94 protein-coding genes and 1 tRNA gene are annotated in these 115,343 nt (G+C 34.9%); 59 read left to right on the plus strand and 36 right to left on the minus strand.

Annotation, left to right across the window (positions count from 1 at the left end):
* Positions 1–233 precede the first annotated feature (233 nt).
* The 3 genes from AC6CHH_RS10420 (at position 234) to AC6CHH_RS10430 (ending at position 4,514) form a co-directional block, all read left to right on the plus strand.
* Positions 234–1,706, plus strand: coding sequence for a S10 family peptidase (locus tag AC6CHH_RS10420; RefSeq protein ID WP_498282529.1), 1,473 nt, complete (start codon positions 234–236; stop codon positions 1,704–1,706).
* 184 nt (positions 1,707–1,890) lie between these two features.
* A complete protein-coding gene (gene putP / locus AC6CHH_RS10425; RefSeq protein ID WP_498282531.1) occupies positions 1,891–3,387 on the plus strand; it encodes a sodium/proline symporter PutP in 1,497 nt (498 codons plus the stop codon).
* Positions 3,388–3,503: 116 nt separating this feature from the next.
* Complete coding sequence (locus tag AC6CHH_RS10430; RefSeq protein WP_498282533.1) at positions 3,504–4,514, plus strand: LacI family DNA-binding transcriptional regulator; 1,011 nt, start codon at positions 3,504–3,506, stop codon at positions 4,512–4,514.
* Between the two features lie 304 nt (positions 4,515–4,818).
* Here AC6CHH_RS10430 and AC6CHH_RS10435 read toward each other — a convergent pair whose 3' ends face one another.
* The 3 genes from AC6CHH_RS10435 to AC6CHH_RS10445 form a co-directional block, all read right to left on the minus strand.
* Positions 4,819–6,684: a CocE/NonD family hydrolase gene (locus AC6CHH_RS10435; protein WP_498282535.1), complete on the minus strand. Its 1,866-nt coding sequence runs from the start codon at positions 6,682–6,684 to the stop codon at positions 4,819–4,821.
* 527 nt (positions 6,685–7,211) lie between these two features.
* Positions 7,212–8,084 (minus strand): succinate--CoA ligase subunit alpha, encoded by an 873-nt coding sequence (sucD, locus tag AC6CHH_RS10440; protein WP_498282537.1) that lies wholly within the window; start codon positions 8,082–8,084, stop codon positions 7,212–7,214.
* A gap of 73 nt (positions 8,085–8,157) precedes the next feature.
* Positions 8,158–8,697 (minus strand): RNA methyltransferase, encoded by a 540-nt coding sequence (locus AC6CHH_RS10445; protein ID WP_498282539.1) that lies wholly within the window; start codon positions 8,695–8,697, stop codon positions 8,158–8,160.
* 114 nt (positions 8,698–8,811) lie between these two features.
* Here AC6CHH_RS10445 and rpsT point away from each other — a divergent pair, with 114 nt between their 5' ends.
* Positions 8,812–9,066 carry a 30S ribosomal protein S20 gene (gene rpsT / locus AC6CHH_RS10450; RefSeq protein WP_498282540.1) on the plus strand — a complete coding sequence of 85 codons (255 nt, stop codon included), beginning with the start codon at positions 8,812–8,814 and terminating at the stop codon, positions 9,064–9,066.
* Between the two features lie 139 nt (positions 9,067–9,205).
* Here rpsT and AC6CHH_RS10455 read toward each other — a convergent pair whose 3' ends face one another.
* On the minus strand, positions 9,206–10,063 hold the full coding sequence (locus AC6CHH_RS10455) for a 3-keto-disaccharide hydrolase (RefSeq protein ID WP_498282542.1): 858 nt from the start codon (positions 10,061–10,063) through the stop codon (positions 9,206–9,208).
* A gap of 12 nt (positions 10,064–10,075) precedes the next feature.
* A complete protein-coding gene (locus AC6CHH_RS10460) occupies positions 10,076–10,888 on the minus strand; it encodes a helix-turn-helix transcriptional regulator (protein ID WP_498282544.1) in 813 nt (270 codons plus the stop codon).
* Positions 10,889–11,238: 350 nt separating this feature from the next.
* Here AC6CHH_RS10460 and scpC point away from each other — a divergent pair, with 350 nt between their 5' ends.
* Positions 11,239–12,726 carry a succinyl-CoA:acetate CoA-transferase ScpC gene (scpC, locus tag AC6CHH_RS10465; protein ID WP_498282546.1) on the plus strand — a complete coding sequence of 496 codons (1,488 nt, stop codon included), beginning with the start codon at positions 11,239–11,241 and terminating at the stop codon, positions 12,724–12,726.
* A gap of 74 nt (positions 12,727–12,800) precedes the next feature.
* Here scpC and AC6CHH_RS10470 read toward each other — a convergent pair whose 3' ends face one another.
* Genes AC6CHH_RS10470 through AC6CHH_RS10485 form a run of 4 tightly spaced genes read right to left on the minus strand, consistent with a single transcriptional unit; the run spans position 12,801 to position 16,026 of the window.
* Positions 12,801–13,754, minus strand: a complete 954-nt coding sequence (locus tag AC6CHH_RS10470; RefSeq protein ID WP_498282548.1) for a glycerophosphodiester phosphodiesterase family protein — start codon at positions 13,752–13,754, stop codon at positions 12,801–12,803.
* Entirely contained in the window at positions 13,744–14,271 is a 528-nt protein-coding gene (locus tag AC6CHH_RS10475) for a shikimate kinase (RefSeq protein ID WP_498282550.1), read from the minus strand. Before AC6CHH_RS10475 ends, AC6CHH_RS10470 begins: the two co-directional genes overlap by 11 nt.
* The gene (locus AC6CHH_RS10480; RefSeq protein WP_498282552.1) at positions 14,271–15,476 is read right to left on the minus strand and encodes a BT_3928 family protein; all 1,206 of its coding nucleotides are present in this window, start codon (positions 15,474–15,476) and stop codon (positions 14,271–14,273) included. Before AC6CHH_RS10480 ends, AC6CHH_RS10475 begins: the two co-directional genes overlap by 1 nt.
* Positions 15,477–15,486: 10 nt before the next feature.
* Positions 15,487–16,026, minus strand: coding sequence for a DUF1599 domain-containing protein (locus AC6CHH_RS10485; RefSeq protein ID WP_498282554.1), 540 nt, complete (start codon positions 16,024–16,026; stop codon positions 15,487–15,489).
* A 476-nt stretch (positions 16,027–16,502) separates the two neighbouring features.
* Between AC6CHH_RS10485 and AC6CHH_RS10490 the strand changes: the two genes are divergently transcribed.
* Genes AC6CHH_RS10490 through cysM form a run of 4 tightly spaced genes read left to right on the plus strand, consistent with a single transcriptional unit; the run spans position 16,503 to position 19,381 of the window.
* A complete protein-coding gene (locus tag AC6CHH_RS10490) occupies positions 16,503–17,312 on the plus strand; it encodes a HipA family kinase (protein WP_498282556.1) in 810 nt (269 codons plus the stop codon).
* Positions 17,290–17,670, plus strand: coding sequence for a DUF3037 domain-containing protein (locus AC6CHH_RS10495; RefSeq protein ID WP_498282558.1), 381 nt, complete (start codon positions 17,290–17,292; stop codon positions 17,668–17,670). The genes AC6CHH_RS10490 and AC6CHH_RS10495 overlap by 23 nt, the downstream gene beginning before the upstream one ends.
* 29 nt (positions 17,671–17,699) lie before the next feature.
* On the plus strand, positions 17,700–18,509 hold the full coding sequence (locus tag AC6CHH_RS10500) for a serine O-acetyltransferase (protein WP_498282560.1): 810 nt from the start codon (positions 17,700–17,702) through the stop codon (positions 18,507–18,509).
* The gene (cysM, locus tag AC6CHH_RS10505) at positions 18,509–19,381 is read left to right on the plus strand and encodes a cysteine synthase CysM (protein ID WP_498282562.1); all 873 of its coding nucleotides are present in this window, start codon (positions 18,509–18,511) and stop codon (positions 19,379–19,381) included. The genes AC6CHH_RS10500 and cysM overlap by 1 nt, the downstream gene beginning before the upstream one ends.
* Positions 19,382–19,444: 63 nt before the next feature.
* On the opposite strand, the gene AC6CHH_RS10510 is transcribed toward cysM, so the two are convergent.
* The 3 genes from AC6CHH_RS10510 to AC6CHH_RS10520 form a co-directional block, all read right to left on the minus strand.
* On the minus strand, positions 19,445–20,134 hold the full coding sequence (locus AC6CHH_RS10510; protein WP_498282564.1) for a hypothetical protein: 690 nt from the start codon (positions 20,132–20,134) through the stop codon (positions 19,445–19,447).
* 114 nt (positions 20,135–20,248) lie between these two features.
* Positions 20,249–21,595: a trigger factor gene (locus AC6CHH_RS10515; RefSeq protein ID WP_498282566.1), complete on the minus strand. Its 1,347-nt coding sequence runs from the start codon at positions 21,593–21,595 to the stop codon at positions 20,249–20,251.
* A gap of 69 nt (positions 21,596–21,664) precedes the next feature.
* Positions 21,665–21,746, minus strand: a tRNA-Leu gene (locus tag AC6CHH_RS10520).
* Positions 21,747–22,138: 392 nt separating this feature from the next.
* On the opposite strand from AC6CHH_RS10520, the gene AC6CHH_RS10525 reads away from it, so the two are divergent.
* The 4 genes from AC6CHH_RS10525 (at position 22,139) to AC6CHH_RS10540 (ending at position 26,931) form a co-directional block, all read left to right on the plus strand.
* Positions 22,139–22,762, plus strand: coding sequence for a hypothetical protein (locus AC6CHH_RS10525; protein WP_498282568.1), 624 nt, complete (start codon positions 22,139–22,141; stop codon positions 22,760–22,762).
* Positions 22,759–23,061, plus strand: a complete 303-nt coding sequence (locus AC6CHH_RS10530) for a winged helix-turn-helix domain-containing protein (protein WP_498282570.1) — start codon at positions 22,759–22,761, stop codon at positions 23,059–23,061. The genes AC6CHH_RS10525 and AC6CHH_RS10530 overlap by 4 nt, the downstream gene beginning before the upstream one ends.
* Positions 23,062–23,219: 158 nt before the next feature.
* Positions 23,220–24,695, plus strand: a complete 1,476-nt coding sequence (creD, locus tag AC6CHH_RS10535) for a cell envelope integrity protein CreD (protein ID WP_498282572.1) — start codon at positions 23,220–23,222, stop codon at positions 24,693–24,695.
* Positions 24,696–24,828: 133 nt separating this feature from the next.
* Positions 24,829–26,931 (plus strand): S9 family peptidase, encoded by a 2,103-nt coding sequence (locus AC6CHH_RS10540; protein WP_498282574.1) that lies wholly within the window; start codon positions 24,829–24,831, stop codon positions 26,929–26,931.
* Positions 26,932–27,014: 83 nt separating this feature from the next.
* Here AC6CHH_RS10540 and AC6CHH_RS10545 read toward each other — a convergent pair whose 3' ends face one another.
* From AC6CHH_RS10545 to AC6CHH_RS10555, 3 genes are read right to left on the minus strand one after another with little or no spacing between them, the layout of a single operon-like run.
* The gene (locus tag AC6CHH_RS10545; protein WP_498282576.1) at positions 27,015–27,962 is read right to left on the minus strand and encodes an MlaD family protein; all 948 of its coding nucleotides are present in this window, start codon (positions 27,960–27,962) and stop codon (positions 27,015–27,017) included.
* A 56-nt stretch (positions 27,963–28,018) separates the two neighbouring features.
* Positions 28,019–28,924 (minus strand): N-acetylmuramoyl-L-alanine amidase family protein, encoded by a 906-nt coding sequence (locus tag AC6CHH_RS10550; protein WP_498282578.1) that lies wholly within the window; start codon positions 28,922–28,924, stop codon positions 28,019–28,021.
* 26 nt (positions 28,925–28,950) lie between these two features.
* A complete protein-coding gene (locus AC6CHH_RS10555; RefSeq protein WP_498282580.1) occupies positions 28,951–29,841 on the minus strand; it encodes an N-acetylmuramoyl-L-alanine amidase family protein in 891 nt (296 codons plus the stop codon).
* 208 nt (positions 29,842–30,049) lie between these two features.
* Here AC6CHH_RS10555 and AC6CHH_RS10560 point away from each other — a divergent pair, with 208 nt between their 5' ends.
* From AC6CHH_RS10560 to AC6CHH_RS10570, 3 genes are all read left to right on the plus strand, one after another.
* A complete protein-coding gene (locus AC6CHH_RS10560) occupies positions 30,050–32,656 on the plus strand; it encodes a putative LPS assembly protein LptD (RefSeq protein ID WP_498282582.1) in 2,607 nt (868 codons plus the stop codon).
* 20 nt (positions 32,657–32,676) lie between these two features.
* On the plus strand, positions 32,677–33,927 hold the full coding sequence (locus AC6CHH_RS10565) for a competence/damage-inducible protein A (RefSeq protein WP_498282584.1): 1,251 nt from the start codon (positions 32,677–32,679) through the stop codon (positions 33,925–33,927).
* Positions 33,928–34,035: 108 nt separating this feature from the next.
* Complete coding sequence (locus AC6CHH_RS10570; RefSeq protein ID WP_498282586.1) at positions 34,036–35,403, plus strand: dihydrolipoamide acetyltransferase family protein; 1,368 nt, start codon at positions 34,036–34,038, stop codon at positions 35,401–35,403.
* 127 nt (positions 35,404–35,530) lie between these two features.
* Here AC6CHH_RS10570 and AC6CHH_RS10575 read toward each other — a convergent pair whose 3' ends face one another.
* Positions 35,531–36,853, minus strand: a complete 1,323-nt coding sequence (locus AC6CHH_RS10575) for an MATE family efflux transporter (RefSeq protein WP_498282588.1) — start codon at positions 36,851–36,853, stop codon at positions 35,531–35,533.
* Between the two features lie 186 nt (positions 36,854–37,039).
* Here AC6CHH_RS10575 and AC6CHH_RS10580 point away from each other — a divergent pair, with 186 nt between their 5' ends.
* The 3 genes from AC6CHH_RS10580 to AC6CHH_RS10590 all read left to right on the plus strand — a co-directional run bounded on the left by AC6CHH_RS10580 (position 37,040) and on the right by AC6CHH_RS10590 (position 40,270).
* Positions 37,040–37,573 carry a Sec-independent protein translocase subunit TatA/TatB gene (locus AC6CHH_RS10580; RefSeq protein WP_498282590.1) on the plus strand — a complete coding sequence of 178 codons (534 nt, stop codon included), beginning with the start codon at positions 37,040–37,042 and terminating at the stop codon, positions 37,571–37,573.
* Positions 37,574–37,646: 73 nt separating this feature from the next.
* The gene (locus AC6CHH_RS10585; RefSeq protein ID WP_498282592.1) at positions 37,647–39,872 is read left to right on the plus strand and encodes a Tex family protein; all 2,226 of its coding nucleotides are present in this window, start codon (positions 37,647–37,649) and stop codon (positions 39,870–39,872) included.
* Between the two features lie 110 nt (positions 39,873–39,982).
* A complete protein-coding gene (locus AC6CHH_RS10590) occupies positions 39,983–40,270 on the plus strand; it encodes a hypothetical protein (RefSeq protein ID WP_498282594.1) in 288 nt (95 codons plus the stop codon).
* Here AC6CHH_RS10590 and AC6CHH_RS10595 read toward each other — a convergent pair.
* A complete protein-coding gene (locus AC6CHH_RS10595) occupies positions 40,267–44,625 on the minus strand; it encodes a translocation/assembly module TamB domain-containing protein (RefSeq protein ID WP_498282596.1) in 4,359 nt (1,452 codons plus the stop codon). The two genes, AC6CHH_RS10590 and AC6CHH_RS10595, sit on opposite strands and share 4 nt — an antisense overlap.
* An 87-nt stretch (positions 44,626–44,712) precedes the next feature.
* Between AC6CHH_RS10595 and tsaD the strand changes: the two genes are divergently transcribed.
* The gene (gene tsaD / locus AC6CHH_RS10600) at positions 44,713–45,726 is read left to right on the plus strand and encodes a tRNA (adenosine(37)-N6)-threonylcarbamoyltransferase complex transferase subunit TsaD (RefSeq protein WP_498282598.1); all 1,014 of its coding nucleotides are present in this window, start codon (positions 44,713–44,715) and stop codon (positions 45,724–45,726) included.
* Between the two features lie 16 nt (positions 45,727–45,742).
* Here tsaD and AC6CHH_RS10605 read toward each other — a convergent pair whose 3' ends face one another.
* Together AC6CHH_RS10605 and AC6CHH_RS10610 are read right to left on the minus strand one after the other, a co-directional pair.
* A complete protein-coding gene (locus tag AC6CHH_RS10605; RefSeq protein ID WP_498282600.1) occupies positions 45,743–47,020 on the minus strand; it encodes a carboxypeptidase-like regulatory domain-containing protein in 1,278 nt (425 codons plus the stop codon).
* Positions 47,013–47,588, minus strand: a complete 576-nt coding sequence (locus AC6CHH_RS10610) for an RNA polymerase sigma factor (protein ID WP_498282602.1) — start codon at positions 47,586–47,588, stop codon at positions 47,013–47,015. Before AC6CHH_RS10610 ends, AC6CHH_RS10605 begins: the two co-directional genes overlap by 8 nt.
* 78 nt (positions 47,589–47,666) lie before the next feature.
* Here AC6CHH_RS10610 and AC6CHH_RS10615 point away from each other — a divergent pair, with 78 nt between their 5' ends.
* On the plus strand, positions 47,667–49,535 hold the full coding sequence (locus AC6CHH_RS10615) for a YfbK domain-containing protein (RefSeq protein WP_498282604.1): 1,869 nt from the start codon (positions 47,667–47,669) through the stop codon (positions 49,533–49,535).
* A 42-nt stretch (positions 49,536–49,577) separates the two neighbouring features.
* On the opposite strand, the gene AC6CHH_RS10620 is transcribed toward AC6CHH_RS10615, so the two are convergent.
* Complete coding sequence (locus AC6CHH_RS10620) at positions 49,578–50,966, minus strand: LutB/LldF family L-lactate oxidation iron-sulfur protein (RefSeq protein WP_498282606.1); 1,389 nt, start codon at positions 50,964–50,966, stop codon at positions 49,578–49,580.
* Between the two features lie 90 nt (positions 50,967–51,056).
* The gene (gene aspS / locus AC6CHH_RS10625) at positions 51,057–52,811 is read right to left on the minus strand and encodes an aspartate--tRNA ligase (protein ID WP_498282608.1); all 1,755 of its coding nucleotides are present in this window, start codon (positions 52,809–52,811) and stop codon (positions 51,057–51,059) included.
* A gap of 520 nt (positions 52,812–53,331) precedes the next feature.
* Here aspS and mraZ point away from each other — a divergent pair.
* The 20 genes from mraZ to tsaB all read left to right on the plus strand — a co-directional run bounded on the left by mraZ (position 53,332) and on the right by tsaB (position 73,518).
* On the plus strand, positions 53,332–53,805 hold the full coding sequence (mraZ, locus tag AC6CHH_RS10630) for a division/cell wall cluster transcriptional repressor MraZ (RefSeq protein ID WP_498282610.1): 474 nt from the start codon (positions 53,332–53,334) through the stop codon (positions 53,803–53,805).
* Entirely contained in the window at positions 53,798–54,706 is a 909-nt protein-coding gene (gene rsmH / locus AC6CHH_RS10635) for a 16S rRNA (cytosine(1402)-N(4))-methyltransferase RsmH (RefSeq protein WP_498282612.1), read from the plus strand. Before mraZ ends, rsmH begins: the two co-directional genes overlap by 8 nt.
* A gap of 15 nt (positions 54,707–54,721) precedes the next feature.
* Positions 54,722–55,132, plus strand: coding sequence for an FtsL-like putative cell division protein (locus AC6CHH_RS10640; protein ID WP_498282614.1), 411 nt, complete (start codon positions 54,722–54,724; stop codon positions 55,130–55,132).
* Positions 55,133–55,148: 16 nt separating this feature from the next.
* Positions 55,149–57,278 carry a penicillin-binding protein gene (locus AC6CHH_RS10645; protein ID WP_498282616.1) on the plus strand — a complete coding sequence of 710 codons (2,130 nt, stop codon included), beginning with the start codon at positions 55,149–55,151 and terminating at the stop codon, positions 57,276–57,278.
* Between the two features lies 1 nt (position 57,279).
* The gene (locus AC6CHH_RS10650) at positions 57,280–58,737 is read left to right on the plus strand and encodes a UDP-N-acetylmuramoyl-L-alanyl-D-glutamate--2,6-diaminopimelate ligase (RefSeq protein ID WP_498282618.1); all 1,458 of its coding nucleotides are present in this window, start codon (positions 57,280–57,282) and stop codon (positions 58,735–58,737) included.
* Positions 58,738–58,742: 5 nt separating this feature from the next.
* Positions 58,743–59,987, plus strand: coding sequence for a phospho-N-acetylmuramoyl-pentapeptide-transferase (gene mraY / locus AC6CHH_RS10655; RefSeq protein ID WP_498282620.1), 1,245 nt, complete (start codon positions 58,743–58,745; stop codon positions 59,985–59,987).
* Between the two features lie 15 nt (positions 59,988–60,002).
* Positions 60,003–61,376, plus strand: a complete 1,374-nt coding sequence (gene murD, locus AC6CHH_RS10660) for a UDP-N-acetylmuramoyl-L-alanine--D-glutamate ligase (protein WP_498282622.1) — start codon at positions 60,003–60,005, stop codon at positions 61,374–61,376.
* A gap of 8 nt (positions 61,377–61,384) precedes the next feature.
* Positions 61,385–62,578, plus strand: a complete 1,194-nt coding sequence (locus AC6CHH_RS10665) for an FtsW/RodA/SpoVE family cell cycle protein (RefSeq protein WP_498282624.1) — start codon at positions 61,385–61,387, stop codon at positions 62,576–62,578.
* A gap of 13 nt (positions 62,579–62,591) precedes the next feature.
* Entirely contained in the window at positions 62,592–63,698 is a 1,107-nt protein-coding gene (gene murG / locus AC6CHH_RS10670; RefSeq protein ID WP_498282626.1) for an undecaprenyldiphospho-muramoylpentapeptide beta-N-acetylglucosaminyltransferase, read from the plus strand.
* Positions 63,695–65,053: a UDP-N-acetylmuramate--L-alanine ligase gene (gene murC / locus AC6CHH_RS10675; RefSeq protein ID WP_498282628.1), complete on the plus strand. Its 1,359-nt coding sequence runs from the start codon at positions 63,695–63,697 to the stop codon at positions 65,051–65,053. The genes murG and murC overlap by 4 nt, the downstream gene beginning before the upstream one ends.
* The gene (locus AC6CHH_RS10680) at positions 65,043–65,870 is read left to right on the plus strand and encodes a POTRA-like domain-containing protein (RefSeq protein WP_498282630.1); all 828 of its coding nucleotides are present in this window, start codon (positions 65,043–65,045) and stop codon (positions 65,868–65,870) included. The genes murC and AC6CHH_RS10680 overlap by 11 nt, the downstream gene beginning before the upstream one ends.
* 35 nt (positions 65,871–65,905) lie before the next feature.
* On the plus strand, positions 65,906–67,288 hold the full coding sequence (gene ftsA, locus AC6CHH_RS10685; protein ID WP_498282632.1) for a cell division protein FtsA: 1,383 nt from the start codon (positions 65,906–65,908) through the stop codon (positions 67,286–67,288).
* A gap of 141 nt (positions 67,289–67,429) precedes the next feature.
* Positions 67,430–69,151: a cell division protein FtsZ gene (gene ftsZ, locus AC6CHH_RS10690; protein ID WP_498282634.1), complete on the plus strand. Its 1,722-nt coding sequence runs from the start codon at positions 67,430–67,432 to the stop codon at positions 69,149–69,151.
* Positions 69,152–69,278: 127 nt separating this feature from the next.
* A complete protein-coding gene (locus tag AC6CHH_RS10695; protein ID WP_498282636.1) occupies positions 69,279–69,464 on the plus strand; it encodes a BF3379 family histone-like protein in 186 nt (61 codons plus the stop codon).
* Between the two features lie 79 nt (positions 69,465–69,543).
* A complete protein-coding gene (locus AC6CHH_RS10700; RefSeq protein ID WP_498282638.1) occupies positions 69,544–70,683 on the plus strand; it encodes a sugar phosphate isomerase/epimerase family protein in 1,140 nt (379 codons plus the stop codon).
* Positions 70,684–71,371: 688 nt separating this feature from the next.
* Positions 71,372–71,779, plus strand: coding sequence for a large-conductance mechanosensitive channel protein MscL (gene mscL, locus AC6CHH_RS10705; RefSeq protein WP_498282640.1), 408 nt, complete (start codon positions 71,372–71,374; stop codon positions 71,777–71,779).
* 174 nt (positions 71,780–71,953) lie between these two features.
* Positions 71,954–72,112: a 50S ribosomal protein L34 gene (rpmH, locus tag AC6CHH_RS10710; RefSeq protein ID WP_498282642.1), complete on the plus strand. Its 159-nt coding sequence runs from the start codon at positions 71,954–71,956 to the stop codon at positions 72,110–72,112.
* Positions 72,113–72,174: 62 nt separating this feature from the next.
* Positions 72,175–72,585 carry a ribonuclease P protein component gene (rnpA, locus tag AC6CHH_RS10715; protein WP_498282644.1) on the plus strand — a complete coding sequence of 137 codons (411 nt, stop codon included), beginning with the start codon at positions 72,175–72,177 and terminating at the stop codon, positions 72,583–72,585.
* Positions 72,548–72,802 carry a membrane protein insertion efficiency factor YidD gene (yidD, locus tag AC6CHH_RS10720; protein ID WP_498282646.1) on the plus strand — a complete coding sequence of 85 codons (255 nt, stop codon included), beginning with the start codon at positions 72,548–72,550 and terminating at the stop codon, positions 72,800–72,802. Before rnpA ends, yidD begins: the two co-directional genes overlap by 38 nt.
* A gap of 5 nt (positions 72,803–72,807) precedes the next feature.
* Positions 72,808–73,518, plus strand: coding sequence for a tRNA (adenosine(37)-N6)-threonylcarbamoyltransferase complex dimerization subunit type 1 TsaB (tsaB, locus tag AC6CHH_RS10725; protein ID WP_498282648.1), 711 nt, complete (start codon positions 72,808–72,810; stop codon positions 73,516–73,518).
* On the opposite strand, the gene AC6CHH_RS10730 is transcribed toward tsaB, so the two are convergent.
* Both AC6CHH_RS10730 and AC6CHH_RS10735 read right to left on the minus strand, forming a co-directional pair.
* The gene (locus tag AC6CHH_RS10730; protein ID WP_498282650.1) at positions 73,513–74,418 is read right to left on the minus strand and encodes a CorA family divalent cation transporter; all 906 of its coding nucleotides are present in this window, start codon (positions 74,416–74,418) and stop codon (positions 73,513–73,515) included. The two genes, tsaB and AC6CHH_RS10730, sit on opposite strands and share 6 nt — an antisense overlap.
* A 127-nt stretch (positions 74,419–74,545) precedes the next feature.
* Entirely contained in the window at positions 74,546–75,151 is a 606-nt protein-coding gene (locus AC6CHH_RS10735) for an OmpH/Skp family outer membrane protein (protein ID WP_498282652.1), read from the minus strand.
* A gap of 210 nt (positions 75,152–75,361) precedes the next feature.
* Between AC6CHH_RS10735 and gyrB the strand changes: the two genes are divergently transcribed.
* The 3 genes from gyrB (at position 75,362) to AC6CHH_RS10750 (ending at position 81,840) form a co-directional block, all read left to right on the plus strand.
* Positions 75,362–77,320: a DNA topoisomerase (ATP-hydrolyzing) subunit B gene (gene gyrB / locus AC6CHH_RS10740; protein WP_498282654.1), complete on the plus strand. Its 1,959-nt coding sequence runs from the start codon at positions 75,362–75,364 to the stop codon at positions 77,318–77,320.
* 222 nt (positions 77,321–77,542) lie between these two features.
* Positions 77,543–79,438 (plus strand): RecQ family ATP-dependent DNA helicase, encoded by a 1,896-nt coding sequence (locus AC6CHH_RS10745; protein ID WP_498282656.1) that lies wholly within the window; start codon positions 77,543–77,545, stop codon positions 79,436–79,438.
* Positions 79,439–79,578: 140 nt separating this feature from the next.
* Positions 79,579–81,840: a sodium-translocating pyrophosphatase gene (locus AC6CHH_RS10750; protein WP_498282658.1), complete on the plus strand. Its 2,262-nt coding sequence runs from the start codon at positions 79,579–79,581 to the stop codon at positions 81,838–81,840.
* Positions 81,841–81,987: 147 nt separating this feature from the next.
* Here the strand turns inward: AC6CHH_RS10750 and AC6CHH_RS10755 are convergent, their stop codons facing one another.
* Positions 81,988–82,893 (minus strand): LysR family transcriptional regulator, encoded by a 906-nt coding sequence (locus tag AC6CHH_RS10755; protein ID WP_498282660.1) that lies wholly within the window; start codon positions 82,891–82,893, stop codon positions 81,988–81,990.
* 78 nt (positions 82,894–82,971) lie between these two features.
* Between AC6CHH_RS10755 and hutH the strand changes: the two genes are divergently transcribed.
* From hutH to AC6CHH_RS10780, 5 genes are all read left to right on the plus strand, one after another.
* Positions 82,972–84,540, plus strand: a complete 1,569-nt coding sequence (hutH, locus tag AC6CHH_RS10760) for a histidine ammonia-lyase (RefSeq protein ID WP_498282662.1) — start codon at positions 82,972–82,974, stop codon at positions 84,538–84,540.
* A gap of 2 nt (positions 84,541–84,542) precedes the next feature.
* Entirely contained in the window at positions 84,543–85,796 is a 1,254-nt protein-coding gene (gene hutI, locus AC6CHH_RS10765) for an imidazolonepropionase (RefSeq protein WP_498282664.1), read from the plus strand.
* Positions 85,797–85,800: 4 nt separating this feature from the next.
* Positions 85,801–87,813 (plus strand): urocanate hydratase, encoded by a 2,013-nt coding sequence (gene hutU, locus AC6CHH_RS10770; RefSeq protein ID WP_498282666.1) that lies wholly within the window; start codon positions 85,801–85,803, stop codon positions 87,811–87,813.
* A gap of 6 nt (positions 87,814–87,819) precedes the next feature.
* Positions 87,820–88,794 (plus strand): formimidoylglutamase, encoded by a 975-nt coding sequence (gene hutG, locus AC6CHH_RS10775; protein ID WP_498282668.1) that lies wholly within the window; start codon positions 87,820–87,822, stop codon positions 88,792–88,794.
* A 214-nt stretch (positions 88,795–89,008) separates the two neighbouring features.
* Complete coding sequence (locus AC6CHH_RS10780; RefSeq protein ID WP_498282670.1) at positions 89,009–89,884, plus strand: pirin family protein; 876 nt, start codon at positions 89,009–89,011, stop codon at positions 89,882–89,884.
* A 1-nt stretch (position 89,885) separates the two neighbouring features.
* On the opposite strand, the gene AC6CHH_RS10785 is transcribed toward AC6CHH_RS10780, so the two are convergent.
* From AC6CHH_RS10785 to AC6CHH_RS10810, 6 genes are all read right to left on the minus strand, one after another.
* Complete coding sequence (locus AC6CHH_RS10785) at positions 89,886–90,710, minus strand: sulfurtransferase (RefSeq protein WP_498282672.1); 825 nt, start codon at positions 90,708–90,710, stop codon at positions 89,886–89,888.
* 147 nt (positions 90,711–90,857) lie between these two features.
* Entirely contained in the window at positions 90,858–92,792 is a 1,935-nt protein-coding gene (rpsA, locus tag AC6CHH_RS10790; protein ID WP_498282674.1) for a 30S ribosomal protein S1, read from the minus strand.
* 612 nt (positions 92,793–93,404) lie between these two features.
* Positions 93,405–94,370 carry a YihY/virulence factor BrkB family protein gene (locus AC6CHH_RS10795; protein ID WP_498282746.1) on the minus strand — a complete coding sequence of 322 codons (966 nt, stop codon included), beginning with the start codon at positions 94,368–94,370 and terminating at the stop codon, positions 93,405–93,407.
* Positions 94,370–94,780, minus strand: coding sequence for an acyl-CoA thioesterase (locus AC6CHH_RS10800; protein ID WP_498282676.1), 411 nt, complete (start codon positions 94,778–94,780; stop codon positions 94,370–94,372). The genes AC6CHH_RS10795 and AC6CHH_RS10800 overlap by 1 nt, the downstream gene beginning before the upstream one ends.
* A gap of 3 nt (positions 94,781–94,783) precedes the next feature.
* Positions 94,784–95,824, minus strand: a complete 1,041-nt coding sequence (gene mltG, locus AC6CHH_RS10805; RefSeq protein ID WP_498282678.1) for an endolytic transglycosylase MltG — start codon at positions 95,822–95,824, stop codon at positions 94,784–94,786.
* Between the two features lies 1 nt (position 95,825).
* Positions 95,826–96,620, minus strand: a complete 795-nt coding sequence (locus AC6CHH_RS10810) for a PASTA domain-containing protein (RefSeq protein ID WP_498282680.1) — start codon at positions 96,618–96,620, stop codon at positions 95,826–95,828.
* Between the two features lie 141 nt (positions 96,621–96,761).
* Here AC6CHH_RS10810 and AC6CHH_RS10815 point away from each other — a divergent pair, with 141 nt between their 5' ends.
* The 3 genes from AC6CHH_RS10815 to AC6CHH_RS10825 all read left to right on the plus strand — a co-directional run bounded on the left by AC6CHH_RS10815 (position 96,762) and on the right by AC6CHH_RS10825 (position 99,502).
* Positions 96,762–97,772, plus strand: a complete 1,011-nt coding sequence (locus AC6CHH_RS10815) for a D-alanine--D-alanine ligase (protein ID WP_498282682.1) — start codon at positions 96,762–96,764, stop codon at positions 97,770–97,772.
* Between the two features lie 335 nt (positions 97,773–98,107).
* Positions 98,108–98,968, plus strand: a complete 861-nt coding sequence (locus AC6CHH_RS10820) for an N-acetylglucosamine kinase (protein WP_498282684.1) — start codon at positions 98,108–98,110, stop codon at positions 98,966–98,968.
* 21 nt (positions 98,969–98,989) lie between these two features.
* The gene (locus AC6CHH_RS10825; protein WP_498282686.1) at positions 98,990–99,502 is read left to right on the plus strand and encodes a glutathione peroxidase; all 513 of its coding nucleotides are present in this window, start codon (positions 98,990–98,992) and stop codon (positions 99,500–99,502) included.
* Between the two features lie 72 nt (positions 99,503–99,574).
* Here the strand turns inward: AC6CHH_RS10825 and AC6CHH_RS10830 are convergent, their stop codons facing one another.
* A complete protein-coding gene (locus tag AC6CHH_RS10830) occupies positions 99,575–100,153 on the minus strand; it encodes a thymidine kinase (RefSeq protein WP_498282748.1) in 579 nt (192 codons plus the stop codon).
* A 211-nt stretch (positions 100,154–100,364) separates the two neighbouring features.
* Here AC6CHH_RS10830 and AC6CHH_RS10835 point away from each other — a divergent pair, with 211 nt between their 5' ends.
* Entirely contained in the window at positions 100,365–101,411 is a 1,047-nt protein-coding gene (locus tag AC6CHH_RS10835; RefSeq protein ID WP_498282688.1) for a DUF8457 domain-containing protein, read from the plus strand.
* 108 nt (positions 101,412–101,519) lie between these two features.
* Here AC6CHH_RS10835 and AC6CHH_RS10840 read toward each other — a convergent pair whose 3' ends face one another.
* Positions 101,520–102,011, minus strand: a complete 492-nt coding sequence (locus AC6CHH_RS10840; RefSeq protein WP_498282690.1) for a hypothetical protein — start codon at positions 102,009–102,011, stop codon at positions 101,520–101,522.
* 107 nt (positions 102,012–102,118) lie between these two features.
* On the opposite strand from AC6CHH_RS10840, the gene AC6CHH_RS10845 reads away from it, so the two are divergent.
* Entirely contained in the window at positions 102,119–102,433 is a 315-nt protein-coding gene (locus AC6CHH_RS10845) for a YbaB/EbfC family nucleoid-associated protein (RefSeq protein WP_498282692.1), read from the plus strand.
* An 11-nt stretch (positions 102,434–102,444) separates the two neighbouring features.
* A complete protein-coding gene (locus tag AC6CHH_RS10850; protein ID WP_498282694.1) occupies positions 102,445–103,128 on the plus strand; it encodes a metal-dependent hydrolase in 684 nt (227 codons plus the stop codon).
* Between the two features lie 75 nt (positions 103,129–103,203).
* Here AC6CHH_RS10850 and AC6CHH_RS10855 read toward each other — a convergent pair whose 3' ends face one another.
* Positions 103,204–104,067: an N-acetylglucosamine kinase gene (locus tag AC6CHH_RS10855; RefSeq protein ID WP_498282696.1), complete on the minus strand. Its 864-nt coding sequence runs from the start codon at positions 104,065–104,067 to the stop codon at positions 103,204–103,206.
* Between the two features lie 244 nt (positions 104,068–104,311).
* Positions 104,312–106,027, minus strand: a complete 1,716-nt coding sequence (locus tag AC6CHH_RS10860) for an MFS transporter (protein WP_498282698.1) — start codon at positions 106,025–106,027, stop codon at positions 104,312–104,314.
* Between the two features lie 325 nt (positions 106,028–106,352).
* On the opposite strand from AC6CHH_RS10860, the gene rho reads away from it, so the two are divergent.
* The gene (rho, locus tag AC6CHH_RS10865; RefSeq protein WP_498282700.1) at positions 106,353–107,846 is read left to right on the plus strand and encodes a transcription termination factor Rho; all 1,494 of its coding nucleotides are present in this window, start codon (positions 106,353–106,355) and stop codon (positions 107,844–107,846) included.
* A gap of 59 nt (positions 107,847–107,905) precedes the next feature.
* Positions 107,906–108,592: a CDP-alcohol phosphatidyltransferase family protein gene (locus AC6CHH_RS10870; protein ID WP_498282702.1), complete on the plus strand. Its 687-nt coding sequence runs from the start codon at positions 107,906–107,908 to the stop codon at positions 108,590–108,592.
* Positions 108,593–108,621: 29 nt separating this feature from the next.
* On the opposite strand, the gene folK is transcribed toward AC6CHH_RS10870, so the two are convergent.
* On the minus strand, positions 108,622–109,110 hold the full coding sequence (folK, locus tag AC6CHH_RS10875) for a 2-amino-4-hydroxy-6-hydroxymethyldihydropteridine diphosphokinase (RefSeq protein ID WP_498282704.1): 489 nt from the start codon (positions 109,108–109,110) through the stop codon (positions 108,622–108,624).
* Positions 109,111–109,185: 75 nt separating this feature from the next.
* Between folK and sppA the strand changes: the two genes are divergently transcribed.
* Both sppA and AC6CHH_RS10885 read left to right on the plus strand, forming a co-directional pair.
* Positions 109,186–110,955, plus strand: a complete 1,770-nt coding sequence (sppA, locus tag AC6CHH_RS10880; protein WP_498282706.1) for a signal peptide peptidase SppA — start codon at positions 109,186–109,188, stop codon at positions 110,953–110,955.
* 84 nt (positions 110,956–111,039) lie between these two features.
* The gene (locus tag AC6CHH_RS10885; protein WP_498282708.1) at positions 111,040–112,233 is read left to right on the plus strand and encodes a phosphoglycerate kinase; all 1,194 of its coding nucleotides are present in this window, start codon (positions 111,040–111,042) and stop codon (positions 112,231–112,233) included.
* 89 nt (positions 112,234–112,322) lie between these two features.
* Here AC6CHH_RS10885 and AC6CHH_RS10890 read toward each other — a convergent pair whose 3' ends face one another.
* Complete coding sequence (locus AC6CHH_RS10890; RefSeq protein ID WP_498282710.1) at positions 112,323–115,163, minus strand: hypothetical protein; 2,841 nt, start codon at positions 115,161–115,163, stop codon at positions 112,323–112,325.
* Positions 115,164–115,343 lie beyond the last annotated feature (180 nt).

The following is a 115,343-nucleotide window of genomic DNA, read 5'->3' on the forward strand; positions in this document are numbered from 1 at the left end:
TCCCAGCTCATCCTGTGTGCCCGGCCATTCTTCCCTTACAGACTGAAAAACCCCAACACATCTTACCAAAATCCTCTAAGATCTTCAAGTAAACGGGCAGTATGCTTTGATGAGAAATTTGTTTTGATTAGGACGTAAATTCACTTAATAATAAGTTTTAATGTGTCGAAAACATCAGTTAGGCCAATAATTTATTATCTTACGCAATCAAACTCTATTAACGTTATGATTTTATGAAAAGACTTTTTTTATTATTAACTGTTGTATTTTTTAGCGCCTCAATATTTGCTCAGAGGCTACCTCTTGCTGATACCGCAATTATTACTAAACATCAAATTTCTGCTAATGGTCAAAAATTTGGATATACGGCAAAAGCTGGCACACAACCAGTTTGGGATAACCAAGGTAAGGTTTTGGCTACAGTCCATTATACTTTTTATACTCGAGATCATGTTCAAGACAGAAATAAAAGACCATTGGTGATTTCTTTTAATGGAGGGCCAGGTTCTGGTTCAGTTTGGATGCACCTTGCTTATACGGGACCAAGACTGTTAAATATAGATGATGAAGGATATCCCTTACAACCATATGGTGTTAAGGAAAACCCTTATACAATTTTAGATGTGGCAGACATCGTATATATTGATCCAATAAATACGGGATATTCGCGTATTTTAGATACAACTGTAGATAAGTCTTTATTTTTTGGTGTAAATGCAGATATTAAATATTTAGCTGAATGGATAAATACGTTTGTAACGAGAGAAAATCGTTGGTCATCTCCTAAATATTTGATTGGAGAAAGTTATGGAACAACTCGGGTGTCTGGACTTGCCCTTGAGTTACAGAATGCGCAGTGGATGTATTTAAATGGAGTTATTTTAGTTTCACCCACTGAACTTGGATTGAAACGAGAAGGTGCAATCGAGAAGGCTAATCGTTGGCCATATTTTGCTGCAACAGCCTGGTTTCATAAGAAACTTCCATCCGAATTGCAAAGTCGTGATTTAGAAGAAATATTACCGGAGGTGGAAGAGTTTACACTTAATGAATTGTTACCGGCAATCGCTAAGGGCCATAGCATAAATTCTGAAGATAAAAATGCTATAATTAAAAAAATGGCTTATTATTCTGGCCTATCGGAGACAATTATAAGGGAAAATAATCTTGATATTCCAACGAATTTATTTTGGAAAGAATTATTGAGAGATAAAGGCTTTACTATTGGCAGGTTGGACTCCCGTTACCTCGGAGTAGATTTTCGTGACGGGGGTGAGCGCCCAGATTATAATTCAGAACTAAACTCTTGGTTGCATTCTTTTACACCTGCAATTAATCATTATTATAATAATGAGTTGAACTATAAGTCTGATGTAAAATATAATATGTTTGGTAATGTTCACCCATGGGATAACACAAATGATAATACGGGATTAGATTTAAGGAAAGCAATGGCCTCTAACCCTTTTTTGCATATACTGACTCAATCAGGATATTATGATGGAGCTTGTGATTATTTCAATGCTAAATATAATATGTGGCACATGGATCCTTCAGGAAAACTTGCATCGCGGATGAGTTTCATCGGGTACAGAAGCGGACATATGATGTATTTGCGGAAGGAAGATCTTATTAAGGCAAATCAGGATATACGGGAATTTATAAAGAAGTCGTTGCCAGCACCCGATCAACCTGCTAAATATTGATATTAACCCAATTTTATTTCTCATTTTAAAATATCTTTTGATGTGAAATATCATCCTGTTTAGTCATTAATAGATATGAAATTGAACATTTGAAAAGTTGAGGACAAATAATAATAGTTAATAATATTTTAAAACTTGGATACTTATCTAGTTTTGTAGCACTTTTACGAATAAAAATATTTAGATGAATACGTACGAATTAATTTCCATAGGATTATACATGCTGTTAATGATCTTAATAGGCCTTTATTCCTATAGAAAATCCACAAGCAGCTCGGAAGAATTTTTAATTGGTGGAAGAAAAATGGGAGCGGCAGTAACAGCACTTTCTGCTGGGGCAGCTGATATGAGTGGTTGGTTATTGATGGGGCTTCCAGGGGCAATGTATCTTTCGGGCTTATCAAGTGCTTGGATTGCTATCGGATTGACAATCGGGGCATTTTTTAATTATATTTTAGTTGCCCCAAGACTTAGGGTTTATACTGAAGTAGCGAAGAATTCGATTACATTACCGGTCTATTTTGAAAATAGATTTCACGATAAAACTCAATTGCTTAAAATTGTGTCATCCATCCTGATTTTGGTCTTTTTTACCTTATATACTTCTGCTGGGATGGTTTCCGGAGGACGATTGTTTGAATCTGCTTTCGGAATTGATTATCACTCAGGGTTATTCTTGACAACATTTGTTGTTGTATTATATACCTTTCTGGGTGGTTTTCTCGCTGTCAGCTTGACTGATTTTGTACAAGGAACTATTATGATCATCGCTTTGGTTCTTCTTCCAATAGTATTGGTTTATCAGTTAGGAGGATTAAATAACACATTGGAAATCATCGAAATCAAAAACACAAATTACCTTAATTTGCTGACAGGCTCATCGGCCATATCTATTGTTTCACTATTAGCGTGGGGGCTGGGCTATTTTGGTCAACCCCATATTTTAGTTCGTTTCATGGCAATTGAAAATGCAAAAGACATCCCTAAAGCGAGAAATATTGGAATTGGTTGGATGATATTCACAGTAGGGGGAGCGATGCTAGTGGGTTTATTTGGCATTGCTTATTTGCAAAAGTATGATGTTGAAACGATGATCAAATTTGATAACTCAAAAGAATTAGCAGAAACTATTTTCATTCACCTATCCAGAGGATTATTTCATCCTTTAATTGGAGGTTTTCTATTGTCCGCTATTCTAGCTGCCGTGATGAGTACAATTTCTTCTCAATTATTAGTTACTTCAAGTTCAATAACAGAGGATATTTTTAAAGCCTATTTTAAAAATTATGCAACGCCTAAGAATATGTTAATAATGAGTAGACTTTCGGTTTTGAGCGTTGCCATTATCGCTTTACTCCTTTCACTGAATCCGAAGGATAGTATTTTAAATTTAGTAGGGAATGCTTGGGCAGGTTTTGGGGCGGCGTTTGGGCCTTTAATTTTATTATCATTACTTTGGAAACGGACAACAGCAAAAGCAAGTCTTTGCGGGATGCTTGTTGGCGGTTTGGTCGTTTTACTTTGGGTTTATGTACCACACGATTATAAGGAAGTTTATGAAATAATACCTGGGTTTGGGTTAAGCTTCTTAACCATTGTAGTGATTTCCCTTTTTTCAAAACCCGTATCAACCGAGGTTCAAAAGGAATTTGAGCACGTTTCAAGTATTCTAAAATCATAATCTGTGCTTAAATTTCAGGAATATATACTTCAATTATTCACCTTGTATGTCAACTTCAATTGATTTTTAATCTCATAGAATTGATATATATTTGATAGAAATATTTTAAACTAATTATGTCCCAATTAACTATTGTTGATCTTGCTGCCAAACTTGGCCTGTCCAAGTCAACAGTATCACGCGCATTTAGAAACAGTAGTGATATAAAACCAGAAACAAAGGCAAAGATTCTTGCTATGGCCGAAACGTTAGGATTCTCTCCAAACACACATGCAAGTAATCTTAGAGGAAGTAAGAGCCATACCATTGCTATTATAATTCCTGAATTTGGAAATAAATTTTTTAGTCAAGCCATTAAAGGTATTGAATCAATTGCTCGTTCCAAAGGTTATCATACATTGATCTATGTGACAGACCATCAGGTTCAGAATGAAGCATCAATAATTCGTTCATTATCTAATGGGAGGGTAGATGGAGTCATAATGTCAGCCTCTGGCGCTGGGAATGAGCATAACCATATGAAGTTATTAAAGGATAATAATATTCCAATAGTTTTCTTTGATAGAAATTATGATGACATAAATACACAGTATGTAACGGGAAATGATGAAGAATCAAGCTTTAATGCCACTGAACATTTAATACTGAACGGTTGTAAGAAAATTGCCTATTTAGTCATAAATCAAAAAGTATCTATTGGTAAGGTACGTATGGAAGGCTATCTTAGAGCATTAGATGAATATAAGATCCCATTTAATAAGAATTTAATCTTAGACACAGTGAACGAAGTGTCACAAAATATCCAAGATATAAAAGAATTATTAATTCAATACAAACCCGATGGAATTTTAGCATCCGTGGAGCATTTAGCCATATCAACACTAAGGGTTGCAAAAGAACACGGAATTTTAATACCTGAGGATTTAAAATTAATTTGTTTTTCCTGTTTAGATATTACGGATTTATTACAACCCTCCCTAAGTGTAGTAAAACAACCAGCTATTGAGATGGGTAAATTGGCCGCGACATATTTGTTTGATGAGTTGATAAATCCCCAGATTCTTCAACAACAGGAGATAACAATTTTAGAATCAAGTTTGATTTTCCAAAATTCTAGTAAAAAATAAAAATATTTTATTTAAGTATTTTAGGTATTTTATTTTTTACTAGAATCTCGACAATTTGATAATAATATTTTAAAATCTAAAGAAGTTAACCATTTTTTAGTGCAAAGTGATATCTTAAAATTCGTTTTGTTTCCGAAATGAAAACGGAAAAAGATTACATAATTTATTCAAATCGATACTTTTGTTTCATCCATAGAATAGCCACAAAAGTAGATGAAATGCACGCCGATAGGTAGATAAAAGAACTTTTCGGAGGTTACATCATTGAGATATTATGTTTAGTTTCCATCCCAATTTTAACAAATTAATCAAGTGTAGTAAAGGTTATTTTACTAGGATTTGATTGGTCAAAATATATTCTGTGTGTGTTTGTTTTGAAATCTTCAGCTTTTGCTTGAAAAATATCCATGAATTGATTCGGGTTACGATCTGTTAATGGAAACCAGCTGTGTTGAACTTGTACCATTACTCTGTGTCCTTTTTTAAAGGTATGTGCAACATCAGGAAGTGTCAAATTGACTCTGGTCACCTGGTTTGGTATAAATGCTTCTGGATTACTGAAACTGTTTCTGAATTTACCTCTTAAAATTTCTCCCCGTACCAACATTTGATAATTTGGCATCACGACTTCTTCAGATATGGCAGAGCTTGCAGTACTGCTATCTGGATATACATCGATGACTTTAACTATAAAATCAGCGTCTGTTCCCGTCATTGAGACGCTTAAATTAGCAATAATAGGGCCCGTGAAGGTGAGATCCCTTTCTAATGGCTCGGTTTCGAAAACCATCACATCAGGCCGGTTCGCAACAAAACGTTGATCGGCAATCATATATTCTCGGGTTCTATTTACGAAGATTCCTTCTTGTGATGGAACAGGTTTATTTGGATCACTTACATATTCCACAAACTTAGAAGCACCATTTTCAGGATGTTTGGTTAATTTTCCGTTTGCATTTAAATATAAACTTTGTTCCTGGATGCCTTTTGGAGGCCATTGATCAAAGGTTTTCCATTGATTCGATCCAGTTATAAATATGTTCGCCTCGCCAGGATTAAAATTTCCTATACCTTTTAAATAATATTCGAAGAAGGGGAGTTCAAAATTTTTCTGGTACTGTAAGCTTGTTTTTTCTTGAAATTTAATGTCCCCAAAAGAATCGCCTTGCGAACGTACCCAGCCACCATGAAACCACGGGCCCATAACTAATATTGAATTGTTCTTTTTGTTACGATTTTCTATTTGTTTGTAAGTTTCAAATGTGCCATAAGTGTCCTCTGCGTCAAATAGTCCCCCAACTATCATAACTGCAGGTTTAACATCGTTTAAATGATTTGTAATTGTCCTGTTTACCCAAAACGAATCCCGGGAGCTATGTTTAGCCAAATTGTCCCAAAATTTAACGGTATGTCCTAAATATTTGTTTTTTAGTCCTGAAAGAGTTGGATTATCCATAAAAAACTTATATAAATCTTTGGAATGTAATTCAAAGCTTTTTGGAGCTTGTTCATTGGTAATAGGTTTGGGCCTAGGAGCGTCAAATGTATACATAAAACGAAATGCATCTGCCAGAAATAATGCACCTCCATGACGAAAATCATCTCCAATAAACCAATCTGTTACTGGTGCTTGAGGAGAGACAGCTTTTATTGCAGGATGAGTTTCTATTAAGCTCGCTGTTGAGTAAAAACCAGGATAAGAAATTCCATAAACACCAACTTTTCCATTATTACCTTTAAGGTTTTTTACCAACCAATCAACGGTATCATATGTGTCGCTGCTTTCGTCTATCTGATGTTTATTCGTTTTGGTTTTCGTAGGACGAATATCATCAAAAGTGCCCTCACTCATCCATTTTCCACGTACATCTTGATATACAAAGATATACCCAGCCTTCATCATTTCGGGGAAATTTCCAAGAGATGCTTTATAAGAATTCTGGCCATACGGAGCTACTGTGTAAGGAGTTCTATTAAGCAGAATTGGATATTCTTTAGATGTATCCTTTGGGGTGTAAATTGAAGTAAAAAGCCTTACACCATCACGCATTGTAATATATTCTTCCGACTTATTGTAATGTTCTTTTACATATTCAACATTAGCATCTTGTCCTTTAGTTTGAAATCCAACTAAGAGAAATAGAAAGCAAAATAATATTAATTTTTTCATAATGGTTAGTTTTGACCTTAGCAACTGAAGGTAAGAAAAATTTATAAATTAAAAATCCACTTTATAGATTATATGATTCTGATAAGGCTTGTTTAACGAATTATAAGCTAAGGGACTATCTCACGTTTTAGGTTTGATTAACTATCCTTGTAATTTTAAAAGTTCAGAATGGAAGTTTTATAGGCCCTTGATTAGTAGGTCTAAATAAGCTCATTAAGGACACTATGATGTGTATATAATAATCTTACCTGAAATGTAGTAAAGTTTCTCAAACGCTCTAAAATTGACCTTAAAACAAACGTCTGGATATGCGTCGTGAATTGACAGGAGATGCGAGCTCGAAAAGTATCGATGATTAAACTCGGATTTTGGAATGATTTTTTATAAGAAGGTCTAAATTTAAATAGGTATTATCCATTTTGAAATTCGTTGGATAATACCTATTATTCATATGTTAAATATTGACCATTTTTAATTCTAGTTTCCTTCCTTTTTTATCATCTAGAGAGGTACTAAAACAGCAAAAGTTATTTTGCTAATTCTTCAGCCATTGCTTTTCCAATTTCTGCAGGAGATTCAACAACACGAATCCCACATTCACGCATAATCTGCATTTTAGCGGCTGCTGTATCATCAGCTCCGCCAACAATAGCGCCAGCGTGACCCATACGACGTCCTGGAGGGGCAGTTTGTCCTGCGATGAATCCAACAACAGGTTTGGTTCCATGCTCCTTAATCCATTTTGCAGCCTCGGCTTCCATACCTCCGCCAATTTCACCAATCATAATGATACCTGTAGTTTCTGGATCATTCATTAATAATTCAACAGCTTCTTTTGTCGTTGTACCAATGATTGGGTCACCGCCAATTCCTATTGCAGTTGAAATTCCTAATCCAGCTTTTACAGTTTGATCTACAGCCTCATATGTTAATGTACCAGATTTAGATACAACACCTACGGTGCCTTTTTTGAAGATAAATCCTGGCATAATTCCAATCTTTGCTTCGTCAGCAGTAATTATACCTGGGCAGTTTGGACCGATTAAACGCGATTTTTTATCACTCAAGAAAGATTTCACTTGAATCATATCTTTAGTCGGAATACCTTCAGTAATACAAACAATTAAAGCGATTCCAGCAGCAGCGGCTTCCATAATAGCGTCAGCGGCGAAGGCTGGTGGAACAAAAATAATAGAAACATTCGCACCAGTTTTATCAACAGCATCTTGAACTGTGTTGAATACCGGGCGATCTAAGTGTGCTTGGCCACCTTTACCTGGGGTAACACCACCTACTACATTTGTGCCATACTCAATCATTTGAGATGCATGATAAGTGCCCTCGTTTCCGGTAAAACCTTGAACGATTACTTTGGAATCTTTATTTACTAATACACTCATTTTGTCTTATTTTTTGCAACGCAAATCTACTATTTTGATATGACTTCTAAAAATCAGAATGCTAGGTATTTTGTTATTTTTTGATAAACTTGGTTTTATTTGTAAAATCCCATAGAATAATTCCAATGGTGACGGAAACATTAAAGGAATGTTTTGTGCCAAATTGTGGAATTTCAAGGGTGCCATCGGACGCTTTTATAACTTCTTCTTGAACGCCATGGACTTCATTTCCGAAAACCAATGCATATTTTTCTTTTAATATCGGTTCAAATTTTTCCAATGAAATGCTATTGTTAGTCTGCTCTATTGCAAACACTTTATAACCTTCAGATTTTAATTTTTCTATTGCATCTTTACTGTTTTTATGATGTTCCCATTCGACCGACTGGGTCGCTCCAAGTGCAGTTTTCTCTATTTCTCGGTGTGGAGGAGTGCCTGTGATACCACAAAGAATAATTTTTTCCACAGAAAATGCGTCAGCAGTTCGAAAAGCTGATCCAACATTGTGAAGACTGCGAACGTTGTCTAAAACGATAACCAAGGGAGATTTTTCCTGAGATTTGAAAGTGTCGATGTCAACTCTGTTGAGTTGTTCCATAGATAATTTATGCATAGACAAAGATAAGAAAATCAAAAAATTAAAAATGATTTTGAATATTAGATTTTCTATGCTATTTTTGCAGTCCGCAATTAAGTATAAAAGATTAATATTATATAGCTAAGAGAAATGGCAAATCATAAATCAGCGATCAAAAGAATTAGAGCTAACGCTGCGAAGCGTCTAAGAAACCGTTACCAAGCAAAAACGACTCGTAACGCAATTAAAAAATTACGTAATACAACTTCAGTAGATGAAGCAAAAGAATTATTACCGCGTGTAGTATCTATGCTTGACCGTTTAGCAAAGAAGAATGTGATTCACAAGAAAAAGGCTTCGAACAACAAATCAAAGTTGACTAAATTCGTTAACAAGTTAGCGTAACACTAACTTTTTCCTTCAGAATATTATAGGGGATGTTTAACATCCCCTTTTTCTTTTGCTTATAACTTCTTAGACCAATTAACTGAAATATCTAAGCTTATTGGTCTAATAGTTATGCTAAGATTGGACTGGTATTTTCTTATTGTGTTAACAAGATTGTATTTACAATTTCATTTAATTTAACGTTATCCGCTTTAAATGGAGCAAGATCATACAACTCTACTTTCTTAAAGTCAATTGGATGACTTTCACTTTGAAGATAAATGAAGCCTTCCTTGAGCAACTTACCATCCGTTTTTATCTTAGGATCAACAGGGGCGACATTCGCACCTCCTATCTGTGGTTTATTATATTCTAATACAACTTGACCTTCTATTATATGTTTTATTACAGAATCTCCTAAGACAAGAAAGTCTGCGGTGACCCATTGTTCTCCATGATAAGTTTTTGAAGTCGAACTTAGGCAGTGAGGAGTAAATAGTTTCTCCTTAATCACCACATTTGTACCAGGAGTACACAAATTAGAGGTGGTACGTTCATCCTTTCCATTTCCACCTAATAATTGGCCTTCAATAGAGATTGGGAAATCTTGCTCTTTTAAGATTGTATGTGGATCCTGCCCGTGTAACATAGCACCACTATTACGGGTGGCCCATCCTTCACCTCCTTTTGCTTGTTCGCCTACAAAGCGGTAAGTCACTCTTAATAGATAATAACTGTAAGGGGTGTTAAAGGCGAGGTGACCATATTGCTGGTTGAAATCATCATATCCGTCATATCTCACTTTTAACAGCCCATCTTCTACGCGAAATGTGTTCGCATAATTTTCTCCAACATCATGCAATCTAATTTTGGGCGTCCATTCATTAATGTCCTTCCCATTGAATAGTTGGATTGCTTTAGGAGTTTTCTCATTGCTCTTCATTGCCTGTGAATTCACTGAACAAGAAAACAAAGTACACAGTGCAATAGCTGCGCTCAGGGTTTTTAAGATCATTTAGTATTGGGTTTATAAAAGTAAATTTCTGTTTTTTACATATTCGCTTGGACGAACACCGATCACTTTATTAAAAGTATTGCTGAAAGTCGGAAGACTATTATAACCAACTCTAAGGGCAACTTCATTTACACTTAACTTTTCATCTAATAACAGTTTCAGTGATGTTAACATTCTGAGTATCGTGAAATACTGTATATAAGACATGCTTAGTTCTTTTTGAAACAATCGCGCTAAGGTTCTTTCGGATATGTCAAAATGTTCCGCTAGGTTTTTGAAACTAACATTTTCAGCAATATTGAGTTCCAAATAGGTTATTATTTGTTTAAGCTTATCATTTTTTGGATAAGGAAGAGCTAAAGGAAGCTCTGTTTGAGATAGTTCTGGTAAAATTAATTTAAACGCTTTAGCGATTGAATATTTTGGTTCTTCATCTGGAAAGATGTTACCATTCCATCTGTTCGTAAACATAATCAATTCAATCAATAGATCATTTACTGGATATATATTGACTTTATCAAAGAATTCAGTGTCTGTTTCAAAATTAGGGAAGTAAAGATTCCGCATTACAACATCTGGACTGCTTGGATGTATGCTGTGCTTAACATTTGCAGGTATCCATATGTAATGGCGGGCGGGTAGAAAATAAGATTTTTCTGACGTTCTTAGAAATACAACTCCGCCTTCAGTATATAAAAATTGACCTTTAGCATGTGAATGTTCTGTGATGAAATTCTCTCCCATCATGGCATGATGACAATAGATACTCTTATCGAAAGTATCTACTTCGGTCATATAATATTTATCAACATATTCCTTTTGCATTAAGAATTGGGAGTTAATGAGCTATAAATTTCTATTTTTTATTTGATAAAAGCAAAAGGGATGATTTTATTGGACCTAATTTCCTTGTGATAGACATAATTTTTACTATGTAATATCCCAAAATTGAGATTTTTCGCTGATAATTTCATTCCGAATAAGAATTGATTTTTTACCATATATAACCGCTACATTAGATCAACCAATAGATTTTATTCGTTTATTATGCGCGTGAGTGATTAGTTACTTTTGTGCACTTATTCAATAAGTAAGTGTCTAAATTTAATAATTTTAAAAATAAAATATTGCTTAATATTGTCTCGCCCTTTGAAGCAAGTGTTAATATTAAAACAATGATTGAAAGAATACGTTTAGAAAGACTTAAAGAGAAAGTAACAACCGTTCAAGAAGCGGTAAAATTGATAGAAGATGGAATGGTAGTTGGAGCCAGTGGTTTCACTAAAGCTGGAGATAGCAAAGTAATATTACCGGCACTGGCTGAGCGAGCTAAAATCGAAGATATCAAAATCACTTTAATGACTGGAGCTTCCTTAGGGCATGGCACAGATGGAAAGCTTGCCGAGGCAGGTGCCCTAAAAAAGAGGATGCCTTTTCAAGTAGATCCAATTTTACGCAGCAAGATAAATTCGGGAGAAGTGTTATTTATTGATCAACATTTAAGCGAAAGTGCTGAATTGCTACATAATAAAAATTTACCAGATGTTGATATCGCTATTATTGAATGTGCCTTTATTGATCGTGATGGTAGTATAGTTCCAACGACTTCTGTAGGTAATTCTGTTACTTTTGCCGCTTTGGCAAAAAAAGTGATTCTCGAAATTAATACATCTATTAATGAAAATGTTTACGGCATACACGACATTTATCAAGCTGAAAATTATCCCCATAGGAATGTTATTCCAATTGTTGCACCATGGAACAAAATTGGTAGAAAAACGATACCATTGGATCCAGATAAAGTAGTTGCTATCGTATTCACGAATCAAGTAGATAGTGCTGCAGACATTGCACCGCCTGATCAAAAAACAACGAATATTGCAAAACATATTCTGAGCTTCTTCGAAGAAGAAGTTCGACTAGGGCATCTAACGGACAGACTATTGCCTATCCAGGCAGGAATTGGCAAGGTTGCTAATGCCGTGTTAACAGGGTTCATTGATAGTAGTTTTTATGATTTAACTATGTTCTCAGAGGTTTTACAAGATAGTACCTTTGATTTGATGGACGCTGGTAAGTTAAGTTTTGCATCTGCTTCCTCCATTACAGTATCAAGTGAATGTTATCAACGCGTTTTTGGTAACCTTCAAAAGTATAGAGATAGATTCGTTTTGAGACCCCAAAATATTTCAAATACCCCAGGTCTAATCAGGAGATTAGGCATTATAGCAATCAATACTGCTATTGAATTTGATATTTATGGAAATGTAAATTCAACCCATTTAGTAGGTACCAAAATCATGAACGGGATAGGGGGGTCAGGTGATTTTGCTAGAAATGCCTATCTAAGTATTTTTGTTACCCAATCTGCGTCTAAGGAAAATCGAGTTTCTCATATCTTACCGATGGTGTCTCATACAGATCATACTGAACATGATGTAGATATATTGGTAACCGACATTGGCTTAGCCGATTTACGTGGATTAGCACCACGTGAGAGAGCACAAAAAATTATAGACAATTGCGTACATCCGGATTATAAAGAAGAATTACAGTCGTATTTCAATCGTGCTTGTGAGCGAGGAGGCCATACACCTCACTTATTAGAAGAGGCTTTTAGTTGGCATATCAGGTTCAATCAGACTGGATCAATGAAAAAATAAAAAGATCACTATTTAAAAATGAAAGAGGCTATAAAGTCTCCTTTGCTCTAATTTCCAGATTTGGCTTCAGTCAATTAAAGAACATAAGGCGATCGGATGTTGCGTTTTTTAATGTAGAAGTCTAATGCTTTGAAAGCTTTAAAAGGATTGTCTGTAGAAAGAATATCTGCACCCCGGATAATTAATTCAGCATACATTTGGTGCCCTGTTTTATTTGCGGAGCGATCTAAGTTACCAATCGTTCCAAGAATAGATTTGATGCCGTGTTGTCTCAATAAGGTATACAAATCCGAGCTAGGTTCACGGGTACCTACAAATGCTATTAAACGATTATCTGGAATTCCTAAGTTATTAAGTCTGATCAAATCATCAGTCTTCTTAATGGTAGCAGAGATCATTAAATCTGGAGCTAATTTATTTACTACTTCAGCTTGCTTTGCACTATAGGTTATGATAATGGAATTGGATTCTGATTTTGTTAACCTTATTAGTTCAATAACTTTTTCATATGGAACTGATCTTTTTACATCTAGTGTATAGATGACTTTACCTATTCCCCAACGAAGAGCTTCTTCAAGCTTAGGAATTCTATATTGAGTTGTTACACCATTAATGTCTTTTAAAGTTAGACTCTGTAATTCTTTGTAGGTCTTGTTTGCTATTCTCCCTGTTCCTGTGGTAGTTCTATCTAAAGTTTCATCATGCATTAATACAAGTACTGAATCCTTAGTCATGCTGATGTCACATTCAATGATGGCAGGCATTGCGCTGGCAACCTGTGCAAAAGTAGCAATTGCATTTTCAGGAAATCCTTCGCTTGGGCCGCCTCGATGAGCACTTACTAGAGGATAAGAATTTTCATCATATGTTAGAAATTCATAAAGATCGTCAACTGATTTTAAGTCAAAGATCTGTGAAACCGCAGGTAACCTTTCTGTGTTTAATGGAGAGTCACCGCGAAAGCAAGATGATGTGATAATCCCAAAGGACAAAAATAAAATAAAAATAAATTGAGGCTTATTTTTCATTTGGTTGACTGTTTTCTTGGACAAGTTTGACCAAATCTTCAAGAGTGGTAGTTAATTGATCAACTTGAAAATGTGCTCGGTTGTAGTATGGTTCTCTTTCCTCTAGTTTGCATTCAATAAAAGAAAGTAATTCTGGTCCAGACATTCCAGCTAATGCAGGTCGTTTGGATATATCTGATTGATTAAGCCGATGCCAAAGTGATTTAGGGTTATGTTTTAGATAAAGAACCAAACCATTCTTTAATAACCAATCCATGTTGTCGAAAAAACAGGGTGTACCTCCTCCAGTTGAAATAATTCCAGACACTCCTTCTAAAGCTAACAATTGTTCCTTTTCAATCTTTCTAAATACCTCCTCACCATGAAGAGCGAAGTAATCAGGGATACTCATTCCGATCTTATTGACAATTTTTTGATCCAAATCTATGAACGGGACCCTTAAAGCGTTTGCTAATTTCTTTCCCCAAGTGGTTTTTCCACTCCCCATAAATCCAATTAAAAATATTGATCTTTGCATTATTTTAGTGTATCTAAATATTCTGTAATCAATTCATCCTTACTTGGGAAATTATATTGAGACCATTTTTTTACGACCCGACCGTTTATCAAAAGCATAACGCCAGGATTTGCTCTAACCATACTTTTGAGAGGTATAGCGTCAACATAGAATGTCTCTAAAACTAGATCTAAATTATCATTTATTAAGTTAACTTCTTCGACTGTGGAAGCTGTTGCTAAAATAGCTCGGATGTTATAATCTTCGGATATTTCTCGAATTGTTGAATTAATTCGATCTAAGGAAGCTAAATCAAAAGAAGACATTTTGGACAAGCTGGTGCTCACCACTATAAAATTGAAGTATGGATTTTTAATTATTTCTTCAGTGCGATCAGTTCCCTCAATGTCATTTATAATTAAATCTGGAATTTTTATTTCGTATCCTTTTTTTACTAATTTGCTAACTGGGTCGCCAATAACTTCCCAATTTTCATCTTCCCAAATTTTCTGACCTAAATATTCTTTGTCTGTAACAGTTTTGCTCTCGTTGGTTTTTTTATTTTTTAAGTTATAAATGTGCTCATAAACATCTGGTTGCTCTCCCGGTGGAATTTTCATCAATTCGGGAAGGTTGTTGCCTTCTTTATAAGGTAAAAAATCAATAAATGGAAGAAAGTAATACGTGAAAATCCCGATGCTAAATGCTGAAATTATGATAAAAAGAGTAAGTAGGTTCCTTGTAAATAAACTTTTGATTATAGGTCGGATTTGGTTTTTATTTAAAAAAATAAATACAATTAAAACTAGCAAAATCAAATCCTTAATGAAAGATTGCCACGGGGTTAATGGAATTGCATCTCCAAAACATCCACATGAAGTAACTACCTCAAAAAAAGCTGAATAAAAAGTTAAGAATGTGAAAAAAACTATTAAAACAAGTAAACCCCAAGCTACACTCTTTCCTTTTATCCCTATTAATAATAGACCGCCTAATATGATCTCTAAAGCACAAATTAGTATGGCAATCCATGTACTGTAATCACTTAAGGAATTTAGTCCAAATACATGAAAGTACTCTTGTAATTTATAACCAAAACCCATAGGATCATTAGCTTTAATGAGGCCTGAGAAAATAAATAACAGACCAACAATAAGTCTAGAACACCACAATAATGAATTAGTAATACTTCTGTTTTTTGGGGTTTTATTTTGAAAATCAGTCATAATTCATGTTTTATTTAGCCAGGCCCAGTTTAATCAGGGCAAATACAGAATAGTTTAGCATATCTTGATAATTGGCATTTAAGCCTTCAGACACAATGGTTTGACCGTTATTATCCTCTATTTGTTTCACTCGATGTAGTTTCATCAGGATTAAATCTGTTAGGGAAGAAATGCGCATATCACGCCATGCTTCGCCATAGTCATGGTTTTTAGCTAACATCAAATCGCGTGTTTCATTTACCTTTTCTTCATATTTGGATTGTACAAAATCAAGGTCCAGATTTTCAGATTCTGTCTCATGGAGTTCTAATTGCATCATCGCTATTAAACAGTAATTTACGATGCCAATAAATTCATCAACAATACCTTCATCTATTTTGGAAATTTTCTTGATTTCCAAAGAACGAATACGAGCTGCTTTTATATAAATTTGATCAGTTATTGAACTTAGCCGCATTATACGCCAAGCCGTTCCATAGTCTTTTGTTTTTTTTATAAATAAATTCTGGCAAATACTAATAATGCGATTATATTCTGTAATGGTATCCATAAATAAATAAATAAATAATGATGCTTTTAATGCATGACACTGACAAATATAATTAGAATATACTTAACCTTTAAGTCACATTAATGTACATTTTTATTTCAATATCAAGTTTTTTTACCAATTGAATTAACTTTACAAATTGATAGTCGTTTTTTGAACTGTTGATTTCACTTCTGAAGAAATAATACTAGAATATACCAATGAACTGATATTTATTTTTATGAGTATTTATTCAGAATTTTTAATTCCTTGTTTTTTTGAGTTAATTGATAAATTGCAACGGAATTAGAGAATGAAGAAGGAATCACTACCTTTAAGTGTCTATTGCAAATGAGGCTATTTTGATATCATAAAAAAATACTGATAAATGTGCTTTAGGGCTATGAGATACACTAAACTATCCAAAGATTCTTATGATATTAGCATCAATAAAGCATTTCAACAATTGGGATGACTGAAGTTTAACGAAATTCAGAATGGATAAAATTGAAAAGGAAATGATCTGCGAAATAAGGGAAGTTAACATTACACGTTATATTCAGCCTTTTCGGGAAGGAGGCTCACTTCCGGGATTGGTAGATGCCGATGATGGGTTTAGTTATGTGATTAAATTTAGAGGGGCAGGGCAAGGTAAAAAAGCATTAGTAGCGGAATTCATTGGAGGTGAGTTGGGTAGGATACTTGGGTTAAGAATTCCAGAAATGGTTTTTGCTAATTTGGATGTTGGGTTTGGTCGTACTGAACCCGATGAAGAAATTCAAGATTTATTAAAATTTTCGGTTGGTAAAAATCTTGGAGTCAGTTTTTTGAATGGCGCAATTACCTTCGATGCTAATGTAGATACAATATCTGCCAAGGAAGCATCAAAAATTGTATGGCTTGATGGTCTTTTAATGAATGTGGATAGAACCGCTAAAAATACTAACATGTTAATTTGGCATAAGGAATTATGGTTAATTGACCATGGTGCAGCATTATATTTTCATCATAACTGGGATAATTGGGAGCAAACAATGCTTAAACCATTTATTCAAATTAAGGATCACGTATTATTGAAGCAAGCAACTGAAGTTGATAAAATCGATAATCAATTTAAAGGTTTATTTACAACTGCACGAATCGCAGCAATATTGGAAGCAATCCCAGATGAATGGTTAATTGATGACATTCGGGGGTTACAAGCCCAACAGGTTAGGTTAGTCTACGCCGAGTTTTTAACAAATCGCATAAATCAATCAGATGTTTTCGTTAAACAAATACAAAATGCACGAGAGAACATTATATGAGTATGCTGTTATAAGGTTAGTTCCTCAGGTTGAAAGAGAGGAATTCATCAATATAGGAGTATTGTTTTTTTGTCGTAAACAACGATACGCAGAAGTTTTATTTCATCTTGATAAAGAAAGGTGTAAGATGCTTTTTAAAGATATTGATTTTGATTTAGTGCATGCACATTTAAATTCGATCCGAAATATATGTCAAGGAAATCGGGAAGGAGGGACGCTCGCTTTACTTGACCAAACAGAAAGATTTAGATGGCTCACTGCAAAAAGAAGCACAATAATACAATGTTCTGCGGTTCACCCTGGACTTTGTATAGATGCAGAGGCAACACATAAAGAATTATTTGAAAAATTAGTATGACAAAACAATATAATATTTAGAGCTGAAAAATGAAAGATTTTTACGAACATATATATATAAAACAACAGGCAGTCCAAGATATGCCAAGTAATAAACGAATTGCACAATGGGCGGTGGAATTGCTCCATTTGTTGTTTCCAGAACGTAATTCGAATACTTTTAATTCTGTTTCTGATATCGAAGCTGCATTTAAGGAATCTGAGCGGGATCTTTATGAGCTACTTTTGAAAACAAAGGCTTGTGAAACGTGTAATATCAAACAAATTTCCAAGCAGTTCATGCTTCACCTTCCTGGAATTTATAAAACTATGTTGACAGATGCACAAGCAATTATGGATGGTGATCCAGCTGCAAAAAGCTTGAATGAAGTTATTAGAACTTATCCAGGGTTTTTAGCAATTTGTATTTATCGTTTAGCTCATGAACTGCTGTTGCAAAAGATCCCTTTAATTCCTCGGATTTTGACTGAATATGCACATTCGAAAACAGGGATAGATATTCACCCTGGTGCAGTTATAGATGAGTATCTGCATATAGATCATGGAACAGGCATTGTTATTGGAGAAACTTGTATTATTGGCAAGCATGTGAAACTGTATCAAGGTGTTACTTTAGGGGCATTAAGTGTTGAAAAGAATTTGGCAAATACCCAACGACATCCCATAATTGAAGACCATGTAATTATTTATGCAGGAGCCACAATTCTTGGAGGTGAAACTGTTATTGGAAATCACTCGATAATAGGTGGAAATGTTTGGCTAACGAATAGTGTTGATCCATATACCACAGTGTATCACCTTCCAAACTCAAAATTTATAGACTCTAAACCGATCGTATAATGGGAAATATTATTGATATAATTGGGAATACCCCAATGGTTGAAATCACAGGATTTCATAAGAACCCAAAAGTTAAAATATTAGCAAAGTTAGAAGGAAACAATCCTGGTGGTTCAGTAAAAGACAGGGCGGCTTTGAATATGATTCGTTCTGCAATGGATCGAGGAGAAATAAACCAGTCAAGTAAATTAATTGAGGCAACCTCAGGCAATACCGGAATTGCACTAGCTATGATAGCAGGGATTTTTGGTCTTGATATAGAACTTGTTATGCCTAGCTCTTCTACAAGAGAGCGGACCCTGACCATGCAGGCTTTTGGAGCAAAAGTAACTTTGCTTGAAAATATGGAAATTTGTAGAGATTATGCAGAAGAGGTGGCACTCAAAGGAGATAAGTTCATACTTAATCAATTTTCAAATCCTGATAATTATAAAGCGCATATAAAAACAACTGGACCAGAAATTTGGGGTGATACAAATGGAAAAATCACTCACTTTGTTAGTTCTATGGGGACTACCGGTACAATAATGGGTTGTTCAATATATTTAAAAGAACAAAACCCTAATGTTCAAATTATAGGATGTCAACCAACTGAGGGTTCTTCAATTCCTGGGATTCGAAGATGGCCAGAGGCTTATTTACCTAAAATTTTTGATGCTTCTCGTGTGGATAAAACCATTGATGTTGATCAGCATGATGCGGTTGAGAAGGCTAGAGAATTAGCGCGAAAATCAGGAGTGTTTGCTGGGATGAGTTCCGGTGGAGCATTTCATGCTGCCCTTGAGATTGCAGATGAAATTTCGGAAGGTGTCATTGTATTTATTGTGTGTGATCGTGGTGATAGATATTTGAGTTCTGATTTATTTGGTTAAACTCTCGATTTTGAAATTCAGATAGATTAGAATTTGAGATCTTTCTAATCTATCTTTTTTCTTTTATTTTTTCTCTAAACTCCATATTTCATAAATAGGATCTCCTTTAGAACTCAATCCACTGTGATGCCAATTTCCATCTTTGATTTCCCCAGTGAATTCCAGTTTAGCATCAATTCGACTGTTATCCCTGGAGAAGAAAAGAATATGCTCCGTATATTTTTTGTTCTTAAAGTTATAGTGTCCTCCACCAGTTCCGTAAAAACCTTTTACAGCTGGATTGATTGCGATCCATTGGAAAAAGCCATCTACTAGTATTTTAATAGTTTTACGGTCACCGTGCGTAATACTAGTCATTTTATCTTCATTTTTTCTGGCTGTGATTCTCCACAAACCATCCAGATCCTGTTTCTGTAAATTTTGCTTTATGTAGATCCGTTTATCTTTTATGATTTTATTTTTCGCTAAATCAATGACCATGGATTTAGCTTTTCCAACCTCTTCGGGACTAGTATCACTATATTCTAATTGAATTGAGAGACTATCATTGGAGAGTGTAAAAGGGCCTCCCCAGGTTGAATTATAATTTTCTGAACTGTACTCTATATGTGAACTATATCCATCCACAAAAAGCCATAGACGGTTAATATTCCCGTCTTTTGCCAGATAAGCACCATTTAAATTTGTGGTGTTTTGTGCGAAGCCACTTAGTGCAATGAGGAATACAAATAAGGTCGTGGAAACTGCTTTCATTAGTTTTTTTTTAGGTTAATAAATAGTATAACGAATTAAGTGACAAACTGTTTGTATTAATACAAAAAAAGGTTAACATTCCTGTTAACCTTTTTTAATATATTATGTATTTCCTTATTTGGAATCTTTGGCGTCCAATTGTTCGAATTTGTCATAATCAATTTCCTGAGTTTTGATTTTAACAGATCCTTTTAATTGTTCGAAGACCTTTAATGCTTTTACCTCCTCAAATAAACGATTTGCTTGTTCTCTATCAGATAACATCTGCATAGCAAACTGGCTTAACTGTTCTTCAGTTGGTTCTTCGTTGATATTATACATTTTGATTTGAGCATAAATTCTTTCTTTAGCCAGATCAACAACTTCATCATATTTAACCTCAAGTTTGTTTGACGTTATGATACGATTTTCAATGATTGTCCATTTCAAGTTGTTTACGAAATCTTCAAAACCTTCTTCAATTTCTACTTCAGAAAGTTTTGGATTGGTAGCCTTTAACCATTTTTTTAAGAATGCTTCAGGGAATTTTTCTTCAACTTTTTCCATTCCAAAAAGATACATATCGTTACGTAATCTTTGAGCAGAATTTTGTTTGAATAGGTTCTCAACTTCCTCTTTAACTTTTTCGGTAAATTGTTCTTCAGTTGTTACCTCACCCTCGGGGAATAATTTATTAAAGAACTCTTGATTTAAATCGGACTCTTCTAATCTGTTTATATTTTTTATTGAAAGTTCGAAAGACGTAACATCCAGATTTTCTGCTTCTTCTTCCTTAATTTCTAAAATACGTGCTAAATCAGCAACCTTGAAAGCTTTTTTAACATCAATTTTTACAGAATCATCTATTTTTAAGCCAACCAAAGATTTTTTGATCTTTGCATCCTCAACAATATCTGTGCGAATAGAACTAGTTTTCTCTATACCTTCTTCTTTCTCTTGTTTGAGTGTAGCGTATAAAACATCTCCTTCTTTTGAGATTTCAGGATTTGTCATTTTACCATAGCTTTTACGTAAATTTTTAATACGTTCAGTTAAAGTAGCTTCATCTGCTTTAATGTCATATTCTGTAAATTCTGTATCGGCTGAAAAAGGTATGTCAAAATTGGGTGCTATCCCAATTTCATAATTGAAATTGAATGTGTCTTTATAATCCCAGTTATATTGGGCATCTCTATCCTCATCGATAGGTAGAGGCTGGCCAAGTACTTCTAACTTTTGTTCGCCGATATATTCAGCAATTTTATCATTGATCATTTTGTTGATCTCATCAAACAATATGGATTTACCATACATTCTTTTGATATGGCCAGTAGGTACCATCCCTGGACGGAAGCCTGGTAATTTGGCTTTTTTTGCTTGGTCTTTAATTGCTTTATCAACCTGTGGGTTATAATCCCCAGGAGCTATTTCCACTTGGATTTTAGCGTTGATGTCATCAATGTTCTGGTGTGAAATATTCATACTCTTTTTTTAGCTTTTCGCAATTTAAAAAAAAATCCTCCCGATTTATATTTTCGGGAGGAGATCAAGTGCGGAAGAAGGGACTCGAACCCCCACGCCTCGCGGCGCCAGATCCTAAGTCTGGTGCGGCTACCAATTACGCCACTTCCGCAGTTAGGATATTATTGAGCCACAAAGATAGAAACGAAACCTATACATGTCAAGACTTTTTTCACCTTTTTTTGTTAGGTTTCCATAACTTATTGTTTGTTAACCTAGTAATTTTAATTCTTCATATAAAAAAGAAGCATCCTTGTGTATTTGAAACCTTTAATTGAACATTTTTTGACATTTTAGATCTTAAAACACGGAGGAGTTGGTTCGGTTCAGAGCATGTGAAGTCTTAAAATATTGTAAAATATTTTAAGTTAAATACTTTTAAACATAAATTATAATCTATTTCATTGCTTGCTATAGGAGATTTTAGTTGATTCAAGCCGAAACATGAAAAGAAAGTTGGAATTTCAATTTATTATTTATTACTTTGAATAACAAAGTACTTTTATGAATAAGGAAGAATTAATAAAAGATATTGAGCACATTCGGTCGATGATGATTCGATCTTCGAAATTCATGTCTATAAGTGGTATATCAGGCGTTCTGGTGGGGTGTTATGCATTAATAGGCGCAGGAGTGGCATATTACTTATTATTTAAGTTTACAGAGTTAGCTTCAAACCCAAATAACTATTATGAATCCAATGAATTAATACTTTGGAAATTAATCCTTGTTGCCTGTTTTGTTTTAATCGCATCAATTTGTACAGGCATTATGATGGCAAAATCCAAAGCCAAACGGGTAGGACAGAGCATTTGGAATCCGACGAGTAAAGCTTTACTAATTGCTGTTGGCATCCCCTTAATCACTGGCGGAATAATATGTTTAATTCTTATTTTTAAAGGATTTTTTAGCTTAGTAGCATCAACTCTCCTTATTTTTTATGGACTTTCTTTGACTTCTGGAAGTGAATATACTTTTAAAGAGGTTCGTGTATTGGGATTTTTAGAAATTATTTTGGGTTTAATAGCATTAATTTTGCCGGGTTATGGAATTTGGTTTTGGGCAATTGGATTCGGTATTTTACACATAGTTTATGGAATAATAGTACATAACAAATACGAAAAGTGAGTTTGGATTTTAAATTATACGATAAAATATTAGAAAGTAGAATTCGTTTGCAGATCATGAGTGTGTTGTTGGCAAATGAATCCTATGATTTTAATTCCTTAAAAGAATTATTGGGGATAACGGACGGAAATTTGGCATCGAATCTTAAGAGCTTAGAAAAGGCAGGGTATATTTTAGTCACTAAAACCTTTATAGATAGAAAGCCAAATACGAGGTATAGTAAAACAAATTTAGGGCAAAAAGCATTTGAAAATCATTTAATTGCGTTAGAAAATTTAATAAAGCAGCAGTATAAGTAGTTTTTTTTTTGCTGTATACTTTGAATTTCAAAGTACTTTTATTGCTGATAAATGTATCGTGTGAGATCAAATTAATGTTTGGTAATAGTAAGTAAAAAAGGAATGGAAAATCAGACCAAGGACAAATCATCAAATTAAATAATTATAAACAACAAAAAATGGAAAATAATATGGTACATCAAACTAATGAGAATGGTTCTCAAAAGTCAATTTTCGAAAAGATAACAAATTCAATGATTTTAAAGATATTCGTCATTTTTATTCTCATGCTAATCCTAATGATTCCTATGAATTTAGTTGATAATTTAATTCAGGAACGCAAATACAGAGAGCAGAACGTAAGTGCCGAAATCGCATCCAAATGGGGGTTAGAACAAGTCATTTCCTCGCCAATAATAGCTGTTCCATATGAAATCGCAAAAAAAAGTGTTGAAAAGCAATCTGATGGTGCCTTATTAGAGGTTCAAAATGTAAATACAGAATGGGCATTTCTATTGACAAATAAAGTTCACTTGGAAGCCTCCGTCGTACCTGAGGTATTGAAAAGAGGAATATATCAGGTTGTTGTATACAATTCTAAAATCGAAGTTAAAGGTGATTTTATCGGTTTTGATCTCGAAAAACTCAAAATACCACTTGAAAAATTGAGATGGAACGACGCAAAGATGGTTTTTGGAATTCAAGATTTTAAAGGTCTTACTAAAAACCCTACCATGAAATGGGCCGGTAATACCCATGAAATGGAGAAGAATAATCAGGAATTGAATTTGTTCGGAAAGAATTTATATGTAGACCTTCCATTGGAAAATAATGAGTCATTAAATGAGTCATTTGAAATCTCCTTGAATCTTAAAGGATCAAAGTCATTAAATATTTTGCCATTAGCGAAACAGACGCATATTAAAGTGAATGGTGAGTGGGCTAATCCTAGTTTTAACGGTAGTTATTTGCCGGATCAGAGGCAAGTTGATGAGACTTTTAAAGCGACCTGGAATATTCCCTCATTTGATCGTAAAAAACCACAGCAATGGGAGGGTGATGCTGAACCTGTGTATACCTTCTCAGGAATTGAATTAAATAATTATGACCAACTAAGCCAACACGAGCAGATTAATCTAGCCCCAAAAACCACCAATTCTGGTTTAGTATCTAATGATATGGACATGGTTCAGATAAATTTTTTACCAACTGTAAATAACTATCAAAAAACCACCAGGGTAACAAAGTATGGGGTTTTAGTTATTGCGCTAACTTTTGTTTCGCTCGTGTTTTTAGAGGTAATTAAAAAACAAAGGATTCATATTATACAATACATACTTATTGGATTCGCTATGGTCCTATTTTACGCTTTACTATTGGCTATTTCGGAACATTTTGGATTTAATTTGGCATATTTAATTGCAGGATTATCAACCGTGGTACTGATTACGGCATTTATTCGAGCCATCACTAATAATAAAAAATCTGCATTGTTGTTTGGTGGAATTCTAGCTGTGTTTTATACGTTCATTTTTATACTATTACAATTACGGGACTTTTCATTAATTGTTGGTACGCTCGGTCTGTTTATTATTCTCGCGGTTTTGATGAGACTTTCTTCTAAAATTGATTGGTTCCAATTTGAGAAAAAATAGGGCTTGGTTCAGGAATTGAGTCTGACTTGTTTTTTATTTGCTAAGGATCAGAAGGTGATTTCGAAAAGGATTTAATTAGTGATTTCGAATTGCCTGAGATCTTTAGTAAATTGGCAAACAAAACGATAAATTTATGCTTAGGACTTCATGGATTGGGGCATTTTTACTAATCAATAATATGGTTATTGCACAACAAAGAGAAGAGATTCCACAAAAGGTTGAGAGACCAAAAGTAGAAAATAGAACTAGAAATATAGCTGTCATTGAACCGTTGAACCCCAAAACTTTATGGGAATTAGGTAGAGTCAGTGCCGAAGCATTAACTCCCGATGGGAGTAAATTAATATATGGTGTAACTAATTATCAGTTCCAGGAGAATAAATCAGAAAAGGATCTCTTTATCATTCCTGTTAAGCAAGGGAAGGCGATACGCTTAACCAAAGAGGTTGGTGCAGAATCTGTCTTAAAAATTTCGGGAAATGAATTGTTGTACATGTTTGAAGGTCAGATTTGGGAAAAGAATCTTACCTCAGGTGAATCAAAAAAGATAACAAATTATGAAGGAGGATTGGAAAATGTTAAAATTTCACCCGATGGAAAACATATTTTATTCAGTAAACAAGTTTTATTGCAGACAAATCACAGTATAGATAAATACAAAGATTTACCTAAGTCAAATGTTTATATATACGATAATTTAGATTATAGACATTGGGATTCTTGGAACGACGGTAGATTTAATCATCCTTTTGTGGCTGTTTATGAAAATGGAAAAATTTTACGGGAAAGAGATTTATTAAAAGATCAGCCATTCTATTCTCCGCAGATGCCATTTGGTGGTACGGAGGATTATATTTGGTCCAATGATAGTAAATCCGTTTTCTTTGTCACAAAACAGAAATATGGAAATGATTATGTTAGTAGCACCAATACCGATATTTACAAGTATGATTTAAGTTCGGCTACAACTACAAATATAACTGAAGGGTTGAATGGCTACGATACAAACCCTCAAAATAGTCCAGACGGAACAATCCTATCTTGGTTAAGTATGAAAACGGATGGGTTTGAAGCAGATAAAAATGATATCTACATATTTGATTCCTTTTCAAATATCAAGCTAAATCTTACGGGCCATTGGGATGGGACTGTAAATTCTTTTTGCTGGAGCAAGGACAATAAGAAAATTTATTTTTTAGCTCCAACTGAAGGAACAATTCAACTTTTTGAACTCAACATACCATCAAATTTAAAAAATAAATCGCTCCCAAAGATTAGGAAAATATCAAGTGGAGAATTTGATATAACAGGAATCGTTGGTGAAACCAGCGAAGGATTGGTCGTAACTTCAACTAAAATAACTAGGCCTACAGAGGTTTATTTATATAGGTTTAAATCTAAAGATTTAAAAGCAATTACGAACGTAAATGATAACGCTTATTCACGGATTTCAAAAACAAAAGTTGAAGCAAGGATCACAAAGGCAAGTGATGGATTGGATTTGTTCTCTTGGGTAATTTATCCTCCAGACTTTGACCCAAGCAAGAAATACCCAACTTTGCTTTTTTGCCAGGGTGGTCCTCAGGCAGCAACCACACAGTCCTTTTCGTACCGCTGGAACTTTCAATTGTTAGCTTCTCAGGGATACATTGTAATTGCGCCAAATCGTAGAGGTATGCCTGGATGGGGAGTAAAATGGAATGAACAGATCTCAAAAGATTGGGGCGGTCAATCAATTCAAGACTATCTTTCTGCCATTGACGATCTTTCTAAAGAATCTTACGTGGACAAAGATAGATTAGGCGCTGTTGGAGCAAGTTATGGTGGATATTCAGTATTTCAATTGGCTGGAATTCATCAAGGAAGATTTAAATCATTTATTTCTCATTGCGGACTATTTGATATGAGATCATGGTATGGCACCACTGAAGAATTGTTTTTTGCGAATCACGATTTGGGCGGCCCCTATTGGGAGAAATCAAACTCAAAAACATATCAAGACTTTAATCCGATCAATCATGTAGAACGTTGGGATACACCCATCTTAATTTTCCAGGGAGGGAAAGATTTCCGTGTCCCGCTTGGGCAAGGCCAACAGGCTTTCCAGGCAGCTCAGCTAAGAGGTATAAAAAGTCGATTTGTCTATCTTCCAGATGAAAACCATTGGGTATTATCTGGACAAAATGCACAGGTTTGGCAAAGAGAATTCTTTGGATGGTTAAAGGAAACTTTATAATCAGAATAATGGATTAATATCAAACGCAGAAGCGGAGCTACTTAAAAAATTAGCTCCGCTTCTGTTATTATAACTTTGACGATCTACTTGGTGTCTTTTTTACCGAAGATAGATATTTTTAGATATTTGCCTGGATGGTTTTTTAAATCCTCAACCAATTCGTCCAAATTTTTTGAGGCGTTATTTAAGTTATTATATAAGTTCTCATCATTCACTAACAAACCCAAGGATCCGTCTCCATTATTAATTTTGTTAGTTATCTCTGCAAAATCTTTCATAGCTTGGTTAGCATTATCAACCGTAGCTTTAATTTGTGTTTTAGATAAATCTTCCGATAAGTGATCTAAATTAGCCATGATACGATTTATATTTTCATTATTATTTTTGAAATTATTGGTTATAGATTCTAGATTAGCCATAATCTTCGATAACCTATTTCGTTCAGAACCCATTAGGCCATCTACGTCGCTTGTTATTCGTTCCAAGTTTTTGAGTGATACAGAAATACTTTGGATACTACTCTTAAAGTCACGTTGAAAATTAGCATCTAATACTGAATTTACACCTGACAATACAGAGTCAAGTTTTACAACCAAATTCTCGATTTTCTTTTGAAGAGGTTCTACTTTCTCCATTAAATTTGCCTGAACATCTGAGAGTAGGGGATCTCCGTCCCGGGCCATAGTTGTGCTATTTCCAAGTTCAAATACAATTGCTTTGCTTCCCAAAAGATCGGCGCTTACAATTTGAGCAACTGTATTTGAGGGTATTTCATAGTTGTCGTTAATTTTGAATTCGGTTTTTATCTTTCCATTAGGAAGAAGAGTAAGCTTTGATACTCGTCCAATTTGGAAGCCACTTACTAAGACCGGTTTGGAAATAGTGAGCCCATCAACATTATCATATTCGGTATAAAAAGTGTTTTCACTGCTAAATACGTTATTCCCCTTAAGAAAACTGTATCCAATAAATAAAATTGCAATGGCAACACTTGTTAATGCACCTACTTTAGTTTCATTTGTTATTTTCAAAATTAAGCTATTTAAAATGCCTGACTTTCTTTGATCTTACCAAGTTAAGAAAAAGTTTATTTTTCCACGCTTTTTCTGTAAGTATTTATAGCATTGAATAAATTTGTAACTATTGATTGCTGACCAGCAGCTGACATCATAAAACGCTCTTCAGTGGGGTTAGAAATAAAACCTATTTCAGTAAGCACTGCAGGCATGCCGGCAGTAGCCAAAACAGCTAGAGACTGCTCTTTTACACCTCTGTCTACTCGTGATGAACCAGCAAATTGATCTTGCATATAAGATGCTAATCGGATGCTTTGTTCCCGGAATTTTCTTTTCATTAAGGAGAAAATGATATATGAAGCAGGATCTTTGGGGTCAAATCCACCGTAATTTTCTTCATAATTGTCTTCCAAGAGAATGGAAGCATTTTCCCGAATAGCAACATCTTGATCTCCTGTCCGACTAAACCCTAAAACAAGAGTTTCAGTTCCTCGTGCAGAAGTATTTAAAACGCTCCGAGTATAATATTTCCCTTTACTATTTTTCACCCTTCTTTTGGTTGTTCCTGCAGAATTACAATGTATTGATATAAATAAATCAGCATGATGCTTATTCGCTAATGCCGGCCTTTCATATAATTTTGGATAAACATCTGTAGTTCGTGTATAAATTACCTTTATTCCTGGGATTTCCTGTTGTAATCGTTTTCCAAGTTTTAAGGTAACTTGTAGAGCAATATCCTTCTCCTTAGATTGCTTTCCGACAGCTCCTGAGTCATGTCCTCCATGGCCAGGGTCCAATACGATGATCTTAATTTTTTTCGGATTCGAATCTTGATCCTCCTGAGGCAAACTAATTGGTTTAAAACTGGTCAATGCAAGCACTATAAGGCCTAATACTATTCGGATTGTCTGTTTAAAACAATGCTTTTTTGTTCTAATAAAAGTTTTCAATTTCACTAATCTTTTTTTATCCATCTCTATTGAATACAGTAAGTTGTTTATTATAGTCCAGTACTTGTTTTATAATGTTTAATAGCATCAACTAGATTTTGGACAATCTCTTTTTGTCCATTATCTGAGAGCATATACTTTTCTTCTTCAGGATTCGAGATAAATCCGATTTCAGTAAGAACAGCTGGCATTGCTGCAGAAGCTAAAACAGCAAGAGAGAGCTCCTGTACACCACGATTTGGCCGGTTATTTTTACTGTATTGATTCTGTATATATGTCGCAAATCTGATACTCTTCTCCCTGAATGTTCGTTTCATTAGAGAAAAAATAATATACGTTGAGGGGTCATTTGGATCAAATCCACCGTAATTTTCCTGGTAATTCTCTTCTAAAAGGATATCAGCATTCTCTCTAACGGCAACATCTGATTCACCTCTTTGCAGTCGGCTATATCCGCAAACAAAGGTTTCGGTTCCACTTACCCCAGGATTCCTGCTTACCCTTGTCACATATTTACCGTTCTTCGCTCTTACTTTTCGATCAACATCTGCAGAATTACAATGAATAGAAATAAATAAATCAGCCTGATTTTTGTTTGCTAAATTTGTTCGTTCATGAAACGGAACGTCTACATCTGTTGAACGCGTTAATAACACCTTAATTCCTGGAAATTCATTTTCAAGTGTAAGTTTCAATTTTTTAGAAACTTGTAAAACAATATCCTTTTCTGCAGCTATACGTCCTATGGCACCAGGTATCTTTCCACCATGGCCTGGATCGATTACAATTGTGGTTAAGGACTTGCTGTTCGGTTGATTATCTTGAATGTTCTCTTTTTGAATTATTTTGTCAGATGACCGTACTAACGTATAAATCAACATGAGCGGCAAGAAGATGCTAAATATGGCTAGCGTAATTTTATTCCTTTTCTTCGAAATCATTATCAGTTGTCTTTAATTTGATCCTCTTAAACATTCCGTTAAAGCAAATTGTTAAATATTTTTAACTTTGTCAAAAACCTGCATTTGTTATGGTTTTTTGACTATTTTTGCCAATAAGAGTTTAAAATTAGCACAAAAATAACATTCATATTTCATTTTGAAGGCTTTAAGTTGTTTTTTCCTTTCTGTTCTGCTTTTTTTTGTAGAAATGTCTATTGTAAAGGGACAGGTTGAGGCTAGTACTCAAAAACCACCTGTTACAATAGATAGCATTCCTCAAGATAGCATCACCTTAGATTCTTCAAAAAATAATTTTAAAGAAGTAAACGGCCAAGACACCATTCATATGAAGGATGGGAGCTTGGAAACTGTGGTAACTATTACTGCAAATGATTCCTCATGGAACCAAGTAAGTAAGAATATACTTCACCTTTATAAAGGAGCAAAAGTCAAATATGAGGGATTTGAGTTAGCTGCAGACTACATTCGTTTAGATCGGAATACCAATGTGCTGTTTGCCTCTGGAGTAATTGACCACAATGGCAAATACATTGGTAGGCCTGTGGTAATTATGCCAGGTGAGACACCAATTGCTGTCGATTCTCTATTGTACAATTATAAATCGCAGGTTCCGAAAACATTTGGTGTAATGACCGAGGTTGACGGCGGTTATATCCAGGCTAAAGAAGTTCGGAAAAATATATATGATGAAATGTCATTGTATAAGGGTCTCTACAGTACCTGTAATTTGCCTTATCCTCATACGCATTTTGGAATACAAATCAGTAAAGGGGTAATAACTAAAAATCAAATTATTGCAGGACCATCCTATCTGATGGTGAAGAATATTCCATTAAAATTTCTTGCCATTCCATTTGGATTTTTCCCAAAACAAGACAAAAAGAGTTCAGGATTTTTATTTCCATCCTTTGGAGAGGATGCAGCTCGAGGATTTGCAATGCGTGATTTGGGGTGGTATTTAACTTTTAATGATTACTGGGATTCAGAGATACGGGGGAGTTTGTTTTCTAAAGGCTCTTGGGAGGCAAATATGAGAACTCAGTATCTAGTGAATTACAAATACAACGGTAACTTTAGTTTATACTATGGTTCTACAATACAAGGGGTGGAAGGAACTGAAAATTATGGAAGAAATAAAGATTTTCGGTTTACGTGGAATCATAGCCAGAGGCAAGAAGCTAATCCTGGAACTTCTTTTTCAGCTTCAGTAAATTTTGGTTCTCGTAACAACTTCAGAAATTCGGCTACAGGAGGGAATTTCAATCCAAGGGATGCAACAAATAACAGCATGCGTTCATCAGTGGCCTATGGAAAAGTCTTTGCTGACGGTAAAGTAAACTTTACCACCAATATGTCCCATGAACAAAATTTGAGTACTGGTCGATTATCGTTGGATCTTCCGACGATAAGTTTGAACGTTGCAACCTTTAATCCCTTTGATTCAAAGGATAGAATTGGTGAACAGAAATGGTTTCAACGTATTACAGTAGGTTATAGCTTACAAGGACAAAATAGGTTAGTTACATCTGATTCATTATTGTTTAGAAAAGAAACCTTAAACGAGTTTACCAACGGAATGCAACATACTATCCCGGTGAGTTTAAGTCTTAATATTTTGAAGTATTTTCAATTCAATACGTCATTGAACTATACGGAACGGTGGTATTTACAGTCTGTAAGGAACAGATTGTCAAATGAGATTTATGGTTATAAGAGTGTGCGTGATACTCTTCAGGGCTTTAAACGAGCATATGACTATTCTGTCTCTAGTGGTTTATCTACAAAAATTTATGGAATGTATCCAAAAATTGGAAAGTTTGAAGCAATTCGTCACGTAATTACTCCTTCAATCAATTTGAACTATCGTCCAGATTTTTCAGATCCAAGTTTTGGATTTTATCGCGATTTCACCGATGAAAATGGAGTGTATAAAAAATATTCAATTTTCGAAAACGGTATTTATGGAAGTCCTTCAGCAGGAAAATCATTCGGAATTGGATTTTCAGTAGATAATAATATTGAGGCCAAAGTCCGTGACGATAAGGATACGACAGGCTCAGGAATTAAAAAAATACCAATTATTCAGGGATTAACCTTTAGTGGAAATTATAACATGGCAGCTGATTCCCTGAAACTATCTCAGATTAGCTTTTCAGGTCGGACTTCTTTATTTAAACAAAAAGTAAACATTAATTTTAACGGTGTTTTTGATCCGTATTCTTACGATCGTTATACAGGTGAAAGAATAGATAGGTTCTCCATAAAAGATGGATCATTAGCCAGATTGACAAATTTTGGGTTGTCTTTTGATTACAGCTTCAATCCAAAAGCGAACGAAAATAGAAATAGCAATATTGATTCGCTGCGAAATGATATGCCTAATTTAACGCAAGAACAAGCTCAAGCGTTAGCCAGAATCAGTACTGATCCTAATGCCTTTGTAGATTTTACAATTCCGTGGAATTTAGCGGGCTCCTTCAGCATGAATTACGCCTCGGTCTTCAATAGAGAAGAACAAAAGATGGATTCTAGATTAACTAGCACAGTTGCTCTTCATGGTGATTTTAATGTTACCCCAAAATGGAAGGTACAATTTAATACAGGATATGATTTTATACAGAAAGAGGCTTCGATGACTCAAATCAGTATTTATAGGGATTTACATTGCTGGGACATGTCTGTTGGTTGGGTTCCCTTTGGCAGGTATAAGAGTTACAATATTACCATTAGAGCTAAAGCGTCAATACTTCAGGATCTGAAGCTATCCAAGAGACAGAGTCATTATACATATTAAACCTAGTTAAATTATAAATCATGAAGGCTGAAATTATTACCATAGGTGATGAAATCTTGCTTGGACAAATTGTCGATACCAATTCTGCCTGGATTGCACAGAACTTGTTTTCAATGCATATTCAAGTTCGTCAAATAACATCAATCAGTGATAATGAAAATCATATACTGTTCGCATTAAAACAGGCTTCTCAATACGCTGATATTATCATTTGCACAGGTGGTCTCGGTCCAACAAATGACGATATAACTAAAAAGACCGCTGCAAAATTTTTTCATACCACTTTAATTCGGAATGAAGTCGTATTGGAACATGTTAAAGGAATTTTTCAACGACTTAATCGAACTATGCCCGATATGAACAATACCCAAGCAGATGTGTTATCTATTGCCCAGGTCTTGTTTAATGACTGGGGTACCGCTCCTGGCATGTGGGTGGAACACCTAGGGAAAATATATATATTCCTACCCGGTGTCCCATTTGAAATGAAAAATCTAATGAGCGAACGGGTAATGCCAAAATTAAACCTTTTATGTTCTGTAGAAAAGGTTGTCAATAGACACATTCTCACTGTTGGTCTGGGAGAATCTCATTTAGCAGAACAGCTAACAGATTTTGAGAATGATTTACCTAAAAATGCTCATTTAGCGTATTTACCAAAAATTGGATTAGTTAAACTTCGATTAACAATTCAGGGAAATGATGTAAATGAACTCGACCTTCTGGGTGATCAATTGCAAAGAAGGTTAATGAAAAGTATTGGCCCTGCGGCGATATCGACAGATGATCTTAGTTTTGAGCAAGTAATAATTGCTAAATTCAAAGAAAACAATTGTACCCTGTGCACTGCGGAGAGTTGCACAGGTGGAAATATAGCCAAGCAGATTACAGAAGTTAACGGCGCCAGTCAAATTTTTTTAGGCTCCATAGTTGCCTATTCGAATCAAGTAAAAATTGATTTACTAGATGTAGATAGGTCTATTTTAGAAACTAAAGGTGCGGTAAGCGAAGAAACAGTTATACAAATGGCCAAGCAGGCACAACAAAAAATGGGATCAACATATGCGATCGCAACCAGTGGTATTGCGGGACCAACAGGAGGAACGCCCGAAAAAACAGTAGGAACAATATGGATAGCTGTCGCTGGGAAAAAGCATATAAAAACAAAGCTATTTAAGTTTCAAAATGATCGTGTATTAAATATTGAACGATCCACTACCCAGGCGTTAATTTTATTGTGGAATTTATTTCAACAAGAATTGCGAAATTGACAGAATTTAATTTCTAAATTCCTATATAATAAATTATTTAATTTCGCTTACTTGTCAAGTAAGTTTTAATTTTTAACTTAGTAGTCAAAACAATCCAAATATAAATAGATGGCGATATATAAACTTTTGCTTCCTAGGATGGGAGAGAGCGTATCTGAAGCTACGTTAACAAAATGGATGAAACAAGTTGGTGAACAAATAGATGAGGATGATGCTATCGCCGAGATTGCTACCGATAAAGTTGATTCTGAAGTACCTTCACCTGTTTCAGGAGTATTAAAAGAGAGATTGTTTCAAGAGAATCAAGTGATCCAGGTCGGAGAAGTGATTGCATTGATTGAAATTGAGGAGGATAAATTAGAACAGAAATCTCAAGTTGAAAATGCAATAGAGCAACCTTCAGTTCAAGAAATTGAAATAAATAAGGATGATTCTGATTCAATTGCTTCAGTAATTGAACAGGATATTCCAGGATTAGAAAACATTATTCAACAGGATGATAATAACCAAAACTCATCGCTGTCCGATTCAATTGGGATTCGGTTTTATTCTCCGCTTGTACGAAACATTGCTCAGAAAGAAGGAATTACTCAACAGGAAATGGACCGTATTCCAGGGACTGGCGAACAAGGAAGAGTGACCAAGCAGGACATCATTAACTACCTTCAGAGCCGTAATGTTGACCGAGAGGAATCTCAGGCAAGTAAAGGTTCGGAAATAAAAGCACCGGAAATCACAAACCCTGTGGTTACTGTAAAAAATGCTGATGTTGATGAGATTATCGAAATGGATAGAATGCGTCGCCTAATCGCGGACCATATGGTAAACAGTGTAAAAACATCTCCCCATGTGTTTTCTGTCGTTGAGGCTGATGTAACGAATCTAGTAAATTGGAGGAACAAAGTAAAAGATACATATAAGAAAACTGAAGGTGAAAATATAACCTTTACCCCTTTAATAATTGAAGCTATAGCTAAAGCAATTAAGGATTTTCCAATGGTGAATGTTTCTGTGGATGGATATAATATCCTTAAAAGGAAAAACATTAATATCGGAATGGCAACTGCTTTACCTACAGGAAATCTGATTGTTCCTGTTATAAAAAATGTAGATCAATTAAGTTTGACAGGTATTACTCGATCAGTTAATGATTTAGCGAATCGATCCAGGTTAAATCAGTTAAAACCAGATGATACATCAGGTGGCACTTTTACCTTTACGAATATAGGTGCATTTGGGAATATCTTTGGTATGCCAATCATTAATCAGCCTCAGGCAGCAATATTGGCCGTTGGTACAATTAAGAAGAAACCTGCGGTTTTAGAGACAGAATTTGGTGATGTAATTGCCGTGAGACATATGATGTATATTTCAATGTCATATGATCATAGAGTAATTGATGGGGCACTTGGTGGTCAGTTCATTCGAAGAGTAGCCGACAATTTAGAAAATTGGGAAATTGATCGAGTTCTCTAATAGATTAATTGCTAAAATGGAATAATGTTTAGGCTTGTTCTGTTAATTAAATATCCATAAAATGCGGTTAAGAAAAACTTACCTCTTAATCGCTTTTTATGGATATTACTTTTGGATTTTTATATTTTTAGCTGCTAACCAGTATCTTACTAATCATATATTTATATCTAAAATATAAAAGTAAAGATGAAGTTAATAGACCTAGAGTCAAACCATACCAAATACCATTTATACCCATCTGTAATTCTATTCCCAAATAATAGGATATAGGTAATCCGATAATCCAGTAGGCGAAGAATGTAATAAAGGTTGGAATATTCACGTCTCCTATACCCCTAAGGGTGCCTAACCCTACAACTTGTGTTCCATCAAAGAGTTGAAACATTCCTGCAATAATCAGTAAAGGCGAAGCCATTAGAATTACAGCAGTATCCTTTGTGATAATATAAGGTAAGTATTTGTTAAATATTGCAAAGATTATAGCACATACGAGCATAAAAATGATGACCAAATGGTAAGAAACCATCGCATACTTTTGCAATCTGAAATAATTGCTATTTCCGAAACTGTTCCCCACTTTTATCGTGGCTGCTGATGCGATTCCGCTTGCCATCATGTAGGTCATTGCAGCCAACGTAATGGCCGTTTGGTGGGCGGCTTGTTCTATTGCACCTATTTTACCAGCGATTAAGGCAGCACCCGCAAAGGCGCCAATTTCAAATACATATTGCAAAGCAACTGGAATACCAATTTTAAGAATTTTTCGTATTCTAGAAAAATCTATGTAGTCAACGGAGAAATGGCTAATATACCGCTTGAAATTTTTTGAATTTAACACATACCAACCCATTACCATCATCATTAAAATTCGATCGATTAAGGTAGCAATTCCTACTCCTTTAATACTCATTGGAGCTATTCCAAACATACCTTTAACCAAAATGACCGCAATTATAACATTAAGAACGTTTCCCCAAATGGTAATATTCATAGCTTGTTTAGTGAATCCTAATCCTTCAGCAAATTGCTTGAAAGTATTGAATACCATTAATGGTAATATGGATAAGCTCAATAAAAATAAATAGGGTTTTGCTGTTTCTACGACCAACGGATCTTGATCTGCATGCTTCATCGCATACATTGACCCATAATAAACTAAAAGAAAAAGTAAAACGGCAGTTACAATGTTTAACCAAAAACTGTTGGATAATAATTTAGCACATTCTTGGAAATTAGATCGCCCATTTTCTTGCGCTATATGAGGAGTTAACCCATAAGAAATGCCAAGGCCAATTACTAAAACTACCATGAAAACAGAATGGACAAGGGAAACAGCTGCTAGAGAAATCGTGCCAGCAAAATGGCCAACAATAATGGTATCAGCTGTTTGCACCAAAGTGTGGCCCAGTTGCGAAATAATAACTGGCCCAGCTAATGCCAATGTACTCATGTAATAAATCCTGTTGGATTTGTATTTTTGCAACATATAAAACAATTTGGTTGACAAAGGTACAAAGTATTCTGAGCAAACCAGCTTATGTTGATCTTAACTTTTTGTTTCGAAATATTTACAGGAAATTATTGCTGAAAAAAAATAATAGACTTACCTTAGCTCAATATTAATTTATACAGGGAGATGAATTTAGCGTTTTTGAATATTGGCACCCAGGAAATGATGCTTATCATATTGGCAGCGTTGTTACTTTTTGGGGGCAAAAAATTACCAGAATTAGCGAGAGGGTTAGGACGAGGTATTCGGGATTTTAAAGATGCTTCTGAAGGAATTAAAAAAGAAATATCTAATCAGATCAACAATTTTGAGAAAGAAATAGAAGAAGTTAAGACTGACATTGAAAAGGAACCAGAGGTTAGGACGGGAGCAGCTCAAACAAATTCCGAGCAAGAATTGGCAGTGGAAAATAATGAAGACACTTCGAAAACTGAAAATAAGGGCCCTCAGTTCTCTTCTCCATCCGGTACATACGAGCACAAGCCCTATACAACACCTACCTCTGATGATTATTATAGCTATGGATATAATGATCATTTTGCGAATAGTGAAGCAAATGACAGTACGACCGAATCTGACGCTTCTTTAGCCCAAAAAGAACCTGAGGAAAGCTTACCAAAAGAAAATCCAACAGTGGATGATTCTTCGCAAAAAGTCTAAAAAATTAAAGTAAATATAATCCTAAGCTGTTGGTATTCATTCAACAGCTTTACTTTTTCTTATTATTTTATTTATGATTACATCACACGAGATTATCGTATCGCAAGAAATGTCTATTGGCGAAAAGCAGGTTCGTACAACAAGTTCACTACTGGATGAAGGTGCAACCGTACCGTTTATTTCACGATATAGAAAGGAACTGACCGGGGGTCTTGATGAGGTGCAGATTACAAATATTCGCGATCGTATGCAACAATTACGAGATCTCGCCAAGCGAAAAGATGCGGTTTTAAAATCAATAAACGATCAGCAAAAGTTAACGCCTGAATTAGAGAAAGAAATTCATAAAGCACTTTCTATGTCTATTTTAGAAGATATTTATCTCCCTTATAAACCAAAACGGAAAACGAGAGCCTCGATGGCCCGCGAAAAGGGATTACAAGGCTTAGCTGATATATTGCTGTCTCAAAGGGATGGAATTGTAGAAAACTTTGCCTTAGAATACCTTGAGGATGCTAAAGGAGTTTCAACACATATGGATGCTTTAGCTGGAGCGAGGGATATCATAGCAGAACAGATTTCTGAAGATGCGCTAATACGTACTGAGGCTCGCAGGATTATGTACGAAAAGGGACAATTTGTTTCACGAGTGATTCCGGGTAAAGAGGAGAGTGCTTTGAAATATAAGGACTACTTTGACTGGTCTGAACCGATAAAAAATGCACCGTCACATCGAGTGTTAGCGATGCGAAGAGGTGAGAAAGAGGAATTGTTATATCTCAATATAGAGGTTCCGGAGGAATTGATAATTCCAAGAATAGAAAACCAATATGTGACCAAAAAAAATGAATCTTCCCATCAGGTGAAATTGGCAATTTTAGACAGCTTTAAACGGTTGTTAAAACCTTCCATGGAGACAGAAATACGTGTTTTAACCCGCCAAAAGGCAGATGAAGAATCTATCAAGGTTTTTACAGCTAATGTTCGACAGTTACTATTGGCAGCGCCCCTTGGACAAAAAAGATTGATCGCTATAGATCCTGGATTCCGTACAGGATGCAAAACAGTTGTCTTAGATACGCAAGGAAATTTAATTGAAAATACAACCATATTTCCGCACACTGGTGGAAACAATATAAAGTTGGCTGATAAAATTATAAGGGATTTGGTGTCCAAACATGATATTGAAGCTATTGCGATCGGTAATGGCACAGCTGGAAGAGAAACCGAGGAATTTATCCGTTCACTTGGACTTGAGAACGTAATGATTATGATGGTAAATGAGAGTGGAGCTTCAATTTACTCTGCCTCAGAAACCGCACGTGAGGAATTTCCAGATTATGACATTACGGTAAGGGGGGCAGTGTCAATTGGCCGTCGACTAATGGATCCATTAGCTGAACTCGTTAAAATCGACCCGAAATCAATAGGTGTTGGTCAATATCAACACGATGTGGATCAAAATAAATTACAATCTGCTTTAGATGACACAGTCATATCTTGTGTTAATGCTGTAGGTGTCGAATTAAACACGGCCTCTAAACAGATCCTTTCTTATGTTTCTGGATTGGGTCCAGCCTTGGCTCAACAAATTATCACCTACAGAAAAACGAATGGTCCTTTTACTTCACGAATTGAATTGAAAAAAGTCCCTCGTTTAGGAGAAAAGGCTTTTGAACAATCCGCGGGATTTTTGAGAATTCGGGATGCTAAGCAACCTTTGGATTCATCTGCTGTACATCCAGAACGGTATGTTGTAGTGCAGGAGATGGCTAAAGACTTAGGTGTTGGTATTTCTGAGCTGATGACTGATGATCGGCTTAGAAAGAGTGTAGATTTGAAAAAATACATTTCGGATGATGTTGGACTCCCAACCTTGAATGATATATTATCTGAATTGGCGAAGCCAGGTTTAGATCCGCGCGCGAAATTTGAAACTTTTACATTCACTAATGGTGTTAACCAAATAGCTGATTTAAAAATAGGAATGAAGCTACCGGGAATTGTTACCAACATTACAAATTTTGGAGCTTTTGTTGATATTGGTGTACATCAAGATGGTTTGGTTCATTTAAGCCAATTAGCGAATCATTTTGTAAGCGATCCAAATGATGTTGTCAAAGTCCAACAACAAGTTATTGTGCAAGTTACTGATGTAGACGAGAAACGCAAAAGAATTGCCTTGAGTATGAAAATGGAAGGGTTAAAATCTCGTAAACCCTATGAGAAGCAAATGAAAAAAACTCAAGAAGTGGATATGGCGAGTAAATTATCCGCGTTAGCCAATAAATTTAAGTAAGGTAATAGGGACCAGAAGCAGACTGAATTAAAATAAAGAATTCAAATTTTTTGTCCCTTCTGGTATTTTTTGATTTATTACCTTGATAATTTTAGAATATCGATTTAACAATGAATCTAGTAGATTTTAAAAATAGTTTAGCTGATAATTCAATAGATCTTAGTTGGTCTGTTCAAATTCAGTCGCTATGGTATGCGGGGAAAAATGAATGGCACCAAGCACATAATTTAATTGATCATTTGGATGATGCGGTTTCAAGTCATATACACGCTTATTTACATCGAATCGAAGGAGATCTTTGGAACGCTAGATACTGGTATAATAAGGCAAAGAAACCGGAATTTCAAGGTTCATTCGAGCAAGAGTGGATAGAGCTTGTTGAATTGTATTTAAACTAAAACACTGGGATAAGATTCTTAACGCTATCTCTGGAAATCTCCGGTGAAATTGAGATGCTATCCCGTTTTGTTTTCCAAGTCCACATTTTTTTCCAAAATTCAGCAAGTGTATTGAATTCCTGTCGATACACTAATCCAACCGCGTTGATGTAATCATCCGTAGGAGTAAATAATATATTTCTGGTATTCAGTCTGTTATATGCTCTAAACATTAGATTTCCATCGCGACGGATCTTATAAGTTAATTCGGCGTCTGTGGCCACTTGATTTGAGAAGAAAGTTAAATCGGTTGTTTGAATATTTCTTCTATCTACAACCCCACCTGTAAGTATTAGCCGATCATCGAAGAATCTGAAAGAAGCAGAGGCGTCGTTTAGCGATCGAATATTAAAGTCCAAAAAGTTTATGTTTAATGATTGTGCTAATATATTGTTTAATTGATTGAAAGCAATTTCTGTCCCCGCAGACAGCAGAGTGTTGTTTACTTCTTTTCCAATTTCATTTGAGGAACTCGCTGTGAAACTCCTTCGTACAATTAAACTTAAAGCCTGTTGATTAACATTGTTAGCATCACTTAGGTAGGCTTGTAATTCATCCTTAACATAAGGAGTTTGAGGAAAGTTGAGATCAAAGGTAACATCTGGGCGACTCAAAGTCCCCTTTATTATCATATCGGCTTGGGCCAATACGCGTTCGTCTTGACGCGCTCTACCAGCCGCATCATATAAATCACCAATTGATGTTCTTTGTTGATATATGGCAGTTATATTAACCATTGCCCCTGATGGAGATCCGGTCCAAAGTATGGTTCCACCTTGTTTAATATCGAAGTATTTATTGATAAAATCTTGGGCTGTAAAATGAAATTTTCCAGAGTTAATTGAATAGTCTCCAAACATTTCAAAATCTCCCAAACTGGTGATTTTTAAGCTGATTTCTCCCAATCCGGTTCCTTTCAATGACCCCAATTCTGTTTGTAAATTCACCTCGGCGTCTGGAGTAAGCTCTAAATCCATATTCATGGTCATTCCTTTGAGAAAGTATTTAGAAGCATTGGCATTATTCACGCTTGAATCTTTGCTGATAAAGTAAATAAAATCACTGTCAGAGATTGTCATAGCCGAATTAAAAGGAATTGTAATAGAGGTGTTTTCTTCTGATTTGGCTTCTATATCTATCTCAATCGCTGACGTATTCCCTTTAAAATTATAAGTTCCAGTTGCATAAACCTTACCATAATACACATTATTATCTTTATAGCTCGTATTTAAAATCATGACATTACTGGAGGCAACAGCTATGTCAATGTATGGATTCCTTAGTTTATTTAAATTCACATGTCCTTGAGCAATTGCAAGGTGATTTTGATTGTCTGTAAAATTCAGTTTATTAAGAATCACGCTATTGTTGTCAATCAAAACCGATTGATTATTAATGTTATAAGTTGTATTCAAATAATTTACTATAAACCTTGCATTATGAATAGTAGACACCCCATTTATCTTCGGTTTATTCAAGTTACCGTTAATTCTAATATTCGCACTGATTTTACCTGTAAGCTCTGAGGCTAGATTTTTGATGAAGGGCTGAAAAAGGATCAGGTCAACTTCTTTTAAATTTCCGCTAAGGTTTAATCCCTGATTAATCCGGTAGGTTCCCTTTAAAGAAAGACCTCTTCTTATATCATCTAGTAATTGAATATCTAAATTAGCAATTTTTGATTCTGGATCGAAATTGGCTAAAAAAGCAAACTGACCTATTGGAATTTGATTGTAAACTAGAGGTGTGGTATGTATGTTCGCTGTTAAGTACGGTTTATTTAATAAAGAATGAATTTCAATATGACCATTTAATTCTCCTAAAACTTTAATACCAAGCGGATTGGTTATTGAGGCTAATGAATTTAAATTAAACCGACTGAATCCAATCTTCAGTTTATCATTTTCATTAGAAATAATACCATTGAATTCCACTTTTTGATTCTCTTGTGAGATTTGAAGGTTATTAAGGTAAATCTTACCTTTTGATATTCTCATCTCCGAATCAGTATTAATAGTCCAGGGTAAATGATTGATTATAACTTCAGAATTATTCAATTGAATATAAGCTGGTTTATTATGTGCAAAATGAATATTTCCATTTAATCTTATATAATTGTCGTCAGTTTCTCTTGCTCCGTTGATATTGAATACTAAACTGTCTTTTGCTAATACATTATTTATTTCTACATTATTCACATAAATACTGTCATTAATAAATAATTTATCTGCATTTACATCTAATGAAAAGGCTTGTTCATCTGCATTCTCCTTAATTGTAAGATTTTCAAGCTTAAACCCTTTGTATTCAACAAAAGGACTATAAGCATCAAACCTTGCTGTGTAATCTTCAGAGGAAAAATGGGCCTCTAGATTTGCCCCATCCTCTAAGGTTAAGGATGGATCTAGAAAAGCTGAGAGCGGTTCAAAGGATTTAATAGTCAAGCTTAAATCAAAAGTCTGATGATTATAGGCTTCAACATCTAATCCTATTGCCGGTGCATATCGCATTGCTAATGCCTTGAAATAGGGTACTAAAGTGTTCAAATCAATTTGCCCTGTCATTTCAACATCAACAACATTTGATTTTAAGACAAGTAAGCGATCCTTTTCATTTCCTTCGGCAGAAAAATAAATATCATCAATTGTGAATTTACCTTTTGAGGTTTGCATGGAAATTTGATCAGCTAATAAATCGCCGTTTAAATTATTTAAACTGTTGCCCTTTAGATGAGTTATAATATTTGAATCAAAAATAATGATGCTATCCTTTTTTACCAGACCCATTGTTTTAAGGTTTGCATGTCCAATACTCGCATCTACTTCATAGATTGTTTCAGCTCCTTTTAAATCTATCTTAGAATTAAATATCATGGAGACTTCAGGATCGTTTATCTCCCCATTCACATTAATTAATTTATCAAATAGAACAGCGTCTATGGAAATGCTATCATAAGAGTTTGCACCAATTTGAGTTTCACTAAGTGTCCCACTGGTAGATAGCTGTAAATCCTGAAAATTCAGTCCAGCCCCTTCAAATTTTAGATCAAATGCAAGGGATCTGAATGTATTGCTATTTATAAAATCTCCAATTTGAAATTCAGCGGAATTAATATTACCTGCATATTTTATCCCATCTTGGATATCAATTGTACTTTGTATCTCTAAGTTGCCAATAGCGGTTTCAAAGTTTCCATCAATATCAAAATTATGGTAGAATCCATCGAAAACTCCTTGGAAGGAAATGTCTTTAAATTTTTGAAGCGATAAAGGAAGTGTAAATTTCTTATTATTAGAGAGTTGAGAAATAATCTTTTCAGTTTCGTTAATCGTGGTATTTAAATTTACCTTCTGAAAATTAAAAAATGTTTTATTAATGTTTGGAAGTCCACTGATCGAAAAATCTCCTACTATGCTGGTTTCTTTTTCCGTTTCAATAAAGACATTAGACGCTTTTAGATTATTAATTGTTCCATTTATCCTCCCTCTATGTATTTTGGCTGTAAAATTAATTTTCTTGAGCTGTGGTGCAAAATATTCTATATCTTTTGAGTCCACATAGGTGTTATTTATTGAGCTCTCGATGTGCACTTTAGCGATAAAATTATTAAAGTTAGAAAAATTATCGTAGCTAAATTTTAGATAATTTCCTAGACTAGAATTATTCGTGAGTAAGCTGATATCTTGAAATTCCATAAACTTATTGGTCACCTCAGCCATGGCATCTAGCTTGCGTAGTCGAAATCCTGATTTCTCTTTAAAACTAAGTTGTTTGATCTTTGCTTTTATAGAAAGGTCAGAATAAATTATGTCGTTAAAAGTACCTGACACTTCGGTTAATTCAACGTCTGAGAAATCCACACCTCCGGGACGAGGGATTTGTTGATAATTTCGAATTTTTATCGTATTATTTAAAAGCTTAATATTTGTAAGACTTAGTTCAACTTTATTTTTTTCGTTTTTTGCATTTTCGGTCGCGGGTGAAAAATAATCTAACAAAAATTGAATGTTTGAGCTGTCTTTGTAAAATTTAAAATCTAGATAAGCTTGATCTAATATCAATCTCTCTATGACAATTTTATTCCTAAAGAAATCAGTCATATTTAAGTCCGCCTTCATTTTTTTTGCAGATATTAACTGATTACCCTTTTGATCTGAGAGTTTAAAATCAATTAATGTAAGCTCTGAAAAAGGCCTGAAATATATTTTATCTACTTCGATTTTAGCGTGTAATTCTTCAGAGAGATAATGTGCAACTCGTTTGGTGACAAAGGTTTGGATAGAAGAAAATTGTAATGAAAACAGGATGATACCCAACAGTATAAGAATGCCGAGTATACTAATAAACGTTATTTTAAGTATTTTTTTGATACTTTTGTTTTTTATATTTTATACAATTTTAAAATGGCCATTATTCTAGGAATAGAATCATCATGTGATGAAACTTCAGCATCTATATGTATAGACGGCGAAATTAAGGCAAATATTATTGCTAGTCAAGCGATTCACTCGAAATATGGTGGTGTTGTTCCTGAATTAGCATCACGGGCACATCAACAAAATATTATTCCAACTGTTGACCGAGCCATTGTGGACGCTAAAATACATAAAAATGCAATAGATGCAGTAGCTTTTACTCGGGGACCTGGCTTACTTGGTGCATTGCTGGTTGGAACTTCATTTGCAAAATCTTTTGCACTGGCACTGAACGTTCCATTAATTGAAGTAAACCATATGCAAGCTCATATTTTAGCCCATTTTATTGAAGATCCAAAACCTAAATTTCCGTTTTTATGTTTGACAGTTTCGGGTGGACACACTCAAATTGTCATGGTCAAGGATTATTTTGAAATGGAAATATTGGGTGAAACGTTGGATGACGCTGCAGGTGAGGCTTTTGATAAAACAGCTAAAATTTTAAATTTACCTTATCCAGGGGGACCATTGATCGATAAACATGCAAAAAATGGCAATCCCGAAGCTTTTAAACTCCCCGAACCGCAAATTGAAGGGCTTAATTTTAGCTTTTCAGGATTAAAGACTGCAATTCTGTATTTGGTCCAAAGAGAATATAGACAGAATTCTAAATTTTTAAGTGAAAGAAGGGATGATTTATGCGCCTCAGTACAGTATAGAATTGTATCAATCCTGTTAAATAAACTAAAAAAGGCTGCAAAGCTAACGGGAATCAAAGAAATAGCAATTGCTGGTGGAGTATCTGCTAATTCAGAATTACGTGAATCTTTATTGGAGATGGGAGTCAAATATAAATGGAATGTATATATCCCTAAATTTGAATATTGTACTGATAACGCTGCAATGATTGCCATAGCAGGTTATCATAAATTCCTAAAGAAGGATTTCGTCGATCAAGATATAATTCCGTTGGCAAGAATGCCTATTAATCAACTAGGATAAGACTTAGACAATCAAATTACTTAAACGTAATTTTTACTTCAATCTTTTTTCCATCGTTTCCTTTTTTCCAATCTGGACCATTTTGTATAATTTGTATCGCTTTTTGATCGAGTGTTGCGTTAGCTGATTTTTTTACGGTAATATCCATTGGTCTACCAAAAGTCGAAACCTCAAATACTAATATTACGTTTCCATTTCCTAGTAGACTTTGTTCTGAGTGATCATTTATATACTTTTTATAAGCAACCCATCCTATTAGAGGCTCAGATTTATAAAATTTAGAATTAGTACCATAGCCAACCACAACAACTTCATCATGGCTTTTATAATCTGACTGAAGTTGAATTATTTTATTATTACTAGCGACAAAATTCTTAGGCTTATAGCCTATGGATAATGCCTGCAGTGTTTGTGTATCCTCAGTTACGGGCATAATATATTGTCCCAGGGAGTCGGTAACAACCACTTCATTATTTTTAATATTTTTAACAGATGCGTTAACGATTGGTCTACCTGAAGCTAAATCCAATATCCTTCCAGTTGCTACACTTTTCTTGTTTTGGGCTATCTCCGGAGCAGTGTTGCCTCTGATTAATAAGTTAGATTTTTTATTACTGGCGATCAAGATAACAGAAGAATTTTCCAATTCATTTTCTTCAAAATTTCCTGAAGATGCCTTCCCTAGGTTATTCAGATTAAAAATGGAATCAGCTTTGGGAATTTCTTTGTAAAAGACGTTCGGATTTAATGAAATTTCTGGGTTTCCAATTTTATTCCCTTTTAAATTTTGTTTTGAATCATTTTTCCGTCCTTCTTTAAGCCCTTGATTATTATTTGGGTTTTGTTTTTCATGTTCCACCATTGCTATCAAATTTTCTTCGGGGCTTTCAGCATTAATACTGTCAATTTCGATAGTATTTAAGGTGGTGTCTGTTTGTACGTCCCGTTCTTGATTGGCAAAAGAATCAAGCATTTTAGGTTTAACCTTATTTTCAAGATTCAAAAACCATATTGAACCCATTGTGAGTATTAAAAGCAAGGAGGCCGCAATTGCTAAATAGGCTTTTTTGTTGGGCAGATTTAACTTGTTCCGATGAGTTCTGTTGTAAATCGAGGAATCTATATCGGCAACTTCAAACGTACTATTTGAGTTCTTTTCTTCCTCTAATCCCAGAATAATATCCATTAATAATTCATCTTCATGTGTCGCTTTTTCAATAGCATACATTTCAGTAGAACTAAGTTCATGATTTACGTATTTACGTAAATATGCTATGTCAAATTTGTTATTCATGGCCTCCCTTTTCCATACAATTTTTTAAATTTCGCTTGCCATTCTGGATATAACTTTTTACCTCATTGGTGCTAAAACCAGTTAATTCTGAGATTTCTTTATAGCATTTCTTTTCTATAAAGAAGAATTGTATACTTTTTTTTTGATTTTCAATTAGATTATCTAAACACATTTCTAACTTAGATAATTGCATTTCTTTTCGTTCATCTTCTTCTTGTTGATGCAAGTTGAAAGAAAATTCCACAAAATTATCTGTAACAATTTCTGTCTTGTTTTTGTCTGATCTGAGTTCCATTAAACAATGATTCTTACTAACAACATATAGCCACCGAGGGAAGTTCTGGATATGTTGTTTTTTGACATTTTTTATGAGTTTCTCAAATATTTCCATCACAGAATCTTTACTTCGTTCAGACTCTTTAAAATAGCGTAGACAGACGTAGTAGACCATTTCACTATGCCTTTGGTATAAGTGTCCAAGGAAGCTGAGGTCATCTTCCTTTAGGTATTCCTCAAGTAGTTGCTCATCTGTTAAATTCTTGTGATTAGACAAATTTTTAATATTCATTTGATTCGGAAAAATAATTTATTTTTCTGGTTTATGGAAATTTGATTTTTTTGGCATCCCTGGATAAAAATAGAAACCATGTATAGATTAATATTAGTTCTAGTTTTATCAGCATCTCTAGGAGGTAGCTCACTAGCAAAAGAAAAGGAAATTTATGGTCAAATAAGAGATGCTTTTTCTCAAAAGCTACTCGCAGGGGTCAGCGTTGAAATCATAACAAAGAACACCCGAAGCTACACTGATAAAAACGGATTATATAAAATCCTTGCAACAGAAGGAGATGAAATAATTTTTTCCATCATTGGTTACACCAGTCAGAAAAAAAAAGTGGGAAATTTAAATGAGATAAATGTTCAGCTCAGTCCAATTCACTCCTTGAGAGAGGAACAATTTGTTGTCGGATATGGAAAGGAAATTGCTCAAAAGAAAGATAAAAACTTTATGAAAACGATTTACTTTTCATCTCCAGCCAGCACGATTCAATATTCAGAGAGCTATAGTAAAATTATTGAAAATAGATTCGTCTCACCGTTGAAAGTTCCCTTGTCTACTTTTGCTATTGATGTTGATGCCGCATCCTATAGTAATATTAGAAGGATGATTCATTCGGGCAATCTTCCTCCTAAGGATGCAGTTAGAATAGAGGAAATGATTAATTATTTTCAATATGATTTACTTCCTCCTAGAAACGGAGATCCAGTAAATATATATACGGAGTTATCTTATTCACCTTGGAATAGAAAAAATAAATTGTTGCGAATTGCATTAAAGGCAAAAGATGCTGAAATAGAAAATCTTCCTGAAACTAATTTTGTGTTTTTAGTTGACGTTTCTGGTTCAATGAATAACTCAAACAAATTGCCCCTAGTCAAATCTTCACTAAAACTTTTGGTGGATCAAATTAGAGCCAAAGATCGAGTTGCAATAGTTACTTATGCAGGAAATACCGCTGTGAGACTTAAAAGTACGAGCGGAAGTCAGAAAATGAGAATCAAGGAGGTTGTTGATGAACTTAGTGCTGGTGGTGCCACAGCTGGTGCTGATGGTCTTAAAATGGCTTATCAAATTGCTCGTGAAAACTTTATAAAGAATGGAAATAATAGAATAATTATGGCAACAGATGGTGATTTTAATGTTGGGCCATCATCTGACCAGGAAATGGAAGATCTAATAAAAAAAGAGAGTGAGAGCGCAGTACATCTGACTGTTTTAGGGTTTGGTATGGGAAATATTAAGGATAGTAAAATGGAAATATTAGCAAATATGGGACACGGGAATTATGCCTACATCGACAATATTGGCGAGGCTAGGAAGGCGATGATTACTGAGTTTGGAGCTACATTATTTACCGTTGCTAAGGATGTGAAAATTCAGGTCGAGTTTAATCCTTATTATGTGCAAGCATATCGATTGATAGGGTATGAAAATCGACTTTTGGAAGATGAAGATTTTAATAATGATTCAAAATTGGGAGGTGATATGGGCGTGGGGCATTCAGTAACAGCTATTTATGAAATTGTTCCTGTCGGGCAAGATAACAGTGTCTATGGTAATGTTGATTCTTTAAAGTATCAGCAAATGAAAAATAAAAAATTAGGTGAACCAAATGGAGAAATAGCCACGATTAAAATGCGGTACAAAGAACCTCAAAATGATGTCAGTAAACTTCACAAGGTAGTCGTTCAAAATAGGGCCAAAGATATTGATTCAATTAGCAAAGACTTTAGTTTCGTTACAGCAGTTGCAGAATTTGGAATGATTCTTCGAAATTCTGAGTACAAACAAAAAGCCAATTACGAAAGTATAATTACCCGGGCAAAAGCTGCGAAAGGAAAAGACGATGAAGGTTATCGAGCTGAATTTATTCGAATGGTGGAGGATAGCAAGGCTTTAACACAGACATTAGGTTTTGCCCCGAAAGATCAATTCAATCAAATTAAATTTTAAAACAAACAGGATTGTTTTCAAACCTAAGACAATCCTATTTGCTTATTTATCGTTTTTCTGTTTTTCTTTCCATTGTTGATTGAAAGACTTATCTGCTATTTTGGGCAGTTCTCGCTGGTTTCCCCAAGACTTCTTGAAAAAATTTTTAATAAAAAAGTTTTTAGTCTTTCCAGAGAAAAAATCAATAATCTTTCTATTTTTGATGGCCCATGCAAAAATTCCCCATCCTTTTTTTTCTAAGGTGGATGATAATTCTTGTTGTACTGAGTCTTTCCTATTGAGCAATAACATTTTTTGGATATCTATGCCAACTGGACATACCTCTGTGCATTTACCACAAAGGGATGATGCGAAACTTAAATGTTTGAATTCTTTCATTCCATTTAAGTGAGGTGAAATTAATGAACCAATCGGACCTTGATAGGTGGTTTCGTAAGTATGTCCACCGATGTTTTGATAAATTGGGCATACGTTCAGACATGCTCCACATCGAATACAATATAATCCTTGACGCTGATCTTTCTGGGCCAGTAAATTACTTCTACCATTGTCCAAAAGAATTACATACATTTCTTGTGGACCATCAAATTCAATGTCCTTTCTTGGACCGGAGAAAAGACTATTGTATACTGTTAGGTTTTGACCTGTTCCATGACTCGCTAATAATGGCCAGAATAAATCAAGATCATTAATGCTAGGAATAACTTTTTCAATTCCTACCACAGCAATATGCACTTTGGGAAAAGTCGTTGTTAATCGAGCATTCCCTTCATTTTCAGTTATGGCAATACTACCCGTATCTGCGACTAAAAAATTAGCACCTGAGATCCCAATATCAGCAGTCGTATATTTCTGCCTTAGGATTTCCCTGGCTTTCATAGTCAATTCCTCTGCCGTGGCCTCAAGGGGGGTATTAAATTTTTCATGGAATAATTTTGCAATTTCTTCCATGCTTAAATGCATGGCAGGTGTTACAAAATGATAAGGTTTTTGATTGAGTTGTTGGATGATGAATTCTCCTAAATCGCTCTCAATTGTTTCAACCTGTTTTGACGCTAAGAAATGATTAAGTTCTATTTCTTCGCTCGCCATTGATTTTGATTTTACAATAGATTTTGCTTTTTTCTGCTCAATAATTTTCCAAATTTCATCCCGGGCCTCCTGCGCATCGTTTGCCCATATCACTCGGCCTCCATTTGAGGTGAAATTAGCCTCAAAATCTAAAAGGGATTTGTCTAGGTTTTCTATTACCTTCCACTTAACAAGATTGGCCTTAATTTTCGAGTTTTCCAGATTATGAAATTTGCCCTTTCCTTTCTCAAAAGCATCATTATACTTATCAATATTTTTAGTGACGATCTCTCGATGATGCATATCAAATGATTTACTTGCACTATCTTCAATGAATTTCTCAGCAATTTTTTGTGCCATAGTGGGGATGCGGTATTTCCTTCAAAAATAAAAGTTGACCTTATTTCGGTCAACTTTTAAATATAGTATTAAATAAGAACTAATTCAATATTACTTTTTGACATCTGATAATGAGATGTATAGTTCTTCTAACTGTGTTTTTTCGATAGAAGAAGGGGCATCGATCATAACGTCACGGCCAGAATTATTTTTGGGAAATGCGATGAAATCACGAATGGTTTCTTGGCCTCCTAAGATCGCCGTCAATCTGTCTAGTCCAAAAGCTAATCCGCCGTGCGGAGGAGCACCATATTGAAAAGCATTCATTAAAAAACCAAATTGATCTTCAGCTTGTTCTGATGAAAATCCTAAATGTTTAAACATTAAAGCCTGCATGCTTTTGTCGTGGATTCGAATTGATCCACCTCCAATTTCATTGCCATTTAGAACCAAATCGTACGCATTGGCGCGCACCTTTGCTGGGTCCTCGTCCAATAATGGTAAGTCTTCAATTTTAGGAGATGTAAATGGGTGATGCATAGCATGGAAACGATTTGTTTCTTCATCCCATTCCAAAAGAGGAAAATCTATTACCCACAAAGGAGCAAACTCATTGGATTTACGCAATCCTAATCGATTTCCAAGTTCCATCCGAAGAGCGCTTAACTGTGTCCTGGTCTTTTGAGCTGGGCCTGAAAGAATCAATATTAAATCCCCAGGTTTAGCATCAGTAATCTCGGCCCAGTTTTTTAAATCGTTTTGATCATAGAATTTATCTACTGATGATTTGAGGGAGCCATCTTGATCGTATTTTACATAAACCATTCCGGATGCACCAACCTGTGGTCGCTTAACCCAATCAATTAATTCATCGATTTGCTTTCTTGTGTATGATGCTGCACCAGGAACTGCGATTCCAACGACCAATTCAGCTGAATTAAATACGCCAAAATCTTTCTGCTGAGCAACAGCATTTAATTCACCGAATTTCATTCCAAAACGGATGTCAGGTTTGTCGTTTCCATAGGTTTTCATTGCCTGTTCATAGGTCATTCTAGGAAATTCACTAAGATCAATTCCATGGATAGACTTCAATAAATGACGAGTCATTCCCTCAAAAACGTTTAGAATATCTTCTTGTTCAACAAAAGACATTTCACAGTCAATTTGAGTGAATTCAGGCTGTCTATCAGCACGAAGATCTTCATCACGGAAACATTTTACAATTTGAAAATATTTATCTATACCACCAACCATTAATAATTGCTTAAAAGTTTGTGGAGATTGTGGTAGAGCATAAAACTGTCCAGGGTTCATTCTTGAAGGAACAATAAAATCACGTGCACCTTCAGGAGTTGATTTGATTAAATAAGGAGTTTCAACTTCAATAAAATCTATGGCAGATAAATAGTTTCTGACTTCCTGAGTTACTTTATGACGAAATACTAAATTATTCTTCACCGGGTTTCGACGGATATCTAGGTAACGGTATTTCATCCTAATATCTTCGCCTCCATCAGTTTGATCTTCTATTGTGAAAGGAGGAAGGCTTGATTCGTTAAGGATTTCTAATGCACTTACCTTGATTTCAATATCTCCGGTAGGAATTTTTGAGTTTTTATTTGAACGTTCAATGACAACCCCAATAACCTTGATTACAAATTCTCTTCCTAAACCACGTGCAAGACTTCGTAAAGAATCATTATCATCTGAATTGAAGGTTAATTGTGTGATTCCATATCGATCTCTAACATCAATGAAGGTCATTCCGCCTAAATCTCTTGATTTTTGAATCCAACCACTTAACGTTATTGTTTTCCCTAAATCTTCTATTCTTAATTCGCCACAAGTATGTGTTCTGTGCATGTTTTTCTCAATTTTTATCGACCCACAAAATTATTGCATTTAAACGAGAATAAAGAATTGAATAAAAAATGATTTAATGCCTTCTTCTTTGAAAATTTTAGGCTGGGTTTCTTATGAAGCGGTAATTATTTTTTTATCGACGTCTGCTTTTTTAGATTTTGAAAATTTAAATGAAGGACAATTGAACATTGTATGGGTACGAAATACATACTCTAATTTTGGTTTTGCTTTTTCACGAAATTATGTATGCCCCACCTTGCCCCACTTTTGCGATTACTGCAGATACTTTAGCTTGATTTAGAAGCGTTTCAAGGGTTTTGGTCGCGGTATTTATTATCGATTTTCTTGGACTGATACATTCTTAATTTATTGACGATCAATATCATTTCTATTAAAATGGCACTTCTAGGGCACTTTTGGAGAAACAGTGAATATGTGGAAAACTTTTTTGTGGGGAATTGTGGGAGATTGTGGGAGAAAGTGTATACTTTTACATTAAAATAGTATTGAAGAATACCAGATGATACAATTAATCGGAGAATATGAATGCAAGTTAGACGCCAAAGGAAGGATGGTGGTCCCTGCTGCGCTTAAAAGGCAATTGCCTGCTGCGGAACAGGAAGGGCTTGTAGTGAACCGAGGTTTCGAAAAGAATTTGGTGATTTATACTAAGGAAGAATGGAATAAGAAAATGATTCAACTTGGAAAATTGAATCAATACAATGTAAAGAATAGAAACTTTATCCGTCAATTTATGCGTGGTGCAACCGAATTGAGTTTAGACTCTGCAGGTAGGGTGTTGTTGCCAAAGGGATTACTGGAATATGGCGGTATTCAAGGAGATGTATTTTTGCAATGTCAATTTGACAAAATAGAGTTATGGGCGAAAGCTGAATACGAGGCGATGATGGATGCTGGGAAAGAAGAGGATTTTGCCTCCTTAGCAGAAGAGGTGATGGGTGGATTTGATTTTGGAGGACTTGGAGATGAATAAAATAGAATACCATATACCTGTTATGTTGGGCGCGTGTATCGAAGCGCTAGCAATAAAACCAAATGGTGTATATGTTGATGTGACATTTGGAGGAGGTGGTCATTCTAAAGAGATAATGAAACATCTTGGTTCGCAGGGTCGTCTGATTGCATTTGATCAAGACCCAGACGCCATAAATAATGCAATTGATGATAAACGTTTTACATTAATTCATCAAAATTTCAGGTTTTTAAAAAATTATTTAAGACTTGAGGGAATAAAAGAGGTGGATGGTATTTTGGCTGACCTAGGAGTGTCATCTCATCAATTTGATGCAGCCGACAGGGGCTTTTCAATTCGTTTTGATGCGGACTTGGATATGCGTATGGATCAGGTTTCAGATTTAGATGCCAGAAAAATTATAAGCTCCTATTCTGAAGAAGAATTACATCGAATATTTGGCATGTATGGTGAAATTCAAAATGCTAAAACCTTAGCAAAGGCAATCGTCACGGCTCGTTTGAATAAGGAGATCCAATCAGTTTCAGATCTTAAGCAAGCCATACAAAAAATGGTTCCAAAAGGAAAGGAAAATAAGTATCATGCTCAAGTGTTTCAAGCTTTAAGAATTGAAGTGAACAAGGAGTTGGAGGCGTTGCAAGAATTTTTATTACAAAGTGAGTCGGTACTTAAGCCATTGGGTAGATTGGTGGTGATGTCTTACCATTCTCTGGAGGATCGTCTGGTGAAGAATTTTCTTAGTAAGGGGAAATTCAGAGGAGAGGTTGAGAAGGATTTTTTTGGAAATGAAATTAAACCTTTTCATGTGATCAGTAGAAAAGCTATCACAGCATCTCAGGAAGAGGTTTCGCGAAACAGTAGAGCTCGAAGTGCGAAGTTGCGTATTGCAGAGAAAATATAATTTGACAAGGATTATATGGCTAAAAGAAACACGATAAAACAGAAGGAACTTAGCGAAGAAGTTCAAGAAGAAATGTCAGAAGCGCTTGAGGAAAAGGTTGAAGAGACGGAGAATTTTATTAATAAATTCTTTTCTCAAAAAGAGATGTCAACCTATTTAGTTGCTAAAAACCTTCCGTTCATTGCGTTCCTAGGATTCTTAGGTTTGCTTTATATATCTAATCGTCATTTAGCAGAAAATACAGTTAGAAGAATCGATAAGTTAGGGAGGGAAGTGAAAGAGTTGAGTTGGGACTATAAATCATTGAATGCTGAGAAAATGAAACTCACTACTCAGACTGAAATTGCCAAGCGGGCAGATACATTAGGCTTAAGAGAAAGAACAGTTCCACCAATTAAATTGGAAGTCGTTAAGGATTTAAAGTAAAAAAAACACCTAGAATATGAATATTAGGAAATCCATATTAATAAGGGTCTACCTGGCGTTCGGGCTGATGGTGTTTGGTGCACTGTTAGTTTTTGGTAAATTATTGCATTTACAATATGTAGATGGAGACCGTTGGCGTGATATCGCCGATAGCTTAACGATTCGAGAACGAGTGATTGAAGCAGCTAGGGGCAATATATACTCTAATGACGGAAGTCTATTAGCTACCTCTATTCCAGAATACGATATTCGGTTTGATGCAATGGCTATTGCTAGTGAAAATAATGATGTTTTTAATTCTCGTGTTGATTCCTTAGCGATCCGCCTTTCTAAGTTTTTTAATGATAAATCAGCAAGACAATATTTAACCCAACTTAAATCTGCTAGAGCAAATAAGCAACGATATGTCTTGCTTAAACGAGATGTTAGCCATCAACAACTCAAGGAGATAAAGCAATTCCCTTTAATGAAAGTATTTAAAGAAGGTAAAGAGCGATATCCAAGCAGTTTAGTTGCCGTTAGAGAAAATAAAAGAATTTTACCGTTTACAAATCTTGCTGCTCGTACAATAGGATATAAAAATCTAAAAGGAGATACTGTTCGAGTTGGTTTGGAAGGAGCATACGGTGATTATATAGAAGGGGAGAGTGGTGTGCAACTAATGCAACGAATTGCGGGAGGAGTATGGATTCCTGTTAATCGTGAAATGGAAGTAGCTCCAAAGGATGGATCTGATATCATAGCGACTATTGATGTCAATATGCAGGACATGGCTCAACGTGCATTGGAAAAGCAATTGATTGAAAGTAATGCAGACAATGGTTGCGTAGTATTGATGGAGGTAAAAACTGGTGAAATCCGGGCAATTGCAAATTTCACTAGGGATTCTGAAGGTATTTATAGGGAAAAATTTAATTATGCAATTGCGCAGGGAGCAGATCCGGGTTCAACATTTAAAGTAGCATCCTATTTAAGCGCTTTGGATGATGGGTTGATTGATACCAATACAATTGTTGATGTCGGAAATGGAACGTATAAAGTTCCTGGTCATACAATCCGGGATTCACATGCCCCCAAAAAATCTAAAATGACAGCTAAAGAAGCCTTTGAGGAATCTTCAAATGTCGGAGTTGCCAAATTAATCCACCAAAGTTATGGTAAGAACCCTGAAAAATTTACAGGAAAGCTGCATGAATGGGGATTAGGAAAGCCGCTTGGTTTACAGATTCCGGGAGAAGGAAAACCATGGGTGAAAATGCCTGATAGCCGTAGTTGGACTAAAACATTATCATTAGTTCAGATGGCTTATGGCTATGAGTTGGTGTTAACGCCAATTCAAACATTGGCCCTTTATAATGCTGTTGCAAATGATGGCAAAATGCTCGCTCCTCTTTTTGTAAAAGAAATTCAGCATTTGGGAAATACAGTAAAAAAATTCGAAGCACGTGTTATTAATGAACAGATAGCGTCGAAAGATGCCATTCGAAAAATGCAGATTATGATGGAGGGTGTAATGATTGAGGGTACCGGAAAACGTTTAAGAAGTCCACTCTATAGCTCGGCTGGTAAAACTGGTACTGCCCAAATGGCGGATGGGGCAAGAGGCTATGGCGCTCGTAGATATCAGTCTTCGTTTGCTGGTTATTTTCCTGCAGAAGATCCAAAATATTCAATGATTGTTGTAATTCGAAATCCTAGAAATGGCTATTATGGCGGTTCCGTGGCGGGACCGGTATTTAGAGAGTTAGCAGATATGGTTTATGCGAATGATCTTTCATTACAAAAAACTTTTGATAAAAGAACAGTGAATTTTTCAGGAAACAGAGTTCCATATAGTTTAAGAGGGTCTAAAGAAGCTTCTGCAAAAGTTTATCAAATGCTTGGTTTCAAAACCGTGAATTGGAATTCAATTGTCCAACCAGATAAAGATTCTGCAAAGAATAGTATTGTGCCCTTTACTGTTTCAGAATTCAAAGAAGGAACAGTGCCGAATGTAAAGGGCATGGGGTTGGTTGATGCTATATATGCTATGGAGAATGCTGGCTTCAAGACAACCGTAACAGGGAAAGGTAAAGTTATTAATCAATCATTAGTTGCTGGTCAACGATTAAAGCCGGGAACCAAAGTATTAATAGAACTTAATTAATATGTTGTTAAAAGAATTGCTACATGCTATCCCGGTAAAGGAATACCGAGGACTTTTGGAAACAGAAGTTACGTCTTTATGCCTTGATTCAAGAACGGTGGAGAAGGGTGGGCTTTTTGTAGCAGTTCGGGGATTTCAGACAGATGGGCATTTGTTTATAACAAAAGCAGTTCAAGGTGGAGCTTCAGTTGTCATTGTTGAAGAGTTCCCAACAGAATTAAACCCCAAAGTTGTTTATGTTTTAGTAGATGATTCAGCCTATGCATTGGGGATCATTGCCTCAAATTTTTACGAAAAACCCTCAAGTAAACTGAAATTAGTTGGAGTGACAGGAACCAACGGGAAAACAACTGTTGCGACTCTACTTTTTAATTTATTTACGAAACTAGGGTATAAGGTTGGATTACTCTCAACCGTTCAAAATCAAATTGGAGATAAAATTATTCCAGCAACGCATACTACTCCAGATCCTATTTCATTGAATTTACTTTTGAAATCAATGGTAGAGCAAGGATGTGATTATTGTTTTATGGAGGTAAGTTCGCATGCGATTTCTCAACAGAGAATAGCGGGATTAGTTTTCGCGGGAGCAATTTTTACAAATTTAACGCATGATCATTTAGACTTTCATGGAACGTTCTCTAATTACATAAAAGCAAAAAAGAAATTTTTCGATGATTTAAATAGGTACGCATTTGCATTGACTAATATTGATGATAAAAACGGTCATATCATGCTTCAAAATACCTTTGCTCACCGTAAGTCCTATGCCTTACATCAAATGGCTGATTTCAAGACTAAGATTTTAGAAAGTCATTTTGATGGAATGTTATTGCAGATTGAAAATAAAGAAGTTTGGGTGAAATTAGTAGGTGAATTCAACGCTTATAATTTACTAGCAGTTTATGGTGCTGCCATTTTACTTGAACAAGAAACATTGAAAGTATTGATGGCTTTAAGTGAAATTTCAGGGGCACAAGGACGATTTGAAACGTTGAAGGCGGATAACGGTGTGATTGCAATTGTAGATTATGCGCATACTCCAGATGCTGTTCAAAATGTTTTGGAGACCATTAAAAGACTAAAAAAGCAAGAGCAAAATGTATTAACAGTGCTTGGGTGTGGAGGTGATAGAGATAGGACAAAACGTCCTGAAATGGCCCAAGTTGCATGTGCGCTAAGTGATAAAGTTATTCTGACATCTGATAATCCAAGGTCCGAGGATCCATCTATGATTATTAACGAAATGGAAACCGGCATTCCGGCTGATAAAAGAAAGAATGTATTCTCAATTACTGATCGAAAAGAAGCAATCCGTGCGGCTTTCCATCTGGCAAATCCAGGTGATGTGATTTTAGTTGCTGGTAAAGGACATGAAAATTATCAGGAAATAAATGGAGTGCGAAACCATTTCGATGATAAAGAAGAATTAATAAAGATTTTTAACGAACACAAATAGAAAGAATGTTATACTATTTATTCAATTGGCTATACGAAAATATGCATATCCCGGGAGCAGGATTGTTTCAATACATCTCCTTCCGAACTGCTATGTCAGTCATCGTGTCGTTAATTATTACTACAGTATTTGGTAGTCGTTTGATTCGCCTGCTACACCACAAACAAGTTGGAGAAACTATTCGTGATTTAGGTTTAGAAGGTGAAAAGAAGAAGCAGGGTACCCCAACAATGGGAGGGTTGATCATTATCGCCGGTATATTGGTTCCAACTTTATTGTTTGCCAAGTTGGATAATATTTATATAATCTTGATGATTATCACAACGCTTTGGATGGGAGCAATTGGTTTTCTTGATGACTATATTAAAGTGTTTCGTAAAAATAAGGAAGGTTTAGCTGGGCGCTTTAAGGTAATTGGCCAGGTGGGTTTGGGGATTTTAATTGCCATTACGATGTATTTTCATCCGGATATAGTAGCCCGTCAGCAAGTAGCTAATCCGACTTCATCAAAACCAGTTGAAGTTATCATTAATCCTTCAACCGGGGAGAAAACATATGCTGAAAATGTGAAATCAACTAAAACAAATATTCCATTTTATAAGAATAACGAATTTGATTACGCAAAAGTGTTAGATGCGTTTGGAATAACCAATCCATGGGCCACATTTCTAGTTTTTTTAGTAGTTGTCGTATTCATTATTGCTGCTGTGTCTAATGGGGCAAACATTACAGATGGGATAGATGGTTTAGCATCCGGGACCTCTGCAATTATGGGAATTACACTTGCGATTTTAGCTTATGTATCTGGAAATATTGTTTTTTCAGATTATCTGAACATTATGTTTATTCCAAATTCAGGTGAATTGGTAATTTTTGCAGGAGCGTTTGTTGGAGCATGTACAGGATTTTTATGGTATAACGCCTATCCTGCACAAGTGTTTATGGGTGATACCGGGAGTTTAGCGATAGGCGGTATCATTGCTGCGTTTGCAATTTTGATTCGAAAAGAACTATTGATCCCTGTGCTTTGCGGCATTTTCTTAATTGAAAATATGTCTGTGATCTTGCAGGTGTCCTATTTCAAGTTTACTAAGAGAAAATACGGTGAAGGTAGGAGGATATTTTTGATGTCTCCATTGCATCATCACTATCAAAAGAAAGGCTATCATGAATCTAAAATAGTTACTCGGTTTGTAATTATTTCTGTTTTCTTGGCCATATTAACGATTGTAACATTGAAGGTTAGATAATTTTATTTGATAAAAATGCCAAATATTGCTCATACATATTACCCACAATCAGGACGCTTAGTAATTCTAGGTGCTGGAGAAAGTGGTGTGGGTGCCGCAATTCTTGGAAAGGATAAATCCTTTGAAGTTTTTGTATCTGACATGGGTATGGTTTCAGATCCATATAAAGCTACCTTGACACACGAAGGTATTCTATTTGAAGAAGGTAAGCATACTGAAGAATTGATTCTACAAGCTGATCTTATCATTAAAAGCCCTGGGATTCCTGAAAGTGCACCGTTGATCAAAAAAATTCGAGAACAAGGTTTACCAATTATATCAGAAATTGAATTTGCTGCTCAATATACAGATGCGAAACTAATCTGTATCACTGGTTCAAATGGAAAAACTACTACCAGCTCTCTTGCTTATTATATGTTGAAAAAAGCCGGGTTGAACATTGGGTTAGCAGGAAATATAGGCAATAGCTTCGCTTTACAAGTAGCGCGTGATAACCATGATGCATACATATTGGAAATTTCAAGTTTTATGTTGGATGATATGTATCATTTCCGGGCAGATATCGCTGTTTTGTTAAATATTACTCCAGATCATTTGGATCGGTATGATTATGAGTTGCAGAAATATGTTGCCTCCAAGTTTCGGATTGTTCAAAATCAAAAGAAAACAGATTATTTTATCTATTGCTTAGATGATCCACAAACAATAGCTGCCTTGGATGAATTTCCAACAGCAGCAACTAAATTGCCATTTACATTAGAGTCTGAAGTAGAAATAGGAGCCTATTTAGAATCAAATAACCAGTTGAATATTTTAGTACCTAATAGAGAAAGTTTTACCATGAATATTGAAGATTTATCATTACAGGGCAAGCACAATGTTTACAACAATAGTGCGGCGGGTCTGATTTCTAAAATACAGGATTTAAGAAATCAAACGATGAAAGAGAGCATGAGCTCTTTTGTGAATATTGAACATAGACTAGAACATGTTGCATGTATTGGTGGTGTAAACTATATCAACGATTCCAAAGCAACAAATGTTAATTCTGTTTGGTATGCTCTTGAAAGTTTTTCTACTGAAATCGTTTTGATAATGGGGGGTGTTGATAAAGGGAATGACTATGAAATGCTTCGTGATTTGGTCCGTTCCAATGTAAAAGCAATTATATGCATCGGTAAAGATACAAGTCGTATACATGAGGCATTTGAAGATGATACAGAAATAATTGTTAACAGCGCATCTATGAGTGATGCGGTACAAATCGCATCTCATTTAGCAAAAAAAGGAGATACAGTTTTACTCTCGCCAGCTTGTGCAAGCTTTGATTGGTTTAAAAATTATGAAGACCGTGGTGAGAAATTCAAAGAAGCAGTAATGTCTTTATAACGTTAATAATGGAATACATATTTTCTAAACTAAAAGGTGATAAATGGATTTGGATAATTGTTATCCTCCTATCCATATGGTCTTTATTAGCCGTTTATAGTTCTATAGGCACCTTAGCTTATAAAGAAGGAAAAGGAACGGAAATGTATCTTTTTAAGCATCTTTTTATTGTAGTGGCTGGTTTAGCAACGATGTATTTATCTCATAAATTGGATTACCGGTATTATGCAGGGATTTCGAAATTGCTGATGGTAATTACTATTCCCTTACTACTGTATACACTAATGTTTGGGAGCAAAGTGAATGAAGCAAGTCGATGGTTAACAATCCCTATAATTAATCAAACATTTCAGACCTCCGATTTAGCAAAATTAGCGCTGATTACATTTTTGGCAAGAATGTTATCCCGTAAACAAGAGGAAATAAAAGATGTTAAAAAGTCATTTATTCCTATCATGGGGGCAGTATGTGCTGTTTTTGTGCTGATAGCATTAGCCAACCTATCAACGGCATTGATGCTCTTCGGAGTAAGTATACTATTGTTAATGATAGGGCGAATTGATTTTAAACAAATAGCAGTTGTTTGCTTAGGAGGGGGCATATTATTAATGCTAGTTATCTTCTTAGGGCCAAGAAGGGCAACTTATATCAGTAGGGTTCAAGGTTTTTTTAATACAGAACAAGTTGACGGGGGTAAAACCTCCTTTCAAGATGATAAAAATTTTCAAGCGAATAATGCGAAAATAGCCATTGCTACGGGAGAATTATTTGGTAAGGGCGTAGGTAATAGTGTTCAACGAAATGTTCTGCCACATCCCTATTCAGATTTCATTTTTGCAATTATTATCGAGGAATACGGTACAATTGGAGGGGCGGTGTTACTTTTTCTTTATATAGCCTTAATGTATCGATGTATTCGTATTGTCACCTTAAGCCCAAGAGCATTTGGAGCCTTGTTGGCTGCAGGCTTAGGTTTCAGTTTAACAATTCAGGCATTGGCGAATATGGCGGTTGCAGTGGGTTTAGGGCCAGTGACAGGAGTTCCACTGCCTTTAGTAAGTATGGGAGGAACATCAATCTTATTCACGAGTGTTGCACTTGGAATTATTTTGAGCGTAAGTAGGAACATCGAAGAATTAAAAGAGAATGAAGAGGTAGTTTCCGGAAGGAGATCTCCAAAAGTAGTTGTAGGAACTGTATAAATTAAAATATAAGATGGCGCATAAGGTAATAATAAGTGGTGGTGGAACAGGAGGACATATCTTCCCTGCGATTGCAATTGCCAATGCGTTAAAATCGATCGCTCCTGATATAGAAATATTATTTGTAGGAGCCATGGGTAAAATGGAAATGGAACGCGTACCGGCAGCAGGTTACCAGATAGTAGGACTTGATATTGTTGGTATTAATCGACAATCAATTCTAAAAAATATTGCATTACCATTTAAAGTAATTAAAAGCCTCTTTGAAGCAAGAAAGGTTCTTAAAGATTTTAACGCAGAATTAGCTGTTGGTGTGGGCGGTTTTGCCTCTTGGCCACTTTTAAAAATGGCAAATATGCTGGGATTACCTACAGTGATTCAGGAACAAAATTCTTATGCTGGGGTAACGAACAAAAGACTTGGAGCTAAAGCAAGAAAAATCTGTGTTGCTTATGAAGGTATGGAAAGGTTCTTTCCGTCAGAAAATATCTTATTAACGGGTAACCCTATTCGCAGATCCTCAGTTTCGATTCAAGGAAAACGAGAACAGGCTCTTCATTCTTTTGGGTTACAGCTTGACAAAAAGACGATTCTAATTACAGGAGGTAGCTTGGGAGCTTTAACATTAAATAATTGTATTAAAGAAGGTCTACAACGAATTATTGAATCTGGTGTTCAAGTGATATGGCAATGCGGTAATTATTATTATCAAGGATTGGTTCAGGAAATTGGCTCAAATTTATCAAGTCAAATAAAATTGTTGCCATTTTTAGAACGGATGGATTATGCTTATGCTGCTGCAGATATAATAGTATCTAGAGCTGGTGCTGGAACTATTTCAGAACTAGCTATTATTGGAAAACCTGTGATATTAGTGCCTTCACCTAATGTTGCCGATGATCATCAAACCAAAAATGCGAATGCATTAGTTAAAAAAAATGCTGCATTAATTGTTGAGGATAAAAACGCTGGTAGAGATTTAGTGAATCAAATGTTGTCATTAGTTCAAAATGAAATTCAACAAGTTGGCTTGAGTGACAATATCAAAAAGTTGGCCTTGGCGGATGCAGATTTAGTAATTGCTAAGGAAATATTGGACTTATTAAAGGTAAATAAATGAATATCGACGGAATAAAAAGAGTTTATCTATTGGGAATTGGGGGTATCGGTATGAGCGGTTTAGCTCGTTATTTTAGTCATTTGGGTTGCCAAGTTGCAGGTTATGATCGTACTTCTACAGATTTAACCAAAATATTGGAAATTGAAGGGATGATAATAAGTTATCAAGATTCCGAAGACTTAATTCCTGAAGTGTATAAAGTAGCAGATCAAGAAACTTTGATAATATACACACCGGCGATACCTAAAGATTTAGGATTGAAATCGTTTTTTCAAGATAATGGACATACCCTCTATAAAAGATCGCAAGTCCTTGGATTAATTTCTGAAAGCAGATTTACAATTGCTGTCGCAGGAACACATGGAAAAACAACCACGTCTACTATGATTGCTCATATTTTGAAACATAGCGGGTATGATTGTTCTGCTTTCTTAGGGGGGATTAGTACAAATTATGGTAATAATGTACTTTTTGGTAATAATAATGTGGTGGTGGTTGAGGCTGATGAATATGATCGTTCATTTTTAACTTTGCATCCAAATATAGCCGTAGTTACATCAACTGATGCAGATCATTTAGACATTTATGGCGATGCTACAGAACTTGTTCATTCTTTCGAACTGTTTTTAGAACGAGTAGTTCAAGATGGAACTAAGATAGTGAAGAAGGATCTGCCTTTATCTGGGAATATATCTTATGCAATGAATCAATTAGCAGATGCATATAGTTTAAATGTTCGCATCGAAAATGATGCATTTTATTTTGATTATTATTCAAAACAGACCACAATTTTAGATATTCATCTTGGTATTCCAGGGTTACATAATGTTGAGAATGCAGTTGCTGCAATAACGGTTGCAATCTTGTTAAAAATAAGTCCCGAAAAGATATTAAAAGCACTTTCAGACTTTCAAGGAGTAAAGCGAAGATTTGAATATATAATTAAAACTGAGGAGACTATATATATAGATGATTATGCACATCATCCAGAAGAATTACGTGCATTTTTGACATCCATGAAAAAGTTGTACCCGAATAAAAAATTAACAGTCGTTTTTCAACCGCATTTATTTAGTAGAACTCGCGATTTTATGGATGGATTTGCCGAAGTTTTGGCTTTTGCAGATGAGCTTTTATTGTTAGAGATTTATCCTGCACGAGAATTGCCTATTCCTGGAATTGATTCGACTTTGTTGATGGATAAGGTCCAATTGAGGAACAAAAGATTGGTCAGCCCTGAGCAAGTGTTGAAAATTGTAAAGGATGAGAGACCAGAATTAATTGTAACCGTTGGAGCAGGTGACATTGATAAATTAGTTAAACCTCTTAAAGAAGTGATTGCACATGCTGGATAAAATAAGAAACATACAATGGCGTCAAGTAGGCTATTTTTTCTTAGGCATTGCGGCCCTAGTGGGGGTTGTCATGTTAATGAGTTTGGTTACCAAAAAGGACCAAGTCCAAGTATGTAATGGTCTAAAAGTAAGTGTTGAAGGACAAGAAACTTTTATTGATCAAAAGGATATTTCAACTATGATCCAAGATAAGTTTGGTTCGGTCAAAGGTAAAACGTTAACCGAAATACCTCTTCATAGTATTGAATCCGAGTTGAAAAAATCACCCTATGTTTCTCATGCCGATGTTCATGTAGACATGGATGGTACAATGCAAATTGCTGTTCAACAACGAGAGGTTGTGATTCGAATTATCAATCGTAATAATCAAGAATATTACGTAGATTCAAAAGGCAACAAAATTCCAGTGACGCTAAAATATACACCACACGTGATGGTGGCCAATGGTAACATAAAAGAAGGTTATAAAGTGCCTTTAGAACCGGTTGAAAGTCAATTGGTGAAAGACCTAGTGAAAATTGTAGAGGAAACAAAAAATAATGATTTATGGAGTAATCAAATCGTCCAACTTTATGTAAACGATGAACACGATATTGAAATAATCCCTCGTGTGGGAAATCAACAATTGATTCTCGGAAATGCAGATTCATTAAGTTATAAATTGGATCGATTAACAAAATTCTACACACATATTCTTCCAAAGGTTGGCACGGAGGCATATAGTAAAGTAAACGTTAAGTTTGGAGGGCAAATTATTTGTGAACGTAAAGGAGATTGGTTCATAGATAGTTTACAAATGAAAATTAATAAAAGATAAAAAGGAATAATAATATACAGCATCAAACACAGCATATGAAACCTAGAATTGTAGAAAATGAAAAAGAAAATCCAATTATCGTTGGATTGGACATCGGAACAACAAAAATTTGTGTTACCGTAGGCCGTCGGAGTGGTTCTAACAAGGTGGAGTTATTAGGAGTTGGTAAAGCAGAATCTGCTGGGGTAAATCGTGGGGTGGTTGCAAACATTCAGAAAACGGTGACCAGCATTCGTGAAGCTGTTGCTGTTGCTGAAGGGCAATCTAATGTAGACATAAAAGTTGTTAATGTAGGTATTGCAGGTCAGCACATCAAAAGCATCCAACATCGTGGAATTCTAACTAAAAACGACGATGATGAAATTGGAAGGTTGGACATTGAACGTCTAATCTCTGACATGTACAAATTGGTACTCCCTCCAGGAGAAGAAATTATCCATGTATTACCGCAGGAGTTTACCATTGATAATGAACCTGGAATTAAAGAGCCGATAGGTATGGCCGGAAGGCGCGTTGAAGCAAACTTTCATATTATTTCTGGACGAGTAACTGATATTAAAAATATAAAAAGATGTGTAGATAATTCTGATTTGGAAGTTTCTGAATTAATTCTTGAGCCTTTGGCTTCATCTGAGGCTGTGTTGGATGAGGAAGAAAAAACGGCCGGTGTTGTATTAGTTGATATAGGTGGAGGTACAACAGATGTTGCAATATTCCATGAAGGTATTATTCGTCATACTGCCGTGATTCCATTAGGTGGTAACATTGTAACCGAAGATATCCGTCAAGGATGTGCAGTGTTGAGAAATCAAGCTGAGCAATTAAAGGTACGGTATGGATCTGCATTAGCGGATGAAAATAAAGATAATGAAGTTATTTGTGTGCCTGGCATTCGCGGAAGAGAAGCTAAGGAGATTTCTGTTAAGAACCTTGCTTACATCATCCAGGCTAGAATGGAAGAGATTATTGAGCACGTGTATTATGAAATTAAAGCTTCTGGTTATGAAGATAAACTAATTGCTGGAATCGTTATTACGGGTGGGGGAGCTCAATTGAAACATCTTATCCAATTAGTAGAATATATCACCGGTATTGATTGTCGAATTGGATATCCTAATGAGTTCTTAGCAAAAACTGATATGTTGAATAAACAGGCTTTTGATGAGTTAAAGAGTCCATTGTATGCTACTGGGATTGGTTTATTAATAAAGGGAATTCAATCTATAGAAGAAGAAGAGAAACGCAATCAAGAAAAATTTGTAAAAAAATCAGGGGTTGTAAAAGAAAATAGACCAGAAAACGTTAAAGACATAGCGGACGGACAAAGCAAAAAAGAAGGTTGGTTGACACGTTTTTTAGGAGACTGGATCAAAGATGGGGCGGATATCGATGATGACACGTTTATCGGGAAAAAATAATTATCAACAATGTTGTGTTTTTTCCACATTTTCAACAAATGTGGAAAACAGTTGTTAATAAATTGGTAATATTACATTAGAATTGTTGAGTCAAGTTATGGTTACGTAATAGATTGATGCAGAATTAAATAGGATAAAAATATGTCGATTCAATTTGAAATGTTAAAGGAAAATTCATCAATTATCAAAGTAATTGGTGTTGGTGGTGGCGGTGGAAATGCCGTTAACCACATGTATAAACAGGGAATTAGTGGTGTTGATTTCATAGTATGTAACACGGATGCACAAGCTTTGGAGTTGAGTCCAATTCCTAATAAAGTCCAATTAGGAGTTAGTTTGACAGAGGGTATGGGAGCAGGTGCTGATCCAGATGTAGGTGAAAATTCTGCTATTGAGAGTATCGAGGATATCAAAAGGATGTTAGGTACCAATACAAAGATGCTTTTTATCACAGCTGGTATGGGTGGTGGTACTGGAACGGGTGCTAGTCCTGTGTTGGCTAAGGCTGCAAAAGAATTAGGTATTCTTACGGTAGCTATAGTTACTACTCCTTTCACATTTGAGGGTAAAAGACGTCGCATGCAGGCTGAAGATGGCCTTGGTGAATTGCGTAAATATGTCGATTCTTATTTAGTAATTTCCAACGATCGCCTTCGCGAGATTTTTGGAAATTTAACCATGACTGCTGCTTTTGCAAAAGCAGATGATATTTTAACTACAGCTGCCAAAGGTATTGCTGAAATCATTACTATCCCTGGTTATGTCAACGTCGATTTTAAAGATGTTCGTACTGTTATGAATGACAGCGGTGTCGCTATAATGGGTAATGCTGTTTCCAAAGGAGAGCAACGTGCATTAGATGCTGTAACTGGTGCATTAGCTTCCCCTCTGTTAAAAGATAATGAAATTGAAGGTGCTCGATACATATTATTAAATATAACCTCCGGTACACGCGAGGTAACTATGGACGAAGTCGCTATAATTACTGATTACATTCAAGAAAAAGCAGGTTTATCTGCTGATCTTATTTGGGGTAACTGTATCGATGAAAATTATGAAGACGAGCTTTCTGTTACCATAATTGCTACTGGATTTCAAACAGCTGAACAACGTGTTAAGGAAAAAGAGAAAGAAAAAATTGCTATTCCTTTAACTCCTGATGTTCACACCTCAGCATTTGTGAAACCGGTAGCTACAAACCAATTCGCCGACAAAGCATCTGATGGGAGTAGTTTTATAAAACCTGCAACATCTGCAGAGAGTGTTTCAACACAGACTTCTCAAACGGATTTGTTTTCTAATAAAACAACTGTTACTCCTCATGTTTCAAAGGTTGAAAATAGTGAATCTCAAATGATTCGTCATACACTTGAAATAGAAAATACTTCTGAGATTGAGCTTGAAAAAGAAGATTCAAATCCACACGGATTTGAACTTAAAACTTCTCCATCTATGTTTGAATTCAAGCTTCCTACTGTATTTGATGTATATTCTTCTACAGAGGAAGATTCTGTTAGTCAAGTGAATGAAGAAGATGTATATTCCAGTGCTGAAACTAATGAGATTGCCCCATTGGCGGAGGTTGAACTTGAAGAAGCTAAAAAGGAAGAAACAAATTTTGAAGATCAATTGCTTAAAACAAAAGAACGCATTTTGCGTTTGAAAGAGTTAAGTATGAAGTTGAAGTCTTCTAATGGTTTGCAAGAGCTTGAGAGTGAACCAGCTTTTAAAAGAAAGCAAAAGACATTAGATGATGTGCCTCATTCTTCTCAATCTCAGGTATCCCGATTTACTTTGTCTTTTGACGAGGGAGAAACAGAGATTAGACCAAATAATTCTTTTTTGCATGATAATGTAGATTAGACTCATCCTATTTAATATAAAAAAGGTGACTTGAGAAAGTCACCTTTTTTGTTTTTTATTTTGATTTTTGAAAAAAGATGCTAATTTTAAGCAAGTTAGATCTAATTATAAAAAAAATCTTAAGATTATGGCAAGTATTAATAAATTTAAAGAATTGAAATCTTTAATTGATGGTTTAGAAAATGATGCAGATAAATTCTATTCCAAAGGGAATAGTGCAGCTGGCACTCGTGTACGTAAAGGATTGCAAGAAATTAAAACTTTATCTCAATCTTTACGTCTAGGAATTCAAGAATTAAAGAACAAAGCATAAGTTCTTTAAAACATTGTTACATTCTAAGCCCTTCATTGGGCTTTTTTTATGTTTTAAATACTAAATACAATTTTATATAATGAAATATATTCAAAACCCTATATGGTTAATGAGTTCAGCTTACGAAAAGCTAAATCAAGATGAGTTATTAGAAGCTGCGGTAGAAAGTAACGCACAAGGAATCGATCTCTGTGTGTTTCGAAAAGATGGAGCCCGATTAGACCATACAGCAACCCATTTGGATTATGAAGGCTTTACATTAGATGATGCTAAGAGAGTTTTGGAAAAATTTAATGAAAAATCACTTAGACTGTCTTTGGGTGCTTTTGAAAATATGATTGGTGGAGAAGAATCCGAAAGAATTAAGAATCAGAATCATCTTCTTAAATTAATTCGAATTTCATATTTATTGGGCGGTGACAGAAATGACATTAAAGTTGGAACTTTTGTTGGGTATAATCATGAACTCGGAAATCAGATTGATGGTTTTCAGAAAAACTTAGATGAGTATTATAGAGTGTTTCAACCGATCGTTAAATATGCAGAAGATTTAGGGGTTACTTTAGTTTATGAAAACTGCCCTATGGAGGGCTGGAGGTCTTCAAGGTATACAAACACCTTTAATAACCTTTCGGGTGTACTAGCGGCTCGCAAATTGATGTATGCGCTAATTCCAAGTCATGCACATGGTGAAATCTATGATCCTTCACATGACATCTGGCAAAATATTAATCCAGTTGATGTAATTCTTGATATGGACATTAATAGACTTAAGCGAATTCATGTAAAAACTACACGTGTGAATGATGGGAAAGCCAGAACACAGTGGGGAGGGATGTATCCTATGCAGTCTGTTGATCCTGAGCTAGCGAGATTGGCTGGTGTAGTACTTCCAAGAAATGACTGGGACAGACATCATTATACCGCAATGTTGCCTGGTTTTGGAGGAACGGATAATATGGATTGGAATGCATTTGTTGAGGCTTTACATAATAGGGGATTTACAGGCCCATTTGAAATAGAAAATGAGGCGAAAAATTCAAAAGAAACACATAATCAAGCTGCAATTTCGCAGGGAGCAAATGCATGTATTCATTTTTTAGCCCCACTGCTATGGGAGTTGTCAGAGAGGGGATATTCGTATAAAAATGAAGAACCCTTACTCGTGGAAAGCAGAAAGGATATACCTATTGTTACAATGGATCAGCTCATGAAATAGAAACTGTAATGACTAAACAAGGAAAATTAAAGAGGTAATTTTTCGTAATGATCTTCCAAAACTTAAGCGCTTTTTTATAAGTAATTCTCAAATCTAGGTTACTTCTATATCATTCGGAATGTTAGATGAGTAGTAAAAATTTTACAAACGTATTGAATAGTCTTCAATTGAAGTGTTAGATATTAAAATATATCAAATGATAAAATGCTGATATGTAGATGTTAATGTTTTTTTTGTTGAATCATTTTAAAGAGGAATAATATTTTATAAATGAACACCCAGAAAAAATATATCTAGATGTATTTGGGAGAGTTCTGTCCAATTGAAATTAGATAGTCTTTGGTTATATCAGCAGTGTCGATTTCTAAATTTATATTTTTAATAGCTTATAATTTTATTTCATATTTGCAGTGAAAGAGATGTCTTGTTTTCTTTTGAGTGTTTATTTTAAACTTCAATAACTTTTATCATTGATACAAGGTATTGCGATATGTCCTCCACGAAAATAAATAATGAATTTAATGATAAATTTTCTTTAGGAACATCCCGAATGTATTCTGTCTTTATGGAAAAGTTATTTCAGAAATAATTTCTATTTATCGATTTAAACTGTTTTTTTTGTGTAGGTAACATGTGTTATTTAAGAACTTAAATAAGAATTTATTTACATTATTAGACTTTAAAATTTATGGGATTTCTAAAAGAATTTAAAGAGTTCGCCATGCGTGGCAGTGTTGTCGATCTCGCTGTCGGTGTAGTGATCGGTGGTGCATTTGGAAAAATTGTGACCTCCTTGGTAGATGATGTTATCATGCCGCCAATTGGATATTTAACAGGTGGTGTAGATTTTTCTAAACTTAAATACGTACTTAAAGAAGCAAATGAAGCTGCCGGTGTGACTGAAGTGGCAATTACGTATGGTAATTTTATTAATGTAATCATTCAGTTCTTAATTATTGCTTTTTGTATATTCTTGGTGATAAAAGGACTAAATTCTCTTAAACGTGAAGAAGAAGTTGCTCCTGATCCTATTGTTGGACCAACTAAGGAAGAAGCTTTACTATCAGAAATTAGAGATATTCTAAAAAATAAATAAACATAGTTCATTCTGTTTAAAGCAAGTTCTGGAAGTCATTTGACTGAAATAACTTGCTTTTTTTAATTATTTGGAATTTGAGTGTTGTAGAATTAAGAAATAAACTTTATTTTTGCATTCCTGTTTTGAAGGATAGTTAGATAAAAAAGTATTTAAAATAAGCATATAAGCGTCATGAAGAGAACATTTCAACCTTCGCAAAGAAAAAGAAGAAATAAACACGGATTCAAAGAGCGTATGAGTTCGGCTAATGGTAGAAGAGTATTGGCTTCACGTAGAGCTAAAGGTAGAAAACGCCTTACTGTTTCTGACGAATACCGCCACAAATCTTAATTGGATTCTCGCCGGTGATTAGTTAACCGTGCTTAAATAGCCAACTAATTACAGTTATCGAGATGGGAAAATATACATTCACAAAAGAAGAACGATTATGTAGCAAAAGGTTAATTGATAATCTTTTCCATGATGGTTCTTCTTTTGTTGTGTACCCTTTTCGAGTGGTATTTTTAAAAATCACGAGGGAAAATCAAATATATCCCGTGCAGAATATATTATCGGTTTCAAAGAAAAGGTTTAAAAAGGCTGTAGACAGAAACCGTATAAAAAGACAAATGCGTGAATGTTACCGGTTGGAAAAACATCGACTCTATCACTATTTACAAGGATCCTCTCAGCATTTATTATTAGCTATCCAATTTGTAGCTAAGCAACAAGTACCTTTCAAAGAATTACATCATAAGCTACAACAACTTTTAACGAGATTGGAAAATGAACTTGCTAAATCTGATTTGGGAAAAGGGGATTAAACTTCCTTTAAAATGGATGTTTTTAGCTGTAATTAAAGTTTATCAACTTTTCTTATCACCATTATTAGGTGCAAGCTGTAGGTATTCACCTACTTGCTCACAATATGGCAAACTAGCCATTCAAAAATATGGTCCTTTCAAAGGAGGTTGGTTAACCATTAAAAGAATATTGAGTTGTAATCCATGGGGTGGCCATGGCCATGATCCCGTACCTTAGTTGATATGTCAAATTCGTATATACTTTTTATAGAAACTGCAACCGATGTTTGTTCGGTATCTCTTTCTAATCATGGAAAGGTGCTGTTTTCGCATATAGGCGACGAACCGAACGTGCATGCCGCAAGTTTAACAGTTTTTATTCATGATTTATTAAAAGGGGCTAATGTAGCGTTTAACGAACTAGCTGCCGTCGCAGTAAGCAAAGGTCCTGGTTCTTATACAGGTCTGCGAATCGGGGTCTCTGTTGCAAAAGGGATATGTTATGCTCTAGATATTCCTTTGATTGGGAACAATACCTTGGATGCATTAGTATCCGGATATGTGTCCAAAAATGGTTCTTATGAGATGCCTACATTGTTGTGTCCTATGATAGATGCAAGGAGAAAAGAAGTTTACACGGCTATATATAGATCAGATGGGACGCTTCTAGAGCCAACCCAAGCATTAATTGTAGATGAGCACAGTTTTGATACTTTTATTTCAGAAGGCTATTCCTTGGAATTATTTGGGACAGGAGCTGATAAGTTTCAAGAGATGTTTTCAAACAATGACAATGTCATTATCCGTCCATCTTTTAAAGCTTTAGCTGAGTATCAGAACAAAATAGCGTATGACCGATTTATTCAACAAGATTTTGAAGACTTGGCTTATTTTGAACCCTATTATCTAAAAGATTTCCTAGTAACAAAATCTAAAAAGAATCTTCTTTTATAACCATTTTTTTCTTTTGAACCAGATATAGATACTTAAGGATAAAATGATCATAGCCAGCATTATAATAGGATATCCGTAACGGAATTCCAATTCAGGCATATATTTAAAATTCATTCCGTAAATACCGACAATAAATGTTAGAGGCATGAAAAAGACAGATATAATTGTCAATGTTCGCATGATCTCGTTGGTATGATTAGACTCTATATTAAAATAAATCGTTAGAAGTTGAGTTGTATTTTCACTAATATTTCTATATAAAGTATTTGTGCGAGAATAGATGTCCTTTAAGTCTTGAGTATATGTGTTTTTGTACTCCGAAAGATGAAAATAGTCAACAATATCCTTATACAGGGTTAGAATAATTCTAATCAGATCTATTTGTCTCTTTAAGTAATATAATTTTCTTAGAAATGGTTTCCTGCGACTATGCAAAAAAACAATCTCTTCATAATCGTCTAATTTTTCTGATAGATCTTCTATTACTAGATTCTCAAATGTTTTTAATGATGTAGATACCAGAGAGTTGACTAGGCTTTTGCTTGATTTTAATTTCTTATTTCCTTTGTCCAACTCCATTAAATCATTCAAAGATTCTATGTTGTTGCGATGAACAGTGATTATAAAGTTAGTATCATAGAAAATAGAGATTCTATCGGTTATGTCTGTCAGAGTATCTAAGTTTTCCGGGAATTTACTCGAAATTAATCGAATGATTAGAAAATGATAATGATCGAATTCCTCAATTTTTGGAAGATGTCCAACTTCAAGACAATCCTTTATAGAGGAATCCTTAAGATTATACTCTTGTTGTAGGCTCTTGAAATCCTCTTCACTAGGGTTTGTTATATCATACCAATGATAACCGTTTTCCTGCTTATTTAAAATTTGCCTAATCATATCCACTACTTTAGATGGAAATTAAATAGTTTTCTTGGGATCTCAAAGAGAAATTTAAATATCGACTAAAAAACAAAAAGCTTTCTGAATATTTTCAGAAAGCTTTTGAATGCAGAGAAGAGTCGTCTTATTTTTTAGCGGTAGCCGCTTTGTCTTTGTATTCTTTATTTAAGGCCTCAATTACTTGGTTGGTAATTTCCATTTTAGGATCTGCATAAAGTACCGCAGGGTTTGTTCTGGAATATGTTAATACTAATTTATAGCCTTTTTCTTCTGAATGTTTCTTTAAATAGTCTGTTATCGTGGTATATACCTTCGTGAATTCAGTTTGTTCTTCTTGAGCGATAGAGGTTGAAGCATTTTGATCCATACGACCTAAATCATTTTGGTGTCTCACTAAACGTTCTTCTGTTGCTTGGCGGTCTGTGGCGCTCATTGTTGCCGCTTTTTGTTGGTATTCTGCTAGTTCGCGTTGATAGGCCTGACCTTTTGCTTGCAAGTCACTTTGCGCCTTTTTGACTTTTGCTTCAAGTTTGGTCCTAACATCCTTAAAATATTGATATTTTTCCGACAATGAGTCAGAATTTACATAAACAATATTCTCTTCCATAGTGGCAACCTTTGTGGCTGCTTGAGGGGCAGAGGTGGCTGCTTCTTTGTTCGCTTGTTGGTTACATGATGCGATCGCGGCAGTAGCCAAAACTCCAAATGTTAATTTTACTAATTTATTCATTGTTAATTTGTATTTCAATTTTCTAATAACAAACCTAATATAAAAATTTGAAATTTTTCTAAAATACCCTGAAAACATCACATATGACAGCTTAAATTTACTTTTGAATTGGTTAAATATATGTCGGATTTTTCCTGGCTCAAAGTTTGATATTTAGCGTAAAATTACGTATTTTTGAAAGTTAATCAACAGTAATATTAAAGGTTATTCATGAGCGAAGAAAATAAAAAAACATCTACGTATTCAGCAGACAATATCCAAGTTTTAGAAGGTTTAGAGGCTGTACGTAAGCGACCTTCTATGTATATTGGTGATACAGGTGTAAAAGGCCTTCACCACTTGGTTTATGAGGTGGTCGATAACTCTATCGATGAGGCTGTTGCAGGTTATTGTGACGAAATCATAGTGACGATCCATGAGAATAATTCAGTTTCAGTAATAGATAACGGGCGTGGTATTCCAACAGGTATAAATAAAAAAGAAAACAAGTCTGCCCTTGAATTGGTTATGACTGTTTTACACGCTGGAGGTAAATTTGATAAAGATACCTACAAAGTTTCTGGTGGTTTACATGGTGTTGGTGTATCCTGTGTAAATGCTCTTTCTATTCACCTACGGGCAGAAGTATATCGTGAAGGTAAGATATTTGTTCAGGAATATTCAAAAGGAAAACCGTTAGCTGATGTAAGGGAAATTGGGGTAAGTGATAAAAATGGAACCATTGTAACATTCCAACCTGATGCTGAAATATTTACTACTACTACGGTATTCAATTACGATACTTTAGCAAATCGTTTGCGCGAACTTTCTTTCTTGAATAAAGGAATAACTTTGACGTTACGCGATGAACGTGAGGTTTTAGAGAATGGTGAATTCAAACAAAATGTTTACCACTCTCAAGGTGGATTACAAGAATTTGTGAAATTTTTAGATGGGAACCGCCAATCATTAATTCCGGAACCAATTTATGTTGAGGGAATTAAACAAGGTATTCCAGTTGAACTAGCCTTACAGTATAATGATACCTATTCTGAGAATGTTCATTCATATGTGAATAATATTAATACGATTGAGGGAGGTTCACATGTAGCTGGTTTTCGCCGTGGATTGACTCGTACCTTGAAAAAATATGCCGATGATTCTGGCCTGTTGAAGAATTTAAAAGTAGACATTACAGGAGACGATTTCCGTGAAGGATTAACAGCCGTTATTTCCGTAAAAGTTGCGGAACCTCAATTCGAGGGTCAGACTAAAACTAAGTTAGGAAACTCTGAGGTGATGGGAGCTGTGGATATAGCTGTAGGAGAAATTCTTAGTTCATATTTGGAAGAGAATCCAAGGGAAGCTAAACAAATCGTTCAAAAAGTTGTCATAGCGGCTCAGGCCCGTGCAGCAGCGCGTAAAGCTAGAGAATTGGTACAAAGAAAAACCGTAATGGGTGGTTCTGGATTACCTGGTAAATTAGCTGACTGTTCCAATAGTGATCCAGCGAAATGTGAAATTTACTTCGTCGAGGGAGATTCTGCAGGTGGTACTGCTAAACAAGGTAGAGACCGTAAATATCAGGCAATTATGCCTTTGCGGGGTAAAATCTTGAATGTGGAAAAGGCCATGGAGCATAAGATTTATGAAAACGAAGAAATAAAAAATATGTTCACAGCATTAGGCGTGAGTATAGGTACACCAGAAGACAGCAAAGCTTTAAATATAGATAAACTTCGTTACCATAAGATTATCATTATGACGGATGCTGACGTGGATGGTTCGCATATTGCAACTTTGCTACTTACATTCTACTTCCGTTATATGAAAGAGCTTATTGAGAGAGGATACATTTATATAGCAACACCTCCTTTATATTTGGTGAAAAAAGGTCGTGAGTTTGAGTATGCATGGACAGAAGACCAAAGATTATCTGCTATCCAACGATTAAAAGGTAGTGGAAAAGAAGATTCAGTTGGTGTTCAACGTTATAAAGGTTTGGGAGAGATGAATGCTGAACAACTTTGGGATACTACTATGGACCCAGATAGACGTACTCTTAGACAAGTAACGATTGACAATGCGGCTGAATGTGATCGTATTTTCTCAATGTTAATGGGGGACGAAGTAGCTCCACGTAGAGAATTTATAGAGCAAAATGCAAAATATGCAAAAATAGATACCTAGTATCTAATAATATTTAACGCATAAGGCTGTCTCAAATAATTTAGGTTTGGACAGCCTTTTTTAGTTAAAAAATGTGGTATTACATGCATTACTTTTAATGAGCTATTTGCTAAAAATGTAGCTTTCAAAGTTGTGAAAAGCTTTGGTTTATATTAAAATCGGTAATAGTCAAAAAGTTTATAGCAACTTATTAAGAGATTATATTTGAAATAATATAGATTTATGGACAAGACTTTATCCATCTTAAAGCAATATTGGGGATACGATAATTTCAGGCAATTGCAGAAAGAAATTATCCAAGAAATTCTTGAGGGCCGAGATACCTTAGGACTTATGCCAACGGGTGGTGGTAAATCTATTTGCTTTCAGGTCCCTGGATTAATCTTGGAAGGTATATGTATTGTTATAAGCCCTTTAATTGCCTTGATGAAGGATCAGGTCGAAGGTTTGAAAAAAAGAGGTATTTCAGCTATGGCCATTTATTCAGGCATATCTGCTAGAGAATTGGATATAGCTTTAGATAACTGCATTTTTGGTAACATCAAATTCCTTTATCTAGCCCCAGAAAGGTTGTATTCCGATTTAGTTTTGGAACGAATAAAATATATGAAAGTGAATCTTTTTGCCATAGATGAGGCACACTGTATTTCACAATGGGGATATGATTTTAGACCATCCTACCTTGAGTTGTCTAAATTAAGGGAAATCCATCCAAAGGTTCCATTTATAGCTCTTACCGCTACAGCTACTCAGAAGGTTGTAGAAGATATCCAAGACAAGCTCGACTTTAGAAATAAAAATGTATTCTCCAAAAGTTTCAAACGGGAAAATTTGGCTTATATGGTTTTCCAGGAAGAAAATAAAATGGATAGATTGCTCAAGATAATAAACAAAATCGGGGGCACAGGAATTGTCTATGTTCGAAATCGTAGAGAAACTCAGGAGGTAGCTAGGTATTTATTAAATCATGGAGTTCCTGCAGATTACTATCATGCAGGTATTAATATGATAAATAGGGCGAAAAAACAAGACGCTTGGACAAATAATCAAATTCGTGTGATTGTTGCTACCAATGCTTTTGGAATGGGCATCGATAAATCCAATGTAAGGTTTGTAATTCATTTGGACATACCGGACTCACTGGAAGCGTATTATCAAGAAGCGGGTAGAGCTGGTAGGGATGGAAAAAAAGCGTATGCTGTTTTATTATATCAGCAAATCAATCGAGACTCTTTATGGGAAAATATTGAAAATAGTTTTCCTGACTTTCAGTTTATTCAACAGGCATATCATTTCCTGTGTAACCATTTTCAAATAGTATACGGTTCGGGAAATGGTTTGTTTTTCGATTTCGACCTCTTGGCTTTTGCCAAAAAATATAAATTAGATGTTGTTAAAACAATGAGTGCATTGAAATCTTTGGAACGAAATAAGTGGCTTTATGTAAGCGAGGCCACGTACATTCCAGCTCGGCTTAAGTTTGAAGTAGATTTTCAAGAACTGTATAGGTTTCAGGTGCAAAGTGCTCATTTTGACCCACTTATTAAGATTATATTACGGGCTTACGGTGGGGTGTTTGATTTCTTTGTACCAATTAATGAATTTGAGTTAGCGAAAAAAATGGGTAAACCTTTTGATGAGATAGTTAAAATGTTGATGCTGATGCAACAACAAGAATTGATTACCTACCTACCTCGTACTGAGTCACCTCAGCTCCAATTTCTTCAAAACAGGGTTGATTATAAAAACTTATATATTGATACACAGTTTATTGCTGAAAGGAAAAAAAATAAACAAGAGCAAGTAAAAGCTGTTTATCAATTTTTAGACAATAAAATGTGTAGAAGTTTATCTTTACAACAGTATTTTGGAGAATCTTCCGTTCAACCTTGCATGGTTTGTGATCTGTGTGTGACTCGGGAATTTATGACGAATCAAAAACAGAAAATAAAAGACCAAATTCATAAACTATTAATAGTTAATCCAAGAACACTTCCTGAAATCATGGATTCAATCGAGTTCGGAAAAATGGACGCGAAAGAAACTGTATTAAAAGAATTGCTAGACTCCCAATATGTAAAATTGGTAGAAAATCAATACCATTGGAACGCGATTTAATATGAAGTAATCGATTTCAAAGCAGTTAGAAGTTAAGCGTAGATGAAATTAATCATTTTTAGAAAATGAAAGCATAATATTAGCGCTTTTTTTTTTGATAAAAAAAATGATATCTTTAGAATAAACCAAATAAACTTTCTATGGAACAACTAATTATCTATTTGCCCGCAGCCTTAGCTGTTCTGGGACTTCTATTTATGCTTTCAAAAGCAAATTGGGTAAATAAGCAAGATGCTGGCGAGAGTCGAATGCAATTTATTTCAAAAAGTATTCATGAAGGAGCCTTAGCCTTTTTAAAAGCAGAATACAAAATTCTCTTAATTTTTGTATTTATTGCATCAATAGCACTATTTATAGTTTCGACTTTAGTTGAGACAACTCATTGGATCATTGTGATAGCGTTTATTTGCGGAGCTTTTTTTTCAGCTTTGGCTGGAAATATTGGAATGCGGATTGCCACAAAAGCCAATGTCAGAACCACGCAGGCAGCGCGAACTAGCTTACCTCAGGCTCTGAAGGTTTCTTTCACTGGCGGAACTGTGATGGGATTGGGCGTAGCTGGTTTAGCTGTTTTAGGTTTAAGTATTTTCTTTCTTTTGTTTCTTAAGATGTTTATCACAGAGGGTGGGAATTTTTATCAAGAGATGACTGTTGTTCTGGAAGCATTAGCAGGATTTTCATTAGGTGCTGAATCCATCGCTTTGTTCGCGAGAGTTGGAGGGGGGATTTACACAAAGGCTGCAGATGTTGGGGCTGATTTGGTTGGTAAGGTAGAGGCCGGTATTCCAGAGGATGATCCTCGTAATCCTGCGACGATCGCCGATAATGTTGGAGATAATGTCGGAGATGTTGCTGGAATGGGAGCTGATTTATTTGGATCTTATGTTGCTACCGTTTTAGCCTCAATGGTTCTAGGTAATTATATTATAAAAGATATGGCCGAGGCAAACTTAACGCCATATACTGATGCTTTTAATGGAATGGGACCTATCATATTACCTATAGTAATTGCTGGACTAGGAATCTTAGCTTCCATAATCGGAACTTTCTTTGTAAAAATTACAAATAATAATGCTAAAGAATCGCAAGTTCAAATGGCATTGAATATGGGCAATTGGGTAGCTATGTTGTTAACGGTGATATGTTGTTACTTTTTAATTCAATACATGCTTCCAAGTGTCATTCAAATGAAATTTTTTGGTGAAGGCTTTCGAGATATTCCGAGAATGAATGTATTCTATTCCACTTTAGTTGGTTTAGCAGTGGGAGGTTTAATTTCAGCTTTCACAGAGTATTATACGGGTTTAGGAAAAAAGCCAGTTCTTAACATTGTGAAAAATTCATCAACAGGGGCTGCCACAAATATAATTGCTGGACTTGCTACGGGTATGAAATCAACTTTTTCCTCTGTATTACTGTTCGCTCTAGCAATTTGGGGATCATATGAATTAGCAGGCTTTTATGGAGTTGCAATTGCGGCCTCTGCAATGATGGCTACAACAGCAATGCAACTTGCCATTGACGCATTTGGCCCAATCGCTGATAATGCAGGAGGAATTGCAGAAATGAGCGACCTTCCTAAAGAAGTTAGGCAAAGAACTGATGTTTTAGACTCTGTTGGAAATACTACAGCAGCGGTTGGTAAAGGATTCGCTATTGCGTCAGCTGCATTAACAGCATTGGCCCTTTTTGCTGCATATGTGACTTTTACAGGTATAGATGGAATCAACATTTTTAAAGCGGATGTATTAGCTGCTTTGTTTATTGGAGGAATGATTCCAGTTGTATTTTCAGCGCTTGCAATGCAATCTGTTGGGAAGGCTGCAATGGATATGGTAAATGAAGTTCGACGTCAATTTAGAGAGATTCCAGGAATATTAGAAGGAACTGGAACGCCAGAGTACAGTAAATGCGTTGATATTTCAACGAAGGCAGCATTGCGTGAAATGATGCTTCCTGGCGCAATCACAATTATTACCCCAATTATTGTTGGATTTGTGATGGGGGCTGAGGCTCTTGGAGCCTATATGGCAGGAGTTGCAGTTTCTGGAGTACTTTGGGCAATCTTCCAAAACAATGCTGGTGGAGCTTGGGACAACGCTAAAAAATCCTTTGAGGCCGGCGTGTTGATTAATGGAGAAATGTCTTACAAGGGTTCGGAGGCACACAAAGCGGCTGTTACTGGCGATACCGTTGGTGATCCATTTAAAGATACATCTGGTCCTTCAATGAATATTTTAATCAAGTTAACATGTTTGGTAGGATTAGTTATAGCGCCGTTGCTTGGAAACCATGCGTTAAAACAGTCAACCAATAGTAAAATTGAAAAGCAAAATGAGCAAAAAGTGGAAGTTTTGAAACCCAATGACTTAGTTTTGAATTCGAAAACATTTCTTCAATAATAAAATGATAGTAATAAGAAATGCCATTAGAATTACCTCTAATGGCATTTTTTATTGTTAATAGAAGAAATAAAAACGTTTTCGTTTCAACCATTTGTGCGAAGTGGTACTGATTGAATAGATTAACTTTTTAAACTTTTTTGTACCCTAAAGCATTTGCTCGTTTATTATTTTTCTGATAATCTTTAACATTAAGGGAATTCCGGGATTTCTATTATTACTATTCCAAACTAGTGAGAGTGTTGTTCTTTGAGGAATATGATCAAGTTCCAGAAATTCCACATCAGTCTGATATCCTTTCTGTAAAGACGAGGGAACTATAGCCACTCCTAATCCTTGGCTTACTAAATTAAAAATACTCAGGGCATTGACTGTTTTTAAAGTAACATTCGGATGAAATCCTTGATCTTTAAATATACTCATTACTAACTCATAATATGAGTTACTATATTCCTTAGAAAATAAGATAAAGGACTCATTTTTATAATCTGCCAGTTGAACTTTTCCCTTTTTGATTATGGAGTGTTGTTTGGGGACAACTAAAGAAAAATGATCTGTGAAAACAGGAAGTGAGCATATGCTAGATGGGCAGTCCGTGATTCTAACAAAACCAAAGTCCAGTTCATTTTTTTGTAAGAGATTTAGCTGCACTTCATTGGAAAGTTCATTCAAAGTTATATCTATCAGAGGTTGATTTTGCTTTAGTTCAACCAATAATTCTGGTAGGATAGTCTGTACCGTGGATCCAATGAAACCCAATTTAAGGGAAGTAATCTTACCTTGGGATATTTTTTCAATTTGACTTTGTATACTATTTAATTGATTAAAGAGAATATCAACTTCATTTTTTAAATAGAGTCCAGCTTTGGATAATTTTACATTCCTGTTATCTCGAATAAATAATTCGGCCTGATAATAACTTTCCAATTGTTTTATCTGTCGTGAAAGTCCTGGTTGCGCAATAAAAAGTTTTTCAGCAGCCCTTCTGAAATGTAACTCTTCTGCAACCGTTTTAAAATAATGAAGATGTCTCAATTCTATTTGATAACTCATAGGTATCAGTAGTTGATAATATTGATATTATTAATTATCAAATATAGCCTGTAATTTTGAATTAAGAGAAACTTAGTTATGAAAAACTTTAAATATGGAGAAGACTTTTTAAGCTCTTCAGTCGCAATAGGTCTTGCTCAAGGAACAATAAAAGGAGTATTAAGTGTTCTTAGTATAAAAAAAATTAATAAATCTGCTCACTATGTTCAACAGATTGTAGAGGAGGGTAAGGTGGTTTATGGAATTAATACCGGTTTTGGACCTTTATGTACAAGTCTAATCAATGCTGAAGACACAAAAATATTGCAAGAGAATATTTTAAAAAGCCATGCTGTCGGACTTGGTGAACCCATTGAAAAGGAATTAAGTAAATTGATGATGATTCTAAAAGTTCATGCTTTAGCTAAAGGTTTCTCCGGTGTACAATTAAATACTATTGAAAGAATCCTTTGGCATATCCAAGAGGATTTAATATCTGTAGTACCTAAACAAGGTTCGGTCGGTGCATCGGGAGATTTAGCACCGTTATCACATCTTTTCTTACCATTAATAGGGTTAGGCAAGATCTGGTATAAAGGAGAAATGAAACCGGCATCAGAGGTTCTAAAGATATTTGGTGTTGAACCGATAACATTAGGAGCAAAAGAAGGCTTAGCACTTATTAATGGAACTCAATTTATGGCAGCTCATGGAGTAAAAGCCGTTGTTGAAATGAATAAGTTGATGAATAATGCAGATTTAATTGCCGCCTTGATGATTGAAGGATTAAATGGTTCAATCAAACCATTCTATTCAGAATTACATCAATTACGACCTTTTAAGGGAAATGTTTTTGTAGCCTCAACCATCTATAATCTTTTAAAAAATTCTGAAATTTTAGAATCTCACAAGAATTGTTCTAGGGTGCAAGATCCATATTCCTTACGATGTATACCCCAAGTACACGGTGCTTCAAGAAATGCTTGGCTTCATTTTAAGGAGATGATTGAAACCGAAATTAACTCGGTTACTGATAATCCTATTATTATTAATAATGAACTTACTATTTCAGGTGGATCTTTTCATGGTCAACCCATTGCGATGCCTTTGGATTATGCCACTTTAGCAATTTCAGAAATTGGAAATATCTCCGATAGGAGAGTGTACTTATCATTAGAGGGACAAACTAATGGAGTTCCTAAATTGTTAATGAGAACGACTGGTTTGAATTCTGGGTTTATGATTCTTCAATATTGTACTGCTGCTATAGCTAGTGAAAACAAAGGTCTATGTTTTCCTGCAAGTGCTGATAGTATCCCTACTTCTTTAGGACAGGAAGATCATGTAAGTATGGGCTCTATATCTGGGAGAAAGTTGCTTCAGGTATTAGATAATGTGAATAAAATTTTAAGTATTGAGTTACTCTGTGCTGCACAAGCAAAGGATTACCATTACCCATTGCAATCAACATCCATCATAGAAGCTTTGCACAAACAAATCCGGAGTAAAATTCCACATATTGAGGAAGATCAGGTGATGGAAAAATTCTTAGACTCTGCTTTAGAGATTTTAGAATCAGGGGAATTAATCGCTCTAGCGATGGAGATAGCCATGACTGATAAACTTGCCTACATGGGAGAGGGTATTGAAACCTTTAATACATATTAGAGATGCAAAAACAAACTAAATTAATAGGTCCTTTTAAACAATTAGTGACCATGAGTAATTTACCAATGCATGGTAATCTAAGAGATCACCAATTGGAAGTTTTAGAACATGCAGGTATAGTAATATGCGGAGACCTCATCACCGAAATCGGACCCTATAATCGACTTAATCAGGACGTACCACAAGATGTGTTAAGAATTGAATTAACTGTTGACTGTGTTGTATTGCCCGGTTATATAGATTGCCACACTCACCTTGCTTTTTCTGGAGATCGAGCAAATGATTTTGCTATTCGGAATTCTGGTGGGAGTTATTTAGAGATAGCAGCTGCAGGTGGAGGAATTTGGAATACAGTTACCCAAACTCGGCTTTGTAGCCAAATTGAGTTACAAGAGTTAATTTTGCATCGAGCTGAAATGCTATTAAAGCAAGGTATAACTTGTGTTGAGGTAAAAAGTGGATATGGTCTACAGATTGATCAAGAGTTAAAAGCACTTCGAGCAATTTCCCAAGCTAATCAAAAATCTAAAGTTGACCTAATAAGTACATGTTTGGCAGCTCACATGCTTCCTATGGATTTTAAAGGAAAACATGAAGAATATTTAGCAGAGATTGCCAATCACTTATTTCCTATTTTGAAATCAGAGAATATTTGCAATAGAATTGATGCTTTTATTGAAAAAAATGCATTTACTGCAAATCAAGTACGTCCATATTTTCGACAAGCTAAGTCAATGGGGTTTGACTTATGTGTACATGCGGATCAATTTAGCATTTCAGGTTCTGAATTAGCCGTGGAAATGGACGCCCGATCTGCTGACCATTTAGAAGCATCTACAGATAAAGAAATAAAACTACTCTCAGAATCAAATGTTGTTGCTGTTGCCTTGCCGGGAGCTTCTTTAGGTCTTGGTTGTCGTTTTGCACCAGCCAGAAAATTACTAGATTCAGGCGCTATATTAGCGATCGCCACAGATTGGAATCCCGGTTCCGCTCCCATGGGTAAGTTGATGGAAAGTGCTAGTATCTTGGCAACAAATGAAAAATTAAGCAACGCCGAGCTGTTTGCTGCAATTACATATCGAGCAGCAAAGGCATTAAATCTTCATGATAGGGGGAAAATTCAAATAGGTATGCTTGCTGATTTAGTGATTTATGAAACAGACAATTATCAAAAAATCCCATATTTAGCGGGTACATTACACCCTGCATATGTTTGGAAAAACGGCGAACTAATTTACTCTAAAAGGAATTAAAAAAATGAATACAATTGATTTTAAAGCATCCATTTCTCAGGGCATACCTACTGAGTTACCACCGAAAAGAAATTTGGAATTAAATGTAAGTCATGCTCCAGAGCGTAGAAATATACTTACTAAAGATGAGCAAAAATTAGCTATTCGTAATGCCTTAAGGTATTTTCCTAAAGAATGGCATAAGGAGCTGGCAGCAGAATTTTTAGAGGAATTGAAAAAATTTGGACGAATTTATATGTATAGATTTAAGCCTTCGTATTCTATGTATGCTAGGCCGATAAGTGATTATCCTGCAAAGTCAATTCAAGCTGCCGCAATTATGTTAATGATTCAAAATAACCTCGATCCTGAAGTTGCGCAGTATCCTGAAGAATTGATTACATATGGAGGCAATGGAGCAGTGTTTCAAAATTGGTCGCAGTATCTTTTGACGATGAAATATCTATCTGAGATGACTGATGAGCAAACATTACATATTTATAGCGGTCATCCAATGGGGCTGTTCCCATCTTTTACAGAATCACCAAGGGTCGTTATTACAAACGGCATGATGATCCCTAATTATTCTAAGGCGGAAGATTACGATAAATATAATGCTTTAGGTGTAACCCAATATGGGCAAATGACAGCAGGATCTTACATGTATATAGGTCCTCAAGGAATAGTTCACGGAACAACCATCACAGTTATGAATGCCTTTCGTAAGTGTTTAACAAAAGAGGAATCCATTGATGGACGTGTTTTTCTTACCTCGGGGTTAGGAGGAATGAGTGGCGCTCAACCAAAAGCAGGGAATATTGCTGGTTGTATTACCGTTTGTGCTGAGATTAATCCAGAGGCTGCCAATAAACGTTTTAAGCAGGGATGGGTAGATATTTTAGTTGATCAATTGGATGACCTTGTTCGAGTGGTTCAAAACGCAATGAATAACAAGCAAGTGGTTTCAATCGCTTATATTGGAAATATTGTAAATGTCTGGGAAAAATTTCATGAAGCTAATATTTACGTAACTGTTGGTTCCGATCAGACCTCTTTACATAATCCCTATTCTGGAGGATATTATCCCGTTGATCTAACCTTTTTGGAATCTAATAAATTAATGGTGAGAGATCCAGACTTATTTGAGAAAAAAGTTAAATATTCTTTGGTCAGACATATCAATGCCATCAACCAGCATGTTACAAAGGGGACCTATTTTTTTGATTATGGTAATGCCTTTTTGCTCGAGGCAAGTAGGGCCGGTGCGCAGGTGATGGCGGAGGATAAAATTAATTTTAAGTATTCCTCTTATGTTCAGGATATATTAGGGCCCATGTGTTTTGATTATGGATTCGGACCCTTTCGGTGGGTCTGTACTTCTGGGAAAGCAGAAGATTTAAGATTAACCGACGGGTTGGCTCTTGAGGTTTTGAAGAATTTACAAAAGAGTGTAACCGAACAGACCTCGGTGCAAATGCAGGACAATATAAAATGGATCCAAGATGCTGAGAAAAATGACTTAGTTGTCGGTTCTCAGGCGAGGATTCTATATGCGGATGCGTTAGGCAGAATGCAAATCGCCCAAGCGTTTAATGAAGCTGTAAGGGATGGAAGATTGTCGTCTCCCATAGTAATTGGGAGGGATCACCATGATGTCAGCGGTACCGATTCTCCTTTTCGTGAAACAAGCAATATTTATGATGGTAGTAAATTCACGGCAGATATGGCTATTCATAATGTAATAGGAGATAGTTTCCGAGGAGCAACTTGGGTCTCTATTCATAATGGAGGTGGAGTTGGCTGGGGAGAAGTTGTGAATGGCGGTTTTGGAATGGTATTAGATGGTTCGACTGCCTGTGATAATAAATTGAAACAAATGCTGTTTTTTGATGTTAATAATGGGATTGCTCGAAGGGCGTGGGCTAGAAACAAAGAAGCTCAAAATGCATTAACCACTGAACTCCTAAGAACTGTGAATTTCAAAGTAACAACTGCTGTTTTGGTGGACGACTATATACTAGAAGATTTGTTTAATTAAAACCAAATGAATTCACTCGAGATAAAAGATTATAGAGCTGCACAAACGGAGAAATGGAGTTCAAGGGTAGATGGACTTTCTGCGTCCTTTTACAGATGGCATCAAGTACTTGAATGTATTGATTTGCAAGAAGAACAAATACTGACCAATTCAATTGTCTTTTTAGGATTTTGTTGTGATCAAGGAGTAAGAAGGAATCATGGAAGAGTGGGGGCAAAAGAGGCCCCTGATGTAATGAGAAGTATTCTCTCGGGATTACCAGTTCATTTTCATCAAGGAATTAAATTGATGGATGCTGGAGATGTTTTTTGCCATGAAGACTATTTGGAAAGAGCGCAGGATGTTCTTGCGAAACAGGTATCTAAAATTTTACTTCGCGGCGGTTTTCCGATTTTGATTGGTGGGGGGCATGAGATCACTTATGGGCATTATATGGGAATTAAACAAGCATTTCATAAAACTGTAGGTATTATCAACATTGATGCACATTTAGATATCAGAAAACCGATTGACGGAAAAGGAAATTCTGGGACTGGTTTCTACCAGATAGCAGAAAATTCTGAAAAATTAACTGAATCCTTTAATTATTTAACCCTTGGTATTCAAGATATTAGTAATACCCAAGCGCTGTTTGATTTTGCAGATCAACATGGTGTAGAAATCATTAGGGCTTCGGAAATACATCATAAAAACCTTGACGCAATTATCCATCAAATTCAAGCATTTGGTAATCGCGTAGATAAAGTTTATTTGACAATAGATTTAGACGCATTTGCTGCACCTTATGCTCCCGGAGTTAGTTCTGTAGCCTTTAACGGTATAATTCCAGGTAGAACCTTCCAAAGACTATTCTCAGCAATTTTGCATTTACCTAACCTATGTTCGGTAGATTTTGCTGAGTTAAATCCCATGTATGATATCGATCAAAGGACAGCTAAATTAGCGGCAGATTTGTTATTCAAAGTTGTCCAAAAGTTTTAATTGTGTTATATTGTGTTTTAAGCTCTCCTTATAGATTTGAGGGATGTGCATTATTAATAAAATTAAACTAGTTAGAGAATGATATTTTGATGTTAGTAATAATCATTCTTAAAGTTTATACTTTTCACTAGGATATTCTTGTTTCTTCATTCTTTAGCTCCGCCGCAAAGGAATGACCAAAAATGGATCACATAACTATATTTATAGTAAAATTATGTCAAATATTAACTTTATAAGAGAAGAGACCGCTGCCAATATTGGAAATTTTTTAGTGGGAAGATTATTGCCATTTCGTCAAAAACGGAGTATAGGTCCCTTCGTATTTATAGATCATATGGGGCCGGCCTGTTTGGCAGATCATGAGAATTTAGATGTGGGTCCCCATCCTCACATAGGTCTTTCTACATTAACTTATTTGTTTGAAGGTTCAATCTTTCATCGTGACAGCATAGGCTCGAAAATGGAAATTAAACCAGGAGCTGTAAATTGGATGAGTGCTGGCCATGGCGTAGTTCATTCAGAAAGAACCCCGGAATATTTACGTCAAAAAGATAAGTTTTTACATGGATTACAAATTTGGGTAGCGTTACCAAAGAATTTAGAGTTCATGGATCCGGAATTTCACCATATTGAAGCTGAAAGGGTTCCAAGTTGGGAAGATGAATCAGCATCTTATAAATTAATAGCAGGTAAGGCATTAGATAGAGAATCTCCAGTTCCTGTTCATAGTGAGTTGTATATGATTGAAATCAAAGCAAAGAAAAATGCTTTGATTGATATAACAGGGAAGCTTTATGGTGAAAGCGGGTTATATATACTGGAAGGAGAGATAAAAAGCAATGGTCATCACTATGGTCCGAAACAAATTTTAATTACCCTTGACGCTCATTTATGTTCATTTGAAATGACCGAAGGAACAACGGTTTATATTTTTGGTGGAGAACCCTTTGCTGAAGAAAGATTTATCTATTGGAATTTTGTTGCATCAAGCAAGGATACCATTGAACAGGCAAAAAAGAAATGGATAGCACATGAATTTCCTAAAGTACCAGAGGACGATGGGTATGTGCCTTTACCAGGAGAAAAATAAATTATTTTTCAACGGGCATGTTTGGATCAGAACCCCAATCTGCCCATGATCCATCATAAACTGCTATTTGAACATATCCTATTTGATGGGCCGCTAAGGCAAGAATTGAAGCTGTAACCCCTGATCCACAGGTGAAAATATTGACGTCATCTGTGTTTAGTTTTTTTTGAAATATTTTCTTTAATTCCTCTTTGTTTTTAAATACAGTACCATTTATTACTTCTTGAAATGGGAGGTTACAAGAACCTGGAATATGGCCTGACCTTACTCCTAATCTTGGTTCTGGAGCGCTTCCATTGAATCTTTCAGAACTCCTAGCATCAATAATATGACTATTTTCAAGCTTAGCATAAAGAGCTTCTTTGCTAATAATCCAATTGCTTTGTTGGATAGCCTCGAAATTCCCCTGTTCCGTAGGTTTTGAATAAGCATTGCTGAGTAGTAAATTGGCATTTTTCCAGCCAGGGAGTCCCCCATCTAAAACAAATGCGTTTTTAAAGCCCATAAATCGAAACATCCACCATGCTCTCGGACTAGAATATATACCCCATCGATCATAAATTATCAGGGTGGAATCTTGGTTAATACCTAATTTTTTAGCCTCCAAGCTGAATTTCTCTGGGCTGACGACGGTATGTGGTAATTCACTACTTTTATCAGAAAAATTATTTTCTATATCAAAGAAGAGTGAATTTGGAATTAACTCTAAACGACTATTATCAACTTTTTGGTTTACTTTATCAATAGTTGCATCTAGTATAATAGCATCATCTTGCTCAATATATTCTAGGGCTTGCTCAATCGAAATAATTGTTTGATTTCTCATAATTTATTTGACAATAGATAAAGCTAAGAATTTGTATTTATTCTTAGAAAGAATAAATAAGTTTTAATACCACAGCTTTGGGCTTCGATTAAAATAAAAAAAGCCCCGATTTTTCGGGGCTTAGAAGTATTTAGAAATATCTAAGAATTATTTAGATTTTTTTTCATTGTCTTCCATTTGCTCTTTTAATTGAGCTAGAACATCAAGATCACCTAAAGTTGATTTTTCAACCGAATCTTTCACTTTTTTCACCGCTGATGAAGCTGCTTTTGCTTCTTTTTTACGGTTGTTGAATTCTTCAATACGTGCCTCAGCTTTAGCATCTTCCCATATACGTGAATGGGAGATCACTAGACGTTTGTTTTCTTTGTTAAATTCAATGATTTTGAATTCAGCAACTTCGTCAACTTTAAGAGAACCACCATCTTCTTTAACAGAATGTTTGTTCGGGCAGAAACCTTCAACTCCATATTGTAAAGCTACGATATCTCCTTTGTCTCCAACTTTGATAACTGTACCTTCATGTACTGAACCTTCAGTGAAAATAGTCTCGAAAGTATCCCAAGGATTTTCTTCTAATTGTTTGTGTCCTAAAGAAAGTTTACGGTTTTCTTCGTCAAGTTCTAAAACAACTACCTCTAATCTCTCACCAACTTTAGTGAATTCATTCGGGTGGTTAACTTTTTTAGACCATGATAAATCAGAAATGTGAATTAAACCATCGATACCGTCTTCTAATTCAACAAAAACACCAAAGTTAGTCATGTTCTTAACAACAGCTGATTGTTTAGAACCTACAGGATAACGTTCAGTAATATTTTGCCAAGGATCCGGTGTCAATTGTTTGATACCTAGACTCATTTTGCGTTCTTCGCGATCTAAAGTTAAAATAACCGCTTCAACTTCATCACTAACTTTCAAGAATTCCTGTGGAGAACGTAAGTTTTGAGACCAAGACATTTCAGAAACGTGAATTAAACCTTCAACTCCTGGAATGATTTCTAAGAAAGCACCGTAATCTGCAACGGTAACAATTTTACCTTTTACTTTAGAGCCTATTTCTAAATTAGTATCAAGAGATTCCCAAGGGTGCTCTGATAATTGTTTTAAGCCTAATGCAATACGTTTCTTCTCATCATCGAAATCAAGAACCACGACGTTAATAGTTTGGTCAAGTGCCAAAATTTCTTTTGGATGCTCAATACGACCCCAAGAAATATCAGTAATGTGCAATAAACCATCAACACCACCTAAATCAATAAATACACCGAAATCTGTGATATTTTTAACAGTACCTTCTAGTACTTGTCCTTTTTCTAATTTAGCAACGATTTCTGATTTTTGATTTTCTAAATCGTCTTCAATTAAAACTTTGTGAGATACAACAACATTTTTGAACTCATGATTGATTTTTACAACTTTGAATTCCATTGTTTTACCAACGTAAATGTCGTAATCACGAATTGGCTTAATGTCAATTTGCGACCCTGGTAAGAAAGCTTCAACCCCTTTAATGTCTACGATTAAACCACCTTTTGTACGTGATTTAACGAAACCATCAATAATCTTGTCATTTTCCAATGCCTCATTGATGTCTTCCCAAGATTTTTGTGTTTTAGCACGTTTGCGTGATAACACTAATTGACCATTTGCATCTTCCTGAGATTCTACAAATACATCAACTTTGTCACCAATCGCTAAGTCAGGTAAGTCACGGAACTCAGATAACGCTACAAGACCGTCTGATTTAAAACCGATGTTTAAAACTACATCTTTGTTATTGATAGATACAACAATACCTTCAATAATTTCGCCTTGATTGATTTGGTTGAATGTGCCTGCGTATTCTTCTTCTAACTTTGCACGTTCTGATTCGCTGTAATTGCCAAATGCTTTTTCATCGAAATCCCAATCGAAGTCTCCCTGTGGAGTGCTCCATGTGTTTGATTTAATCTCATCGATTAAAGTTGAATCTGCTTCAGACTCAATCTTTTCGGTGTCTTTCACAACTTTTGTGTCAGCACCTTGTAGCTCTGCGTTTTTCGCCGCTAATTCTTTTTCTGCTTCTTGTTTTTTTGCCATTAATTAATAATCTCCTTTTCCCCACAATGTAGGGACTGCAAAGATACGAAAAACTTTTATTTACAATAGTTTAGAAAGTAATAAAGTTTTAATTTTATATGGACTATTGAATTTCTGTTCCATATTTAAATGTAAAACTATTTCGATATCAATAAAGTTTAGTCTGCAAATGATGTACTAAAATGTATTTTTGATTGCTAAGTTTAAGAAGATGATAATTCAATTTTTTCATTTTAATTAGTTGATTTTCAGATGATAAAATATTTGTTTTTAGCAACCAATTAAAAGATAAGATTTGATTGAAAATATTAACCCTGTGTTTTTTTTCCTTTTTTTATTATTTGTAAGGTATGTCTTCCGTCATAATACATCGGCTTTAATTAGATTGTTTTTTTTTAAAAAAAATAGTTCACCTGAATGTAACGGGATTGTTTTTCAATAGAAATCTCAATTGTTCTGTTATTAATGATACTGCATATTCTTCTGTTCTGCTATGGTTAAACTGTCGATAGGTCATATAGTTCAGGAAAAAATGCAGTGAATGGTAGTTATAAGTATTAATCAATATTTACTGATTTGACTTATTCAAAGAATATTGAAAGACAACTCTATCTAAATTGATTTAAAAGAATTGTAGATTTTTGGTTTTACAATTTTTATGCTTTGTTTGGATAATGCAATACTCGCATTGAGTTCGAAACCTATAATTAAGATTAAGGCATTTATGTACATCCAAATCATTATAACAATTAATGTACCTATTGAACCATATAATTTATTGTATGCTCCAAAATTGTTGATATAAAAAGTAAATAAGGAAAACGATAACATAGCTAACAATGTAGCTAATGTGGCTCCAGGGGTAAAAAGTTTCCATTTTTTTCTTGAACTAGGACCAAATTTATAGATCATACTTACTGTGAAAAAGTAGATGCCAAATAAAATTAACCACTGAACAGTTTTAATTAAAAAAGTCCAAAGCCATTGTATATCATATTCTATTGTCTTTTTTAAGTAGTTGATGAGGTAATTAGAACCAGCAGATAATGCAATTCCTACAGTTAATGCGCTGACGATAGTTAGAGAAAGTGCCAATGCTACAATTCTTTTTTGAATCCAATTCCTTGATTCCTTTGAAAGAGAGGATTTATTAAATGTCATCATAAGGGTAGTGAGGCCATTGGTAGCAAAAAATGTACACAGTACAAAACCCGCAGATAACAAACCGCTATTTTGACGTTTAATAATGTCTTCTAGTGTAGATTGTAGAATTTTAAAAGCATTATTTGGTAAAGCAATCTGGATTAGCTCCATAAGTTGCTCTTGAAAATTGTCTATAGGGATGTAGGGGATCAATGTGAATAAAAAAATGATTCCAGGAAATATTGCCAGCATAAAATTATAGGCAAGGGAAGAGGCTTTATTTAGTATTGATTCTCTTGCGATTTCTTGGAAGAAAAAAACCAATACCGTATATAAGGGCAATTGTCCAAACCCAGGGAGCGTTGCCTCCTTTGACCACTCAATAACGTGATCATAAGGTTTTATTTTTAAAAAATACTGGTGAATCTTTTTCATCATTCTCCAAAAAATGGAGCCATTTTATCCTGAAAAACCTTCGGAGGACGACAGGGTCTGTTTTTCTTCATATCAACAAAAACAAGTTGAGTAGTTCCAGTATTTAGTAATTCTCCTTGTTCATTAAATAGCTCATAGTCAAATTTGATTCTAATGTTTGGTTTTTCTCTAATATAGACATTTATTGTGACTAAATCGTCATATATGGCAGCCTTATAATAATTGATGTGAAGATCTAAAACAGGCATCATAATGCCCAAATCCTCTAAATCTTTATATGATATTCCCGTACTCCTTAACATTTCTGTACGCGCTACTTCATAATAAGCAGCATAATTACCATAATATACGTAACCCATCTTATCCGTTTCTGCATACCGAACACGTACTTGATGTTTAAATGTGAACATATACTATTTTTTGATATTTCTAATGTCTAAAGCTTTTTGAAACTTACGTGCATTTAAAAGATGCTCAGCCATTGTTTCTGCGAATAGATGATATCCTGAGAAATCATCTTTTGCACACATGTAGAGATAATTATGATGGTTATAGTTCAGAACAGCGTCTATTGAGGCTATACTAGGCATCATAATGGGGCCTGGAGGCAAACCTCTAAATTTGTAAGTATTATATGGATTGTCTATTGTCAAGTGCTTGTTTAACACTCTACGAATACTGAAATCGTTGTTTGCATAAATCACAGTCGGATCTGCTTGTAATAGCATATTTTTTTTCAATCTATTAATATATAGTCCTGCTATTTTTGGCATTTCATCTACATGTAATGCCTCGCCTTTTACAATTGAAGCAAGAATACTGACTTCTTGGGGATTCAATCCTAGAGAATCTGCTTTAGCTTTGCGTTCTATGGTCCAGAACTTCTCGTATTCTTTTGCGAAACGCTCAATAATTTCAATAGGTTCAGTATTCCAATAAATCTGGTAAGTATTTGGAATAAACATCGAAAAAAAGTTTTCATTAGAAAAACCGTATTCTTTTGCTATTTCATTGTCATTTAAGATTTTTAGAAAAGTTAAAGAATCAGCTTCGAAATTCGCTGATAACAAACCTGCAAAATTTTCTTTTAACCGGATATTTTGAAATCTAAATGATACTGCCTCTTGATATCCACCTCGTAAATTACCAATAAGTCTACGGTTGGATAGTTCTTTTGATAATTTATATTTTCCTGCCTTAATACCAGTTTCTTTTAATCCGATAATTTTAGCAGCAAAATTGAATAGTTCTGGATATTTGACTATTCCTTCATTTTCAATGCGTTTCATAACCTCTTCATAAGGTTCATCAGTTTTTACAAAGAAATATTCCTTCTCATGATTCACACTAGGAGCAAGAAAAGTTTGATAAGCAATCCAAATAACTATCAGGCCAATAAATGAAAATAATAAGATAGCGATATAAAGGAATTTGTTTTTTTTATACTTACTCATTTTATTGATTTTGAGGTGTCGATTCTACTTCCGGAGCAGCTGGTTTTCCTAAAGTTACGTGGATAGCACTACCTATCGAAATGATACGTGCACTTGTGTCAGGATTTTGGCTTATAACCACTGAATTTAAGGTGTCCCTTAAATCATCATTGAATGTAACAGAACCCAATGCTAGACCCACACCCGCGAGGGCGAACTTTACTTCATTTAATGGTAATCCGACTAAATTTGGAATACCTACTTCGCTGTCACCTCTACCATTTCCTAAAATAAGGCTGATTTTTGAACCCTTAGGAACCATACGTCCTGGACGAATAGGTTGACCTGCGAACTTAATGTCCAAAACTACATCCCTTGCGATATCATTTACGTAAGAAGTATCTGCTATTTTTAAAGAATGATTCTTCAATATTGCGGATGCTTCAATAAATGTTTTGTCAATTATTTCTGGAAAAGCAATTTCAGGTGCGGATTGGGTAATAATCGTCAGGTAAATAGTTCTAGCACTTTTTACATGTGTTTTTGGATCTGGATCCTGATCTATAACCAAACCGGGTTTTGCATCCAATTGGTAAACTGAATCGATTTCATATTCTAAGTTTGCATCATCTAAAATACTAATGGCTTGATTAATGTTTAAACCTTTTAAAGCTGGAACTTCCTGAGAGTCACCGTGTTTAGTGTATATTTTTAAACCAAAATACACCACGATAAATAGAACAATTATAAAAACTATTCCCCCAATTAAGGTGTTTCTAAATGAATTTGTTCTTAAGTATAAAAAAAATTTAGACATCTATTTATTTCTTTCTTTGTATCTGGTTATATCAATATTAATTCCAATTTCGATAAATTAACTAATATTGCATGAATAATATGGCAAAAATATTCGTTTTTCCTGGTATCGCAAATTATATTTGCTTCTTGAAGAAAAGATATGAAAACTAAAGTTGCATTAATAACGGGAGGCTATACAGGAGAGGCAGAGGTTTCATTGAAAAGTGCTGCCTTTGTTCAGTCTCAAATTGACAAAGAAAAATATGAAGTTTTTCTTATAAATATTAGTTTGGAGAGCTGGGTATATGAAGATTCAGATTTAGTAATACATGAAATAAATCGTCAGGATTTTTCATTAACAATCAATAATGAGAAAATCAATTTTGATATTGCATTTATTCTTATTCACGGATCTCCGGGTGAGGATGGTAGGCTACAAGGGTATTTTGATATGATTGGTTTACCATATACCTCATGTAATGCATTAACCTCTGCTTTAACTATGAACAAGGGCTATACCAAGGCCATTATTTCCCATATTCCAAATCTTTATGTAGCAAAATCGATCTTATTGTTCGAAGAACATCGCTTGAATTCTCTCACGATTGTGAAGGATAAATTGACCTTACCAGTTTTTGTAAAACCAAATGCTGGAGGAAGCAGTATTGGAATGAGTAAGGTCAGTGCGTGGGAGGAGTTAGAAAAAGCTTTAACCAATGCTTATGACGCAGAGAACACAGGTAGACAAGTTTTGGTAGAAAAATTTGTAAGTGGAAGGGAATTCTCTCAAGGAATCTATCGAAATCCTAAGGGGGTACTACAAGTCTTGCCAGCAACGGAGATTAAAACCACTCGTGAATTTTTTGATTTTGAAGCGAAGTATACTCCAGGACTTACCCAAGAGATAACTCCTGCAGATTTAAATATTGAACAAAGGAACCGTATTGAAGAAATTATTAAAGAAATTTACATTGTTTTGAATTGTAAGGGAATGGTTCGCGTCGATTTTTTTATTGAAAATGATAGTGATAAATTCTATTTTATTGAAATCAACACGATACCTGGACAAACTGCTCAAAGTTTCATTCCTCAGCAGGTAAGAGCGTCCGGCCGGACAGAGACTGAATTCTACGGGGAATTAATACAGGCAGCTATGGGGATTGAGTTTTAATCAAATGCTGTAATTTATAAGGATGGCGCGTAATAACCCATCCGTTGTTTTTAGATGGGATGGGATGCAAGACACACTAGTCTTATGAAAAAATATATTATTGTATAGGATTGTAGTTCATCTGTTTGAAATGCTGATCAATGCAAATGATGATTACTCTTTGCAAATACTTTACCATTGTTTAACCTGATTTTGTTGAAATCTTGGATTTTCTTATAAGGATTTATGATTTTAGTCTAAAAGTGGACTTTTTCATCATAGATAGACCTATAATTAATGTGTTTTTTGATGTTCAGGTTTTTTGTATATTTGAGAATGATGATATTTAGAGAAATATGATTTTAGTTGCAGATAGTGGTTCATCTAGATCTGAGTGGATGCTGCATCTTCCAGATAGTAAACCATTAAGTTTTAGTACCAAAGGCTTAAATCCATTTTTTGTAAGTGAGAAAGAGATAACGGAGATATTAACTGAAGTTCCTGAGATTATTCCTTATATCAAGGAAATTCATGAAGTTTATTTTTTTGGTGCAGGATGTTCTACACCGGATAGACGAGAAATTGTGTCGAATGCCTTAACACAGATTTTCCCAACTTCGTTTATTTCTGTCGAGAGTGATTTGTTGGGTTCAGCATATGCCACCTGTGGATTACAGAAGGGGCTGATTTCCAATTTGGGGACCGGTTCTGATATTAGTTTTTTTGATGGTGAAAGTCTTTCGGCAAGCCTTCATGGAAATGGATATGTTTTGGGAGATGAAGGTTCAGGAGCGTGGTTTGGTAAACAATTAATTACATCTGTTATATACGAAACGATGCCTCGTGATTTGATGCGTAGATTTCACGAGGTACACCCAATCAACAAAGATATTATTATTGAGAATGTATATCAAAAAGATAGACCTAATGCATACTTGGCTTCTTTTGCTGCTTTTATGGCTGACAACAGGTCTCATCCTTATATTGATAATCTTCTCCGTAATGGCTTTGACGAATTTGTTAGAACAAATGTTATGACGTATTCTCATTTTTGGGAACATGAATGTCATTTTGTTGGTCGAATTGCATATCATTTTGATATTCATCTACGTGAGGTATGTTCTTTGCATGGAGTAAGGGTAGGAAAAATATTAGAAAGTCCAATTCAAGAGCTTTTTCATTTTGTAGTTAATAGGGAATTGAAAGTTGAGTTTTAATTTAAAAATAAAAATAAGAATATGATACTAACGATGATAATGCTATATGCACTGCTGTTTCAACAGCCTACTGTTTATGACTTCTCTTTCAGGACAATTGAAGGAAAAGAAATGTCTTTAGCTGAATTTAAAGATCAACAAATTCTAATAGTAAATACTGCTTCCAAATGTGGTTTTACTAAACAGTATAAAGAATTACAAGCACTGCATGAGCAATACGGAGATAAAATTATAGTTATTGGATTTCCATCTGATAACTTCGGAAATCAGGAATTTGAATCAAATGAAGAGATCGCTGAGTTCTGTGAGAAGAACTTTGGGGTGAATTTTATTCTTGCTGAGAAGGTTGATGTTAAAGGAGAACATATTGATCCATTATTCAAGTATTTAACAAATGCAAAGAATGCAGATTTTACAGGTGAAATTAAATGGAACTTTGAAAAGTTTTTAATTAATAAAAAAGGAGAGCTTGTGCATAGATTCCGTTCTAAAATAAATCCGATGGACAAGCTGTTGACATCCAAGATTATATAGTTTAAGATTGGAAGTATAATTTAAATTATACTTCCAATCCAAATAATTAGCTATTGTTAGGGTGGAAATGAGTTAACCCAGGTGATAGTAACAACGCCTACATCTAGGTTCATAACTTTCTTTTTCCCCCAATAAAACTCTGGAATTATTCCCTTGAATTCTATAGGAATAGTTGGCAGGCGCACCACATTTTACACAAACCGCGTGAACCTTGGTAACGTGTTCGGCTATTGCCATTAGATTAGGGATTGGTCCAAAGGGATTTCCTAGATAATCCATATCTAATCCAGCTACTATTACTCGAACACCTCGATTTGCTAATTCAATACAAACATACGGTAGTTCATCATCAAAAAATTGAGCCTCGTCAATTCCAATTACCTTAGGATCTGTACTTAATAATAGAATCGCGGAGGAGTTTGGAACCGGTGTGGAGGGAATTGAATTGCTATCATGTGATACTACTTCATTTACACCATAACGAATGTCGATTTCAGGTTTGAAAATTTCAACTGGCAGTTTTGCAAATTGTGCTCTTTTCAATCGACGTATTAGTTCTTCGGTCTTTCCAGAAAACATAGATCCGCAAATCACTTCAATACTTCCTACACGACCATTCCTATCATGGAAATTATGTTCTGAAAATAGCATCATTTTTTAATACTTTATACTAAAGTGATCGAATTTAATGTTATATATATAATAAAATTTCTTGCCACTGATTGGGTACGAATATCGAAATTTAATCTTATTTTTGATTAATATAAACCAAATTAAATGGAGAATGGTGTTACTTTCAGGCCATTAATTTTAATTTGTAATTTACGCTCACAGAATTAATTTGAATCTAGATTTATAAAATATGGCTTATTCAGATCAAGATATTTTAACAAAAATTGGAGATCTTTTATTAGAAATTAACGAACAATACGCAACTCTGCATGAAGCTAACCTAACTGAGCGACTTACGGATGTACTCATGTTATCTGCTCAAGCTAAGTATTTAGCGTCGAACTTGGAAGTTTTAGCTTCTAAACAATATGTTTCTACAGGCGCACCTAGCACGTCTTTTGCTTCAGAAACTGAAATTTTCACTCCCGAGACAGAACATGATAGCAATGAGGCCGATGAACAACCTGTAGTTGATGAAATACAGGAGTTGAATTCTGTTAAGGATAATTATAGCCAAGTGCAGGAAGATGAAGAGGACATTCATAGCATTCAAGATGATACAAAACCCACTTTAGAAGACTTATTAGAAACTCAAGAACCGTCAAATATAACAGATAGTCAGAATCAGGATGATACTGTTTCCGAATTTAAAGAATTAAATATCTCCACAAATCCGATTCATACCCCGGAATCTAGCTTTACTTCGGTCAGCACTGAAGAACAGGCTGTTCAAAGACAGGAAGCTTCAACTCAGGACACAGTAGAGCAGCAGGATCAATTGCAATCTGAGCAAGAGGTTGTCAATAATGTTATAGTTGAAGAGCAAAAAGAAGTTGTTATTGAGGATAGACCATCAGAAAAGACGGAAATTAACTTCGAGGAGCCAATTGAATTGAAACCTACCAGACCGTTGACTTTGAATGAATTGATTCAACAACAGAAAAAAGCGGGGTTAACAAATGCTAATCAATTTAATACTTCTCAAAATAAAATATCGGATCCAATTATTGATTTAAAATCAGCTGTAAGTTTAAATGATAAATTACTTTTTATAAAGGACCTTTTTAATGGTTACAGTTTAGCATACAGTGAAGCGATAGAATTGTTAAATAGATTTGATGATTTTGCAGAAGCTGATGCTTTCTTGCAAACAAATTATGCTTTAAAAAATAATTGGACAAGCAAGCCTCAAACTGTAGACAAACTATATGAGGTTTTGAGAAAGAAATATTTATAATTAAATAGTCCGCTAATGCAGTCTATTTAATGAGATACAATTTTTATATAATAAACTAAATTAAGGCTAGATTATTTCAAAAATGAGATAATGATCTAGCCTTAGTTTTTATAGGCTAAATTGAATCCAGTGGATGCCTTCGTGTCCGAAAACGAAATACTTTGATTGAATTATCTCTGCTAATATTTCGGTATCAATCAGGAAGTCAGTTGTTGATGTACCGAAATCTAATTTCTGAATAATGTAAATTTGATTGTTTTTGAAAGCTTTTGATTCGCTAAACTGTGAGGATAAGATCTCAGGAAGATTACTTAAAAACACAGGAGAGGTTTCATGAAAGATTAAGATCTCAATTTCATTAGTATCCTTATCAGAGTCTATTAATTGTGCCCCAGCAATCCCTTTTAATTCCTCTAGATAGGACGAGTCAGTTACTTCGTTTTGTCCATTGATTATTTGAACCACTGGTCTGTTTACTAGGGGGATGAATTTTAATTTATGAAGAATAATATTGATTTCTTCTTCTAAGACTTCATGTAGGTGCGGATTTTTAGTTTGTAATTCGTTTGCTAATTTTGTATAATGTTTTAATTGAATCATCTTCTAAGGAATTATTCTACAAAGGTAATCAAGCAGTTTAAAAGAACCTAAGCGATTCTAAAGATTCGTCGATAATTTGTAATTTAGTAATTTTAATAAATGAAATTATGTTTGATAAATTATTTGAAGCCAAGAAAAAAGCGGAAGAAATTAAAGCTCGGTTGGATCATGTCTCAGTTTCTAGTGAGATAGAGGGCGGGAAAATCCGGGTTGTTTGTACAGCAAACAAAGAGATTAAGGAAATTTATATTGATTCTGAGTTTTTTAAGAATGTAGACAAAAATGAATTAGAGGAGCTTTTGATTGTTGCTATGAACAGAGTTATCGTTCAAGCCGAGAATATAAGTCAAACAGAAATGCAATCAGCATCTCAAGATTTATTAGGTAATTTAGGCGGTCTGGGTAATTTATTTGGTAAATAAATAATATAATCATGAAAGCTACATATTTTGGTCATTCTTGTGTACAAATAGAAGTTGAAGGAATAAAAATATTACTTGACCCTTTTATAAGTGGTAATCCGATCGCTAAAGACGTTAACATTTCGGATATAAAACCCGATTTTATTTTTCTGAGCCACGGGCACCAAGATCATGTCGCTGACATGTGGGCTATCCAAAATCAAAGCGAAGCGACTGTTGCAACTGTTGTTGAAACTGCTGAATGGGTCAGACAACAAGGTGTCCCTGAAGATAAGGTAATCGAATTTAATGTTGGAGGAAGCTTGAATTTACCGTTTGGAAGAGTAAAAATGGTTTATGCATTACATACCAATAGTACTCCTGACGGTCAATATGGAGGATTGCCGGTAGGTTTTGTGTTTTTTTTCAACGGAAAAACTATTTATTTTGCAGGCGATACGGCCCTAACCATGGAAATGAAACTTCTCGAATCCTATGACTTGGATTGGGCTTTCTTACCAATCGGTGGACATTATACGATGGATTCTGGAGACGCAATGATTGCGGCTGATTTAATGAAATGTCAGAACATTGTAGGTATTCACTACAATTCCTTTCCTCCAATACAAATAGATTCAGCACAAACAATAGCAAATTTCAAAAAGGCAAATTTGAATTTAGTATTACCCAAAATAGGGGAGACTATAGTTTTTTAAAAAATTAATTTGGATGCAAATAGATAAAGCCACAATGACTTTCATCGTGGCTTTATCTATTTATGAGAATTAAACTTATTCAGCTACAGTTTTTGATCTTTGAATGTGAAATTGTACAAGATCATCAATTGGCGAACGTAAGATTTTACCGACTTTCATGCCATATTGGGTTGCCTTATCTTCTAAAACATTTCTGAAGTTGTATCCAACAGAACCAATGCAGTTAAAGGTGTAGCTTTGATATTCGGGATATTTACTAACTAGATTTGAGAAAAAAGCTTCAAAAGCATCATCTACTATCTTACGCGTATATTGTATGTTAACGTTGTTATCATATACAAATTTACTAAAGCTTGCACAGAATCTATTAGCCAAAGGTTTTGTATAAACATTATCCATGATTTCATCAGGAGTTAGTTTATACGTATCGAAAAATGCTGTTGATACATCTTTTGGCATTAGCCCTCTAATAAAATCAGTAAGTAATTTTTTTCCAATATAACTGCCACTTCCTTCATCACCTAAAATATATGCAGCTGAATCGATGTTATGTGTAATATTTTTTCCGTCATAGATACAAGAATTAGTTCCTGTACCTAAAATTGCAGCAAAACCTGGATTAGTACCTAAAAGGGCGCGAGCTGCTGCTAAAAGGTCATGTCCAACTTCAACCTTAGCATTAGGGAACACCACTTGAATAGCATCCTCAACTATTTTAGCTTTCTCTTGGTTATGTACACCAGCTCCATAATAATTCACCTCTTCGATTTTTTCGAATGGTACATCCTGAGGTAGTCCTTTTTTAAGGGATGCAACAATGTAATCGCTATCTACAAAATATGGGTTATACCCTTCGGTATTGAAGTAGATTTTTTTATTAGAATCATCTAACAAACACCAGTTTGTTTTTGTAGATCCTCCATCTGCAATTATTATCATTATTTTTAAATTTAGTTTTAAAGTAACTTGTTTTTACGTTTTACAATGGTCTTCTTTTGTCTTCAATTCCCAAAATAAGCTATTTATTAATAAAAATAAGAATTTTTATTGGATTTAATGAAAAAAAACGAAGAAATCACACTTTGCTTATAAAACACAATCCTCTTAACTTATTGGTTAAGAGGATTTTACAATGTTAAATTTTTAATTATAACTTAGTGTATAAATTACAATTAGCTAATGGCTAATGAGCAGATTCTGCCTCTACTTGATCGATATTAATTCCTTGTTTGATTAAGAACTTCCTGACAAGTATTGCGAATAAAATAATATAGATGAAACCTAAAACAGGTATAATATAGGAATTATGAATACCAATTATATCAGAAAGTTTTCCTTGAATAGGAGGAATTATACCGCCTCCTAATATCATCATGACTAAAAAAGCTGAACCTTGTTCTGTATATTTTCCTAATCCAACGATTGAAAGACTAAAGATTGATCCCCACATTATAGAACAAGCTAAACCGCCTGCTAGAAAGGAATATATCGCTACAGTTCCTGTACTGAATAAACCAATCAACATGGCAATTAATCCAAATGTTCCAAAAATTATCAATGTAAGTACTGGTTTTTCTTTGCTAATTAATGTTGCAAATATTTGAAGAATCACACAAATTACAAAGTAATATAATACTTTCATATCAAATCCAGCCAGAGAATTTACTCCAATAATGATCGAAAATGCAACTAATGGTACAATGATGGTTAAGATCTGTTTTTTTGATTTTGTTAAATTAAAAGCAGAAATGGCACCTGCCCATCTCCCAATCATCATGCCTCCCCAATACATAGAAACATAAGGAGTTATTTGTGAGGATTGTAAACTTCCAAATTCTTCTAGCGTTAATAGTTCCCCTAAATTACTTCCTATTGCGACTTCAATTCCTACGTAAACAAATAGTGCTAACATGCCTAGGACAAGTTGAGGATATTTCATTGCTCCCCAGCCTTCAGGTTTTTTCTGAGCACTTTTGTAAGAGAAAAGTAAACCGCCAACAACGACAAATAATGCTATTAATAACCAAATCATACGCTTTAATTCCAAGCTATGCGAAAGTTCGTTTAATTGTGAAATAAGATCAATGCTATTCGAAGCTTCGATTTGAACTTTTAAATGCTCTATTTGGAGGGCAGCCTCTGATTTGTAACTTGTAAAAACTGGAATGAAAGCACATAACAACAGGACTGTCATTATAATTAATGTAGTTCTTGCTTTATTTGCCGGTTCCATTTTTTCCAGGTTATATCCATCTGGAACCTTTTTGGAAAAATAAAATAATCCTGCCGCAAGAATGAATAGCAGGCCTACTCCAACGTAAAGGTATACTACTTTGTTTAATGGAAGATTTGCGATCTCAGAATCCGAAATTGTTTCAAAGGTTCCAAATAACGCGAAACCGACGATTAAAGGGCCAATTGTCGTCCCCAGAGAGTTAATACCTCCGCCCAAGTTAACTCGTGAAGCTCCTGTTTTTGGATCTCCAAGGATAACAGCGAACGGGTTAGCAGCAGTCTGTTGAAGAGAAAAACCTAAGGCAACAATAAACAACCCAATAAGCATTCCTATATAAACGTTTACTTCGACCGCTATTATCATCGCTGCAGCACCTAGTGCGGAGAAAAGAAGCCCATATACGATACTCCTTTTGTATCCCCATTTCCCGACTAAATCCTTTCCTGAGATAGTACCAAAAATAAATAATAGTAATGCACCAACGTAATATGCTGAATAAAAGGCAAAATCAATTAATTGGGACTGGAATTGGTCAAGGTGGAAGTAATTTTTGCAGAAAGGTATGAAAACACTATTACCTGCTGCAATGAATCCCCAGAAAAAAAACACGACGATTAAGGTGTAAAGTGCTGGGTAGTTTGTACTTGTTTGTTTATTATTCATAAAAAATAGATATAGCTTTACAATTTGCAATTACAAATAAAGAATTTTTTTTTGATTTATCCGGATTAAAATAGAGTGCTAAAACAATTTACTACCTTAATTTATTCCTAAATTTTGTTAAATTTAAAAAAAAATGTTACTTTTCTTTTGAATTTACATTTCTTATATTTTTCTTTGTGGCAGTTCTTAATTTGTCTTTCAAAAAGCTAGGAAGAAATCACATTAAAAATTAATAGTTACCTAGCTCAAGCAATTATTATATAATTGAAACTGATTGATACAATTTCAAAAAAGTAAAAATCCTTAAAAATCATAATTAAAATTAATGGATATTAATGAATTGAATACGAAACTCGTGTCTGAATTACGCGAGATTGCGAAAGTTCTGGGTATTGCTGACGCCGAAAAGCTAAGAAAGCAGGAATTGATTGACAAAATTTCTGAAATAGCAAAAGAGGCACAAAAAGATAATGATCAATCGGATCCTGTAAATGATGAGGAGTCTTCGGAAAGGCCACGAAAAAGGGTTCGCACCTTGAAAGTAGCTGAGCCTGTAGCTTTGGGAAGAAAGCGAATTTCTGATGATGATGATTTGCCAAAAGTTGAAACCGCTCCGGTTTCTACTTCTGAAATCGAACAAGTTGCAACTCAAAAAACTGTGCTTACGCCAGAACCAACTCAAAAATCTTCCACATCTTCTGATTTTGATAATGTGATAGTAAATGAAGGTGTATTAGAAATAATGGCCGATGGTTATGGTTTCTTAAGATCTTCTGATTATAATTATTTAACATCTCCTGACGATATCTACGTTTCCCAATCTCAAATCAAATTATTTGGGCTAAAAACTGGAGATAATGTCCGAGGGTCAATTCGTCCACCTAAAGAAGGTGAAAAATATTTTCCATTAGTTCGAGTGGAAGCTATTAATGGACAAGATCCCGCTGAGGTGCGAGACAGAGTGCCATTCGATTACTTGACACCACTTTTCCCTGATGAAAAATTAAATCTTGATCTAGGTGCTGGGAATTATTCCACGCGAATCATGGATTTATTTACTCCAATTGGTAAGGGACAACGCGGGCTGATTGTGGCTCAACCTAAAACAGGTAAAACTAACTTGCTGAAAGAAGTAGCAAATGCAATCGCTAAAAACCATCCAGAGGTTTATCTAATTATATTATTAATTGATGAACGTCCTGAGGAGGTTACCGATATGGCAAGGTCTGTTCGAGCTGAGGTTGTATCATCTACTTTTGATGAACCTGCAGATAGACACGTGAAAATTGCAAATATTGTATTGGAAAAAGCTAAACGAATGGTTGAGTGTGGACATGATGTAGTAATCTTGTTAGATTCAATTACTAGATTAGCAAGAGCTTATAATACAGTAGCTCCTGCTTCTGGGAAAATTCTTTCTGGGGGTGTTGACGCCAATGCATTACACAAACCAAAACGTTTCTTTGGTGCTGCTAGAAATATTGAAAATGGTGGTTCATTAACAATATTAGCAACAGCTCTGACTGAAACCGGTTCCAAGATGGATGAAGTTATCTTTGAGGAATTTAAGGGTACTGGTAATATGGAACTTCAATTAGATCGTAAACTATCTAATAAACGTGTTTTCCCTGCAATTGATTTGACAGCATCAAGCACGAGACGAGACGATTTATTGGTTGATAAGGAAGAATTGCAGCGTTTATGGGTTTTAAGAAATCATCTAGCTGATATGAATTCTCAAGAAGCAATGGAATTTTTGCTCACTCAAATGCGCGGTACTAAATCTAATTTGGAATTTTTAATTAGCATGAATAGTTAAAAAGCCATAAGAATTTGATAATTTTAGCCATCTTCCTATAAGAAGATGGCTTTTGATTTATGAAGAAATACATCCCAAACACTATCACCTCTCTTAACTTATTTAGTGGCTGTATAGGTGTCTTAATGGCTCTTAATGGCGATTATTTAAGTGCATTTTATTGTGTATTGGCCTCAGGTATATTTGATTTTTTCGATGGAATGTCAGCTAGATTACTGCATGTAAAATCGCTTATTGGGAAAGAGTTAGATTCGTTGGCCGATGTTGTTAGTTTCGGGTTCCTCCCTGGTGTCATTATGTTTATGTTGCTAAAAGATTCTACTTCAAATCAATATTTACCATACCTTGGATTTTTAGTGACCGTTTTTTCTGCGTTAAGATTAGCTAAATTCAATATTGATTCAAGACAATCAACAGATTTTATAGGTGTTAATACACCAATGAATACCTTTGTGATTATTTCCCTTCCTTTTATTGTCCAACAATATTCTTATCTTTTGAATCCATGGATATTGTCTCTGATCACAATTTTCTCTAGTGTTCTTTTGGTTTCAGAAATGAAATTATTTTCAATGAAATTAAGCTCTTTAGGCTGGTCCGAAAATAAATTTAAGTATATGTTTCTTATTTTTAGTGGCATCTTACTAGTCTTATTAAATTTTCTCGCCCTTCCAATTGTATTATTATTGTATTTAATTTTTTCTAAATTTCATTTTTCACAAAAAAATATAAACTCACTCGACTAATATTTTTTTGTATAAAACCATTATGGGCTCTAATACTTATCAAGTGGTCTTACCTGCAGATGATCAACGGATTCCTTCAAGAGCTGAGCATTTGATTTATTCAATATGGGATGAATGTAATCGGGAGAAATTTCTACTAATGGGATTAAAGTGAAATTTCTTTTATGGATATACGGATGTGGAATTTTAAGATCTTTTGTGTCAATAATTTCTTTGTTAAAATATAATATATCAATATCGATTACTCGTGATCCCCATTTCTCTTTCCGCTCGCGTCCCAAAATAGTTTCGATTTCTACGATTTTCTCTAAAATCTTATCTGCATTTAGTTCTGATTTAATAGCTAAAACTTGATTTAAAAACACTGGTTGATCTACAATTCCCCAAGCTTCAGATTCGAAAATGCTAGAGGCTATTTCTATTTTTCCTATTTTTTCCTCAATATATTGTATTGCTTTTTGAAGTTGTTGCAAAGGTTCACCTAAATTAGCCCCTGTTAATAGATATACTAAATTCATGTAGTTAATATAGTAATTGTTCATGATAATCAGAATAATAGTTTATTTTTACCTTATATTATAACAATTAGATCCATGAAATCATTCTTTAAGTATGTTCTTGCTACTATTACAGGAGTTGTAATTAGTTCCGTTTTAGTAATAATCTTATTTTCCATTGCAATAGGAATAATGGTTGGCTCAGTCAGTGATAAAACTGAAACAGTTACTCCAATGAATGCCGTTTTAACCATTGATTTGGATCATGTAATTACTGAAAAAACGGAGCCAAATCCATTTAAGGGAATTGACTTTCCAGGCATTTCTTCTACGGAAAGCTTGGGTTTGAATGATATTATATCGAAAATAAGAGCGGCGAAATCTGATGATAAAATCAAAGGAATCTTCCTAAATGTTAAAGGAGTTAATTCTGGTTTTGCTAGTTTAAAGGCAATTCGGGAGGCGCTTATTGATTTTAAAAACAGTGATAAATTTATAATTTCCTATAGCGATGTTATGACTCAAAAGAGTTATTATATTAATTCAACAGCTGATCAAATTTATCTTCATCCTCAAGGTACGATGGATTTCAGAGGCCTTGCTACTGCAGTTATGTTTTATAAGGAAGCCCTAGATAAACTTGGTGTTGAGATGCAAATTATAAAAGTTGGCACTTATAAAAGTGCAGTGGAACCTTTTATTAGGAATGATATGAGTGAGGCTAATAAAGAGCAGGTGAACTCTTATCTAGGAAGTATATACAATACCTTTTTAGGAGATATATCTCAATCTCGGAATATTGATAAGGATAGTTTAAGACATATCGCCGAAAATTATCTTTTGCAAGAACCTGAAAACGCAAAAAAGCTAGGATTTATAGATGAACTCTATTACAAGGATCAAGTGTTAACTATAATCAAAGAGAAATTAGCTATCGAACAGGAAAAGGATATTCCTGTAATATCATTATTGAATTACAATGGAAAAGAAAAGTCTGGGGAATATTCTGGAGAACGCGTAGCAGTTTTATATGCTTATGGTGAGATTGTAGATGGAGAGGGAGAGATCAGTCAGATAGGAGGAGATAAGTTTTCGAAAGAACTCCGAGACCTCCGGACAGATGATCGAGTAAAGGCTATTGTATTGAGAGTTAATTCTCCTGGAGGCTCGGCACTCGCTTCAGAGTCGATTTGGAGAGAAGTCGAACTGACAAAAAAAGTAAAACCAATTGTTGTCTCAATGGGCGATTATGCGGCCTCTGGGGGATACTATATTGCTGCCGCAGCCGATTCCATATTTGCTGACCCAACAACACTAACTGGATCAATTGGCGTCTTCGGTGTTATACCAAGTTTTAAAAATCTGTTTAACAACAAATTAGGTATTCATTTTGATGCAGTTAAAACAGCAAAATTTGCAGATATGGATGTAGATCTTGATCGAGCCTTATCGGAAGAGGAAAAAAACATCATTCAAAGTGGGGTGGACCGCATTTATAAAGTTTTCTTAAAACGAGTTGCTGACGGTAGGGGCTTGGATATTTCCTATGTAGATAGTGTGGGGCAAGGGAGAGTTTGGACAGGTGAACAGGCCGTGAAATTAAAATTGGTTGATCGTGTTGCTAGTTTGGATCAGGCAATTGTTTCTGCGGCAAAGAAAGCGAATTTGGATCAATATAGGGTATCTGAATATCCAAGGGAAGAAGATCCATTCTCCATGTTTTTTTCGACCTCAAAGGAGGAATTAAAAATATGGCTATTAGAAGATCAGATTGGTGATTATTTGAAATATTTGACTGAATTAAAAAAGATTTCGAAACAAAGTGGAGTTCAAGCAAGAATTCCTTACCTAGTTGAAATACATTAAACATAAAAAGACACCGATTTACATTTCTGAATCAACGCCTTTTTTATATCTTTAAGCGCGAAAATCAACCCGAAATAAAAAAATATGAAAACTATAGACGATTTAAATTTTAAAGGGAAAAAAGCATTGATCAGAGTCGATTTCAATGTTCCTTTAGATGAGAACTTTAACATTACAGATGATAACAGAATACAGGGAGCCCTTCCAACAATCAAAAAAATCTTAAAAGATGGAGGGTCAATTATACTCATGTCTCATTTAGGACGGCCAAAAGATGGACCAACTGATAAATTTTCATTAAAGCACATTGTAGATCATTTATCAAATGTGTTGAACCTCGATGTTAAATTTGCTGATGATTGCATTGGTGAGCAAGCTGTGCAGAAAGCAGGTGAATTACAAGCGGGGGAAATTTTATTATTAGAAAATCTTAGATTCTATAAAGAGGAAGAAAAGGGAGATAGCGATTTTGCAAAACAATTGGCAGATTTAGGAGACGTATACATAAATGATGCATTTGGTACAGCCCATAGGGCACATGCTTCTACGGCCATTATTGCAAAATATTTTCCTCAGAACAAGTTTTTTGGCTATTTAATGGCTAAGGAAATTGATAATGCAGAAAAGATTTTAAACCACCCTGAGCGCCCGTTTACCGCAATCATGGGAGGTGCTAAAGTTTCTGATAAGTTGGAGTTAATAGATGCCTTGTTAAACAAAGTTGATAATTTGATAATTGGTGGGGGAATGGCTTACACTTTTGTCAAAGCAAGAGGTGGAGAAATAGGTAATTCTTTGGTTGAACTTGATAAATTGGATTTGGCCAATGAGTTGGTGAAGAAAGCTGAAGAAAAGGGTGTGAATCTTGTGTTACCTACTGATGCACAGATAGCTGATCGTTTTGCGAATGACGCGAATGTATACGATGGTCCTAATGATCAAATTCCAGCGGATAAACAGGGGTTGGATATAGGAAAGGAATCTGCTGAGCATTTTGCTGAAGTGATAGGGGCATCAAATACATTGTTATGGAATGGACCAATGGGAGTATTTGAGATGGAAACTTTCGAAACAGGAACTCGGGCTGTTGCAAACGCAGTCGTAGCTGCAACCGAGCGAGGTGCTTTTTCTTTAATTGGTGGTGGTGATTCAGCTGCTGCGGTATCTAAATTTGGAATGACTGAACATGTGAGTTATGTGAGTACCGGGGGCGGAGCTTTACTTGAATATATGGAAGGAAAGACACTTCCTGGGGTAAAGGCTATTTTAGAAGATTAAAAATCTTAGTAACCATATAACATCCCCTTAAATAAGATTTTTTCATCTCGTTTAAGGGGATGTTTCGTTTGTCTCGGTTCACTTTTGTCTTAGTAGCTATAATCGAAGCTAAAACTAGGGATGATTTTTCCTCTCGCGCTAGGATGATTAATGTAGGTTAGCTTTGTGCCTATTCCAAAATTTGGAAGTTTATACCGAAATAAATTAAAATCTGCTGAAATTCCAATTCCAAATGATGTAGGACCTATGTTGCTTTCATGTAGGTTTTGGTAATCCGCAAAGATATAACCATGAAGACGCTTGATGAATGCTAGGGAGCCGATCGACCAATCGGGATAAGTAATCGGAAATCTATAGTTCATTAAAAGGGTATTTTTAACTATTGGGGATTCGATATGTGCATATCCACTAACCATAGGGATATCGTAAGAATTATTATATCGACCATCCGATTTTTGATATGATACCCTTAATTGTAGACCATGATTCAAAAAGAACCCTGGAAAATAAAAATTGGTTTTCACAGCAAATAAAGTTCCATTAAGCGTGTTTTCAAATGGGACATGTCTATACACAAGGTTGATGTTTTGACCCCAAGTTGGAATTAAATCCATTTGACTTTTTTGATTGTTCCTGTTGAAATAAATTTGATAATTTAATGGAAACTTAATTTCCTCCTTAAAACCTTGCAAAGTTGAAAGGCTTAAATTGTATCTTTTTTGATAAGATGTACCAAAGTTAATACCATAGCTGTAGATTGTATTACCTCTATAAATAGTAAGAGGAATTTGCATTTCAAAAGAGTAATAGTGTTCCCTGAAATCGAATTTTGAATATTCGTTTTGTGAATTTTGTTTTTTCGCATAACCAATCTGACCTCGGTTTTGATAGGCAACAACGAATTTTGGATAGTACCGCTGATAAATAAGCTCTGCTGAAATTATGTTCTTATCTAGATCCAAATCGTATTGATACCCTAATTTTAATTGAGAAGTATTCAATAAATCATTGGCAAGCCAGAACACTCCGGGTTTATAATTGTCAAAGCTTTCAAAGTTATTTGAACTTAAGCTAAGGCTATGGAAATTAAAAAAATCGCTTATTGGACTATAATCTTTAACTTTTACAGGCTCTGATATTGAATCAAGCGTTAGTGTCTTGGATTTTGGTAACTGCTTATCTAATAATGATGGCACATTCTTTTGAAAGATAATTGGACCGAAATTAGGCGATTTTAGGCTAAGTTGAGCTGGTTTATAACCATCATGTTGATATTCATTATAATATAAGGTTGAGTCGTTCGCTATGCTTGGGTAAAAGGCACCGTAAGCTGAATTTGATAATTGAAATATAGTGTTTTTAACTCGAGAGAATTTATATAGGTTATCAATTCGATTAAAATGAGCTTTGAATATAATATCTTCACCGCTGTAAATTGGTCTTTCAAATTGTTGATTTGACCAAGGTAATAAGGCTTTCCACGTGGATGAATTCAAGTCAATTTCGATGAGATTTGTCCCTTTTTTGCTGATTGCTATGGTGATGAGTTTTGTTTCATCCGAGTTCAAACTGGGTTGTTGCAACAAAATGCCTAATGGCATTTGCAATATTTTCGAGCTTTTTGTAGAATTTATATCAATATATACGAGACTAGAGCAGTTGTTTTTATCTATTTGGACCACATACACCTTTTGAGACTTTGAGGCGATTACAGGGCTGTAAAAACGAGATTTTTTAGAAATTGTTCTTGTATTATTCGTCTCAAGGTCTAAAAGTCTAATAATATTATAGGTTTGTTTTCCGAATCTAGCATCTTTTCTAATTTCGTCCCACACAATATATCGGTCGCCCAGGTCAAAATATGGTGTTAATTGATACCCTATATTTATTAAGAATTCCTTTTTTGATTCTGAAATTTTTCTTATTTGTGGGGTATTCATAGTTGATTGGACTAAAGCAAATACATCGTTAGATTGATTCGTTTGAGGCAAAAAATAGCTGGTTGGATATCGTTCCTTTTCGACGTGAATCAGAAATGGGGCGTGCTTAATTTCTTCGGAAGTCCAAAGAGAATCTAGTTCATGAAGACTAGCTTGATATAATTTTCTTGTACTTAATCCTGTTTGTTTTTTTAACGCTTGATTGAAATTGAAAGGTCTCAACAAATGCTTTCTCATCCTTTCCAATATTTTTTCTTTTACTGAATATCCATAGTGGTTTGTTAGGTACGTGTTCATAACGTATCCTGTTAAATAATAAGATGGGGTTAAATCCTTAAATGAACCTAAAATGTTTTTATTGAATGAATACGAATTGCCTGACAAGATATTGGTTCGTATTGGCATAATCCAAGAAGGGCTGCGTCCTCTCCCTCCGGAAGAAAATTGCGTCTCAATTGAAACAGCATCACCTTCAAAATACCATGCTGGAACATGTAAACCAAACAACGCAAGGGCCAATTGTTCGAATAAAGGACCTTTAATTTTTCCTGTCAATTTGTCAAATTGAGCAACGTGTCGTAATTCATGTTGGATTAGATTTGGTAACCATTCTACATTATCGCTCGCAGGTCCTGGTGTTGAATATGCTTCAACTTTTCGAGGTGCAAGTTGTGCATAACCATTTTGAATTATGTGATTCTCTTGAAAAATGATCGAAATTTTTCTCGGCTTAATTTGTAAATCTCTGCTTGAAAACTTGATTAAACTGTCGATTTGATAGGAGAGAAGTATAGCTGAATTTTCAAATTCTTTAGGGAAAATAAGTTGAAAATTTTCTCTGTTAATTTGTTTCCAAACAACCCTGGGTGAGGGTTGATCGGCGTCATAAATTTGCGCGTTGACCGATGGTAAATATACAGTTGATATAGATAATGCTATTATATTGATTATTAATAATTTAAATCTAATTTTATGCCCTAATATTGTCATTTACTAATTATTTTAGTTGTAATAGTGGATTTTAATTGAATTATTAATTTTATTAAATGTTATTTATTTATTGATTAATAGTATATTATAAATAATTTACTATTGGTGAAAAATTGGATTTTTTAAGATATAAAGGGGTTAATTCTCGTCAATGTGATGTTAATTTATCGTTATTCTTAC

This window comes from Sphingobacterium sp. GQ94 (assembly GCF_059758715.1).

What these genes read in the sequence shown, in the direction of transcription:
- cysM (WP_498282562.1), top strand. Translation starts at nt 18,509, where the DNA reads ATGGGAAATATTATTGATATAATTGGGAATACCCCAATGGTTGAAATC.
- AC6CHH_RS10800 (WP_498282676.1), bottom strand. Translation starts at nt 94,780, where the DNA reads ATGTTCACATTTAAACATCAAGTACGTGTTCGGTATGCAGAAACGGAT.
- rpmH (WP_498282642.1), top strand. Translation starts at nt 71,954, where the DNA reads ATGAAGAGAACATTTCAACCTTCGCAAAGAAAAAGAAGAAATAAACAC.
- sucD (WP_498282537.1), bottom strand. Translation starts at nt 8,084, where the DNA reads ATGAGTGTATTAGTAAATAAAGATTCCAAAGTAATCGTTCAAGGTTTT.
- mscL (WP_498282640.1), top strand. Translation starts at nt 71,372, where the DNA reads ATGGGATTTCTAAAAGAATTTAAAGAGTTCGCCATGCGTGGCAGTGTT.
- AC6CHH_RS10840 (WP_498282690.1), bottom strand. Translation starts at nt 102,011, where the DNA reads ATGATTCAATTAAAACATTATACAAAATTAGCAAACGAATTACAAACT.
- AC6CHH_RS10605 (WP_498282600.1), bottom strand. Translation starts at nt 47,020, where the DNA reads ATGAATAACAAATTTGACATAGCATATTTACGTAAATACGTAAATCAT.
- mltG (WP_498282678.1), bottom strand. Translation starts at nt 95,824, where the DNA reads ATGAGTAAGTATAAAAAAAACAAATTCCTTTATATCGCTATCTTATTA.
- murG (WP_498282626.1), top strand. Translation starts at nt 62,592, where the DNA reads ATGGCGCATAAGGTAATAATAAGTGGTGGTGGAACAGGAGGACATATC.
- AC6CHH_RS10470 (WP_498282548.1), bottom strand. Translation starts at nt 13,754, where the DNA reads ATGAAAAATAAGCCTCAATTTATTTTTATTTTATTTTTGTCCTTTGGG.
- AC6CHH_RS10750 (WP_498282658.1), top strand. Translation starts at nt 79,579, where the DNA reads ATGGAACAACTAATTATCTATTTGCCCGCAGCCTTAGCTGTTCTGGGA.
- AC6CHH_RS10460 (WP_498282544.1), bottom strand. Translation starts at nt 10,888, where the DNA reads ATGCAAAAGGAATATGTTGATAAATATTATATGACCGAAGTAGATACT.
- AC6CHH_RS10500 (WP_498282560.1), top strand. Translation starts at nt 17,700, where the DNA reads ATGAAAGATTTTTACGAACATATATATATAAAACAACAGGCAGTCCAA.
- AC6CHH_RS10515 (WP_498282566.1), bottom strand. Translation starts at nt 21,595, where the DNA reads ATGAATATTTCACACCAGAACATTGATGACATCAACGCTAAAATCCAA.
- AC6CHH_RS10825 (WP_498282686.1), top strand. Translation starts at nt 98,990, where the DNA reads ATGATACTAACGATGATAATGCTATATGCACTGCTGTTTCAACAGCCT.
- mraZ (WP_498282610.1), top strand. Translation starts at nt 53,332, where the DNA reads ATGATACAATTAATCGGAGAATATGAATGCAAGTTAGACGCCAAAGGA.
- AC6CHH_RS10890 (WP_498282710.1), bottom strand. Translation starts at nt 115,163, where the DNA reads ATGACAATATTAGGGCATAAAATTAGATTTAAATTATTAATAATCAAT.
- AC6CHH_RS10620 (WP_498282606.1), bottom strand. Translation starts at nt 50,966, where the DNA reads ATGGCACAAAAAATTGCTGAGAAATTCATTGAAGATAGTGCAAGTAAA.
- AC6CHH_RS10785 (WP_498282672.1), bottom strand. Translation starts at nt 90,710, where the DNA reads ATGAGAAATCAAACAATTATTTCGATTGAGCAAGCCCTAGAATATATT.
- sppA (WP_498282706.1), top strand. Translation starts at nt 109,186, where the DNA reads ATGAAATCATTCTTTAAGTATGTTCTTGCTACTATTACAGGAGTTGTA.
- murC (WP_498282628.1), top strand. Translation starts at nt 63,695, where the DNA reads ATGAATATCGACGGAATAAAAAGAGTTTATCTATTGGGAATTGGGGGT.
- AC6CHH_RS10850 (WP_498282694.1), top strand. Translation starts at nt 102,445, where the DNA reads ATGAAAGCTACATATTTTGGTCATTCTTGTGTACAAATAGAAGTTGAA.
- AC6CHH_RS10735 (WP_498282652.1), bottom strand. Translation starts at nt 75,151, where the DNA reads ATGAATAAATTAGTAAAATTAACATTTGGAGTTTTGGCTACTGCCGCG.
- yidD (WP_498282646.1), top strand. Translation starts at nt 72,548, where the DNA reads ATGAACTTGCTAAATCTGATTTGGGAAAAGGGGATTAAACTTCCTTTA.
- AC6CHH_RS10550 (WP_498282578.1), bottom strand. Translation starts at nt 28,924, where the DNA reads ATGGATAAAAAAAGATTAGTGAAATTGAAAACTTTTATTAGAACAAAA.
- AC6CHH_RS10435 (WP_498282535.1), bottom strand. Translation starts at nt 6,684, where the DNA reads ATGAAAAAATTAATATTATTTTGCTTTCTATTTCTCTTAGTTGGATTT.
- AC6CHH_RS10480 (WP_498282552.1), bottom strand. Translation starts at nt 15,476, where the DNA reads ATGACTGATTTTCAAAATAAAACCCCAAAAAACAGAAGTATTACTAAT.
- AC6CHH_RS10565 (WP_498282584.1), top strand. Translation starts at nt 32,677, where the DNA reads ATGAAGGCTGAAATTATTACCATAGGTGATGAAATCTTGCTTGGACAA.
- AC6CHH_RS10650 (WP_498282618.1), top strand. Translation starts at nt 57,280, where the DNA reads ATGTTGTTAAAAGAATTGCTACATGCTATCCCGGTAAAGGAATACCGA.
- AC6CHH_RS10680 (WP_498282630.1), top strand. Translation starts at nt 65,043, where the DNA reads ATGCTGGATAAAATAAGAAACATACAATGGCGTCAAGTAGGCTATTTT.
- AC6CHH_RS10615 (WP_498282604.1), top strand. Translation starts at nt 47,667, where the DNA reads ATGTATAGATTAATATTAGTTCTAGTTTTATCAGCATCTCTAGGAGGT.
- AC6CHH_RS10835 (WP_498282688.1), top strand. Translation starts at nt 100,365, where the DNA reads ATGGCTTATTCAGATCAAGATATTTTAACAAAAATTGGAGATCTTTTA.
- ftsZ (WP_498282634.1), top strand. Translation starts at nt 67,430, where the DNA reads ATGTCGATTCAATTTGAAATGTTAAAGGAAAATTCATCAATTATCAAA.
- creD (WP_498282572.1), top strand. Translation starts at nt 23,220, where the DNA reads ATGGAAAATAATATGGTACATCAAACTAATGAGAATGGTTCTCAAAAG.
- AC6CHH_RS10780 (WP_498282670.1), top strand. Translation starts at nt 89,009, where the DNA reads ATGTCAAATATTAACTTTATAAGAGAAGAGACCGCTGCCAATATTGGA.
- gyrB (WP_498282654.1), top strand. Translation starts at nt 75,362, where the DNA reads ATGAGCGAAGAAAATAAAAAAACATCTACGTATTCAGCAGACAATATC.
- AC6CHH_RS10755 (WP_498282660.1), bottom strand. Translation starts at nt 82,893, where the DNA reads ATGAGTTATCAAATAGAATTGAGACATCTTCATTATTTTAAAACGGTT.
- rho (WP_498282700.1), top strand. Translation starts at nt 106,353, where the DNA reads ATGGATATTAATGAATTGAATACGAAACTCGTGTCTGAATTACGCGAG.
- rsmH (WP_498282612.1), top strand. Translation starts at nt 53,798, where the DNA reads ATGAATAAAATAGAATACCATATACCTGTTATGTTGGGCGCGTGTATC.
- AC6CHH_RS10510 (WP_498282564.1), bottom strand. Translation starts at nt 20,134, where the DNA reads ATGAAAGCAGTTTCCACGACCTTATTTGTATTCCTCATTGCACTAAGT.
- AC6CHH_RS10700 (WP_498282638.1), top strand. Translation starts at nt 69,544, where the DNA reads ATGAAATATATTCAAAACCCTATATGGTTAATGAGTTCAGCTTACGAA.
- AC6CHH_RS10485 (WP_498282554.1), bottom strand. Translation starts at nt 16,026, where the DNA reads ATGGATACCATTACAGAATATAATCGCATTATTAGTATTTGCCAGAAT.
- AC6CHH_RS10810 (WP_498282680.1), bottom strand. Translation starts at nt 96,620, where the DNA reads ATGTCTAAATTTTTTTTATACTTAAGAACAAATTCATTTAGAAACACC.
- scpC (WP_498282546.1), top strand. Translation starts at nt 11,239, where the DNA reads ATGATTGAAAGAATACGTTTAGAAAGACTTAAAGAGAAAGTAACAACC.
- rpsA (WP_498282674.1), bottom strand. Translation starts at nt 92,792, where the DNA reads ATGGCAAAAAAACAAGAAGCAGAAAAAGAATTAGCGGCGAAAAACGCA.
- tsaB (WP_498282648.1), top strand. Translation starts at nt 72,808, where the DNA reads ATGTCAAATTCGTATATACTTTTTATAGAAACTGCAACCGATGTTTGT.
- AC6CHH_RS10845 (WP_498282692.1), top strand. Translation starts at nt 102,119, where the DNA reads ATGTTTGATAAATTATTTGAAGCCAAGAAAAAAGCGGAAGAAATTAAA.
- hutH (WP_498282662.1), top strand. Translation starts at nt 82,972, where the DNA reads ATGAAAAACTTTAAATATGGAGAAGACTTTTTAAGCTCTTCAGTCGCA.
- rpsT (WP_498282540.1), top strand. Translation starts at nt 8,812, where the DNA reads ATGGCAAATCATAAATCAGCGATCAAAAGAATTAGAGCTAACGCTGCG.
- AC6CHH_RS10815 (WP_498282682.1), top strand. Translation starts at nt 96,762, where the DNA reads ATGAAAACTAAAGTTGCATTAATAACGGGAGGCTATACAGGAGAGGCA.
- AC6CHH_RS10490 (WP_498282556.1), top strand. Translation starts at nt 16,503, where the DNA reads ATGGATAAAATTGAAAAGGAAATGATCTGCGAAATAAGGGAAGTTAAC.
- AC6CHH_RS10525 (WP_498282568.1), top strand. Translation starts at nt 22,139, where the DNA reads ATGAATAAGGAAGAATTAATAAAAGATATTGAGCACATTCGGTCGATG.
- tsaD (WP_498282598.1), top strand. Translation starts at nt 44,713, where the DNA reads ATGGCCATTATTCTAGGAATAGAATCATCATGTGATGAAACTTCAGCA.
- AC6CHH_RS10540 (WP_498282574.1), top strand. Translation starts at nt 24,829, where the DNA reads ATGCTTAGGACTTCATGGATTGGGGCATTTTTACTAATCAATAATATG.
- AC6CHH_RS10475 (WP_498282550.1), bottom strand. Translation starts at nt 14,271, where the DNA reads ATGCAAAGATCAATATTTTTAATTGGATTTATGGGGAGTGGAAAAACC.
- AC6CHH_RS10870 (WP_498282702.1), top strand. Translation starts at nt 107,906, where the DNA reads ATGAAGAAATACATCCCAAACACTATCACCTCTCTTAACTTATTTAGT.
- AC6CHH_RS10745 (WP_498282656.1), top strand. Translation starts at nt 77,543, where the DNA reads ATGGACAAGACTTTATCCATCTTAAAGCAATATTGGGGATACGATAAT.
- hutG (WP_498282668.1), top strand. Translation starts at nt 87,820, where the DNA reads ATGAATTCACTCGAGATAAAAGATTATAGAGCTGCACAAACGGAGAAA.
- hutU (WP_498282666.1), top strand. Translation starts at nt 85,801, where the DNA reads ATGAATACAATTGATTTTAAAGCATCCATTTCTCAGGGCATACCTACT.
- AC6CHH_RS10860 (WP_498282698.1), bottom strand. Translation starts at nt 106,027, where the DNA reads ATGAATAATAAACAAACAAGTACAAACTACCCAGCACTTTACACCTTA.
- hutI (WP_498282664.1), top strand. Translation starts at nt 84,543, where the DNA reads ATGCAAAAACAAACTAAATTAATAGGTCCTTTTAAACAATTAGTGACC.
- AC6CHH_RS10495 (WP_498282558.1), top strand. Translation starts at nt 17,290, where the DNA reads ATGCACGAGAGAACATTATATGAGTATGCTGTTATAAGGTTAGTTCCT.
- aspS (WP_498282608.1), bottom strand. Translation starts at nt 52,811, where the DNA reads ATGCACAGAACACATACTTGTGGCGAATTAAGAATAGAAGATTTAGGG.
- AC6CHH_RS10590 (WP_498282594.1), top strand. Translation starts at nt 39,983, where the DNA reads ATGAATCTAGTAGATTTTAAAAATAGTTTAGCTGATAATTCAATAGAT.
- AC6CHH_RS10570 (WP_498282586.1), top strand. Translation starts at nt 34,036, where the DNA reads ATGGCGATATATAAACTTTTGCTTCCTAGGATGGGAGAGAGCGTATCT.
- mraY (WP_498282620.1), top strand. Translation starts at nt 58,743, where the DNA reads ATGTTATACTATTTATTCAATTGGCTATACGAAAATATGCATATCCCG.
- AC6CHH_RS10830 (WP_498282748.1), bottom strand. Translation starts at nt 100,153, where the DNA reads ATGCTATTTTCAGAACATAATTTCCATGATAGGAATGGTCGTGTAGGA.
- AC6CHH_RS10885 (WP_498282708.1), top strand. Translation starts at nt 111,040, where the DNA reads ATGAAAACTATAGACGATTTAAATTTTAAAGGGAAAAAAGCATTGATC.
- AC6CHH_RS10820 (WP_498282684.1), top strand. Translation starts at nt 98,108, where the DNA reads ATGATTTTAGTTGCAGATAGTGGTTCATCTAGATCTGAGTGGATGCTG.
- AC6CHH_RS10855 (WP_498282696.1), bottom strand. Translation starts at nt 104,067, where the DNA reads ATGATAATAATTGCAGATGGAGGATCTACAAAAACAAACTGGTGTTTG.
- AC6CHH_RS10445 (WP_498282539.1), bottom strand. Translation starts at nt 8,697, where the DNA reads ATGCATAAATTATCTATGGAACAACTCAACAGAGTTGACATCGACACT.
- ftsA (WP_498282632.1), top strand. Translation starts at nt 65,906, where the DNA reads ATGAAACCTAGAATTGTAGAAAATGAAAAAGAAAATCCAATTATCGTT.
- AC6CHH_RS10610 (WP_498282602.1), bottom strand. Translation starts at nt 47,588, where the DNA reads ATGAATATTAAAAATTTGTCTAATCACAAGAATTTAACAGATGAGCAA.
- AC6CHH_RS10580 (WP_498282590.1), top strand. Translation starts at nt 37,040, where the DNA reads ATGAATTTAGCGTTTTTGAATATTGGCACCCAGGAAATGATGCTTATC.
- AC6CHH_RS10560 (WP_498282582.1), top strand. Translation starts at nt 30,050, where the DNA reads ATGTCTATTGTAAAGGGACAGGTTGAGGCTAGTACTCAAAAACCACCT.
- murD (WP_498282622.1), top strand. Translation starts at nt 60,003, where the DNA reads ATGCCAAATATTGCTCATACATATTACCCACAATCAGGACGCTTAGTA.
- AC6CHH_RS10665 (WP_498282624.1), top strand. Translation starts at nt 61,385, where the DNA reads ATGGAATACATATTTTCTAAACTAAAAGGTGATAAATGGATTTGGATA.
- AC6CHH_RS10575 (WP_498282588.1), bottom strand. Translation starts at nt 36,853, where the DNA reads ATGAGTACATTGGCATTAGCTGGGCCAGTTATTATTTCGCAACTGGGC.
- AC6CHH_RS10695 (WP_498282636.1), top strand. Translation starts at nt 69,279, where the DNA reads ATGGCAAGTATTAATAAATTTAAAGAATTGAAATCTTTAATTGATGGT.
- AC6CHH_RS10455 (WP_498282542.1), bottom strand. Translation starts at nt 10,063, where the DNA reads ATGATCTTAAAAACCCTGAGCGCAGCTATTGCACTGTGTACTTTGTTT.
- AC6CHH_RS10640 (WP_498282614.1), top strand. Translation starts at nt 54,722, where the DNA reads ATGGCTAAAAGAAACACGATAAAACAGAAGGAACTTAGCGAAGAAGTT.
- AC6CHH_RS10555 (WP_498282580.1), bottom strand. Translation starts at nt 29,841, where the DNA reads ATGATTTCGAAGAAAAGGAATAAAATTACGCTAGCCATATTTAGCATC.
- AC6CHH_RS10585 (WP_498282592.1), top strand. Translation starts at nt 37,647, where the DNA reads ATGATTACATCACACGAGATTATCGTATCGCAAGAAATGTCTATTGGC.
- AC6CHH_RS10645 (WP_498282616.1), top strand. Translation starts at nt 55,149, where the DNA reads ATGAATATTAGGAAATCCATATTAATAAGGGTCTACCTGGCGTTCGGG.
- AC6CHH_RS10430 (WP_498282533.1), top strand. Translation starts at nt 3,504, where the DNA reads ATGTCCCAATTAACTATTGTTGATCTTGCTGCCAAACTTGGCCTGTCC.
- folK (WP_498282704.1), bottom strand. Translation starts at nt 109,110, where the DNA reads ATGAATTTAGTATATCTATTAACAGGGGCTAATTTAGGTGAACCTTTG.
- putP (WP_498282531.1), top strand. Translation starts at nt 1,891, where the DNA reads ATGAATACGTACGAATTAATTTCCATAGGATTATACATGCTGTTAATG.
- AC6CHH_RS10730 (WP_498282650.1), bottom strand. Translation starts at nt 74,418, where the DNA reads ATGATTAGGCAAATTTTAAATAAGCAGGAAAACGGTTATCATTGGTAT.
- AC6CHH_RS10420 (WP_498282529.1), top strand. Translation starts at nt 234, where the DNA reads ATGAAAAGACTTTTTTTATTATTAACTGTTGTATTTTTTAGCGCCTCA.
- rnpA (WP_498282644.1), top strand. Translation starts at nt 72,175, where the DNA reads ATGGGAAAATATACATTCACAAAAGAAGAACGATTATGTAGCAAAAGG.
- AC6CHH_RS10795 (WP_498282746.1), bottom strand. Translation starts at nt 94,370, where the DNA reads ATGAAAAAGATTCACCAGTATTTTTTAAAAATAAAACCTTATGATCAC.